Consider the following 113112-nt stretch of genomic DNA (forward strand, 5'->3'; position numbering starts at 1 on the left):
TGCTGCCCGAGTCGCTGGGTGCGCTGGTCGCGGCCCGGCGGGCGACCGCGAGCGGGCACATGCGGCCGAAGGCCGAGGTGGTGGCCGAGCTGGACGCCGCGATCGACCGACTGGCCGCGTGCGGCGAGCACGACCTGGCCAACCGCTACCGGGCGCGTGGTGCGGGGCTGCGTGCGGAGGAGGACGGGCTGGCGGCGGCGACCGTGATAGCCCGCACGTGCCTGGCCGAAGCCGAGGTCGCCGGCACCGCTTACACACGCGTGTTGACCAGGCTGCTGCTGGCGGACCTGCTGGCCGACGCCTCCGACTCGGCGGACGCCGGCTCGGCCGGCGACGACGAGGCCGCCTACGCCGAGGAGCACGGCGCGTTGACCGCCGAGGCGCTGGAGCTGGCCGAGTCGGAGGCCCCGGAGCTGGTGACGCGGGCCCGTTGCGACCGTGCCCAGCACCTCGCGTCGACCGGTCGGCTGGACGAGGCGCACGCCGAGGTGACGGACATCCTGGCAGCCGACCCGTCCACATCCGTCCGTTTCGACGCCCTTCGACTGCTGCTGAAGGTGCAGACCGTCCAGGGTGATGAGGACGCGGTGCGCACGGCGACCGAGTTCGTCACGTCGTTCAGCACGCCACGCGGCCCGTGGACGGCCGAGGCGCACCGGCAGCGGGTGGCGTCGGTGGAACGGCTGGGTCTTGAGGCCGAGCACTTGGTGGAGCTGCGTGAAGCGGTCACCGCCGGCCATGAGGTCGGTGTACCCGATGACGTGGCGAAGGCGTGCTACGCGCTCGCGGGCGGCTACCTGAAGTCGGGCCGTTACGTGGAAGCGGCGGAAGCCCTCGAAGAAGCCGTCCGCGTCATCGAATCCGACGACGTGGACCCGGACGTGGTCGTCCCCGTCCGCTACCGACTGGGCCAGGTCTGCGCCCGCCTCGACGAAACCGAAACCGCCCGCCGCCACCTGGAAGCAGCCCTCGGCCTCGTTCCCGCAGACGAACCGTGGCGGCGAGCCATGGTCCTCGACGTCCTAGCCGGCGTCCTCCGCCGCTTGGACCTGCGGGTAGAGGCAGCCTCCGCCTACCAGGGCGCGGCGGCGGCGTGGCAGTCGGTGTCCGAGTTCGCCGAGGCGGCAGGTTCCCTGGTGGAAGCCGCGGCCGCGCTGCCGAACGAGGAAGCCGCCGAATGCGCCACCACGCTGACCGAGGCAGAAGCGCTGGTGCCGTCAGTCGAAGATCCGGACCACCGCACCCACTTGACCGCGCGGATCGCCGCGATCCGGGCGTTCCTGCACGTTCAGGCGGGCGAATACGCGGCGGCGATCGAGCAGAACGGCATCGCCGAGGAGTTGGCCGCGCAGTTGGAGGACGCCGACTGGCAGACGTTCCTGGTGGCGCGGGGTGCGAGGTTCCTGCTGGATTCGGGTGACCCGGTCAACGCCGAAGCAGAAGCCCGCCGGGCAGGCACCCTGATCAACGACGAAACGCCACCCCAGATCCTCGGCGACATCGCCAACGTCCTGGACGAAGCCCTGAGAGCCCAATCCAAACCCACCACCGGCGACCCCCTACTCCGCGCCCTGGCAACCCGCCTAGAGGACTAGCCGAAGACCCTTTCCGACCCCTCCACCAGCGAAAACACCTCCCCCCACCAACCACCCCAACTGTCAACCACGATCACCACATCGAGCGAACCACCTGCACACCGTGAACCAAAATCCACTTCGCGCGTCGCCTATAACAAGGAAGGAGGCCCGGCACAGGCACGCGAGCAGACAGGAGTCCCGCACCACCAACTAACCCAACACACAAACCCGGCCGACGGAAAAACCACTCAGCCCCGCGCGCTCACGCTTGCGGATTGCGCACTCACGCTCGCGGAACAAACGGGCACAAACGCAGCGCGGCCCCAGCACCCCACAAACGTCGGGTGCCAGAAAGCCAGCCCGGCAGGCACCCCAGACACAGGCACCCCAGACAAAGGGGGAACACAGGGCAGCGGGAAGCCGGGGCAGCGCGAGTCAGACCGGCCAGGGCAGCGCGCGTCAGACCGCAAGAGTCGGACCGCAGGAGTCAGATCCAGCGGAGTCGGACCGGCGGGCTGGTGGAGTCAGACCGGCGGGAAGTTATGGAATTTGTGGCAACGGGAAGTCAGCCCGGCCAGACCTGAGGTCAGGCCCGCTGGGCCCGAGCCGACGCATACAGGCACACCGCAGCGGCAGTCGCCAGATTGAGACTCTCCGCGCCACCGTAGATCGGCACCTTCAGCGAAGCGTCCAGCCCGGCCACCACCTCATCAGGCAGCCCGTGCGCCTCACTGCCGAACACCCACGCCGTCGGCACGGCGAGATCCCCACGCAGGTCAGCGGTGACGAGGTCCTCGGGTGCGTATCCGTCCGCCGCCACCAGCCGTAGCCCCGCCTCCCTGCAGGCGGCGAACGCCTCACCGGCATCGCGCACCCGCGCGATCGGCAGGTGGAACACGCTGCCCGTCGACGCACGCACGCACTTGCCGTTGTGCGGGTCGACCGTGTCGCCCGCGAAGATCACCGCATCGGCCCCGGCGGCGTCCGCGACCCGGGCCACCGTGCCCGCGTTCCCCGGATCCGCCACCCCGTGCAGCACGGCCACCAGCCGCACCCCCGGCGACAGCGCCACCGACACCGGCACGTCCACCAGCGAGCACACCGCGACGACGCCCTGAGGCGTCACGGTCTCCGACAGCGCCGCGGCGGCCTTGTCGGTCACGGCGCTCACCGGCACACCGGCGTCGATCGCCTCGCGCACCAACACCGGGTTCCGGTCGGCGGCAACGGCGGTCACGAAGAGTTCGTGCACCTGGCCGCGTCCGGCGGCGGCCCAGGACAGGGCCTCGCGGACGGCCTGCGCGCCCTCGGCGAGGAAGCGTTCGGCGCGGTCGCGGCCGGGGCGTCTGGTCAGGCGCCTAGCGGCAACGACCCGGGGAGTCCGTTCGGTGAACGGAACTTCCCCGGGTCGTGGTGCGCGGTCGTTCGCGCTCAGGCCTTGTCCTCGGCGGGCGCGTTGACGTCGCCGGGCAGAGCTGCCCTGGCCAGCTCCACCAGCGCGGCGAACGCGTTCGGGTCGCTGACGGCCAGCTCGGCCAGGATCTTGCGGTCGACCTCGATCTCGGCGAGCCGCATGCCCTGGATGAAGCGGTTGTACGTCATGCCGTTGGCGCGGACACCGGCGTTGATGCGCTGGATCCACAGCTTCCGGAAGTCACCCTTGCGGGCGCGGCGGTCCCGGTAGGCGTAGTTGAGCGAGTGGATAACCTGCTCTTTGGCCTTGCGGTACAGCCTCGAACGCTGGCCGCGGTAACCGCTGGCGAGCTCAAGGGTGGTACGGCGCTTCTTCTGGGCGTTCACTGCCCTTTTGACGCGTGCCACGGGTCCATCCTGTCGATCTCGTGGGGCCGGTGGAGGGCCCCGGTGTTCAAGGGGGTGAAGGTCTTAGAGGCCGAGCAGCTTCTTCAGCCGCGGCACGTCGTTCTTCGCGACCTCGGTGGTGCCGGAGAGGCGACGCGTCAGCTTGCTGGACTTCTTCTCCAGCAGGTGGCGCTTGCCGGCCTTCTCGCGGAGCAGCTTGCCGCTGCCGGTGACCTTCACGCGCTTGGAGGTCCCGCTGTGCGTCTTGTTCTTGGGCATTTCCGTCCTCAGTCTCGTGCAGCCACCGGGGGTGGGGGCGGCCATGCTTGCTCCCGGCCCTGGGGCCGGGAGATCACTCTTCGACAGACTCGTCCGTCGCCTCGTCGGCGCTGTCGTTCCTGATCGGACGGGTCTTCGTGGTCTTGTGCGGCGCCAACACCATGATCATGTTGCGGCCGTCCTGCTTCGGGTTCGACTCGACGAAGCCCAGCTCCGCGACGTCCTCGGCGAGCCTCTGCAGCAGTCGGTATCCCAGTTCCGGCCGGGACTGCTCGCGGCCGCGGAACATGATGGTCACCTTGACCTTGTTCCCGTGCGACAGGAAGCGGGCCACGTGGCCCTTCTTCGTCAGGTAGTCGTGCGGGTCGATCTTCGGCCGGAGCTTCTGCTCCTTGATGACCGTCAGCTGCTGGTTGCGGCGCGATTCACGGGCCTTCTGCGCGCTCTCGTACTTGAACTTGCCGTAGTCCATGAGCTTGCAGACCGGCGGCCGAGCCTGTGCGGCGACCTCGACGAGGTCGAGATCCGATTCCTGGGCGAGTCGGAGCGCGTCCTCGATGCGAACGATCCCGACCTGCTCGCCGTTCGGCCCGACCAGACGAACCTCGGGCACGCGGATGCGGTCGTTGATGCGCGGCTCGGTGCTCACCGGAGCACCTCGGTTCGAGGGACTTGTCATTCACGTCCTTTGTGACTCGTTGTGCGCCAAAGACAAGAGGCCCCACACCTGCCCGGTGTGAGGCCCGCTTCCTACCGATCGCACAACGAAGGGCGCAGTCGACCCTTCGATGGACCGGACCCGGCCACCTGCACGAAGCGGCAGACTCGGGTGGGAGCGGGGCTCCACTTGCCGTCCCCACAGGTGCGGGGACTGGTCGCGCGGAGAATAGTAGCAGACGGCCTTGTCAACCCCCGAACCGGCGACCCGACCGGGTTGGTTGCGAGAATGGCTCCCGTGACCGACCTGCCTTCGAACAACGTCCGCGACCTGTCCGATGTTCCCAGCGTCGAGGTGATCAGCAAGGCGGCGATCATGCTGCTCTCCGCCGCCGCCGACCGCCTGGGCCTGGCCGACGAGGACCCGGACCACAGCCCCCGGCGCGACCTGGACGAGGCGCGCAGGCTGATCACCGCGCTGGCCGGTCTGGTGACGGCGTCGGCCGAGTACCTGGGCCCGCACGCCGGTCCGCTGCGCGAGGGTCTCCAGTCCGTGCAGCGCGCGTTCCGCGAGGCGTCGGCATATCCGGACGAGCCGGGCCAGGGTCCGGGCGAGAAGTACACCGGCCCCGTCTACTAACGGTGCGTAGTGAATTCGTAACGCATGCGCCCCATCTTCGGAACGCGCGAGTCGTACGTTCGGGACAACGGGGTTGAGCGTTCGCGGTGCGCGCCTCCCGCCCGGCGGGACAAGGCGAGTGATCCACATCGCTTTTCCGCAGGTCGGACCGGGCACGACCTGCGTGTCGGCGCTCACGTCCTAGGGGTGTGTGAATTAAGGGGTAGGGGTTCGGGGCCTTCTTGGCTATTGTTCGCATCACGTTCGCGCGAACTCCTGTACATCGACCCTGCTCAAGGGGGGAACCCAGACATGGGTAGTTTTCGCGCGCCTTGGAATCGGATAGTCGGCACGGTCGGCACCGCTGTCGTGGCATCGGCGTTGGTAGTCACGCCGGCGCTCGCCGCGGAAGGTGAAATCCGCAACGCGGGCAGACCTAACACCGTGGTGGACAGTTACATCGTGGTGCTGAAGGACGCGGGCCAGACGGACGCGGTCGCCGCGAAGGTGGGGGCCAACGTCAAGCACCGCTACAGCACCGCGCTGAACGGCTTCTCGGCGTCCATGAACGAGCAGGCGGCCAAGAAGTTGGCAGCCGACCCGGCAGTGGAGTTCGTCGCCCAGAACCAGAAGTTCAAGGCGTCGATCGACCAGCCGAACCCGCCGTCGTGGGGCCTCGACCGCCTCAGCCAGCGTGACCTGCCGCTGAACAACCACTTCAGCTACACCACGACGGCCTCGAACGTGCACGCCTACGTCATCGACACGGGCATCCGCACGACGCACACCGACTTCGGTGGCCGGGCGACGTTCGACATCAACACCAGCGGTGACGGCTACAACTACGACTGCGCGGGCCACGGCACGCACGTCGCCGGCACGATCGGCGGCACGGCGCACGGTGTGGCGAAGGGCGTCAAGCTGCACGCCGTGAAGGTCCTCGACTGCGAGGGCTGGGGCTCGACCGAGAGCGTCGTCGCGGGTATCGACTGGGTGACCGCGAACGCGCAGAAGCCGGCTGTGGCGAACATGAGCCTCGGCGGCTGGGCGGACGACGTCCTGGACTCGGCCGTGCGCCGTTCCATCGCGTCGGGCATCACGTACACCTTCGCCTCGGGCAACGAGGAAGACAACGCGTGCTACTACTCCCCCGGCCGCGTGGCCGAGGGCATCACGGTCAACGCGTCCAGCAGCACTGACGGCCGCGCGTGGTTCTCCAACTGGGGCACCTGCACGGACATGTACGCGCCGGGTCTGGACATCAGGTCGACGTGGAACGGCAGTGACTACGAGACCGCGGTGATCAGCGGCACGTCGATGGCGGCGCCGCACGTGGCGGGTGCCGCGGCGCTGTACCTCGCGGGCAAGCCGACCGCGACGCCGGAGCAGGTCCAGGCCGCGTTCAAGGGTGTCGCGACGCCGAACCGGATCTCGGACGCCGGTCCGGGTTCGCCGAACCTGTTGCTGTTCACGGGCAACGCGGTCAACGACACGCTGGCCAAGGGCGAGCGTCTGAACGCCGGTCAGAGCAAGACGTCCAACGACAGCCGCTACAAGCTGATCATGCAGACGGACGGCAACCTGGTGCTGTACGCGGTGGCGTCCGGTCAGCCGCTGTGGCACACGCGTTCCAACGGCTCGGGTGCGACGCACGCGACGCTTCAGACGGACGGCAACTTCGTCGTCTACACGGCCGCGGGTGTGCCGGTGTGGCACAGCCGTTCCGACCGCACGACGGCGGACCGGGTGATGGTCCAGAACGACTCGAACGTGGTCCTCTACGGTCCGCAGGGTCAGTACTTCTGGCACCGTTACCTGGGCTAAGGCTCTAAGCAGGCACAACGCCGGGGTCCCACACGGGGCCCCGGCGTTGTGCTGTCAGGGGTGAACTCCGCTGGGGTGGATTCCGCTGGGGTGAACTCCGCTGGCCTTGAGTTGCCGGTCCGCGAGGGCCTTGACGACCTCGGCGTCCTGCCGGCGCCAGCCCTCCACGGGGTCGCCGGGGAACGCCGCCAGGTCCCGCAGCGACAGGGTGTTGAGCGCGTGCAGCGCGAGCAGGTCGTAGCGGCCTTGATCACGCAGTCGTCGTGCCACGGCGGCCCGCCGGGCGAACCGCAGCCGCAGCGGCAGCCACGTGATCAGCAGGAACGCCAGCGGCAGGGCGATGAACGCGACGGTGAGCCACAGGGCGGTGGTCTCGACGGCGTCGATCTGGGCGCCGCCCGCGTCGGACAGCGTGCCGCCCGCCGACTTGCCGCGGTCGAGCGCGTCGGCCAGCTGGTCGCCGACCAGTGGCACGTCCCGGGCCTTGGCGGCGGCGTCCCCGAACGTCTCGCTCAGGTTCCGCCCGGCGTCGACGAGCCCGTCACCCGGCGCGCGCAACGTGCGGACCGCGTCTCCTACGGCCAGGGCCACTGTCACCCAGAACCACATCCAGGCGACCGCGAGCAGATCGGCCACCACCTGCCGCGCCAACCGGGGCGAACGATCCGCGTACCACTTCATGAGGTGTGGTCTTACCAGTAAGGCGTCACGGGAAACCGACGTGATCGGCATCGCCCAGGTCAGCGGCGGTCGGCGGGTCGGCGCGCACTACTGTTCCGACGTGTGGCGACGACGTTCGGCGAGCTGCTGCGCGCGCACCGGTCGCGGGTCCGGCTGACGCAGGAAGAGCTGGCGGAGGGCTCCGGGGTCAGCGTGCGGGCGATCAGCGACATGGAACGCGGTCGGGCGAAGGGGCCTCAGCGGCGCACGGTGGAGGCGTTGGCCGGTGTGCTGGCGTTGGCCGAGCCGGAGGTCCGGGCGTTGTTGGACGCGGCCAAGGAGGGCCGGGTGCGGCGTGCGCCGTCGGTGACGCCGTCGGTGTTGCCGCCGGATGTCGCGGATCTGACCGGGCGTGAGGCCGAGTTGGCGGTGTTGGCGGCGGTCGCGGAGGAGACGCGGGCGGGCGCCACGTCGCTGGTCGTGGTGCATGGTCCGCCGGGTGCGGGGAAGACGGCGTTGGCGGTGCGGGCGGCGTACCGGTTGGCGTCGCGTTTCCCGGACGGGTGTTTCTTCTTCAACCTGCGTGGCATGGACGTGCGGCCGGTTCACCCTTCCGAGGTGGTGCATCGGATGCTGTTGGCGCTCGGTGTGGCGGAGAAGCACATCCCGGCGGGCGAGGGGGAGCGTTCGGACCTGTACCGGGCGCGGCTGCGGGAGCGGTCGACGTTGTTGGTGCTGGACAACGCGTCCGACGAGGCGCAGGTGCGTCCGTTGTTGGCGACGGGCGGGCGGTCGTTGGTGGTGGTGACGTCGCGGTTGGTGCTCGGTGGGTTGGAGGCGGGCCGGCGGCTGGGGCTGGACGTGCTGGGCGCGGGCGAGTCGTTCGAGCTGCTCGGCGCGATCGCCGGGCGGGCCAGGGTCGGCGCGGAGCCGGTGGCGACGGCGCGGGTGGCGAAGCTGTGCGGGCACCTGCCGCTGGCGTTGCGGATCGCGGGCAACCGGTTGGCGAGCCGTCCCAAGTGGACGATCGGGCACCTGGCCGGTCAGCTGGGGGACGAGCGGCGCAGGCTGTCCGCGTTGACGGCGGGCGATCTCCAGGTGCGGACGGCGTTCGAGATGTCGTACCGGCAGTTGGGCGCGAAGGCGGCGGTGCTGTTCCGGCGGCTGTCGTTGGTGCCGGGCGCGGATTTCGGGCCGGAGTTGGCGGCGGTGCTGGCCGGTGTGGACCGGTTCGCCGCCGAGGACACGTTGGAGGAGCTGGTCGACATGAGCCTGCTGGACACCGCGGAGGTGCCCGGCCGGTACGTGTTCCACGACCTGATCCGGGTGTTCGCGGGTGAACGGCTGGCGGACGAGGAGCCGGCGCCGGTGGTGGGGCGGGCGCGGCGGCGTGCGGTGGACTGGCTGCTCGGGACGGCGGTGGAGGCGGCGGGGTTCTTCGGGCCGGACGCTCAGTCGGAGGCGTTGGGGTCTTCGAGGGCGTTGGGCGCGTTGGGCAGCCAGGAGGAGGCGGACGCCTGGCTGGTGGCCGAGACCGCGAACTGGCTGGGTGCGCTGCGCTGGGCTTGTGCGGACGGTTCGCACGCCGAGGTGTTGGCGCTGGCGACGGCGATGCACTGGTACTCCGACCAGCGTGGGCGTGGTGAGACGTGGGTGGAGGTGTTCACCGCGGGGGTGGCGGCGGCGCGGGTGTTGGGGAGCGTGCGGGACGAGGCCGTGCAGCTGAACTTCCTGACGTGGACGCTGGAGGTGCTGATGGGGCGGCACGCGGAGGCGTTGGCGTTGCACGGCGAGGCGTGGCGTGCGGCGGTGGAGGCGGGGGACGTCCGGGAGCAGGGTTGGGCGCTGCACTACCGGTCGGTGTCGGAGCTGCGGACCGGGCTGTTGGAGGCGGCGCAGGAGAGCGCGCGGCGGGCGCAGGAGCTGTTCCGGGCGGCCGGGTACCCGTTGGGCGAGCGGATCTCGTTGTCCTGCTTGGCGTTGGTGTTGGACCGGTTGGAGCGGCACGAGGACGCGGTGGAGGTGAACCGGGAGCTCTTGGCGGACGTGCGGTCCGGGCGGCTGGAGCTGGCGCCGGTGATGACGGCGGAGATGTCGGCGACGTTGTTGGTGCGCATGGCGGAGAGCCTGTGCCGGTTGGCGCGGTGGCCGGAGGTGTTGGCGGCGGCCGAGGAGGCGCTGGGGCTGGTGCGCACGGCGTTGCCGAGCATGTGTGACGCCCGCTACCTGCGTGGGCTGGCGCTGCACCGGCTCGGTGATCCGGAGGGGGCGCGGGCGGAGCTGGTTTCGGCGGTCGAGTTGGCGGGCGGGCATCGTCACCGCCGCCTGGCGGGTGCGCTCGACGCGTTGGCCGAGGTGCACGACGACCTCGGCGACCCGGTCGCGGCGGGGGTGTGCCGTGACCGGGCCGTGGCCGCGAGGGCGGATCCGTAGACCGCCGCCGTCCGCGCCGGGGCGGCGGGTGGTGTCCGCGCTCAGCCGATCGGGGATGCGTTCCTAGCCATCGCCGGGTCCTTCCATGACGTGCTTCTCCGAGGGGGTTGCGTCCCGAAGTCAAGCCGTCGTGGCCGGCGAAGACCACGCAGAACAACCGGCAGAAGTAAGGGTCAGTCCAGCACCGCGAGCGCGTCGATCTCGACCAGGAGTTTGGCGGGCAGGCCGACGTAGACGGTGGTGCGCGCGGGGAACGGCGTTTCGGTGACGAACTCGTCGTAGACGGCGTTCATCTCGGCGAAGTGCGCGGTATCGGTGAGGTAGACGCGGATCATCACCACGTCGGCGAGGGACGCGCCGCCGGCGTTCAGCACGGCGACCACGTTGCGCAGTGCCTGCCGGGTCTGCTCGGCCACGGTGTCGCCGACGACGGCGCCGGTGGCCGGGTCGAACGCGACCTGGCCCGCCACCTGGAGGATCGGGCCCTTGCGGACGCCCTGGGAGAACGCGGCCACGGGGGTGGGCGCGTCGGCGGTCCTGATCTCGGTCTTCTGCATGTGCTTCCTTCTCTGGTGGGTGGTCAGTCGCGGGGCGACCAGCCGCACTCGACGGACGCCGCCCGCGCGGTCGCGAGCAGGTCGGGCAGGTGGGCGAGCAGGCCCTCGAAGTCGAGCAGCACCTTGGGCACGGACATCGACACGGCCGCCACGACCCCGCCGCGCGCGCCGCGGACGGGGGCCGCGATGCAGTGGATGAAGTCCTCGTGCTCGGCGTTGTCCACCGCGTAGCCGGCGGCGCGGACGCGTTCCAGTTCGGCCAGGTAGGCGTCCGGTGTCGTGATGGTGTTCGCGGTCAGCGGCACGTAGTCGATGGTGTGCGCGACTTCGCGGCGACGCGGTTCGGGCAGGTCCGACAGCAGCACCTTGGCCACGGCGGTGCAGTGCAGCGGGGCGCGTCTGCCGATGCGCGAGTACATCCGCATGGGGTGGGTGCTGTCGTACTTGTCGATGTAGATGACCTCGCCGCCTTCGTAGGACGCGAGGTGGACGGTGTAGCCGGTGCGGGTGTTCAGCTCGCGCAGGGCGTTTTCGGCGCTGCGCCGCACGTCCCGCTCCTCCAGTGCCCGGTTGGCCAGGTCGAACAGCGCGGTGCCGAGCCGGTAGTGGTGCACGCCTTCGCGCTGCACGAACCGGTGCGACTCCAGGGTCCGGAGCAGCCGCATGGCGGTCGACTTGTGCACGTCGATGACGCCCGACAGCTCGTCCAGCGTCTTCGGTCCGGTGGCCAGTTCCCCCACCAGGGTCAGCGCCCGGTCCAGGCTTTGGCTCATCGACGTCTCCTCAGGTGTGCGGCGGCCCACGTGCGGGAGTCGGCGTCCAGCAGTGGCACGGTCACCGCGGGCGGCAGCGGGTCGCCGACATCCTCCCTGGTGAGCAGTGCGGCGGCGGCTTGGAGGTGGCCGGCGCGCAGGCGTCGCGCGGGTGGCTCGCCGGCGAGGTGCGCGGCGAGGTAGCCGGCGGCGAACGCGTCACCGGCGCCGACCGGTTCCACCACGTCTACCCGCAGGCCGGGCTGGAACGTCGTCGCGTCGCCTTCCACCGCGGTCGCGCCGCGCGCGCCCTGCTTGATCACGAGGGTTTCCGGGCCGGGCAGCAGGGCTCGCAGTTCCGCCGGATCGCCTGTGCCCCATACGGTCTGTGCCTCGTCCTCGCCGGCGAGCACGATGTCCGCGGCGTCGGCCAGGTCGCGCAGGACCGACGGGTCGCGGTCGCGCCACAACGCGGGCCGCCAGTTGAGGTCGAACGACACGGGGACGGCGCGCGGTCGGGTCAGGATCGCGCGCATCAGGTCCAGGCAGGTGTCGGACAGGGCCGCCGTGATGCCGCTGACGTGCGTCAACAGGACGTCGTCCGGGTTGAGCCGGTCGATGGTGTCCGGGCCCATGGCGGATGCCGCCGAGCCGCGTCGGTAGTAGCGGACGGGGCTGCCGTCGGCGTTCGCTTCCTTGACGTAGAGGCCGGTCGGCCGGTCCGCGTCGACGCGCACACCGGTGACGTCCACGCCCGCGCCGCCGACCGTGTCGAGGACGGCCCCGCCGAACGCGTCGTCGCCCACGGCGCTCACCCACCGGCTGCGGACACCCAGCCGGGCCAGGTGGATGGCGACGTTGGACTCGGCGCCGCCGATCGCTCGCGTCCACGTCCGCGCGGCGCGCACCGGGCCGGGTTCGGCGGGGACCAGGACCACCATGGTCTCGCCCAGGCACACCACGGCGCCCGGCAGGTCGAACCGCATCCGTCCTCCCTGGGCTCGGGGGTCTCGCTCGATTGACGGGGTGGGCGACCGAATGTTACACACTGGGTGATCACATCGCGCAATAGTCGTTGCGTTACATGCAACGTGAGGGGCGGGAACGTGGACCTGGACGCTGTGGATCTGGACGCTGTGGCCGCCATCCGCGACGAACGGGCCGACTGGCGGTTCAAGGGCCTGCCGGCGGACGTGTTCGGCGCGACGCTCGGCGACGTGGCCGCGCGCCGGCTCGACCTGTTCACCGGTGGTTTCGTCGGGCCGCTGGTCGTGCTGGACGCCGCCGCGCTGGAGCACAACCTCGCCACGATGGCCCGCTGGTGCGCCGACCGCGGTGTGCTGCTGGCCCCGCACGGCAAGACGACCATGGCCCCTCAGCTGTTCGCCCGCCAGTTGGAGCACGGCGCGTGGGGCATCACGGCGGCCAACATCAGCCAGCTCCGGGTGTACCGGGCGTTCGGGGTGCGGCGGGTGGTGCTGGCCAACCAGCTGGTGGACCCGGCCGGACTGCGGTGGCTGGCCGCGGAACTGGCCGCCGACGACACGTTCGAGTTCACCTGTTGGGTTGATTCGGTGGCGGGCGTGGCGCGGATGACGGAGGCGTTGGGTGCGGTCGCGCGTCCGGTCGACGTGCTGGTCGAGCTGGGTGCTGCCGGTGGCCGGACCGGGGCGCGTGATCTTGCCACGGCTCTCGACGTCGGGCGTGCGGCGGTGGCCAGTCCGGCGTTGCGGTTGGCGGGTGTCGGTGGCTACGAGGGCGCGTTGGCGCATGACGCGTCGGTCGCGGCGCAGTCCGTTGTGGACGGTTACCTGACCTCGTTGCGGGAGTTGGCGATCGGGTTGGGTGGCTTGTTCGAGGTGGACGAGCCGATCGTCACGGCCGGTGGCAGCGCTTACTTCGATCAGGTGGCGGCGAGGTTGACCGAGCCGTGGCCGTTCCCGGTGCGGCCGGTGCTGCGCAGCGGCGCGTACATCACCCACGACGACGGGTTCTACCGCGGTATCTCGCCGTTCGGCCGCACACCGGGCGCGGAGCCGTTCCGGCCGGCCTTGCGGGCGTGGGCGCAGGTGACGTCGCGGCCCCAACCGGACCTGGCGTTGCTGACGTTGGGCAAGCGGGACGCGTCGTTCGACGAAGGTCTGCCGGAGCCGCAGGTCGTGCGCGGTCGGGACGGTGTGGAGCGGCCGTTGAAGGCCGAGGTCACGGCGCTCAACGACCAGCACGCGTTCGTGCGGCTGTCCGGTGATGACGTGGAGGTCGGCGACTGGGTCGGTCTCGGTCTGTCGCACCCGTGCACGGTGTTCGACAAGTGGCCGCTGATCCCGGTGGTCGAGGGCACCACCGTGGTCGACTTCGTGCGCACGTACTTCTGAGACACGTCTGGGGGCGGCGGCGTGGACATCGTGTTCAGGGGCGCACGGGTGGTGGACGGCACCGGCGCGCCCGCGTACCTGGCCGACGTGGGTGTGCGCGACGGTCGGATCGGCGCGATCGGCGGTCGGATCGGGGCACGTCGGGTTGTCGACGCGGACGGCCTGGTGCTCGCGCCGGGGTTCATCGACATGCACTCGCACTCCGACCTCCGGGTGCTGGCCGAGCCGGACCACCTGGCCAAGGTGTCCCAGGGTGTGACGACGGAGGTCCTCGGTCAGGACGGGTTGTCGTACGCGCCGGTGGACGACGCGGCGCTGGCCGTGCTGCGCGGGCAGTTGGCCGGGTGGAACGACGACCCGCCGGGGTTCGACTGGGACTGGCGGTCGGTCGGCGAGTACCTGGACCGCCTCGACCAGGGCATCGCCGTCAACGCCGCTTACCTCGTGCCGCAGGGGACGCTGCGGATGCTGTGCGTCGGGTACGACGACCGGCCCGCCACCGACGCCGAACTGGACCGGATGCGGACCGTGCTGGCGCGGTCGTTGCGGGAGGGTGCGGTGGGGATGTCGTCGGGGTTGACCTACACGCCCGGCATGTACGCGGACACGGCCGAGCTGACGGCGTTGTGCCGGGTGGTCGGTGGGCTCGGCGGGTTCTACAGCCCGCACCACCGCAGTTACGGCGTCGGCGCGTTGGAGGCGTACGCGGAGATGGTGGGGGTGTCGCGTGAGTCCGGGTGCCCGTTGCACTTGGCGCACGCGACGATGAACTTCGAGGTCAACCGGGGTCGGGCGGGTGAGCTGCTGGACCTGCTCGACGACGCCTTGGCTGGGGGCGTGGACGTCACGCTGGACACGTACCCGTACCTGGCGGGGGCGACGTACCTGTCCGCGTTGCTGCCGAGCTGGGCCGGTGCGGGTGGGCCGGAGGCGACGTTGGCCCGTCTGTCCGATGTGGACGTGCGCGAGCGGATCCGGGTGGAGATCGAGGAGACCGGGTCGGACGGGTGCCATGGGGTGCCGGTGGACTGGGGGGCGATCGAGGTCAACGGGGTGCGTGCGGCGGAGAACGCGCACCTGGTCGGGCGTTCCGTCGCGGAGTCCGCGCGCCTGGCCGGACGACCGCCCGCCGAGCTGTACTTCGACGTGCTGATCTCCGAGCGGTTGGGGACGTCGTGCCTGATGCACGTGGGGGACGAGGAGAACGTGCGGGCGATCATGCGCCACCCGGCGCACACCGGCGGCAGTGACGGCCTGCTGGTAGGCGCCCGCCCGCATCCGCGCGGGTGGGGCACGTTCCCGCGTTATCTCGGGCGGTACGTGCGGGAGCTGGGGGTGCTCGGGTTGGAGGAATGCGTGGCCCACTTGACCGGGCGTGCCGCTCGGCGTCTGCGCTTGGCCGATCGTGGGCTCGTGCGCGAGGGCTACGCGGCCGATCTGGTGCTGTTCGACCCGGACACGGTGGCGGACCGGGCCACGTTCGACCGGCCCCGACAGGCCGCCGTCGGTATCACGCACGTGCTCGTCAACGGGGTGCCGGTGATCGACGAGGGTCGGCGGACCGACGCCCTCCCCGGCCACTCCCTACGCCACCGCACCTGACCGCCAGCAGCTCCGGCACACACGGCGCGCGCCTGACCACCTGCCGACACCGGCACCGGCACCGGCACCGGCGGCGAGCCGTCCTGAGCGTTGAACTCGGGGGTCCTGAACGTAGGACACGGTTGTTCTGGACGCAGCCACGACTATGTCCGTCACGGCACATCCACGCTCTTCGCCGCGTTGGAGGTCGCCACCGGCAAGCTGACCGAGGTGCTCAAGCCCTGGCATCGCAACAGCGAGTTCCTGGCATTCCTCAAGCAGATCGAGCGCACCGACCCAGACGTCACCGGCGCCGACGGCGAGCAGGTCGAGCCGCACCTGGCGATGGACAACTACGCCGCCCCACACCTACGCGGTCGACCGGCGGATTTATCGACGCCCTCATCGAATTTTTAGTCAATTCTAATCGAATCCACAGGTTCGGGTCGGACCGTCCTGGCACTATTGGCCCCGGGGGCGAGCGCTTGCAGCATTAACAGAGAGCCTTCCGGCCGAGGCCGCCGAACGGTCCGATCGCGAACAAGGAGAAATCCCCCGATGGACACCCTCAAGAAGATGGCGATGCGGACAGGAATCGTCCTCACTGGATTGTGCGGTGTCGTGCTGCTTGGCGGCGGCAAGGTGGCATCAGGAACTCTGCTGATCGCCATGACTTTTATCATGGTTCTACCGGTCAGGCGACACAAGCTTCCCGGCTGGGCTCGCGCCGGATTAATTTGTGCCGTATTCGGTGCTGTGATATGGAATATCTCCACCACTGAACTTCCGGATCCCTCGAATCGCATGGTGATGGCATGTGCTGACGAATCCCTTAATACATATACGCCAACCGGTTTCAAGTTCTTGGACCAGTTGAACCTTATTTTCAGCAGCTTTCTAGCCCAAGCGGCTCCTTCCTAGTGAAGGGTGCGGGGTCGTCGTTCCAGGTGCCGATGCCGATGGCCTGACGTTTCAGGAGGGAGGTGCCTGTGGAGGGCAGGAACCCTGGCGACGCGCTCGGCCGACCCTCCCAGGAGCAGGCCGAGATCGCCTCGCTGCGCCGGCAGCCCGCGAAGGCGGAGCGAAGCTCGCCACGACGGAGATCGCGTAGGAGGTCATCGGAAGAGTGCACGTGCTCATAGAGCAGATCACGGAGACCACGGACGCCGACCTGGCGCGTAAGATAAGCCGCCGTCGCAGGGTCTACGCGATCCTCTCGAATGCAGCCAGTACGTCGGGTCGGAGTCGACCAGGTATCGCGTGCTGGCCGAAAAGGCGCAAGTCTGCCACCCGTCCCGGAAGGTCGAACTACCCGGGACCGGACCCGATCAGGTGCATTCGTGGGACATCACGAAACTGACCGGCCCCCGCGAAGGGCGACTGCGACGACGATGACGTTCAAGACCGTGAGAACATCGCCGACCGGTCTCGGCGTCACTCGGTCGAGGTCCCGCCCCCACATCTCGAACGAAAACCCGTACTCGGAGAAGCTGTTCAAGACGATGAAGTACCTGCCCGTGTTCCCCGACCGGTTCGTCGCCGTCACCCATGCACGCCACCTGCACATCGGGATCGGCAAACATACCCGCCGACGCGCATTACGCCCTCTGCTCCGGGGTCTTCAAGTAGACCACCCTCAGAGGACTTCAAAGACGGACCACTAGAGGTACGACACGCGCGTTCCGAACGCCCACTCGTTTGCGGCAGGAACGGCCGGCCGCCTCAGGAGTTGGAGGCGGCTTGGCTGGCTTGCGGGGCTTCACTGGCTTGCGGGGCAGCGAGGGCTTGGGGATTGGCAGCGGCCTGGAAGCCGGCGAGGTAGGTCCGGAGGCCGCGTTGGCCGCTGCGCATCATCAGCTCGTGGTTGGCCTTCAGGATCGGGCGACTGACCAGGGCCAGTCGACGCACCAGCGGCTTGCACACGACGACCTGCTGGTCGTACACGATGCGCGAGCCGGCGCCGTCAGCGAAGATCCGCCAGCTCACCGTGCCGTCCATGTCGCCGAGCAGGTCGGCGCGCAGCAACCCCGCGTCCGGATCCTTGGCGTTGTGATGCGCCTCGAAGACCAGGTCATACGGCAGCACGGAACGGCACCGCAGCTCGGCCGCGTTCTCGCCGACCTGGCGCGCCTCCCGCACCTCACGCCACCAGTGCGGGTAGCTGCGCAGGTCGGCCAGCACGTCGAAGGTCTGCGCGGGAGTGCTGTCCACCGACCACACACTGCGGAATCGGTACGAGTTCAGGGGCATACCACCATGATCACGCACTACGCCCGCGTCCGCACCCATCCGGACCACCGCGTCCGCACCCATCACCCGTCCGCCGGCGCCGCCCGCCCGGCATCCGTTCACCGGCGTCCGTCCACCGGGACCTTCCGCCGGCATCCGTCCGCCCCGCTGGCATCCGTTCACCGACGTCCGTCCACCGGCATCCGTCCGCCGGCACCCGTCCAGCCGCGTCCGTCCAGCAGCACCCTTCCGGTGGCCAATCTGTCCGGTGGTGCTCTTCCGGCTTCGGCGGCGGGGTTCCGGGGGCGGGCGTCTGAGTGGATGCCTGGGCCGTCGCGCCTCCATAATTCCGGCAACGCAATCCGGTTTACCATTCATCCCCGAAGTGCCGTAACGCCTTTGGGTGATCTTGGCTCAGCCGGACCGCTCAGCCGAACCCTTTGCCTCAGCCGACCGCGGCCTCGGCGGGCAGGACTTCGCGTAGGAACTGGCCGGTGTAGCTGTCTGCGACGTCGGCTACCTGCTCCGGCGTGCCCTCGGCGATCACCATGCCTCCTCCGGACCCACCCTCCGGGCCCATGTCGACCACCCAGTCCGACGTCTTGATCACATCGAGGTTGTGCTCGATCACGACCACCGTGTTGCCCTTGTCCACCAACCCGTTGATCACACCGAGCAGCTTGCGGATGTCCTCGAAGTGCAAACCGGTGGTCGGCTCGTCGAGGATGTACACCGTCTTGCCGGTGGACCGCTTCTGCAACTCCGCCGCCAGCTTCACCCGCTGCGCCTCACCACCGGACAACGTCGGCGCGGGCTGTCCGAGCCGCACATACCCGAGGCCCACGTCGACCAGCGTGCGCAGGTGCCGGTGGATCGAGTTGATCGGCTCGAAGAACCCCGCGGCCTCCTCGATCGGCATGTCGAGGACCTCGGCGATCGTCTTGCCCTTGTAGTGCACTTCCAGCGTCTCGCGGTTGTACCGGGCGCCCTTGCACACCTCGCACGGCACGTACACGTCCGGCAGGAAGTTCATCTCGATCTTGATCGTGCCGTCGCCCGCGCACGCCTCGCAGCGCCCGCCCTTGACGTTGAACGAGAACCGCCCCGGCTGGTAGCCGCGCACCTTCGCCTCGGTGGTCGACGCGAACAGCTTCCGCACGTGGTCGAACACACCCGTGTAGGTGGCCGGGTTGGACCGCGGGGTCCGACCGATCGGCGACTGGTCGACCTGCACCAGCTTGTCGACCTCCTCCAGACCGCGGATCCGGGTGTGGCGGCCGGGCACCTGCCGTGCGCCGTTGAGCTTGTTCGCCAGCACGGTCGCCAGGATGTCGTTGACCAGCGTGGACTTGCCCGAACCGGACACGCCCGTGACCGCCACCAGACAACCCAGCGGGAACGACACGTCGATGCCGCGCAGGTTGTGCTCCCGCGCGCCCACCACGGTCAGCTGCCGCTTCTTGTCGACCTTGCGCCGCACCGCGGGCATCGGGATCGACCGGCGGCCCGACAGGTACGCGCCGGTGATCGACTCCTTGTTCTTCAGCAGCTCCTTGTACGGGCCGCTGTGCACGACCTTGCCGCCGTGCTCGCCCGCGCCCGGACCGATGTCGACCACCCAGTCGGACGTGCGGATGGTGTCCTCGTCGTGCTCGACCACGATCAGCGTGTTGCCCAGGTCGCGCAGCCTGCTCAACGTCTCGATCAGCCGGTGGTTGTCGCGCTGGTGCAGGCCGATCGACGGCTCGTCCAGCACGTACAGCACGCCGACCAGGCCGGAGCCGATCTGCGTCGCCAGCCTGATCCGCTGCGCCTCACCACCCGAAAGAGTGCCGGACGCGCGGTCCAGGGAGAGGTAGTCGAGGCCCACGTCGAGCAGGAAGTGCAGCCGGGCCTGGATCTCCTTGAGCACCGCGCCCGCGATCATCGACTCGCGCTTGCCGAGCTTCAGCCCGTCCAGGAACTCGGAGCACTCCCCCACCGACATGGCGCACACCTCGGCGATGGACTTGTCGCCCTTGCGCCCGTGGTGCAGCGTGACGGCCAGGATCTCCGGCTTGAGGCGGGTGCCCTGGCACGACGGGCACGGCACCTCCCGCATGTAGCCCTCGTACTTCTCCCGCATGTACTCGGACTCGGTCTGCTCCTGCCGCCGCTCCAGGAACGGGATCACGCCCTCGTAGTTGGCGTAGTAGGAGCGCTCACGGCCGTAGCGGTTCTTGTAGCGGACGTTGACCTGCTCGTCGACGCCGTGCAGCACCGCCTTCTGCGCCTTGGTGGGCAGCTGCCGCCACGGCGTGTCCGTCCGGAACCCGATCGCCAGGCCCAGCGACTCCAGCAACCGGGTGAAGTACTCGGCGGTCTGGCCGCTCGCCCAGGGTGCGATGGCGCCGTCGGCCAGGGACAGCTCGTCGTCCGGCACGACCAGCTCCGGGTCGACCTCCTTGCGCACGCCGATGCCGGTGCACACGGGGCAGGCGCCGTAGGGCGAGTTGAACGAGAACGACCGCGGCTCCAGGTCCTCGATCGCCAACGGGTGGGCGTTCGGGCAGGCCAGGTTCTCCGAGAAGCCGCGCACCCGGCCGGGGTCGTTCTCCGGCACGTCCACGAACTCCAGCTCGACCAGGCCGTCCGCCAGGCGCAGCGCCGTCTCCACCGAGTCGGTCAGCCGCTGCTTGGAGCTCGCCTTCACGCTCAACCGGTCGATCACGACCGCGATCTGGTGCTTCTCCTGCTTCTTCAGCTTCGGCACCTCGCCCAGCGCGTACACGACGCCGTCGACCTTGGCGCGCGAGTAGCCCTGGGACTGGAGGGTGGAGAACAGGTCGAGGTACTCGCCCTTGCGGCCCCGGATGACGGGCGCGAGCACCTGGAACTTGGTGCCGGACTCCATCGCCAGCACCTGGTCCACGATCTGCTGCGGCGTCTGCTTGCTGATCGCCTCGCCGCAGGTCGGGCAGTGCGCCTTGCCGGCGCGGGCGTAGAGGAGCCGGAGGTAGTCGTAGACCTCGGTGATGGTGCCCACGGTCGACCGCGGGTTGCGGCTGGTGGACTTCTGGTCGATCGACACGGCGGGCGAGAGGCCCTCGATGAAGTCGACGTCCGGTTTGTCCATCTGACCGAGGAACTGCCGCGCGTACGCCGACAGCGACTCGACGTAGCGGCGCTGGCCTTCGGCGAAGATCGTGTCGAAGGCGAGGCTGGACTTGCCCGAGCCCGAGAGCCCGGTGAACACGATGAGGCTGTCCCTCGGCAGGTCGAGGTCCACCCCTCGCAGGTTGTGCTCGCGCGCCCCGCGAACGACAAGCCGGTCAGCCACAACGGTTCCCTTCGGTATTCGACCTTCCCCCGAACAGATGTTCGAAAAGCGTATCGGACCACTGCTTCGGCCCTGTCGGGGAGGGCGTCAACCATGCTAGGTGCGACCACCGACAAAACCGTTACGGGCACTTCCGGGATCGTGCGCCAACGGCTCTACCGACAGGTAGTCAAGGCCCCTACGCTGGGGCGATAGGCCGTTCGGCCGCATACTCCGGGATGAGGTGCCCATGAGCTTCGCCGATGCCGCCCAGGTCCGATCCGACCGGACGAGCGTACCCGCGCCCCGCGAGCAGTCCGCCGCGGTCCAAGACGCGGTCACCGGACTCGCCGAGGTCGACCGGGCGACGGAGGTGTTGTACGAGGTCGTGGCGGCCCTCGACCTCACCGCGTTGCGCGGTCCGAGCCTGCTGCCGGGGTGGAGCCGCGGGCACGTGGTGACGCATGTCGCACGGAACGCGGACGCCCTGGTGAACCTGCTGACGTGGGCGAAGACCGGCGTCGAGCACTTGATGTACCCGAGCGCGGCGGACCGTGACGCGGACATCACCGAGGGCGCGCGGAGGCTGCCGCAGCTGCTGCGGGCCGATCTGGACGCGGCGTGCCAGCGTTTCGCCACGGCCGCCCGTGAGCTGCCCGCGACGGCGTGGGAGGCGGAGGTCGTGCACCCGAAGGGCGGGGTGTTCCTGGCGCACCGGGTGCCGTGGCTGCGGTTGCGCGAGGTGTGGTTCCACCTGGTCGACCTGGATCGGGGCATCGGGTTCGAGGACCTGCCGGTGGAGCTGCTGGAGGGGTTCGTGGAGGACGCGGTCGGCCAGTACGCGGACCGGCCGGACGTGCCCGGGGCGCGGTTGGAGGTGACGTTCCAGGACGGCCGTCAGCGCAGCTGGGCGCTGACGGCGGCCAGTGAGACGTCGCCGACGGTGAGCGGTGCGGCGGCCGACGTGCTGGCGTGGCTGACCGGTCGCCAGAGCGGGGCACGGCTGAACGGGACGGCGCCGACGCTGCCCAAGTGGCTCTGAGATGAGTGCAGGCGGGCCGTGAGCAGCAGGCCGACCAGGGTGGGGCGGCTCGCGGCTGGTCGGCCCGCGGTGGTGCGGCTGGTGGTGCCGCTCACGGTGTCGCGACTCACGGTGTTCCCGCTCACGGGGCTGCCGCTCGCGGGGTCGCGGCTCGTGTCGGGTCGGCTTGTGGTCAGGGCGCGGTGCGCCGGGCGTTCCACGAATTTCGTCAGCAGCCAGCCGAGCACGACGGCGGTGCCGGTGAAGGCGGCCAGTTCGGTCCACGGGCCGAAGGCTGCGACCTTCGCCATCACGACGTAGCCGATCTCCTGGTGCACCAGGTAGACGCCGTACGAGATGCCGGCGAGCCACTTGATGGGGCGGGCGAGCAGGCGCACGGGGGCGATGTCCCAGTCCCGGCCGCCGGCGGCGGCGCACACGCCGATCAGCAGCACGCCGAGCCCGACGGTCGACTCGAAGTCCGCGCTGTGCACGGTCTGGGCCAGCAGGCACGCGGTGAGCAGGGCGAACAGGTGCCGGTCCCCGAGGCGGCCCTTCGACCACAGCCAGATGCCGACGCCGATGGCGAACAGCTGCCCGCGGTGCACGCCCAGGCCGTCGTAGAGGGTGCGGACCACGCCGTCCTCGACCGTCCAGACGCGGGTGACCAGGGGCAGGGCGACGAGCGTCCAGAGGAGCGCCTTGACCGCCCGGCCGCGGACCCTCGACACCAGCAGCGCGCCCGCGACGAAGCCCGTGACCTGGACCGGGAGGGTCCAGTAGGAGAAGTCGACCAGGCGGACGTCCGGGAACCAGTTCTGGAGCATGAGGGCGTTGAAGAGCAGGTCGCGCGGTTCGAGGTGGCTCCAGCCGGCCGGGGCGAGGTAGCGCAGGACGGCGTACGTGCAGGTGGCGGCCACGACGTAGGCGGGTACCAGGCGGGCCAGGCGGTTGCGCAGGAAGCGGGCCGGTTCGCCCTTGGCGAGTGACGCGCAGGCGAAGAAGGCGGAGATCACGACGAGCGCGCTCGCGCCGAATTCGAGGCTGAAGACGAAGAACGGGCGGCCGAGTTCGGAGTGGACGGACGGGCCGGCGTGGGTGGCGTGCTGGAGGAGGACGCACAGCACGGCGAGGATGCGCAGGACGTCCCAGTTGATCCGGCGTTTGGTAGGCACGAGGTGCGAAAACCCTATTCGGAGGACATCGGTGATGGCGGTGGTGACCGTTTTCAACCCTAGGGGTCGGGTCGTGCGGACCCTGAGGGGTGTCCGGTCGGCTACCGTCGGCCAATGTGGACGTACTAGAGGACTACACGGGGCATGTGACGCCGGGCGGGCCGGCGGCACGGCGCACGCTGGACGCGTTGACCATCACGAAGATCTCCGTCGGGCCGATGGACAACAACGCCTACCTGCTGGTGTGCCGTGCGACGAGCGAGGCGCTGCTCATCGACGCGGCGGCCGATCCGCAACGGCTGTCGGACGTGGTGGGCCACTCGGTGGACCGCCCCCGGGTGAAGACGGTCGTGACCACGCACCAGCACGCGGACCATTGGGGTGCTCTCGGCGCGGTGGCGGGCGCGAACGGGTCGAACACCGTCGCGCATGCCGCGGACGCGGGCGTGCTGCCGATTCCACCGGACGTGCTGGTGGAGCATGGTGACACCGTGCACGTCGGCGAAGTGCCGTTGACGGTGATCCACCTGCGCGGCCACACCCCGGGCTCCATCGCCCTCCTGTACCGCGACCCAAGCGGGCACCCCCACCTCTTCACCGGCGACTCGCTGTTCCCGGGAGGGGTCGGCAAAACGACGTCACCTGAAACCTTCACGTCGTTGATCGACGACGTGTCGTCCCGAGTGTTCGACGTTCTGCCTGATGAGACGTGGGTTTACCCGGGTCACGGCGACGACACCACTCTGGGGCGTGAACGACCTCACCTGGACGAGTGGCGTTCGCGCGGCTGGTGACCTGAAGCACTTCCCGACGGAGCCGCCTGACCCCCAGGCGGCCCGTTTCGCCGCGGGGAAGCTAAGCGCGGAATGCGCCGGAGCGCGGTTCGGCGGACACCTTCCGGGCGAACAACTCCTCAGGCCAGAAGGTGTCCCCCAGCATCAGCTGATCGAAAAGCACGCAGACGGCTCCGGGCGTGTCTTCGGAATCCCAGACGGCCGAAACGCTCCGGCCGCGTTCGTTCCCATGCCGACTCAGCCAGTAGATCCTGTCGCCCGGTCTGAGCTCGAAGGCCGATACGAGCTCCCGGTTCGACGACATGCGAGTGCTCGGCTGTCCGACCCGCGCGCCGAAGCCGTATTCCGCAGCCGGCCGGGGGCATCGCCAGACGATCCGGAACTGCTCGTCGATCGGCAACGCGGGCGATTCCACCCGAACTTCTCTGACCAGGTAGAACGTGACGAGCCGACGCGCCTTGTCCGACATCTCACGCCACGGTTTCGCCAGCGCTTCGGCACATGCCTCGGCATCCGACTTCAACTCCGCGCCGGTGGTAGCGAGGTCGTGGTCGATCTCGATCTCGGTGCGGATTTCCTGGATCGACCGGGTCAACGCGTCGGGGTCGATCCGAAGACGGAGTTCGACCCTTTTGGCCACGTAGTTGTCACGTGCGTCGAGGTTGGTGTGCAGCGGCGGATCGTCGACGGCGGGTTCGCGAGCCCACCGAGCCGCGTCGAAGCAGGCTGCCAGCCACTGCGCCTCGGCCTTGCTCAGTATCGTGTTCGCCACTACGGACATGCCGGGAAGCAGGCCCGGTCGACCGTGGGGGTGGAAATGCTCAGGGCCGATGTGCTCCGGATGCCAGTCGAGGTCGCTGTGCAACAGGGTCGCGAATCCCTCACCCCGGCGCTGCCAGAAGATCATATCCTCGCCGTCCACGTTCACGTGGTGCTGCACGATGTCCGATGGACCGAATTCGACGCCCGCCATTTCGCCCAACTGGGCCTGGATGATCCGGTTGCCCCGATAACGGCTCAGGTAACGCCTGACGTCGGCGACGAAGTCCGCAATGGATTCATCGTCCAACTTCCGGTCCGGGCCGATGGTGATCGTCTTGACCACCTTGCCCTCGCGCCGCGCCGACAGCAGCTGCTTGGTGGCATTGGCCCAGTAGAGACCGTCGGTGTCCGGGTCGTGCACAACGCAGAGCACCGGGATGTTGCCATCGGCCCACGTGCCGCCGTGGTCACCGATCGGCACGGCGTACCCGTCGGCCCTGCGCCATGAACGGCCGCCCTTGACCTGGATCTTGACCAGGTCGCCGGTGACCTGGCCGTCCTCGGTGAACGTGACGTGCTGGTCCTCGCCGAAGTCGTTCTGGCCGTCCACCTCCTGAACTATGTGATCGTGTCGCTCCAGAAGCGTCCGCAGCGCGTTGACCGCCGCACGGCTGGGTCTGCGAGCGTCAGGAACTTTCGGCAACGGAACCTCCGAATCACGGTGCGCGGCGACCGGGAAGAGGTTCCGCGACAAGTCGGGTGCGGTCGGACAATAGTGGCTCATTGCCGTACTTCGATCCGACATGCTCATTCAAGCATGGCTTCACTGCTGCGAGATCATCTCCCCGACGACGGTAACCACGACGGTGACTTCCGGGCTGCTGCCACCGAGTTGGCAGGGCCTGGATCGACACCAGGCGGCTGGTGCGCCGGCAGGCGGGCTGTCCGTCGGGAACGACAGCCCTTCCACCCGCACGACCTGCTTCGCGCTCAGCCCTTCCGCGCCGGTGCTTCGCGCCACCACGCGCTCGCAGTCGCGCACAATCGCACCCACATCCGCTCGTCCACGGTCAGGACCACACGGCCAGGGGCATCGTGGTGATCGAGGAAGAGATTGACCTCCTCCTCCCCCGCTGTGGCGCAACACCGCCCATGGCGCGCCGAATCGCTGCTGGAAGAAGAGGAGATCGCCGAACTCGTTGATGAAGTGGACCACGTAGTCGGTGGACTCGACACTGGCGCCGACGTGATCGACCAAGGCGTGGATGAGATCGGTGCGCGAGTAGAGGTGGAGGCGGAGTTCTTCGACGAAGCCGGGCAACGTGTCGTCGGCCAGCACCAACTCACGGGGTACCTGGAGCGATTTGAGTTCGTCGCCAATTCGACTCGCGTTTCGCAAATGCGCGGTGGCTTTCGCCCAGTGGAGGGTGTCGGCTTCAGGATCGTAGACGACGCGGACCAGATTCGACAGCATTTTTGCGGAGGGCTGGATTCCTCGCGAGTCACAGGGCTCTCGGCGCGAGACGGAAGCCGAAGATCACCCGATCGGCAGGCGGCAGCAGACCGGTCGAACTTCCAGGATCGAAGCTGCCCGGCTTGCAAACACAGGCGCTCTTCGGCAGGGAGTCGCGTGATGACCTTCACCCCACTGGTCGCGTTGAAGAGCAAGAAGGGCGAACTCGACGCGCTCCGCCACCTTCCGGCGATCCCCGCGACGCGACCGGCGATCCTCGTGGAATTGCTGGACTCCGTCGGTGTAGCGGAAGGGGGGCAACTCCTGCCTGGGCTCACCAGAGCCGCGGTGGACGCGGCGGCGCACGACAAACCGCTGTGGATCGACGCGCACCTGCTCAGCGCAACCAGTCCGCTGGCCCGCCAGCCGGGCGGCCCGTTCGAATTCCTCGACAAGCAGATCGGGAACGCGCTGCACGACGAACTCGGGCTCTTGGCGCTCGACGTCACCGCGTTGATCCCCGTCATCGCCGACTCGGCGACGGACGACGAACTCAGGACGATCTCGCTGCTCCGGCAGCACCGGCCGCGGGACGTCGTCGTGCGGGTGCGCGGAGTCGCCACCCCGCCGGCAGAGGTCGTCGACCGGCTCCGGCGCGTCGTCAGCCGGACCGGTGTCGAGGCGGGGCAGCTGCACGCCGTGCTCGACCTCGGCTTCGTCGAGACCGTGCAGCCCACCCAGGTGACACGGGCGGCACGACTGATCGGAACCGTCCTCGACGCCATCGGACCGTCGTCGACGACGCTGCTGGCCGGTTCGATCCCGGCCGGCCGGAACGGCTTCGCCACGACTGCTCGTCACCGCCCCGAAGTTCCTCTGTGGCATGCGGTCACCGAGCAGACGGGCGGGGTGGTGAACTACGGGGACTACGGCGTGGTCCACCCGGTGCCGCCCAAAGGCGGGGCCCCTGGCCCAAGAACTGTCAACCCGTACCTCTACTACACGGCTCCGGGCTCCATGGTGGCGCTGCGCAGACAACTCGCCAGGGAAGACGGCAAACCGGTGCGGGGTGCCGCCGTCGAGGCCTTCACCGCCTTGGCGGAGGAGTTGCTGGCACGGCCGGAGTTCGCCGGTAGGAACTTCTCGTGGGGCGACCACGAGTTGACCCGTTGCGGGCGAGGGGGCGGGAGAACCGCGGGCACCGTGCCCCGCTGGATAGCCATCGCCACGTCCCACCACATCGGGCACGTGACGCGTCGGGCGCCGTCCGACCTCTGAGGCCGAGCCTTCGAGGCCGACAGCCCGTGCTCGACCACCTGTCACATGACGGCGATCCGGGCCGCCTCACCGCAGGGAACCCGTACACGCCCGCTTCCGCCAGCCGCGGCCCGGCCGCGCGGTGCACCGCGCCGTCGACGCCTCCCCCGCCCATCAGCGACTCGTTCGCCGCGGTGACGATGGCGTCCACGTCCTGGCGGGTGATGTCCCCGCGCACTACCTCGATCGTGACCACATCCGAAGCTTGGGGCACGCGGGTCGTGGCCGAACCGGGTTTCGCGTCAGGCGAACCTGCGGCCCGTCAACCCCGCTCGGAGGTTCCCCGGTCCGGTTGGCGGGCGAACAGGTCTTCGGGCAGGAAGCAGCCGTAGTCCTGCAATGGCTGTTCGCCCAACACGACTTCGGACATCCATCCGGCGGATGACAGGCCGTCGGGACGGTCGGGGACGCCCGGCGACCGGCGGGAGGGTGGCTGTGGAGGTGGGCCGGCCGTCAGGTCGCCGTGCTCCAGGAGGGCGTACACGGCGTCGGTGACGTCGGCGATCGCCTCGGCCACCTCGGCGTCGGTCAGCCCGGGGTTCATGTCGTGGTGTGCGGACCGGGCGGCAGCGAGGAAGCGGTCCGGGTCTACCACCACCACGTCCCGGCGGGTGCGGATGCTGATCGACATTCCCGCGACAGGGATCCTCGGCTCGTCCACGTCGGCGATCGTAGCCGGCCGGAATTCGGGCGCGGGATTTCTCGGTGGTGGCCCGCACTGCGGGGATGGATCACGACGGTTTCACCCGGTCGAGTGAGTTGCTGGGGTTTTCCGCCTGACGCGCGGGTGCTGATCGTCAACTGCGATGACCTCGGCATGAACGAGGACATCGACGTCGCGGTGGTCGAGTCGATCGAGGTGGGGATCGCCCGTTCGTGCAGTTTGATGGCGGTGGGTCCGTCGGCTCGGCACGCTGTCGACTTGCTCCGACGGCATCCGGGGATCACGTTCGGCATCCACCTCACGCTGGTCCGCGACTCGGTCGCCGATCAGTGGGGTCCGTTGGCGGAGGGGGTGCCTTCGCTGCTGGACGACACGGGCCGGCTGTTCACGGCCGACGAACGTGCCACGCTGCTCGCCCGCGCCAGGCTGGACGAGGTCGAGGTGGAGTTCCGTGCGCAGATCGACGCCGTGGCCGACGGCGGACGTGACGACATCCTCGAACTCACGGGGACGTTGGCGGCCGGGTACGGGCTCGCCGTGCGGGTCTGGCTGGACGAGGGCCGGCGGCGGATGCGGCGGCGGCGCGGACTGCCGGTGACCGACAACCCGTTCCTGGACAGCTTCTCCGTCGACGTCGACACCAAGCCCGCCCGGTACGCCCGACTGCTGCGCGACCTGCCGCCGGGCCTCAGCGAGTGGGCGGTGCACCCGAGCGTCGCCGATCACCGGTCCGGACACGGCGGCTGGCAGGTTCGCCGGTCCGACTACGAGTTCCTGATCTCCCCGCGGGCACGTGAACTCGTCGACGGGGAACAGATCACCGTCATCGACTACCGGCCTCTTCAGGAGGTCTGGGCGTCCAGCACGTCGAGGTAGCCCTCGCTGACCCGCCACAAGGCGTCCGAGACCGTGGTGAGCTTGCCCGGACTCCACCGCTTCTCCTCGTACGCACGGGTCTGGCGGCGCAGTGCCCGCAGGCTCACCGCCAACTCCTCACCCAGCCGCGCACGCAGTTCGTCATCCACGGCCAGTCCGACATCGGCAAGCCCAGGCTCGCGTTCGCCCAGTGCTCGGCTCCGCGCGGCACGCTCAACCACGGCGCTCGATCGGCTATCCCCCACTACAGTTCAACTTCGGCTGGGCCTCCGTACTGTCAGGCGACGAGGAACTAAGGCAGAGTGTGGTCGTGCTCCAAGATCCGACCAAGTGGCGCAGGCTTGTACGCGAGTACTCCGACCTCCACCAACTGCGCGACAACATGAGCCCTCAGGCACGCGGGCAGCGATTCAACGGCCTGATCGCGGAACTCTTCACCACTTTCGGCATTGTCGCCAAGGCGAACCAGCAGAGTGTCGGTGAGCTGGACGTGACGTTCAGCTACGCAGGACGCCGCTTCATCCTGGAAGCCAAGTGGGAGAAGAAGAGCACGGGGACCGGTCCTATCGCCAAGCTCCAACGTCGCGTCGAGCAGCGCATGGTCGGGGTATCCGGTGTCTTCCTGTCGATGCACGGCTACAGCCCGGACGCCTTAGCGGAGGTGGACAAAGGGCGGCGGCTGGACATGGTCTTGCTCGACGGGAACCACTGGGACGCGATGATCAGCGGTTTCATTCCACCGCCGGAAATGCTCGACCTCATCACTGATGCCGCATCTTTTCACGGCCAGGCGCACGCACCGTTGAAAGACTTGCTCACCCCACGGAGCGCCATCCCGAAGCTAAAAATCGGTACGGCACGCAGGTCGGATACCAAGGTTTTTCGATCAATTGCAGAGCACGTGCGAGCCGACATCGTGGTCGAGGACGTCGAATCTCGCCACCTTGGTATCGCCTCCCAGGGCCAAGGCAAACTGCTCGCCACGACAGACGACGGCGTGTTGTCGATTGACCTCGCCGCACAGAAGGCGTACTGGGCCGTTCCCTTGAGTGGCTGCCACGGCAATCCCTTACCGATGGACAGTTCGATCCTATTACACAGGGCCCACGGGGTCGGACGTTATCAGAACGGTGTATTGAAGCCGATACCATCCGGCGCATCGGCCAGCAGGGACCATCAACTCCTCCTTGGCCCGGACAGTTCTCCGTGGCACCTCGATCCCGGCTTGTCGAAAGACGGAAGAAGGACTCCGGCCACGCTTTCCAGACTGGAGGGCGAAGTCGACGGCTCCGCGAACGCGGATGCAACCTCCAGCCTGCCGGACAGAACTACAGGTGCGGCGTGGTTGAACACCGAGCAAATCGTCGTCACCGGTGCCCGGAATTCGATCATCATGTCCGGTTCGGACATTGCGGAACTGACAGAGGCCGTTCCGAGTTCCCACCCGGCAGCACTGACAGTGTTGAGCGACAGATTGATCATGACGCTCGACCACAGCTCGAAGTTATGGGCCACGGACCTGACGACAGAACGTAGAGCAGTTATCGGAGAAGTAGCCGAAAGCGACACCGCGACGGGATGTCTGACCGTCGACGAGGACGGTTCGGTGTACGCAGGGATCCCCTATCGCAACCGCAACGGACTCGTCCGGTTCGCCATCGTACGCCTCACAACCAGGGAATCGTGGCTTCCTCCTCCGAGGTCAACGCCCGAGATCCCGCCAGTCGGGCCCAGTTCGACCTCCGATGCGGAACGCATTTCGCACACTACGCCGGCAGATACGCCAAGTACTCCAGATTCGCTTGATGAGCAGGGGACGCCTGCACCTGATGCGCCAACGCCGCCGCCACGACCTTCTGGTGACAATGCAGCGGCGGCATCACCCCACGACGCCACACAACAGCGGCGACTCGCCGATCAGCGAGAAGGTAACCGCGACGGCTTTTCCTTGACCATGGACCTTCCGCTGTTCGCAGTCGAGGCGGCGATCTCAGCGAACTTCGACCCTATACGCTGGCTCAAGCCGTGGCGGGAAAGGTGGGGACTGATCGCCACGGGTCGGACATCCCCGGACCCCGCTCTGACGAACTGGCTACCCTTGGTCGCCCGATACTTGGGCACATACGCGGCACCGCCCGAAGCAGTCGAATCTCATTTTACGCCGAGCCACGCCTACGTCGCGGGGTTCGGTCATGGCATTCGTGCCGCGTGGGAGGGCGCCACCCGACGGCGCATTGTGCCGAGCGAAGCGGCGACTCTGCACGACTGGCTGCGAAAGCCAGTCGCGATTCAGCACTCCGACGGTGCACCCGTTCGCGGGTCGATGACCCTGAAAGACCTGCGCACAACTGCGATCAAGGACAAGGGAGTGAGCGCCTGGAAGTGGCTGGGCAGGATCGCACTGTGGTCGACCACCATACTTTTCGGCATTGGAACGCTGGTCGCCATAATTTTGTCCCTGACCGACGGCTGGCCGACCAAAACTGTGGCGAACACTGTTGGCGGCCTTCTGTTCTACAGCGTGCCGTTCGCCATCTTGCTCTGGCTCACCGTGCGGGATTGGAGGCGCCGTCGGAGGAGTAAATCCGCCCGGTCCCGGTCGGACCCTTGATTTGATGACATGAGCAGACCGGGCACGGGAAGCCCTCACATGGTTGAGTCACTCGCCCGCCGGGCGTCCAGCACGTCGAGGTAGCCCTCGCTGACCCGCCACAAGGCGTCCGAGACCGTGGTGAGCTTGCCCGGACTCCACCGCTTCTCCTCGTACGCACGGGTCTGGCGGCGCAGTGCCCGCAGGCTCACCGCCAACTCCTCACCCAGCCGCGCACGCAGCTCGTCCGCTCCGGGCGCTGGCAGCCGGGCCTGCTCACCACGTCCGTCCAGGAGCGCCGCCAGGGTCTCCTCCACGATCCCGTCCACCGAATTCCAGACCAGCGCGGGACGGTGGACGACGTGGTTCCAGACCGGCGCGCGCGCCGAACGCCACAGCGGCCTGATCGGGTTCCTCGACATCCGGCTCGCGTTCGCCCAGTGCTCGGCCCCGTGCGGCTCGCTCAACCACGGCACGTCGTCCACGGGGAGGTCGACCACCACGGCGACGGTCACCTGTTCGAGGTCCCGAGGCTCACCCAGGACGTCCCCGACCGCCCACAGCTCCACCACCCGCAACGGATGGATCGAACTCGGCAGGCTCGCCAACTCACCGCACTTGGCCGCCAACTCCTCGACGTGCCGCACCGCTCGTGACCACTTCACCCGCCCATCTTCACGTATCCCGCCGCCCGGTCAGCACGGTGACGTGGACGTGCTCGGTGAACGGCGCGTGCGGCTCCAGCGCACGGCGGACACGGTCGGCGAAGGCGGGGCGCTCGTCCGGCGGAGGCAGTCGGTCGACGGGCAGGGCCGAGAACACACCGCCCACAATGGACTCCACGTCCAAGGTGCCGGTGTAGTCGACGTGGTGCGCGAAGACCTGGAACCCTGCGGCGGCAAGGCTTTCCCGGTAACGCTCCTGGCTCGCGTCATCGGTGCCGCACGCGGTGCCGGCCCGCGTCCCCAGCCACTGCTCCAGGCACTCGCGCAACGCCCGCGACCAGTCGCCGTCCTGCAACCACAGCGGCGTCCCGTTGGTCAGCACAGCCACGCCGCCACCAAGTCTGACCAGCGGAAACGTCGAGGCGAACAGGTCGTCGTGCCGCATCCAGTGCAGCGCCTGCCCGATGGTGACCGCGCCGACCGACCCGTCGCCGAGCACGGCGCGCAACGCGGGCACGTCCGCGTCCGTCCCGATCACCCAACCCACGTTCGCCGCGCCCTGTTCCGCCGCCGCACGTCGGGCGTGCGCCAGCATGTCGGGCTCCGGATCGACCCCGACCACGGCGCGCACCCGCGCGGCGAGCGGCACGGTCACCTGGCCCGTGCCGCACCCGAGATCGACCGCGATGTCGTCGGACGTCAGCCCGAACGCCGCCACGACCGCGTCGAACACCGCCGGCGGATAACCCCGCCGATACCGGTGGTAGAAGTCCGCCACCTCACCCGCGAATCCCAGTGCCATGCGGACAGCGTGCCGACGGGCGGCGGGCTGCGGAAGGCGATTGCGCTCTCGGCGCAACGCAGAGTGACGTGAGGTCGGCGGCGAGGCGTGCTCAACGCCGTGTCCCGGGTGGCCGGATCGGCTCGGTATGTTTCGCCGCATGGAGCAGGTGGTGGAGATCTACACCGACGGCGCGTGCAGCGGGAATCCCGGGCCGGGCGGTTGGGGCGCGGTGTTGCGGTACGGGACGCACGAGCGGGACCTGTTCGGTGGGGAGTCGGAGGCCACCACCAACAACCGGATGGAGTTGATGGCTCCGATCCGGGCGTTGGAGACGCTGAAGCGGCCGTCGGTGGTGCGGATCTACACCGACAGCACGTACGTGCGGAACGGGGTCATGTCGTGGATGGCCAAGTGGAAGACCAACGGGTGGCTGACGTCCGCCCGGCAGCCGGTCAAGAACGTCGACCTGTGGCAACGCCTCGACGCCGCCGCGACACCGCACCAGGTGGAGTGGCACTGGGTGAAGGGGCACGCGGGGCACCCGGAGAACGAACGCGCGGACCGGCTCGCGGTCCGCGGCGTCCGGGCTGCGGCGGAGTCAGATCTTCGGGCAGACGTCGTACATGACGCGGAAGACCCGGGACCTCTCGGGTGACTGCTGGCCGGGCGGCAGGTCGAAGTACTGCTTCGCCGCCTCCACGCAGGTGGTGAGCAGGTTGTTGTCGGTGGTGAGGGCGGTTTCGCGGGTGCGGTTGGTGCCCAGGGCCCGGTCGAGTTCGTCCTGTCGGCCACGGACGTCGGCGAGGCCCCGCTCCCGGTCGGCGCGGGTGGCGGCGGCGGCGTCCCGGTCGGCTCGTTCGCCCAGGTAGAGGAACGTGAAGACGGCGGTGGCGAGGGCGAACACGGTGGCCATCACGGTCAGCACGACGATCGGCGCCCGGCTTGGGGTGGCGGGCTGGGGCTGCCGGCCAGTGGACTGGAGCGGCGGCTGCAACGCGGGGAACGGGTTCGACGGGGTGGCGGGCTGGGGCTGGGGGCCATCGGGCTGGAGTTGGGGCTCGAATGCCGGCGCCGACTGCGGCAGGGTGGCGATCTGGGGCTGCGGCGGCAACATCGGGAACAGCTCTGGTGGGGCAGCGGGCTGGGGCTGCGCGGCGACAGGCTGGGGCTCGGACGCCGGCATCGGCTGCGGCGGGGTCGGCTGGGCTGTCGGCACGGTGGCGGGGTGGGCCGAGGGCAGTGGCTGTGACGTCGGGAAAGGTTCCGGCGGGGTGGTGGGCTGTCGGTCGGCTTCGGGCGTCGTCATGCGAGTGCTCCCAGCTCAGCAGTTGTCCGTCGCGCGGGTGAAGGCGGGGCGCAGGGCGGCGTCGTCCTCATCCCTGGCCGCGATGATCATGTCCTTGGTCGGCACGGCGCACTTGCGCAGTTCGGCGTTCTGCGTCTCCAGCCGCGAAATCCGGTTCCCCACCTCGTCGTTGGCGGTGTCCGTCGCGGCGAGCCGATCCTCGGCCTCACTGAGCGAAACGCTCGTCCGGTCCAGTTCCTGGACCTCCAGCCCGTGCTCCTCCCGCGCTCCGACGAACAGCACGACCGTCAACACCGACGCGCCCAACAGCACCACGACGAGCACGGCCAGCAGCACCACCGCCGGACGGGCGCCGGTCGGCGGGCGCGGCGACGGGATCGACTGCGTGTGGTCGGTCATGTGGCCCCCTCTTCCCTTGTGATGCTTGGAAAGTAGGGACGCCGGGCACCCTGTGCCAAGGCTCGGGCGGGCGGAAACTTCCGCTACCTGCCGAGGGCCGCGCCGAACCGGTCCCCGGACCGGGCCGGACCGGGGATCAGAGCCAGCCGTTGTCGTGCGCGGTCAGGTAGGCGTCCGAACGGCTCGTCGCGCCCAGCTTCGCCACCGCCGCCGACAGGTGGTTGCGCACCGTCCCCGCGGACAGGTGCGTCCGCCGCGCGATCACCGCCACCGGCGTGTCGTACTCCGCCAGCCGCAGCACCTCCAGCTCACGCGGCGTCAACGGACACGGTGGCGTGGTCAGCGCGTCCGCCGCCAAAGCGGGGTCGACGTACCGGGCGCCACCGTGCACGCGCCGGATCACGTCGGCCAGCGTGCCGCCCGGCGAACCCTTGGGCAGGAACCCCTTCGCCCCGGCCGACAGCGCGCGCTGGAGGTGCGGCGGCTTGCCACGCCCGGTCAGGATCACCACGGCGCACGACGGCAGGGACGACGCCAGCGAAGCGGTCACCTCGAACCCGTCCAGCAACGGCATCTGGAGATCCACCACGGCCACGTCCGGCCGGTGCGCCAACGCCTCGCGCACCGCCTCCCGACCGTCAGCGGCCTGCGCGACGACCTCGAGGTCCGGCTCCAACCCGAGCAGCGCCGCCACCGCGACCCGGATCAGCTCCTCGTCGTCGGCCAACAGCACCCGTATCACGACCGCACGGTCGCCACCAGCGTGAACACCCCGTCCTCCTCCCCCGTGCGCAACGACCCACCGACCTCCGCCAACCGCTCGGCCAGCCCGCCCAACCCCGACCCGTGCCCCCGCGCGCCGGTCGCGCCGTCGTTGGCCACGGTCAGCCGGACGTCGTCACCGTCGACCACGACCTCGATCGTGCACCACCGCGCCCGGCTGTGCCGCAACACGTTCGTCCCCGCCTCCCGCAACGCCCACGACAACTCCCGCGCCGCCGGCGGCAACGACGACGGCACGGACACCGTGCACCGCACCCCCGACGAGGTCAACACCTGCTCGATCGCCGAAGCCTGCTCGTCCAGCTCCACCGCCCGGTACCCGTGCACGGCCTCACGCAGGTCCGCCAACGCCGACGCCGCCAGCTCCCGCACCTCCCCCGCCTCCGCACCGGCCCGCGACGCGTCCACGTCCGCCAGCCGTGCGGCCAACTCCGCCTTCAACGCGATCACCGTCAACCGGTGCCCCAGCAGGTCGTGCACGTCCCGCGCGAACCGCAACCGCTCCTCGATCACCGCCAACCGCGCCCGCGCCTCACGTCCCTGCTGCGCCTGCACGACCAGGTCCCACAGCCACACCGGCAGCACGTGCATCAACGCCAACCCGACGCCCACACCACCGGCGATCACCAACGCCCGCAACGGTTCCGGCGACAGCACCACGGCGACCACGACCACGAACGGCGCCATCACCCACCACCGCCGCACGAGCACCGGAGCCGTCCCGACGAGCGACGCGCCGACCCACGCCCACGTGTCCCACCGCCCGACCGCGACCGGTGCCAGCAGCGGCACCGACAACAACGACGCCACCACGAAAGCCGCGTCCCACGGCGCCCGCGCGACCGGTGTCACCGCCGCGTACAGCACCCCGGCGTGCGCCACGCTGAACAAAACGACGCCCACCAGCCCGAGCACCTGCCAGACCGGCCGAGGTTCGAGCAGCACGCCGATCCCCGGCCCGGTCAGGCTGGTCGACCACGCCACGCCCAACGACACCAGCGTGAGCACCCTCGCGCGCCGCATCATGCGCGGTGCCGCCACATCACCAGGACCATGGCCGGCAGCATCAGCACGTGCCCGGCGGTGAGCAGGGCCGACGCCGACACCCAGCCCGCCCAGAACGGCCCGAGCAGCACCAGGAACGGCACGTACATCGCCGCGCCCATCTCGACCACCTCCCGCCACGGGTGGCGGCGGAACCACATCCACAGCGACATCCCGACCGTCATGTCGGTCGCCATCACCATCGCCGCGACATCGCCCCGCGCGAGCACGTCGGAAGCCACCACCAGCCCCCACACCGGGTCGAGCAGGACCATCCCGACCACCATCGCCACCAGCATCTCCACGAAGTGCCTCACCATGCCAGCGACACCCCCACGAACGTGTCGACCACGATGCAGCCGAGGGACCACCAGGTCGGCACGACGAGCCGGGCGCGGAAGTGCACGAGGTCCCACGCGGCGTGCGCGAGCCACCCGGCGGCCACCACGTAGCGGCCGACGTCGGGGTCCACGAGCAGCGCGACCGTCGCCACCGCACCGAACGCCACCACGCCGCCGAGCTGCACCAACGCCACCCGGGGACGCTTCAGCTCGCCCCGCACCAACCCGATCACCAAGTACGCCAGAGCGCACGCGACCAGGCCCCACGTGCCGAAGCCGGTCCAGTCGTCATCGCCGTCGGCGATGATCGCGATGCCCAACGCGGTCGACACCGCGAGGGAGAGAATCGAAGTCCGTTCCATGGGAACCACGTTGGGGCCGGCGACGCGCAACTCCCACCCTCGCGGTGTCACGACAAACCCGTGCGAAACACACGGGTGGGCCATGAAGCGTCAACGCAGGACGGTGGCCAGCCTGCGCATGCCTTCGGCGATGTCGTCCGGCGTGTTCGTGGTGAACGACAACCGCAGCGTCGACCGGTCCGGCGTCGTCGCGTAGAACGGCGCACCGGGCACGAACGCCACGTCCCGCTCCAACGCCGACATCACCAGCGAACCCGTGTCCACACCACCCCGCCCAATCCCGTCGGGCAGGGTCACCCACACGAACATCCCGCCGTCCGGATCGCTCCACCGCGTCCCGGCGGGCACGGTCGACGGCAGCGCCGCGATCATCGCGTCCCGCCGCTCCCGGTACGCCGCGCACAACCCCCGGATGTGCTCGTCCAGGTCGTTGGCCTTCAGGTACGCCGCCGCCGCGGCCTGGTCGATGGTGGACGTGTGCAGGTCCGCCGCCTGCTTCACGATCACCAGCGTGCGCATGAGCGACTCGGGCGCGCGCAGCCAGCCCAGCCGCATGCCCGGCGCGCCGACCTTGGAGAAGCTGCCCGCGTACAGCACCCGGTCGCTCAACGTGGCCAGCGACGGCACCGGCTCGCCGCGGTAGCGCAGCTCGCTGTACGGGTCGTCCTCGACCACCCACAGGCCGTGCCGGTCGGCGAGCGCCGCGATCTCGACCCGCCGCTCCAGGCTAAGGGTCCGGCCGGTCGGGTTGGCGAACGTCGGCACCAGGTACAGCAGCTCCGGGCGTTCCCGCTCGATCACGTCGGCCAGCGCGGCCGGGTCCATGCCGTGCTCGTCACCGGCGACGGGCACGATCCGCGCGTCGGCGAGCTGGAAGCACTGCAACGCCGCCAGGTACGTCGGCTCCTCGACCGCGACCACCGCGCCCGGCTCCAGCAGGGCGGTCACGACCAGCGTCAACGCCTGCTGCGAGCCGCTGGTGACGAGCAGGTCGTCCACGCCGGTGGCCAGGCCGCGCCCGGTCAGCCGGTCGGCGATCAGGACGCGCAGGTCGACGTCGCCCTCGGTGGGCGCGTACTGGAGGGAACGGCGGGACAACGCCTGGTCGAACGCCGTGCGCAGGCCGTCGACGTCGAACAGCTCGGGCGCGGGCAGGCCGCCGGCGAACGAGATGACCTCGGGGCGGGCGGTGAGGGCGAGCAGGTCGCGGACGGGCGAACCGGTGAACGTGCGCGGCACGAGGGCTCCTCGGATCATTCGAGCGGAAGAGTTCACGCGGTCGTGCCACGCATGATGTGGGTCGCACCGGGGTCGAGGCGCCGGAATTCATCCTAACGTGTGGGGGTGGACCTGGAAGCGCATCGCGTGGAGCTGACCGGCTACTGCTACCGGATGCTGGGCGGGCCGTTCGAGGCCGAGGACGCCGTGCAGGAGACGTTCGTGCGGGCCTGGCGCACGTTCGACCCGGGGCGCGGGTCGCTGCGGAGCTGGCTGTACTCGATCGCCACGAACGTGTGCCTGGACATGCTGCGCAGCGTTCAGCGGCGTGCGATGGCGATGGACCTGACGTCGCCCGCCGCGATCGGCACACCGCTGGGCGTGCCCCTGCCGGACGCGACGTGGGTGCAGCCGATGCCGGACGCGCGGGTGCTGCCCGCCGACGAGGTGGCCGAGGGGCGCGAGTCGGTGCGGCTGGCGTTCGTGGCCGCGTTGCAGCACCTGCCGCCGAGGCAGCGGGCGGTGCTGATCCTGCGGGACGTGCTGTGCTGGCAGGCGTCCGAAGTGGCCGAGTTGCTGTCCACCACGGTCGCTTCGGTGAACAGCGCGCTGCAACGCGCACGGGCGACGCTCGCCGACCGCAAGCCCGAGCCGTTGCAGCCGTTCGACAAGGCGTTGCTGGAGCGGTACACGACGGCGTTCGAGCGGCACGACGTGGAGACGTTGGTGGCGTTGCTGCACGAGGACGCGACGATGACCATGCCGCCGTTCTCGTGGTGGCTGCGCGGGCGGGCCGACATCGCGACCGCGCTGTCCTACGGGGACAGTGGCTGCGAGACCGCCCGCCTGGTCCCGACGTGGGCCAACGGCGTGCCGGCGTTCGGCCAGTACCGGCCGGGCGAGGACGGCGCGTACCGGCCGTTCGCGCTGGTGCTGGTGGAGTTCTCGGGTTCCCTGATGGTCGGTTCCACCACCTATCTGGGTGATCATCTGTTCGGATTCTTCGGTCTGCCGATGATTTTGTCGCACCCCTCCCGTACGAGTAGGTGAGACCCACGGGAGGAACTTGATGTACGAGACGGTGAACAGCGTGCGCACCTGGCACGAGGTGCGTGGCGAGGGCGAGCCGCTGGTGTTGCTGCACGGCGGCTTCAGCGACTCGCGGGACTTCGAACCGAACCTGGCCCGGCTGGCGGACCGCTTCCGGGTGCACCTGGTGGACCGCCGGGGCCACGGGCGGACGCCGGACGTGCCAGGGCCGGTGTCGATGGACATCCTGACGAACGACGTCATCTCGTTCCTGGAGCAGGTCGTCGGAGGCTCCGCGCACCTGGCGGCGTACAGCGCGGGCGGCGTGGTGGCGCTGGGCGTGGCGCAGCGCAGACCGGACCTGGTGCGGCGGCTGGTGGTGCTGAACACGGCCTACGCCAAGGACGGCTGGATGTTCCTGCCGGCGCCGGGCGGCGAGCTGCCGGCCGAGATCGCCGACCGGTACGCCGAGGTGTCCCCGGACGGGCGCGACCACCTGCCGGTCGTCGTGGACAAGTTCGCCCAGGCGGCGCACGACCCGGAGGTGGTCGACCTGGGCGCGATCACCAGCCCCACGCTCGTGCTGGGCAGCGACGACGACATCGTCCACCTGGAACACACGGTCGCGCTGTACCAGGGGATCCCGAACGCGCAGCTGTGCGTCCTGCCGGGCACCTCGCACCTGATGCTGTTCGAGCGGCCGGACCTGTGCACGACCCTGGTGGCCGACTTCCTCACCACCACCCCCAAACCGCTCATGCCGATCCGCCGGGCCGAGGTGGTCGCCTGACGCCCGCCGAGGTCGCCTGACGCCCGCCGAGGTCTCCTGAGGTCTGCCGACCGAGGTTGACACCGCATATGCCGTGCGGGCTATATTGCCGTAATGGCATCTACCTTCGCCGTGCTCGCCGACCCGCAGCGGCGGCGGATCCTGGACGTGCTGCGGGACGGCGAGCGGCCGGTCAACGACCTGGTCGACGGCCTCTCGGTGAGCCAGCCGACGGTGTCCAAGCACCTCAAGGTGCTACGGGAGGCCGGTCTGGTGGAGGTGCGGAGGGACGCGCAGCGACGCCTCTACCGGCTGCGGCCGGGGCCGTTGGCCGAGGTCGACGCGTGGCTCGCGCCGTACCGGCGGATGTGGGAGGAAAGCCTCGACGCCCTGGAACGCCGCCTGGACGCGATCGACCAAGGGGACGACGGGACCGACCACACGGAGGACAGCGACGACAGGAAGGACGGGGACTCATGAGCACCGAGCTGCGGCGGATCGACGGCAAGCCCGTGCTGAGGTTCGAACGGGTGCTCGCGCACCCGCCGGCCAAGGTGTGGCGGGCGGTGACCGAACCGGACGAGTTGGCGCACTGGTTCCCGGCGGCGGTGGCGATCGACGGGCGGCAGATGACGTTCTCGTTCCCCGACCAGGTCGCCACCGGCGAGGTGCTGGAATCCGACCCGCCCAAGGTGTTCGCGTTCCGCTGGAACACCGACGTGCTGCGGTTCGAGCTGGTGCCGCACGAACGCGGCTGCCTGCTGGTGTTCACGCACGTCCTCGGCGACGAGCACGGCGCCGGGCGCAACGCCGCGGGCTGGGACACGTGCCTCGCAGGCCTCGAAGCCCGGCTGGCCGACCGCCCGTTCGAGCCGCCCGCGGACATGCTCGGGCCGATGGAGCGGTACATCCGGGAGTTCGGGCTGGACGAGGGCCGGCTGGACGGCGGCGTGGTGCGGTTCGTCCGCGACCTGGTCTGGCGTCCGCTGGACGAGGTGTGGGCGCTCCTCACCGAGGACGAAGACGGCGTGCCGACCCGCGCCACGAACCCGCACGTGCCGGCCGGCCCGGTCGTCGAGCGCACGCCGCCGCGCGTGCTGGCGTTCGACTCCCCCACCGGACGGGTGCGCTGGGAGTTCCGGCACGACCCGGACCAGGGCACAACAGTCGAACTGACGCACGCGATCAACGACCCGGCGTTCGCGCCGCAAGCGCTTGCGGCCTGGCACGCGCACCTGGAGCTGTTCTTCGCGGCGACGTTCGGCGAGATCCGCTGCCCGTGGCCGGCGGACCGGGTCGCCGAACTGCTCGACCACTACAGCAGCTGAGCGTCCATGCGGGCGAGGTGGTCGCGGCCGTAGGGCCCGTTCTCCAGCCCGTCCACCAGCACGGCGGGCAGGTCGGCGCGGATCTCGGCGGACCGTGACGCGGCGGCGAGGGCGACGGTGGCGACCGTGTCCACGTCCCCGGTGAAGGCGACGCACTCCCGCAGCACGGAGCTCAGCGAGCCGCCGGCGGACAACGCGGTCAACGCCGCCCGCACGCTCATCACGCCCTTCGACCCGACCTTGCCCCGCCAAGGCTGTGCCCACACGTCCGAGCCGAGCCGTTCGGCGATCCACGAGCCGACCGACGCCACCGGCCCCAACCCGTAGTGGCAGTAGTGCACGGCCAGCGCCGCCGCCCGCGCCGCCGCGACACCGTCCGGCGTGTCGTGGGTGACCTTGGCCTGCACGTCGGTGTGGTGCAGCACGTCGGCCACGGTGGGCAGCAGACCGGCCGGCGCGGCCCGCATCGCCGCACCGCTCTTGTCACTGTCCGGACGGATGCGCTCCAGGAACTCCGCGCCGGTGTGGACGGTCTCCAAGAACGCGTGGAAACCACGCGCGTAACCCTCGCGCGGGTCGCGGTGGAACGCGGTCACGAACGCCGACGCCACGTTCTCCGGCGTCCACGGCGCACCGGACACCCGCAGCTCCGCCAAGGCCAACGTCATCTGCGTGTCGTCGGTGTACGCACCGGGCCGGATGCCGAGGTGACGGGGGTGCTGCACGTACCCGGCGAGCGTGTTGTGACCGGCTACCAGGGACCGGTCGGCGTACTCGAAGCCCGCGCCGTACGCGTCCCCGATGGCCAGTTCGACAAGCATGCCGCAAACGTTATAGCCCACCCCAGTCACGCGAGCGGGCCATCAGGTGGCCGTGCGCCAGCGCCACGGACGGGTTCGCCAGCCCACCGACCCTCGTGACCAGGAACAACGTGTTCAACGGCGGCCTGGTGCGCCAACTCGACCGAGCCAGCCGCCAGCGCCGGATCGGCCAGGTAACGCGGCAACGCCGACACACCGACACCCGCGACCACCGCCGCCGGCACCGCCCGCAGGTCCGGCACGACGACCGCGACCGGGTTCGGCGGACGGCGGCCGAACTCGCTGCGCCAGTACCGCCGCACGATCGGCAACTCCTCCGCGTACGCAACCAGCGGCAGGTGCGCCAACGCCCGCACCGGGTCGACCGCCAACAGGGAACGGTCGATCGTGCGCACCAACGTCGGCGCGCCGACCAGCACGAACTCCTCGTCCACGAACGGCGTGGCGACGAGCGCGCGGTCGGTGGGCCGCACCGACGACACCACCAGGTCCAGCCGGGCGTTGGCCAGCGCGGCGAGCAGGTCGTCGGCCAGACCGAGGGTGATCCGCAGCCGCAGCCCCCGCGTGGTCAGCGGCGCCAACGCGGGCAGCACCCGTGCGGCCATCAGTTCCACCGCCCCCGCCAAGTGCACCGTGCCCGCGTACGCCGCACGATCGTCCACTTCGGACAGCGCCGACCGCAGTTCGTCCACGTGCGCGCCGACCCGCCGTGCCAGCTCGTCGGCCCGCGAGGTCGGCGTGACGCCCCGGCTGGAACGCACGAACAGCGGCTCGCCGAGCTCCCGTTCCAGCCGGGCGAGGTGCCCGCTGACCGCCGGCTGGGTCAGGCCGCGACGCTGGGCAAGGTCGTCGGCGCGCTGTGCCACGAACCGGCAGGACTGCTGTCGGCGGTGCGCCAGGACGGCACGTTCGCGTTCGCCGGCTGACCGTGTTCACCGACGAGGAGGAACGCCAGGGCGGCCTGGCCGTGCCGTACCTGGTTGAGTCGCGGCTGCGCGAACTGGGCGCCGTGCCCGAGACCGGGCCGGCGTGGTCGAGCACGGTCGTCGTGGACGGCAACCTGGTCACCGGCCAGAACCCTCAGTCCAGTGTGGACACCGCGCGGCGGGTGCTGGACGCGTTGTCGTAACGGGAGCGCGCGGCTTCGATCACCGAGCCGTGCTCCAGCACCCACTGTCCCAGGGGGACGACGAGGTCCAGCAGGGAGCGGCCCAGCCCGGTCACCGCGTACTCCACGCCGGCGGCCTTGCCGGGCCGCACCTCGCGGCTGACGAGCCCGTCGCGTTCCAGTTGGCGCAGGGTGCGGGTGAGGATGCGGCGGCTCAGCTCGTGCACGGCGCGGTCCAGCTCGTTGAAGCCGTAGGGGCGTTCGGCGAGCAGCGCCAGCACAAGCAGACTCCACTTGTCGCCGACCCTGGCCAACACGTCCCCGACCCCGCAGGCAACACGGTCGGCCGGGGTGACCGGCACGGAGACCAGTGACATGGATGTGCCTTCTTTCGTGTCGTCGCGCCACGATCCAGGCTTCAGGTTATGGCGAACGCGGTGATCACGGGCGGCACGAACGGCATCGGGAAGGCACTGGCGGCACGACTGGCGAGCGAGGGGCACCGAGTGGCGGTCGTGGGCCGATCGCCCACCGCCCCCAAAGGCGTCGAACTGATCCGCGGCGACCTCAGCACAGTAGCGGGCACGACAGCCGTCGCCGACGAGGTGGCAGCAAGATTCGACGTCGTCGACCACCTAGTGCTGGGCGCGGGCCGTTTCAACCCCCGCCGAGTCGTCACCGCCGACGACCTGGAACACACGTTCGCACTGCACGCAGTGAGCCGATTCCTACTGGTAGAACGACTACTACCAGCACTCCCCACCACGGCAGTGGTCGTGAGCGTGTGCGGCGTCGCCGGCCTGCGCGGACCAGGCATCCAATGGAACGACCTGGCACTGACCAGCAAGTACCGCCCGTTCCGGGCAGTCAGCCAAGCGGCCCGCGCCGCCGACCTGCTAGGCGCCGGCTTCGCAGACCGCCACCCGAACAGCGCCATCCGCTACGTGCTGCACAACCCGATGTTCGTGAACAGCGGCCTAGGCACGCAGGTCGGCGGCCTACGCGGCAAGGCACTGGACGCAGTGGCCCGACTATTCGCCCGAAACGTCACCGACGCAGCAGCCCAAGTCCACCAATTCCTGACCAACCCGCCCACCACGCCCCTAACCGCGTCACGAGCAGGCACCCCGATCAACCTAAACAGACCTGAATTCGACCAAACCACCGCCGCCCACCTCTACACCGTCATGGACAGCATCACCGCACGATAAGCACGTCACGCCCCCCTTCACTACCACGTCACGCCCCCTTCTCCACAAGGAAGGGTTTCGTGTCATCCCGCCGACCTGGCAACGCCCAACCGCGCGTGTCAAGGGGGCACCTCCCCGCCCACAGGAACGATGGGCTGGAACGGCCCCCTTGACACGTGTGGTTGCCCTTGTGGAGGTCGGCGGGATGACACGAAACCCGAACCACGCTGGCACGTGAGTAAACGTCCAAACCCGGTCATCCTGCTGATCTGCCCGTCCGGCGAGGACTCTCTTGCTCTTGCTCTACTGCTTTGACGCTTCGCTTTACATCACTTCAACACGCGGAACCGAAGGTGCACCACATCATCCGCCTCAGCCACCGCGATCCGCTCCAACTCGGTCGGCTTCAACCCGTCCAGCAACCGCGCCCCGCCACCAAGGAAGACCGGCACCAACTGAAGCCGGATCTCGTCCACCAGCCCCGCACGCAACACGTGCTGAGCAGACTCCGCCGCCGCCATGACGAGCACGTCCTTGTCCCCCGCCGCCTCACGCGCCTGACCGACAGCACTCTTCGGCCCGTCCGTGACGAACGTGAAGGACGCCGACTTCATCGCCAACGGCGGCCGCCCCTCGTGGGTCAGCACGAAACTCGGCACCGGGAACGGCGTGTCCTGCCAGAACCGCAACCCCAGGTCGAACGTCCTTCGCCCCAGCACGACCGCGCCGACGGTCGCGGCGAACTCGGCGTCACGGTCCGAGCCCTCGGCGAACATCCACTCGTGCAGCCGTTCACCGCCCTCGCCCATCGGGTGGTCGTCACTCGGATTCGGCCCGGCGCTGTACCCGTCCAACGACACAGAACCGTTCAACACCACTTTGCCCACAGTCATCGCCCCCATACAGTCATCGCACCCGCAGTCATTCCCCGCTGAACTCCACACGCACACCCAGCAGACGCACGGCGCGAGTGTCCTCGAAACGCGCCAACGCCGCCACGGCAGCATCCTCGATCACTTCCGTCTCCAGTGTCGCCGCTTCCATCGTCTCCGCGTCCAGCGAGACCCCCCGCGTGTAGGTGAAGAACGGCACGAACCGCACCTTCACCACCACCCGCACCACCGTCCGCCCCTCCTCGCGCACGTCCTCCACCACCCGCCGCGCGATCAGCCGCACCTGCTCGCGGATCTCCTCGGGGTCGGTCAGGTCGTGCTGGAACGTCGTCTCCCGGCTGCGCGACTTCGCCACCCACGGCGTCGCGGTGACGTTCGTGTCGCCCGCGCCCAACGCCAACTGCCGGAAGTGCGGCCCCATCGCCGGCCCGAACCGCGCGGCCAACACGTCGAGATCCGCACGCGCCAACTCCTCGACCGTCCGCACGTCCAGAGAAGCGAGCTTGGCCGCCGTGCGGGCACCGATGCCCCACAACGCGGTCACCGGCCGTCCGGCCATCACCTCGACCCAGTTCTCCCTGGTCAGCCGGTACACGCCGGCGGGCTTGGCGAACCCGGTGGCGAGCTTCGCGCGCAGCTTGTTGTCCCCGACGCCGACCGAGCACTCCAGCCCGGTCTCCGCCTTCACCGCCCGCCGGACGGCGAGGGCCAGCGCCTCCGGGTCGTCCGTGCGGGCGCCCAGGAACGCCTCGTCCCAGCCGATCACCTCGACCACCACGGGCAGCTCGCGCAGCACGTCCATCACGTGCGCGGACACCTCCTCGTAGGCGGGCGCGTCGGACGGCAGGAACACCGCGTCCGGACACTTCTTCTTCGCCAGCCGCAACGGCATCCCGGAGTGGACGCCGAACTCCCTCGCCTCATAGGACGCGGTGGCCACCACGGCGCGTTGCGTCGGGTCGCCGGCTCCTCCGACGACCACGGGCCTGCCTCGCAGCTCAGGCCGGCGCGCGATCTCGACCGCCGCGATGAACTGGTCGAGGTCGACGTGCAGGACCCAGTCCTGTTCGGACACGCCCGCCGGTTCCTGTTCGGACACGTCAGCCAGTATCGCCGTGCCATGCTGTTCGTGTGCGACCGGAAGAATTCGCCCATCTGCGCCGGGCACGCGACCTGATGGACCGCGAGTACGCCCGTCCGCTGGACGTGCCCGCCATGGCCCGCACCGCGCTCATGTCGCCGTCGCACTTCGCCCGGCAGTTCAAGCTGGCCTACGGCGAGACGCCCTACAACTACCTGATGACCAGGCGCATCGAACGCGCGAAGGCCCTGCTGCGACGGGGTGGCCTCACCGTCACCGAGGTGTGCATGGAGGTCGGCTGCACGTCGCTCGGCTCGTTCAGCTCGCGGTTCACCGAGCTCGTCGGCGAGACGCCCAGCGCCTACCGGGCCCGCCGCCACGACGCGGTCGCCATAGTGCCCGCGTGCTGGTCCAAGGCCGTCACCCGACCGAGCAGATTTCGAGAAGCACGCGCCTGACCAGCGGGCATAGGTTCACGGGCATGAGCATCAGGATTTCCCACACGTTCCTCCAGGTTCGCGACCAGCAGGAGGCGCTGGTCTTCTACCGCGACGTGATCGGCCTCGAAGTGCAGATCGACGCCCCGGTCGAGGAGTACCGCTGGCTGGCCATGGGGTCACCGGACCAGCCCGGCGTCCAGCTCGTGCTGGAGCACCCGGAGATGGGCCGGCCGGCGGACGACGCGGTCGCGATGAAGGAGCTGATGGCAAAGGGCTCGCTGGGGTCGGTCATCTTCCAGGTGGACGACTGCGACGCCACATTCGAACGGGTCCGCGCGGCGGGCGGCGAGGTCATGCAGGAGCCGATGGACCAGATGTACGGGGTGCGGGACTGCGCCTTCCGCGACCCGTCGGGCAACCACATCCGCTTCTCCGGTCCGATCAAGGCCTGACCGTTTCCATCAACGGCTGACCGTTCGATCAGGGGCTGGCCGTTCGATCAAGGGCTGGCCGTTTCGCACGGACGTCGTTCGTGACACGATCAAGACGTGTCGACCAGCCCGCGCGACCGCGATGAGCAGGGCCGGGCCCGCAACGCGAGACCGCGTGACGGGCTCGGCCGTCCGCTGCCCTACGGGACCCCGGGCGTCGAGCGGCAGCCCGAGGGTGTGCCGCGCACGCCCGCGGAGGCGTTGGCCGAGGCGCAGCGCCTGCTCGACCTCGGCCGCCCGTTCCACGCGCACGAAGTGCTGGAGGACGCGTGGAAAACGGCGCCCGAGTCCGAACAGGAGCTGTGGCGCGGGTTGGCGCAACTGGCCGTGGGCATGACCCACTCCCTGCGAGGCAACGCGTCCGGCGCTTCGGCACTGCTGGGCCGGGGGGCGCGCAACATCTCGCCGTATCTACAAGACCCGCCGCACGGGGTGGACGTGGCGGGCCTGCTGGCCTGGGCCGCGTCGGGCACCGGCGTGCCGCGGCTGACAGTGGGATAGCACCGTGTTGATCCGGCCTTACCGGGAATCGGACCACGACGCGGTCGGCGAGATCTGCGCGCCGGCGTTCGTGGCGGGCAACGGCGAGCGCACCCCGAGCCGTTGACCTACCTGGTGCTTCAAGTTGGGCCGAATGCCTGCTTGGGGGACGTCGCGGCGGGGTAACTGGTGAGTAACCACCCCCACCTGGAGGCACCAGTGCTAGCCATCATCGCCGCGGTCATCTTCGGCCTCGCCCTCCTGCTCGACCTGGCGAACGCGTCGTTCGGCACCGTGCTCGACGGCGGGACGCTCCTGATGGCCGGACTGCTGTGCGTGGCGCTGCACCTCGCGGGTGTCGGCGCCGGGACGAAGGCGCTCAGCTTCCGCCGCCGCCGCCGCTGACCCTCTCCACCGGCGTTGCCCCGCTCCACCGGGCTCCGCCCGGTTGCCCCGCACCGCCGGGCGCGACCCCGCTCCGCCCGGCTAACCCGCTCCGCCGCCGCCGACCCGCTCCGCCGGGTACGCCCCCGCTCCCGGGTGGACAATCGACCGGTGGACGTGTCCGCGAGTCGAGTGATCCCCCGACCACCGGAGGTCGTGGCGCGGTACGCCATGGACTGGCGCCACGACCACGAGTGGACGCAGGGCATCAAGCGGGCCGAGTTGAGCACGCCCGCGCCCGGCGGCGGGTTCGGTGTCGGCGCGGAGGTGACGCGCACCGCGCACTTCCTCGGCAAGAAGATCGACTACGTGCTGCGGGTCCTGGCGCACGACCCGCCGACGCTGCTGGAGATGAAGTCGGTCGCCGGACCGTTCCCGATGCACGTGACGTACCGGTTCGACCCGGCCCCGGGCGGCGGCACGTCGGCCTCCATCCGCATCCGCGGTGACGCGAGCCGGCACTACCGGCTGGTCGGTCCGCTCATGGCGCGGTTCGTGCGGGCCAACATCCGCAAGGATCTCCGGGACCTGGCCCGCCACCTCAGTTGACGACTCAAGTCCGCGGCGGCTGACGACTCAGGTCCGCGGCGGCTGACAACTCAGGTCCGCCGACTCAAGTCCGCGGCGGCGGCGCGACGAGCAGGCACGCCACGCACGGCATGCCCTCCGGCTCGGGCAACAGCTCCGCCGAACCGACGTCGATCCGTTCACCGCACAACGTCAGCAGCGCCGACTGCGTGCCGTCCGGCAGCGGCACCAGGTGGCAGGACCGCTCCCACTCGCCCTCGAACCCACCCCGCTTGCGCACGAGCAGCACCGGGTCGTGGGAGCGCTGCGAGAAGTTCACGAGGACACCAGTTCGTCGTCGGTCACGACGCACACCACGGCGTCCGAGGTCGCGTAGAAGTCCAGCCAGTACGGCCCGCAGTGCTGCCTGACCTCGATCTGCTGCCTGACCTCGATCTGCCTAACCTCGATCTGCTGCCTGACGTCGGTGTGCCGGTCACCGGCAGCGTCCTGGGACGTCGGCTCCGTGGCTTCCGGTTCGATCACTCTTCCATCGTGCTTCGTGACCGCCGGGTAACCCAGCGTCGACGGCCGATCGGCCGGGCCGTACCCGGAAGTCGCATAGGGATCGGTTCAGCGGATCTCGCGGACCAGCTCGGCGACGTCCGGCGCCCCTTCCCACTTGCCGAGCTTGCCCAGCTCACGCAGCACCAACGAGGACTTGGTGACGCGGGCGTTGTCGAGCGCCTCGTACGCCAGCGACATGGCGTGCTCCTGTTCACCGGCCATGGCGTGCGCGTGGGCGAGCTTGGCGATGTGCACGCCCTGCTCCCACGTGCACAGCTGCCGCCACACGCGGTCCTGGACGTCCCGGTAGACCTCGATCGCACGGGTCGGCTTGCCCAGCTGCAACCAGCTCGCCGCGCGTTCCATGTCGAAGTGCTCGGCGGTGGCGCAGTAGCCGATCCAGTACTCGTCGTCGGTCCGCGGCGACACCCGCTCGAACTCCGTGCGCGCCGCGTCCAGCCGGTCCATGCAGGACGCCTCGTCGCCCGCCACGGACAGGGCGCGCGCCTCCTGCCGGAACGCGAGGGCGCGCACCATCGGGCCCAAGGCCTGCTCGCGGCAGGCCGCGCGAACCAGGCCGACCACGCGGTCGACGTCGCCGTCGGCCTCCGCCAGCTGGGACATCCGCACGTAGGAGTAGGCGACGACGTCCCGGTCGTCGGCGGCCTGGCCCTGTTCCAGCGCGCGGGTCGTCCACTGGATCGCGCCGCGCGGGTCGCCGATCTCGTCGTGCATCCAGCCGAGGAATTCGGCGTAGGTGGCGGCGATCACGAGCAGTTCCCGACGCTGTTCACCGCGCGCCGAGCGCCTCAGCACCTCGATGAAGTCGTACATCCCGCGCGCGATGGGCAGCAGGGCGCGGGAGCTGCGCCAGTTGTGCGCGTCGTTGATGATCCGCCGCAGCGACCGCAACCAACTCAGCGCGTCGTCCGCGATAGCGCCGCCGGACCCGCTGGACCCCCCGTACACGGCCGCGCTGGTGAGCGCCACGAGGGTGTCGACGTCGACACCGACCACGCCGTTCAGCAGGTCGGCGAAGCCGGGCGCGAGGCGCGTGACGTCGGCCGCGTCCATCGGAAGCGTGTTGTCGGACAGGCCGAGCAGGTGCGCCGGGATGCCCAGCAGACGCTGCAACGGCCGCAGCACGCGCAGGTCGTAGGAGATGTTGCTGCCGGACTCCAGCCGCGAGATGGCCGACTGGGAGAACCCGGCGAGCGAGCCCAGTTCGCCTTGGCGCAGCCCGTGCGCCCGCCGTGCCACCGCCACGACCGCGCCCGGCGACTGGTTGCGGACCGCCTCCCGCACTTCGCGGCTCTTCCACAGCGATCGGGGCAACGGCGGCAGCGGCGCCTCCGGGACGACCACCGCGGGCCGGCCCGTCGTCGGGTCGGTGCGATCGAGTGCCATGACCACATCCTTCCGCACAGACCCCGCATCCTGGCACCGCTCCCAGAACCGCGCGACCGCCGTTACGGGGACCACGCGACCGCCGCTCCCAGAACCGCGCGACCGCCGCTCCCAAGACCACGCGACCGCCGTTGACGGGGACCGCTCGACCGCCGCTCCCCGGACCACGCGACCGCCGTCAACGGGGACCGCTCGCCCCCCGCTACCGAGGTCGCGCGACCGTTACGGGTTCATGTGGCCGGCCACGCCGATATGCTCCGCCGGTGATCAGGGTGATGCGGGACTTCTCGACCGGTGTAGGACTGCTCGGACAGGGTTTCGGGCTGGTGTTCCGCTCACCGAAACTGCTGCTGATCGGCGCGATCCCGGCGTTGCTGACGACAGTGCTGCTGATCGGCGGCGCGGTGGCGCTGGCGGCCTACATCGACGACATCGCCGCCTGGGCCACGCCGTTCGCCGACGACTGGAACGAAGGGGTGCGCGCGGCCACCCGGTTCGCCGCCGGGTTCGCCATCATCGGCGCGTTCATCGCGATCGGGCTGCTGCTGTTCACCGCGATCACGCTGATCATCGGCGGCCCGTTCTACGAGCACATCGCCGAGACCGTGGAGGACACCCACCTCGGCGGCGTGCCCGAAGCCGACCAGGCGGGCTGGGCGAAGTCCGCCGCCGTGGGCATCCGGGACGCGGTGATGCTCATCGGCCTGGCGATCCTGTGCGCCATCCCGCTGTTCGCCGCCGGGTTCATCCCGGTCATCGGGCAGACCGTGGTGCCGGTGATCGCGGTGTGCGTCAACGCGACGATCCTCGGCATCGAGCTGACCGGCATCCCGTTCACCCGGCGCGGCCTCAAGCTCGGCGTGCGGCGGCAGGTGCTGCGCAAGCGGCGGGCCGTCACGCTCGGCTTCGCCGTGCCCACCTACCTGCTGTGCCTCATCCCGTTGGCGGCGCTGGTGGTGCTGCCGGCGGCGATGGCAGGCGGCACGGTCCTCGCGCACCGCCTGCTCCACAACCAGATCAGGTGAACGGCACCCACGCCTGAGTGGACAGGCCGTCGATCCGGGTGACCTGGATCCCGGCGGCGGACACCGTCCACAGGTCGTCGCCGATCACCAGCGCCCGGCGGATGCCCGGCTCGTAGCTCGACGCCTCGTGCCGGATCGTGCCCATCGCGGTGAACGCGCCGTCACCGAGCTTGAGCACCAGCAGTCCGCTCGGCATCGGCTCGACCGGCTTCCGCCCGACGGGCATGTTCAGCACCGGCAGCAGGATCAGGTCGCGCGCGGGCCAGTACAGGAAGGCGTGCGGGTCGAACTCGACCTCCGAGTTCGCGCCCGGCAGGTGGTGGCCCGCGACCTTGGTCGGCACGGCCGGGTCCGACACGTCGAACAGCGACACCTGCGTGCCCGTCGTGCGGCCCTGCGCAGTGGCCTCCTGGCCGACGCCGATCAGCTTCCCGTCGCCCGCCGGGTGCAGGTACGCCGAGTAGCCGGTGATCTTCAGCTCGCCGACCTTGCGCGGCTTGGCCGGGTCGGACAGGTCCAGCGTGTAGAGCGGGTCGACCTGCCGGAACGTCACCACGTACCCGACCGGGCCGACGAACCGGACGCTGTAGATGCGCTCGTCCAGGCCGAGGCCGTCGAGCCTGCCGACTTCCTGGAGCTTCCCGCCGTCCGCCTTCAGCACGGTGACCGAACTCTGCGTCGTGGGCCGCTTCTTCGGGATGCCGGGCGCGCCGGGCCCGTCACTGGACGTCGTCGCCACCCGCAGATGGCCCTGGTGCTCGGACAGCGAGTACTGGTTCAGCAGCGTGCCGCCGACCCGGCCGGACGCCACGTGCTTCGGCGGTCCGGGCTGCGAGATGTCGAACTGGTGGATCGCGGTGTCCCGCGAGGAGTTCGGCGCGGTGCGCGTCCTCGGCCGCAGGTGGTGGTCGTCTGCCACGTAGAGCGACGTTCCGGTGCCGTAGACGGTGTCGCCGTCGGCCATGATCGTCACGGCGTCGCCGTTGCCCAGGTCGCCGGGGAAGTCGAACGTCAGCACGGACAGCATGGACGTGCCCGAGTGCTGCTCGGGGTGGCTGATCCGGTCGCACGCCACCAGCGAGCCGTCCGAGCGGGAGCCGTCGGCGGCGGTCAGCTCGTAGCGCGGGAGCCACGCCCCGATCGGCGCGGTGGCGACCAGCGCCCGGTTCTCGATCAGGGATTCCGCCTCGGTGCGGCCGTCCGTCGGGTACACCCACGGCAGTCGCGGTCCGGAGTGGACGACCACGCGCACCACGCCGTCGACCTGGCGGGCGTCCACGTACCGGCCGTCCACGGTGAGCGTGTTCAGGATGCGCGGCTCGGCGGCGAGGTCGACCAACGTCACCGACGCGCCCTCGGAGTACGTCTCGTGCGGGCTGTCGACCGCGATCCGGTGCCCCGTCATGCCGTCCCCGCCGCCGACGACCAGCGCGCGGTCCTCGTGCAGCAGCAGTTGGGAGGCGTGGCCGCCGGGCACGTCGAGGGTGCCGGTGATCCGGCGGGTGGCGACGTCCAGCACGCGCAGCTTGCCGTCGGCGACCGTCACGACCCGCTTGCCGTCGGTCTTCACCAGGTCCGGCTCGTCCACACCGGCCTCGTGCGTGTTCGTCTTGGAGTGCTCGGGCGCCTCGGCCGCGACCTTCGGTGTGCCCGCACTCGACTCCGCGCCTGCCCTCGAATCCTCCACGACCTGACCGTGGGTGCTCATGAAAGGGGAGCCCAGCCCGTGAACGCCCACGTGAGGGCGGATCGCGTCGCGCAGTCCTGTCAGAGCGGTGTCGCAGGTGTCGAACGCGACCAAGTCGACCGGCACCGCTTCGATCGGCGGCACGGTCCGCCAGTCCTCCACCACGGCGGGCACGGCCGACGCCGCGCTCACCCCCACCACCAGTGCGACGCCACCGAACAGCGCCGCCCGCGAACCCCAGGGCCGTCTCGTCATGTCCACAGGACGGGACGAAGTGGCGAAAGGGTTGCGCGCCGAGTCCGACGTGGGGGGTGTAGGCCGATCGGCCTACACGAACAGTGACGTGATTGAGTAGGCCAGGACCTTGCCCAACGCCCCCGTCCGGGGCGGAGCGACACAGGAGAGTCAACATGGCCCCGAGCAAGCCCGTGGTCGAGCCGTACGAGGGCGCCCCGCCCGCCGACCTGGTGATCGAGGACATCACCGTCGGCGAGGGCCCCGAGGCGGCGCCCGGTCAGCTCGTGAACGTGCACTACGTCGGCGTTTCGCACTCGACCGGCGAGCAGTTCGACGCCTCCTGGGACCGCGGCGAGGCGTTCAGCTTCCCGCTGGGCGCCGGGCGTGTCATCGCCGGCTGGGACCGCGGCGTCGCGGGCATGAAGGTCGGCGGCAGGCGCAAGCTCGTCATCCCGGCCCACCTCGGCTACGGCGACCGCGGCGCGGGCGGCGCGATCAAGCCCGGTGAGACGCTGATCTTCGTGGTGGACCTGCTCGGCGTGAAATAGACAGGCGACCAAGGATCGTGGGCGGCCGCCGCCGAGTGGGCGGCGGCCGCCCGGTCCCCCTTGCCGCTCCGGCCGGAGAAATTCGGTGGCCGGGCGGAACCGGGCCGTTCACTATCGCGTCATCATCCTCATAGGACCGGGCAAGCCGGCCTCATAGGACCGGACATACCGGCGTCAACGCCGTCATCGAGGGGAAAGCCGCCGTGCCCGAGGACATCGGTGCGTCCGAGCGGATGCTCGGCCAGTGGCAGCAGAGCATCCAGGAGAAGGCCGAGCGCTACCAGGAGATGGCCACCCGCGTGCAGGGGATGACCATCTCCGAGGCTTCGCGCGACGGCTCGGTGCGGCTCACCATCGGGTCGAACGGCATCCTGACCCACCTGGAGATCGCCGAGTCCGCCAAGGACAAGCGGATGGCCGAGGTGTCGGCCGAGGTGATGCGGACGTTGCAGCGGGCGCAGTCTCGCATCCCGGAACTGCTCCAGCAGGCCATGGCGGAGACCATCGGCACCCAGGACGAGACGGCCAACGTCCTGTTCGACGAGGCCAAGCGCAACTTCCCCGCACCGCCGCACGAGGACGTTCCGCCACCGCCGGCGGTCGGCCGTGAGATCCGGTTCGGCATCGAGGACGACGACACGCCGCCTCCCGCCCCGCGCCCGGCCCCGCCCGCGCAGCCGTACACCCCGCAGCCGTTCAGCCCGCCGCCGCCCGCTCCCCAGCCCCCGCCGCGCCGGCCCACGCGCAGGCCGGACGACGACGACTTCGACGGGCAGTCCTTCCTCTCCTAGGCCTGTCCCGGCCCTTGCCCAGCCCCTTTCCCAGCCAACTTCCTTACCCAGCCAGCCTTTCCAGGGGGATCACATGGCCGGTTTCGAGATCGTCTCGGACACGCTCGCCGCGCACGGCAAGCAGTTGGACGACCTGGGCGCGCGGTTGCAGGGCGCGGTGGACGCGGCGAAGACCGTCAGCATGCCGACCGACGCGTACGGCATCATCTGCCAACCGTTCCGGATGATGCTCGACCCGGTCGAGCAGTGGGGGCTGGACGCGCTCCAGGGCGCCGTGGAGGCCATGGACGCCGCCGGCAAGTCGGTGAAGGACACAGTGGACCAGTACCGCGAGATGGAAGACGCGATCCGGGACAGCTTCAAGGCCGGTGAGTGATGGCGGGCGAGAACCCGCTGGTGGCGGCGCCGCCGGCTGAGCCGGGTGGTTTCGTCAACGCCGGCACCGGTGACAACGGCTGGGCGACGGGATTTTCCATCGCGGAGTCGGCGATGGACACCTACAACGGGATCAAGGACGGGAACTGGGTCGAGGCCGGCCTGGGGATGGTCGGGCTCGCGGCGGACGCGGCGGCGATGGCGATCGACCCGTTCGGGACGTTGTTGTCGTCGGCGGCGTCGTTCCTGATGGAGCACGTGCAGCCGTTGAAGGACATGCTCGACTGGTTGGCGGGCGATCCGCCGGTGATCGAGTCGTACTCGACGACGTGGAGCAACGTGGCCACCGAGTTGGGGAAGGTCGCGGAGGACTACAACAACACCGTGCGGTCGGGCACCGAGGGATGGACGGGTGCGGCGGCGGACTCGTACCGGACCAATTCGGCGATGCACGGGGACGCGTTGGCCGGTGCGGCGTCGGCGGCGGGGACCGTCGGCACGGTCGTGGGTCTGATGGGGATGGTCGTCGGGTTCGTGCGCGAGATGGTCCGTGACCTGATCGCGGACCTGGTGGGCAAGCTCATCGCGTGGGTGCTGGAGGCGGTGTTCACGCTCGGGTTCGGCACGCCGGTGATCGTCGCGCAGGCGGTGACGGCGATCTCGAAGTGGGCCGCGAAGATCGCGAAGATCATCCAGGACCTGCTGAACACGATCAAGAAGGTCTCGCCGATGCTGAAGCGTCTGGTCGAGGTCTTCGAGAAGATCATGAAGGTGGTCGGGAAGCTCGCGGGCAAGGCCACCGGGCTGGACGTGCTGGACCCGAAGAACATCAAGAAGGGCGGGTTCCTCCAGACCGGGAACGTCGACGTCGACACGCCGTCCGGGTCGCCGGGGAGCACCAGTCCTTCCTCTTCTTCGTCCTCTCCGGACTCCCCGCCGTCGACCACACGTCCGGGCGACACCACGTCCACGTCGGGTACGCCCGCGGATTCGTCGACGTCGAGGCCGGGCCGGAGCGATCCGTCCGACGTGCCTCCGCCGACGACCCGCCCCACCCGTGATCCGGGCAGTCCCGACGCTGACACGTCACCGCGCGGCAGCGCACCCGGCCCTCGGACGACCGGGCCTGGTGGCGGTGGTCCCGGGAGCCCGGCCCCTGGTGGGAACGTTCCTCACAGTGCGAGCCCCACCATCGGCGGCCCGGCCCCCGGCGGGCACGTCCCGTCAGGCACCACCGGCCCCGGCGGGAACTCCGGCGGCGGTCCCGGTGGCAGCGGCCCGTACGGCAGCCCCGGCAGTGGCGGCCCCGGCTCGGGTGGCCCCGGCAACGGCGGCCCCGGCTCGGGTGGCCCCGGCAACGGCAGCGGTGCTCCGAGCGGCGGCAGCCCCAGCGGCGGCAGCCCCAATGGTGGCAGCCCAGCCGGTGGCGGTGGCGGTGGCAGCCCCGCCGGTGGAGGCACCCCCGGCAACGGCAGCGGCTCACCGACCGCACCGACCCCGTCAAGGCTGGACCAGACCGCAACCTCGACCGCCGCCACCCCAGAAGCCCCACCGCGCGCGGACCAGCCCAACGCGCCCGCTCCATCCCGCGACCCTGGTTCCGCTCCGCAGACCAACCAGCCCGCAGCGGCTGCCGGCGGCGGCGCACCGGCAGGTGGTGGCGCGCCCGGCGGTGGCGCTCCGGGTGGCGGCGCACCGGGGTCCGGTGCCAGGCCAGGAGCGGGCGGCGGCTGGACCGGCACGCCCGGCACACCTGCAACGCCCAACACACCTTCCGCGCCCAACACACCTTCCGCGCCCAGCACAGCCGGCACGCCCAGCAACCGGGGCGACCTCGGCACGGGCGCACCGAACACCCGTAGCCCGGAAAGCCCCAGGCCGTCCTCATTCGGCCCGTCAAGCACCGGACCCACGGGTCCGTCGCACAGCGGCCCAGGCAACAGCGGCCCCACGCACACAGGTCCCGGCGGCGCTGGCCCTTCGCACAGCGGACCCGGCGGCACTGGTCCGTCACACACCGGACCCGGCAACAGCGGTCCTGCGCACAGCGGACCCGGTGGCACTGGTCCGTCGCACAGCGGGCCGTCGAACGCGGGACCGCCGCACCACCGTGGCGGGCCTCAGGGCGGCCCGTCGCCGAGCACCCACCCGGACAACGCCCGTCCCCGAGGCGGCGACGGACCCGGCGGCCACCCCACCTCCCCCGACCGCCCGAACCCCAACGGCCCCGGCCCGCACAACCAGCCCAGGCCCCACCCCGACGCTCCCCAACCACCACACCGCAGCCCGGACGGCCCACCGCAGCCCCGCCGCGACGCGGACGCCGGCACCCACCGCGCCCCGGACGGCCCACCCGCCCCACGGCGCGACCCCGACACCGGCCCACAACACCGACGAGACCCGGACAGCGCCCCCCACCCGCGCCGCGACCCCGACTCGTGGACACCGCCACGCCGCGACCCGGACGGCATGCCCAGTCCCCGACGCGATCCGGACGGTCCGCCCAGCCCTCGTCGTGATCCCGACGCCGGCCCGCAGCACCGCCGCGACCCCGAATCCCCGCACCGGGACCCCAACCGCAGCCCCAACGACCGCCCGGTCGACCGTCCGAACGACCGCACCGACGGCCGCACCGACACCGATCAGCCGAACACCGACCGTCCCGACGGCACCAACCCCGACGGCACCCACCGGGACCCGGACACCGACACCCCGGACACCGATCGCCCCGACGCAGATCGACCGGACATCGACGACGCGCACGCCCGGCACGGCGAGACGACCCCCGCCGGTATCTCGCACCACCGCGGCGACCCCGCCATGGGCGACCTACCCCACCGCGTCCCGGCCGACCCGCGCTACTTCACCGCCGACGTCCACATCACCCCCGACGGCCGCGCCCGCATCGGCAACAACACCTACACCCCCGAGCAGTACGGCGATCTCCTGCGCCGCAACGGCTGGGACGGCAAAACGCCCATCCGCCTCATCGGCTGCGACGCCGGCACGAACAACTTCGCCAACCGCCTCTCCACCCACACCGGCGCCGACGTCCTCGCGCCCACCAAACCCGCCTGGACCGACAGCAACGGCCGCGTCTACACCAGCGACGCCCACATCGGCCCCGACGGCAACCGCCAACCCAAGATCCCGCCCAACGGCGAGTGGAACACCCACCGCCCCGACGGCAGCAGCGCCAAAGCAAGCGACGACGGGTTCGCCCCCGGCACCAACACCACCGACCAGCACGACCTCGACCCGACCGACGCCAAGGACCGGGCCGCAGACGACACCACGAACGACACCACGGACGACACGGCGAACGAGGGCAGCGACGACAAGTACGCCCGCGACCCGCAGTTCGACCACCACCCGGACCAGCCGCCACCGGACCCGTCGCAGCCCCAACGGCTGGAAACGCTCGACCCGGAACGGTGCACGTTCGACGAGAACGACCTCATCACCCACTACGACGGTCGCCCGATCGACGACTACCAGCGCGAGGTGCTGACCGACCGGGCCAAGCTGATCCAGTCGAAGGTCGAGGACCGGTCGATCATCCCGGAGGAGATCCGGAACGACCCCCGCCGCAACCCGGACAAGTGGCCGACCAAGAACGTCGTCTGCGTGTCCGTGTCGATCGACCACCGCACCGGTCACGTGTACGAGTCGATCAACGGCGCGTCCACGGACGTCATCCCGAACGACAAGCTGCACCCGGTGCTGCACGAACGGCAGGAGGCCATCCGCGGCAACCCGCAGCCGGACGGCTCGACCCCCGGCTACATCCAGCCCGACCGGCGTCCGGGGCTCGAAGGCCAGCCGATGTCGAACAAGCACGGCGAGATCAGGTACGACTACCCGATCAACGACGCGCCGACCCGGCACGCCGAGGTGAAGAACGTCAACCAGATGCTGAACGACCGCGGCGTGCCCGCCGACGTGTCCCCCGAGGAGCTGGACCGCATCCTGTCCGAGATGATGGTGGACAACGCCTTCATCCCGCCGGGCAAGGGGCCGAACGCGACCGGGGACTTCCCCGACATCGCGCCGTGCTGCGCCAACTGCACCAGGATGATCGACGGCGTCCCCAGCGCGACCGAGAAGCTCACCCAGCCGCCGTTCCACCCCGAAATCCAGACGCTCCCACCGAAGGTCACCCACCATGCGAGTTGATGCCGACGACGTCGAGGACGACGGCGGCCTGGTGTTCTACCAGGGCGAGCCGTTCACCGGCGAGGTGGTCGAGCAGGGCCCGGACGGCAGCCTGGCGACCCTGTACACCTACGACACCGGCGCCGAGGACGGCCCGTACCGCGAGTGGTACCCCGACGACCGGCCGTACAAGGAGGGCACTATGCGCATGGGCCTTCCCGTCGGCCTGCACCGCAGGTGGCACCCGAACGGCGTGGTCGCCGAGGAGACCCTGTTCGGCGACCACGCCGACCACCTGGGCCACCGCAAGTGGGACGAGAACGGGAACCTCCTGGTGGACACCATGCCGCCCACGCCGTGACGGCGGGCGCGCACCGGCCGGACACCAAGAAGACGACGGCGAGCCGGTCGAAGTGAGCCGGCATGAGATGTTCCCGGCTTTCTCCGCAGGGCAGTTGGAGAAGCTGAAGCAGCTCGTCGAAGGCGACGTCGCGGCGGTCGCGACCCGCACGCCGGCGCTGAACAGCCTGCTGTCGAACGCCTTGCGCCACCTCGGCCACCAGTGCGCGGTCGACCCCAAGGGCAGCAACGGCGGCACGTGGGACAGCCTGCTGTTCGCCACGCGAGTGGGTTCGGCCATCTTCACGGTGGCCACCGCCGAACCGGGCACGACTGTCGAGCTCGACCTGGGCGACCGGTCGGTCCAGGCCACCGCGACCGGACCGGAGTACTTCGCGTCCGCGACCACCTGGCTCACCGCGACGTGGCTGGCCTACGCGGCCCGTGACGAGGCGACGATCCAGCAGCTGGCGGCGGTCCCGGTGGACGTGCTGCGCGCGGCGGACGACTCGGAGCCCGAGTACGCGTTCGCGATGGTCGACATGCTCGGCCGCTTCGCCCGCCAGGAGCCGGGCGTCGCCGAAGCGCTCAACGCCGCCCTGCGCGCGACCGACCCGGCGGGCCTGCACCCGCTCCGGCGCGACTACGTGCTCAAGATCGTGGTGCCGCTGCTCGACGTCTTCCACCACCTGGGCGACGAATTCAACCGGGCGCTGGCGGAGGCGCTGGAGCTGCACAAGGAGTACTGGACCCGTACCGACGACGACGCCGACTCCCCGTTCGGCTTCATCGCCCTCGGCCCGCTGGCGTTGGCGTCCTTCGCGCACGACACCGGGACTCCGGTCGCGGTGCGGTCCGACTACCTGCCGTCGCGCGTGGTGGACGGCACCCGGGTCCGGGAACGCGGCCTGGCAACGCCGTGACTCGGCCGACCGGACCACGTCGACGTGTTGTGGCCGTTAAGATCAGCGGCACATTGTCGGGGGGAGCCAAAGGGGTGTTCGTCGCATGAGCCAGCCAGCCACACCGCTGAACGAGCAGGAGCAGAACCAGCTCGTCAAGCAGATCGGCCGCGCCATGCTCCCCGCGCTCCCACCGGGCTGGCAGCGGGTCCGCGCCGAGTACCGGGCCGCCGGTCGGCACATCGAGGTGGACCTGGCGTTCGCCGGCCCGGACGGCCAGTGGCGGCCCGTGCGCCCGCCGATGGACATGGTGCAGCTGCTCGGCCAGCTCCGCACCGGCATGTACGAACCGGTCCGCGGCACGTGGCTGAGCGCCGTGTACGAGATCGAGGCGCCCGCGGCGTTCTCGGTCGACTTCAACGCCGAGGACGAGCCGCGCTGGCGCAACGCGCCGCCGCTGATCGGTTTCCAGGACGAGCTGCGCACGTTCCCCCGCCAGGACGAGCGCATCCCGGAGTGGCTGCGCCAACGGCTGGGTCTGCCGCCGCTCCCCACGCCCGTCGAGCCGGAGCCGGAACAGCCCGCCGCACCCGTCCAGCAGGTCCAGCAGGCTCAGGAAGGCGAACTGCGCACCGCGCACGTCTACGACGGCCGGGACGAGGAAGGCCGTCCGGTGGTCAACCGGCAGGCCATCGACCGCCAACTCGGCGACGCCCTGCTCGGCTACCTGGAAGGCGCGCCGGTCGTGCTCGCCGCACGCGACCTGGACGTGGACGAGTTCGTCCCCACCGACCGGGACGTGCCGCTGAACTTCCGCACCGACGGCGCCTGGATCTGGGCCGGCGCCGTGCCGCACTACCTGCGCAAGCACGGCCTCCCGCCGGAGCCGGACCTGGTGGAGCACATCGTGGCCCGCGGTTTCCGGCTCGGCGAGGTGGACGAGGCGACCCGCGAACGCGCGGTCGCGATGATCACCGGCGGGGCCTGACGAGCACCACCAGCACGGCGAGGCCGACCCACACGTAGGCGTTGCCGACGAGGTGCTGCCACCACGTCCACTGCAACTCCAGGTCCTTCTCGTGCGGCAGGTACCACATCGGCGCGACCAGGAACAGCAACGCGAGCAGCCCGGTCCACAGCTTCGACCGGTAGGCCAGGTAGATCAGGCCGGGCGCGATCCACACCCAGTGGTGCGACCACGACACCGGCGACACGAGCAGCCCGCCCACGGCGACCGCGAGCAGTGCCGCCACGTGGTCGTCCTTGGCGCGCGCGACGGCGACCCAGACCAGGACCACCACACCGAGGCTGAGCAGCCCCCACACGACGGTCTCCGCCGTCCCGGTCAGCCCGAGCCGGTGCACCAGGCCGCGGAACGACTGGTTGCCGACGTACGCGAGGCCACCCACCCGGCCGGGGTCGAGCAGCGCCTCGAACCAGTACTGCTTGGTGTCCGTCGGCGCGGCCACGAGACCGGCCAGCCCGAACCCGACGAACGACGCGAACGCCGTCACCACGGGCTTCCACTGGCGGCGGGGCAGGAAGAACAACACGAAGAACGCGGGCGTGAGCTTGATCGCGGCGGCCAGGCCGATCAGCAGACCACGCGGCCACTTCGTCTTCGGCAGCAGGCAGTCGAGCGCGACCAGGCCCATCAGCAGCAGGTTGATCTGGCCGAAGTCGAGCGTCTCCCGCACCGGTTCGAGCACCAGCGACCCGGCGGCCACGCCGAGGCCGACGAGCACGGCGCGTTCACCGAGGCCGTGCACGTGGCGCGCGGTCGCGAGGCAGACGACGGTGAGCAGCACGAGGCCGAGACCGGTCCACACCAGCACCGCCGCCGACCACGGCACGACCGCGAGCAGCGAGAACAGGGCCGCGGCGATCGGCGGGTAGGTGAAGGGCAGCGCGGGCCCGTCCAGCGGCTTCGGGAAGCCATCGGCGTACAGGCGCACGCCTTCCAGCCACGCCTCGCCGCCGACGCGGTACACCCGCAGGTCGATCAGGCCGGTGCCCGACCGGATGAGGACCACGGCGAGCGCGACGGCCATCACCGCCACCCACACGCCGACGACCCGCTTGTCCGTTCGAACCGGCACCGCCACCGAACACCCCCGATATGTCTTCCGGCGGCATCGTAGCCGGCGGCCGGGACGACCTGCCGATGCCCCGAGTGAGGTCGACATCACCATGCCCCACCTCGCTCGTTTACGTAGGGTGGCGAAGTGTGCGCACACAGTCGAGCACTTCGGACGATCGGGTTACCTGGGCGCACAAAAGCGCACGCACGGGATACCCTGTGCGCATGAGTCCCGCGCTGGAGTCGGTGTTGGCCAAGGCAGGCCTCCAGGTCACCCCGGACGAGTTCCTGTCGCTGGTGGCCGATGCGGCGAAGAAGCTGGCGCCGCCGCACCCCGATCCGGCGAGCTACTTCCCACCGGACCAACGCGACGCGCTGGTCGAGGTGGGCCTGGACCTGAGCCCGCACCGCGTCAGCGACGACCAGGGGCGCGCGCGGACCGTGGTGGCGCACGCCGTGCTGCGGGACTCGGCGCTGACCGTGGCCGAGGCCGCCCGCCAGCTGGGCGTGGACACCAGCCGCATCCGGCACCGGCTGGGCGTCGGCCGCCTGGTCGGCTGGAAGGACCGGGGCAGCTGGCGGCTGCCCGCCTGGCAGTTCGCCGGCGGTGGCGTGCTGCCGGGGCTGGAGGCCGTGCTGGCCGCCGTGCCCGCGGACCAGCCCGCGCTGGTGGTGGCCGGGTTCATGACGACCGAGCAGGAGGACCTGTTGGTGGACGGCAAGCCGACGACGCCGCGCGAGTGGCTGCTGGCGGGTGGCGAGCCGCGCCGGGTGACGGCGCCGGCCGCGCAGCTCGGCACGCCTGCCTGACCCGACCGCGACAACCGACGACCGCCACAACTCCATCCAACGGCCAACACCTCCGACCGCCGGCAACACCAACGGCCGGCGACACCGACCGCGAGACACCGGCTGCCGAAAACCCCCCGCGACAACCCTGCCGACGACGACGCCGTCGGCCACGAGACCTGCCGTCGATGACCTTGCCGTCGATGATCCTGTCGCCGAGAACCTTGGACGCGAATGTCACGGCTTCCCTTGCCGCCCGCTCCCGCTGTGCTCCAGGCGAACCTGCGCCGCACCGAGGACGTCGTGGCGGTCCACCGGGCCACCCGCTTGGTGCGCATCTTCGCCGCGAAGGGCCTGCACCCGCAGCGGTGGAACAGCTTCCGGTACACCGGGCCCCTGCCGCACGCGCGGTTCGACACCCAGCCACCCGGCCCCGACGGGTCGCCCACGCACGCCCACGACCAGGGGGTGCTGTACTTCGGGCTGTCCGTGCGGACGTCGGTGGCGGAGGTGTACCAGGCGACGTCCGTGGTGGACCGGCGGACGCGCAGCCCGTTCCTGGTGGTGCTGCGCCCCCGGCGGACCCTGCGGCTGCTCGACCTGGCCGGGCTGTGGCCGACCAGAGTGGGCGCCTCGCAGGAGATCAGCTCCGGGCCGAAGGCCGTGACGCAGCAGTGGGCGCGGGCCATCCGGGCGGCCTACCCCGAGTTGGACGGGCTCTGGTACCGGTCGTCGATGGACTCCGGCGATCCCGCCGTGTGCCTGTGGGACCCGCCGGGCGGCTCCGGGCTGCCCGTCTCACCGGACGTGCTGCTGCCGTTGGAGCACCCGGGCCTGGACCTGCCGCTGGCGCGGGTGTGCGAGGAGCTGAACTACACGCTGCTCGGGTGACGCGCGGGCCGCTCAGACCTTCGTCGCCTGCCTGCCGCGTTTGCGTGGCGCGGGCAGGAACCGGCCGTACCTGACCTCGGGCAGGTGCTGGTCGCCCAGTTCGTAGCGGTGCACCAGCCCGTCGTGCCGCCAGCCGTGCGACTCGTAGAACGCCCGGCTCTTGGTGTTGTCCTGGAACACCCACAGGACCGCGTACCGGAAACCCTGCTCCATCAGGTGGCGCACCGCGGCCTCGTGCACCTCGTGGCCCGCGCCCCGACCGTGGTAGCGGGGGTCGGCGTAGATCGCCACCAGCTCACCCGTGTGCAGGTCGGGGTGGGCGTCCTTGGACTCGCGGACCGCGTCGACCGCGCAGTACGCCCCGATCTTGCCGGTGCCGTGCTCGACCGCGACGAACACCCGGCTGGGGTCCGGCAGCCGCAGCACCCGCGCCCACGCCGGGAGCCTGCTCTCGGGCAGCATCCGGTCCAGCACCGGGTCGTCCACTATCCCCCGGTACGAGTGCTGCCAGGCGTCGACGTTGATCCTGGCGATCTCGGGCGCGTCGTCGGGCTGTCCGGCCCGCACGGTCCACTGCATCGGGAGAGCGTGCCGCACGCACGGCACCGTCCGCTAGCCCCGCCGCGCCGGGCCGGGGCAGAGGTAACCCGCATAGGAGATGCCCTTCACCCGGAAGCGGGTCGCCCGGAACCTGTTCGGGTCGAGGTCGTGGAAGCGGGTGCGGACCACGTCGTCGAACAGCCGCTCCGAGATGATCAGCACCAGGTCGCCGTCGGCCAACGCGAGTTCGCGGCGGACCACCTTGGCGTCCAGGAGCCGGCTCGTCACGATCGGCGCGTCGCCGACCAGCCCGAACCGGCCCGCGGTGAGCGTGCCGCAGTGCATCGCCACCCTCATCCGCAACGGGGTGCCGGCGCGGCGCAGTTCGGCGAGCGCGGCGGCCAGCGCGTCGGTGAAGTGGGCGATCACCCACGCGGTGTCGGCGTCGGCCGGCAGCACCGCCAGCTCGCCGTCGCCGCGGAGCTGTCGGTACCAGTGGGATCGGTCCAGTCCGGCGTGGTGGGCGGCGAGGTCCATGACCTCGCCCAGCCTCGACTGCACCAGGGACTGGTCCAGCGCGTCGAGCTTGCTGTACCCCTCGACGTCCACGGCCACCACGAGGCGGTAGACCAGTCCGTCGAGCGGTGTCATGGTGTCTGTTGTCACCACCACAGCATCCGGCCGTCCGGTCGCCGGAAGTAGGGCGAACGCCGGGTTTCCCGTTTCCGGCCGGTTTCCGGTTCCCGGCGGCTTTCGAAACCGCTCAGGCGCAGGCGACCTCGGCCAGCACGTCCAGGTCCACGATCGTGATCGCCCGGTACCCCATGCTGATGACGCCGCGGTCCCGCAGCACGCGCAGTTCGCGCCGCGCGGTGTCCTCCTCCACGCCGACCAGCGACCCGAGCTCGCCCTGCGTGAGGCCCAGCTTCAGCGTGACGCCGTACGGTCCGGGTCTGCCGTAGGCGTCGGCCAGGTGGTTGAGCACGCGGGCCAGCCGCACCACCGCCGAGTAGCCGTTGACGTCGACCCGGCGCTGCTGGTTCCAGCGCAGCGTCTTCATGATCATCCGGGTGAGGGCGAGGTTCGCCTCGGGGTGCTCGCCGAGGAACCGCTGGAACTGCGCCGACGCCACCACCCGCGCTCTGGTGTCCACGCACGCGGTCACGGTCGCCGAGCGCGGTTCGCCGCTCAGGAACGCCATCTCGCCGACGACGTCGCCGCCGACCTTGATGTTGAGCAGCGCGACCCGCCCGTTGCCGAGCGTCTCGGTCACCTTGACCAGCGCCTGCACCAGCACCACGACGTAGTCGGACCGCTCGGACTCTCGCATGATCACGTCACCGCGCCGGAACAGCTTCGGCACTCCGAGGCCGAGCAGTGCGGTCTGCGCGACAGGACCGAGCGTGTCCAGATAGGTTCCGACGGGCCAGTTCGACGGGATCGCCATCGTGCCTCCCTCCGCGAGCAACCAGTCTGCCGCCCGCGGAGGTCGCCGATCCCGGCTTTTGCCGTATTTCAGACCAAATGGCGGCCCCACCACTTCAACACCGCGTCGAACCGCTGCTTGCGGTGGCGCGGCTTGCCCGAGCGGGTGAGTTCGTGGCCTTCACCGGGGAACACCAGCATCTCCGCCTCGACGCCGTTGCGGCGCAGGGCGACGAACATCCGCTGTGCCTGTTCGAGCGGGCAGCGCCAGTCGTGCTCGGAGTGCACCACCATGAACGGCATGGTGATCTTCTCGGCGTAGGTGAGCGGGCTCATCGCGCGCTGCGCCTCCGGGCTGGGCCCGCAGTAGGCGTCTGCGAAGAACCAGCCGATGTCCGACGACCCGCCGAACGAGTCCCACGCGTTGACGGCGCGCTCACTCCACGCGGCGCGGAACCGCTCGCCGTGGTGCGCGGCCAGCCATGAGGTCATGAACCCGCCGTACGAACCGCCCATCACGCCCACGCGGTCGGCGTCGAGGGCCGGGTCCTCCAGCGCGATGTCCAGCACGGCGAGGACGTCGTCCACGTCGACCGTGCCGAACGCGCCGATCACCGACTGGCCGTGGGCCTGGCCGTACCCGGCAGAGCCGCGCGGGTTGGGCAGCACGACCGCGTACCCGGCCGCGGCGTACACCTGGGCCTCGTCGAAGAAGCCCCAGCCGTGGTACATGAACGGGCCGCCGTGCACGGCCAGCACCACCGGGTGCGGCCCTTCGCCCTCGGGCAGCACGACCCAGCCGTGCACCGGGTAGCCGTCGGGCGCGGCGCCGGTCAGCTCCTTGGCCGGTCGCAGCGGCGCCTTCGAGCCGAAGTCGGTCAGCGTGCCGCCGCCCACGAGCACGACCTCGCCGGTGTTGTCCGAAGTGGACACCACGGCCACGATCCGGTCGCCGTCCGCGGCGAACGACTTCACCTCGGCCCGTTCACCGGCCAGCACTTCCAGGTCGGCCAGCACGGCGTCGTCGGCGTCCAGCGGCACCCGGCGCAGCTCGATCGCGCCCCGGTTCCGCACCGCCACGAGCACGCCCGCGTCGGTCACCACCGGCGGACCGGCGGCCTTCTCGCAGTCCACCGTCTCCATGTCGGTGAGCCGGGTGACCCGCTCACCGTCGAACCGCCACAGGCTCATGTTGCGCGCGATGGCGGCCTGGCCAGGCGCCTGCTCGGGCGAGTAGAACAGCACGCCGCCGTCGGGCAGCGCGACCGGGTACGCGGCCCCGCCCCGGGTGCGCACGACCAGTTCGGGCGTGCCACCGGACGCCGGTGCGGAGTACACGTCGTTGTTGAACGTCTCGGTCGCGCCGAGGTCTCGTTCGGCCACGAACAGCACCCGCTCGCCGTCCGCCGTCCAGGCCGGATCGACCGCGGAGAACGTGCCGTCGGTCAGCTCCACCGGCTCGGCGTCCGGGTCCAGCGCGTCCACGGTGAACACCCGCGAGTGCCGGTCGGCGGTGAAGCCGATGTCGTCCAGCCGGTAGTCGAGCCGGGTGATGTGGCGCGGCGCCTCGGCGTCCGGCGTCGGGGCTTCCTCGCCCTCGGCGACCGGCACGCCGTGACGGCCGGGCTCGGGCACCCGCGAGGTGAACGCGATCCGCCGCGAGTCCGGCGCCCACACCGGCACGCCCGCGCCCAGCGCCAAGTCGGTGACCCGACGCGCCTCGCCGCCGTCGGCCGGCATCACGTGCAGCTGCGGCGGCTTGCCACGGGCGGTGACGCGCAGGAACGCGACCCAGCGCCCGTCCGGTGAGATCCGGGGGGCCAGGTCGCGTTCCGCCCACGTCCAACGACGCGTCCCGCCGCCGTCCGGGGCGACGCGGTGCAGGCCGCCCCGGTAGGCGTTCGCGCTGACGTCCGGGCAGGTCACGTCCACCAGGACGAGGTCACCGCGCACCGACACGGAGCCGGGCAGGGTCAGCGATCGCAAGTCATCGGGGCGCACGCCTCAGGACGCTACCGCACCGATTCTTAGCAAGACTCACGAGAATTTGACGCTCACAGATGGTCACTCCCGGACGCCTGCTCAACCGCCTCGGCCGCGTCCCGCTTCACCTTCACGAGGCTCGCGATGGTGGTGATGGCCAGCACACCGATGATCACCGAAAGCGACAGCTCGATGCCGATGGTCGGCACGTGCAGCGGCTCGCCGCCGTTGATGAAGCCCAGCGAGTTGGTGTGCAGCGCCTCCAGGATCAGCTTCACGCCGATGAAGCCCAGGATCACCGACAGCCCGATCGACAGGTACACCAGCTTGCTCAGCAGGCCGCCGAGCAGGAAGTACAGCTGGCGCAGACCCATCAACGCGAACGCGTTCGCGGTGAAGACCAGGAACGGCTCCTTGGTCAGGCCGAAGATCGCCGGGATGGAGTCGAGCGCGAACAGCAGGTCCGTGGTGCCGATGGCCACGATGACGATGAACATCGGCGTGACGAACCGCTTGCCGTCGATCCTCACGAACGACTTGGCGCCCTCGTAGCCGGCGGTCACCGGGTACACCTTGCGGACGAGCCGCAGCGCGATGTTCTCCTTGTACTCCTCTTCCTCTTCGTTGTGGTCCGTCCGCGCCAGCTTGTAGCCGGTGTAGATGAGGAACAGGCCGAAGAGGTAGAAGACCCAGCTGAACTCCGCGATGACCGCCGCGCCCACCGCGATGAAGATGCCGCGCATGACCAGCGCCATCAGGATGCCGATCAGCAGCACCTTGTGCTGGTGGATCGCGGGCACCTTGAAGGTGGTCATGATGATCAGGAAGATGAATAGGTTGTCGACGCTCAGGGAGTACTCGGTGATGTACCCGGCGAAGAACTCGCCCGCGTAGACACCACCGGACCAGAACCAGATCCCGATGCCGAACAGGACCGCGACACCGACGTAGAAGGTGACCCACCGGGCAGCTTCACCGATGGTGACTTCGTGCGGTTTGCGGTCGACGATGAAGAGGTCGATGGCCAGCAGGACCACCAGGCCGGCGATCGTGGCAAACCACAGCCACACGGGTACAGACATCAGACAGTTACCTCCGGTGCATCGCGCGCACGCCAATGACCGGAGGTCTCCTCCGCCGGTTCCGTAGAACCGACCGGCGGCACCGGGAACCTCACGCCAGGCTCCGTGCTGACGACACCGCCGCGAGGGAGTACTCCCCTCCACGCTGGACACAGTCTCACGCATGAATGCGGTTTCGCGCCAGCGGAGGTGATCAGACGCACCCGTCCGGGGCCTTCCGAACGACCGTGACGCGCCTGAGGGGCGACCCGCTCGACTGACAGCCCGTTCTCAGGCAATCGCGCATATGGTCAACGCCGTGGCCTCCCTAAACCGCCTCCGCGGTAGGTGGTCGCTCCCCGCGCTCGTCGTGTTGGTCGCCCTTGTGGGCGCCTTCGTCGTATGGACGCGCCAGGGAGACGACCCCGCCCCGGTGAGCACCCGCGAAGCGGTGATCGACGTGCCGGAAAGTCCGGACAGCGACCGCACCGTGCAGATCGACACAACCCTTTACCTGCCCGAACGCACACCCGCGCCCGCCGTGCTGCTGCCGCACGGCTTCGGCGGCAGCAAGGCGAGCGTCGCGGCCCAGGCGAACGAGCTCGCGCAGCGCGGGTTCGTGGTGCTGGCCTACTCGGCGCGCGGCTTCGGCCGCAGCAGCGGGCAGATCGCGCTGAACTCGCTGGACCACGAGGTCCGCGACGCGCGGAAGCTGCTCGACTGGCTGGCCACCCGGGAGGAGGTGGTGACCGACGGTGGCGGTGACCCCAAGGTCGGTGTGACCGGCGGCTCGTACGGCGGCGCGCTCGCGCTGTCGCTGGCCGGCGTCGACCAGCGGGTGGACACCATCGCGCCCGTCATCACCTGGAACGACCTCGGCCAGGCGCTGCTGCCGAACTCGGCGAGCGCCGACGGCGTGGCCGGCGAGACCCCGTCACCCGGCGCGTTCGCCGACGACGGCGTGTTCAAGCGGTCGTGGGCGGGCATCTTCTTCTCCGCCGGCCTGTCCGGCGCGGACACCGCGAACCCGGGCCAGGAGGCCTCCGAGCCCGGTCAGGACGACGACGACGCGGCCCCTGCGGCCACTGCGGCCACCACGCCGCCCCAGCAACAGGGCGACCCCCGACCGGCAGGTCCGGTCAACGGCGCCTGCGGCCGTTTCCAGGCCGACGTCTGCGCCGCGTACACCGAGGTCGCCACCACCGGCAAAGCAGGACCGCAGACCCTCGAAATCCTCCGCCGAGCCTCCCCCTCAGCGGTCACGAACAAGATCACCCAGCCGACGCTGCTGGTCCAGGGCGAGCAGGACACCCTGTTCGGCTTGGACCAGGCCGACGCCAACGCCCGCGAGATCGCCGCGAACGGCGCGAAGGTCAAGGTCGTCTGGTACTCCGGCGGCCACGACGGCGGTTCGCCCGGCCCTGAGCTGCGCGGCCAGATCGCCGACTGGATGGCGTTCCACCTGGAAGGCAAGGGCACCGATCCCGGCACGGCGTTCGAGTACACGGTCGTCGGAGCGTTCCGCAGCAGCGGGGCGCCGTCCCTGCGCAACGTCGTCGCACCGAGCTACCCCGGCCTCAACGGCGCAGCCCGCACCGAGCGCAAGGACATCGAACTCTCCGGCCGCGAGCAGATCGTGGTCAACCCGGCCGGCGGCAACCCGGCGGCGGTGTCCAGCCTGCCCGGTCTCGGATCGGCATTGGCCGGGTCGAGCTCCTTGTCGTCCAGGCTCTCCCTCGACCTGCCAGGTCAGGCGGCGGTGTTCCAGAGCGAGCCGCAGACCGCGCAGACCCTCCTGACCGGCGCGTCCACCGTGAAACTGCGGGTCGCCGCCGTGCCCGGCCAGCCCGTGCCCCCGGAAGGCGCGGTCCTGTTCGTGAAGCTGTACGACGCGGACGGCAGCGGCGTGCGGACGCTGCCAGGCTCCGCCGTAGCCCCGGTACGCGTGGCCGTGCCCGCCGACGGCACCCCGGTGGACGTCACCGTGACCCTGCCCGGCGCGGTGCGCCCGGTCGAAGCGGACCACCGCCTGCAACTCGTCGTGTCGACCACCGACATGGCGTACGCGAACGCGGAGGAGCCCGCCGCCTACCGCATCTCCCTGGCCGCACCGACCCTGTCGGTCCCGGTGGTCGCAGGCGTGAACGCGACCAGCGACGTGCCCACCGCGGCCCTCTGGGGCATCGCGATCGTCCTGGCCATCGTCGTCATCACCGGCGTGGTGGCCTGGTTCCGCCGCAGGCTGACCGCCGACGTCGACCCGGACCTCGAATCCGTGCCACTGGTGATCGAGAACCTGACCAAGTCCTACCCCGGTGGTCTGACCGCCGTGAAGGACCTGTCGTTCCGGGTGGAGCACGGCCAGGTACTAGGTCTGCTCGGCCCGAACGGCGCGGGCAAGACCACCACGCTGCGCATGTTGATGGGCCTGATCCGGCCGACCGAGGGCGGAATCCGCGTGTTCGGCCACCGGGTGAGCCCAGGCGCACCCGTGCTGTCCCGGATCGGTTCGTTCGTCGAGGGCTCCGGCTTCCTCCCGCACCTCTCCGGCGCCGAGAACCTGAAGCTCTACTGGGCGGCGACCGGCCGTCCGCTGGAGCAGGCGCACATCGAAGAGGCCCTGGAGATCGCGGGCCTCGGCAACGCCGTGAACCGCCGGGTGCGCACCTACAGCCAGGGCATGAGGCAGCGGCTGGCGATCGCCCAAGCGATGCTCGGCCTGCCTGACCTGCTCGTGCTGGACGAGCCGACCAACGGCCTCGACCCGCCCCAGATCCACCAGATGCGCGAGGTCCTGCGCCGTTACGCGGCGGCGGGCCGAACGGTCCTGGTGTCGTCGCACTTGTTGGCAGAGGTCGAGCAGACGTGTTCGCACGTCGTCGTCATGCACAAGGGCAAGCTCGTGGCGGCCGGTCTGGTCGACGAGATCGCGACGGGCAGCGGCGAGGCGAGCTTCCGAGTCGACCAACCGGACGAAGCGGCCACCGTCCTACGCAGCCTGTCCGGCGTGCACGACGTGCACGTGGACGGCGAACAGGTCCACGCCAGCCTCAACGGCATGCCACGCGCGACCGCGTTGCAGGCCCTCGTGGCAGCAGGCGTCGCCGTGGACCAGGCCGGCCCCCGTCGGCGGTTGGAAGACGCGTTCCTCGAGTTGGTGGGCGAATGAGCGAGAACGGTGTACACACTGATCCGGCCGCGATCTCCGATCTCACGGACGCGGCGGAGGCCGAGCACTCCTCGGTAGCGCCGGACGGCTCGAAGGTCGGCTACCGAGCAGGCCGAACCCTGCCCGTCCGGGTCGAGCTGATCCGACAACTACGCCGCAGGCGGACGCAGTTGGTGCTGGGTTTCCTGGTGCTGCTGCCGTTCATCCTGGTGGTGGCGTTCGAGCTGGGGCAGGCGTCGCCGAACCGCCGTGCGGGCGGTTTCGTGGACCTGGCCACGGCCAGCGGCGTCAACTTCGTGATCCTGACGCTGTTCGTCAGCGGTGGCTTCCTGCTGCCGATGATCGTGGCGTTGTTCTTCGGCGACACGATCGCGTCCGAGGCGTCGTGGTCGTCGTTGAAGTACTTGCTGGCCGCACCGATCCCCCGCCACCGCCTGCTCCGGCGCAAGGCCCTGGCCTCCGGCTTGATGTCGGTCTTCGCACTGGCACTCCTGCCCGCGATCGCGCTCGGCGTCGGCGTCATCTGGTACGGCGCGGGAGAAGCAGTCTCACCAACCGGTGAGGCCGCGTCCTTCGGCGCCGGTGTCTACGGCATTGCGCTGGCCGTCGTCTACATCTCGATCCACCTGTTCTGGGTGGCAGGCCTGGCGCTGTACCTCTCGGTGTCGACGGACGCGCCCCTCGGCGCGGTCGGCGGCGCGGTGGTGGCGTCGATCGTGTCGCAGATCCTCGACCAGATCACGGCGCTGGAGGGCCTGCGGGACTACCTGCCCACGCACTACGCGTTGGCGTGGGTGGACCTGCTGTCGTCCGACGTCGACTGGTCGCAGATGGCGAAGGGCACCTTCTCCGCCCTCGCCTTCGGCTCGTTCTTCACCCTGCTGGCAGCCCGCAAGTTCGCCCGCAAGGACATCACCAGCTGACCAGGGGAAACGGCGCACCGGGACATCCCCGGTGCGCCGTTTCTCTAAGCTGATCAGGTGACTGTCTACACGGACGAGGAAAGCCGGACCCTGCGCACGGCGGTCTTCGGCGCGATGGTGCTGGTGTCCACCGCGGAGCCGGGTGCCCTGGACGAGGAAAGCCACGCGGGAATCCGTGCCATGGCAACGTTCTCACCACACCTACGCCACCTCCTGGGCGCCGCCCGCCCCGAACTACCCGCCGGCACCACCACCGACGTGGAAAACGGCGTACTGGAAGCACTGCAGAACTCGATGGCAATCCTGGCCACCAAAGCCCCCCAGGAAGCCACCACATTCCCCACCGCCGTACTGGCAATCTGCAACGAAGTCGCCGCAGCCGACGGCCAAGTAGGCCAAGCCGAACACGAAGCAGTAACCAAGATCCGCGCAGCACTAACCCGATAAACCCCGCCACCCGCACCAAACCGACAGTGGCCGCAGAGGCTCGATTTGACATGGGTTCGGGTGTCGTAGGCTGGTCGAAGCCGGGCAGGCTTGGCGGACGCTCTTCCCGCCACGCCTGCCCGGCTTTGGCCTGCCTGTGGCGCCTGTAAGGGCCCCATGTCAAATCGAGCCGGCCGCACCGACCGGGGGATACCCCTACTTAACCCCAGCCGCGTCCATCCCCCGCAACTCCTTCTTCAAATCCTGAATCTCATCCCGCAACCGACCCGCCAGCTCGAACTGCAACTCCCGAGCCGCGTTCATCATCTGATCAGTCAACTGCTGCACCAGATCCGCCAACTCGGAACGAGCCATCGTGCCCGTTCCCCGATCCACCAACACCCCGGAACTCGCACGCCCACTGGCACCAGGATCACCAGTCGGCTTCTTCCCACGCGACGTGTTACGACCCGACCCCCCGGGCGCGATGGCGTCCTCGGCCTCCGCGTACACCTGCTCCAGAATGTCCGTGATCTTCTTGCGCAACGGCTGCGGGTCAAGCCCGCGCTCCTCGTTGTAAGCGACCTGCTTGGCCCGCCGACGATTGGTCTCGTCAATCGCGTGCCGCATCGAGTCCGTGATCCGGTCCGCGTACATGTGGACCTCGCCGGACACGTTACGAGCCGCACGGCCGATCGTCTGGATCAGGCTGGTCCCCGAACGCAGGAAACCTTCCTTGTCCGCGTCGAGGATCGCCACCAGCGACACCTCCGGCAGGTCCAACCCCTCCCGCAGCAGGTTGATGCCGATCAACACGTCGTAATCACCCAGCCGCAACTGGCGCAGCAGCTCCACCCGGCGCAGCGTGTCGACCTCGGAGTGCAGGTACCGGACCCGGATCCCCAACTCCAGCAGGTAGTCGGTCAGGTCCTCGGCCATCTTCTTGGTCAGCGTGGTGACCAGGACCCGCTCGTCCTTCTCCGCCCGCACCCGGATCTCGTGGACCAGGTCGTCGATCTGACCCTCGGTCGGCTTGACCACGACCCCCGGGTCGACCAGGCCGGTAGGCCGGATGACCTGCTCCACGAACTCGCCACCCGCCTGCCCCATCTCGTACGGGCCGGGGGTGGCCGACAGGTAGACCGTCTGCCCGATCCGGTCGGCGAACTCCTCCCACGTCAACGGGCGGTTGTCCATGGCGCTCGGCAGCCGGAAGCCGTGCTCCACCAGGTTCCGCTTGCGCGACGCGTCGCCCTCGTACATGCCGCCGATCTGCGGCACCGTCACGTGCGACTCGTCGATGACCATCAGGAAGTCGTCCGGGAAGTAGTCGATCAGGGTCGCCGGGGCGGTGCCCGCACCGCGGTCGTCGATGTGCCTGGAGTAGTTCTCGATGCCGTTGCAGAAGCCGACCTGGCGCATCATCTCGACGTCGTACGCGGTGCGCATGCGCAGGCGCTGGGCCTCCAGCAGCTTGCCCTGCCGCTCCAGCGTCGCCAGCCGGTCGGCCAGCTCCGCCTCGATGTTGCCGATCGCCTTCTCCATCCGCTCCGGACCCGCGACGTAGTGGGTGGCCGGGAAGATGCGCAGCTCGTCCACCTCCTTGACCACGTCACCGGTCAAGGGGTGGAGGTAGTAGAGCTTGTCGATCTCGTCGCCGAAGAACTCGACCCGCAGCGCCAGCTCCTCGTACGCCGGGATGATCTCGACCGTGTCACCCCTCACCCGGAACGTGCCGCGGTTGAACGCGATGTCGTTGCGGGTGTACTGGATGTCGACCAGGGCGCGCAGCAGCAGGTCGCGCTCGACCTCGCCGCCCACCTCCAGATTGATCGACCGGTCGAGGTACGACTGCGGCGTGCCGAGGCCGTAGATGCACGACACGGACGCGACCACGATCACGTCACGCCTGGTCAGCAGGCTCATGGTAGCCGAGTGGCGCAGCCGTTCGACGTCTTCGTTGACCGAGGAGTCCTTCTCGATGTACGTGTCCGTCTGCGGGATGTACGCCTCGGGCTGGTAGTAGTCGTAGTAGCTGACGAAGTACTCCACCGCGTTGTCCGGGAAGTACCCCTTCAGCTCGTTCGCCAGCTGCGCGGCCAGGGTCTTGTTCGGCGCCATCACCAGCGTCGGCCGCTGCACCTTCTCCACCAGCCAGGCCGTCGTCGCCGACTTGCCGGTGCCGGTGGCGCCGAGGAGCACCACGTCCTTCTCCCCGGCACGGATGCGCCGTTCGAGCTCCGCGATCGCCGCGGGCTGGTCGCCCGCCGGCTGGTAGTCGCTGACCACGCGGAACTTCCCGTCGGTACGGGGGATGTCACCGACGGGACGATGCGACGAGTGCGCCTTGACCGGGATCTCGGTAGGGAAAGCCACGAACACGACGGTACGCCGGGGGTACGACAATCTCCCATCGCCCCAGGTCAGCAGTTGCAGTCGCACCCCGAGCAGCCCGAACAGCCCGAGCAGTCCGGGCACGAGCAGTCCCCGCACGAGTCGTTCGGCTTGCCGCTGAACGGCCCGGGGAAGGGGTCGCGACAGCACTGCTGGCAGGTGCCGCACTGGTAGAGCACCGCCAGACAGCCCAGGAGGATGCCGCGGCTCACCGGCGGCTCCTTCAGCTTGGGCCAGCACCACAGCCCGCTACCGGGCTTCATCGGCCCACCGCCGCGCTTCTTCTTGCCACCGCTCGGCGGCTCAGGCGGCCCCCCGCCACCCGGCGCGCCCGGCGGCGGCACATGACCAGGCGGCGGCACGCTCCCGGGATGAACGGGCTGCCCATACTGCCCGGGCGGCGGGTACGGACCCGGTTGCCCATAAGGCCCAGGCGGCGGGTACATCCCCGGCCCAGGCTGCCACCCAGGCGGCGGAGGCGGGTTGTGCACGTGCGGCCCACCCGCACCCCCATGCCCATGCCCATGCGACTCACCAAAAGCCCGCCGAATCGACTCCTGCACCTCATGCACCAACAGCACGTGCACCAGCCGGTCGTCCGCGAACTCCACTTCCTTCAAAGCGAGCTTGATCCCCAACGCCGCGTCATCGCACAACCGCCGCGCCTCGTCCACCGTCGTCCCAGTAGCCGACAACGGGTTCCAAGCCCCAGAAGCCCGATCAGCCTCCAGGTCCTCCACCGCGTCCAGCAGGTGCGCCGTCCGCCCGAACAGCCGCCCCACCTCGCGCAACGGCTCCGCGTTCCCCGGCCGCCCGGCCAACACGGCGGTCTGCGCCACAGCCTCCCCCGCTGCCGTCTCCGTCGGCTCGGTCACCACGACCACCGACGACCCCACCCCAGCCGACGCCTCGACAGACGACTGCCGCCGCACCGCGTCCACCAGCACAGCCGTGTCAAACCCCAGGTCCAACCCGGTGGCCGAGGCCTGCGCGGCCCACCGCCGCGCCACCTGCCTCCCGACCCCACGCATCGGCGCACGCGCGAACACGCCATCACCATCGGACACGTGGTCGCCGACCTTCGCCGACGCCAGCACCAGCGACACCGTCGCGGCCAACCGCGCACCAGCCCCCACGGCCACGTCCGCCGACTGCATCCCACGCAGCGCGCACGGCCCCGCGGCACGCCTCGACCGTCCCACCTGCGCCTCGACCAGCGCGGAGATGACCAGACCGTCGTAATTGGTGACCACCCGCGCCATGTGGCCGTGGTCGTCGCGCAACGCCAGGCACAACCCGCACAGGTGGGCCAGCCAGGACTCTCGCAGCTCAGGGCCCAGGCGGTTGCGACAAGGGCGGATGATGCCGAACATGGCAGGAAGACTAAGCGATCATCATCCTTTTGGGTGACAGGAAGGGGCATCCCAGGAGGGTCGTTGCCTAAAGTCGCTCTTGTGACGTCGAGTGCCGCCGGGACCCGCATGCACATCCACCCGCCGAAGATCGAGTACTTCGACCTCGACGCGAAGAGCAACACCGATCCCAAGGGCTACCTGCGCGGGGTCGAGGAGTACCGGCTGACGCAGGACGGCCTGTACATGTTCCGCCCGGTGCCCGGCCACCCGCACCTCACCCACTTCGAGTCCTGGCTGCTGCCCGCGCACGGCCTGCGGCTGACCCGGCAGTCCTGGCACCCCGGCCACGAGCGCGACTACGACCTGTACGTGGACGTGGTCGAGATCAGCTCCAGCGGTTCGGTGTGGAAGACCGTCGACCTGTACCTGGACCTGGTCGTGCGCACCGGCCGGAGCGTGACCGTGCTGGACACCGACGAGCTGCTGACCGCCCTCGACCAGGGCCTCGTCCAGGCTGACCGGGCGCAGTGGGCGCTGGAGACGACGTACCGCGCGGTGGCCGGGATCGCGGCGCACGGGCACGACGCGGTGCGCTGGCTCGCGTCCCAGGGCACGGTCACGACATGGCGTCCCCGGTAATACAGACGGTCACACTTGCTGGTCAACCGCCATCGGTGTCCCGTCACCTGATAGAGACCGCGTACCACACAGACCGTGATGTAACGAATCAACCCGCATAGTTACGCGGAGCACATCTCCGGCTACCCTCGGGTCGCGTGGGAGCGGTCATCACACCTCAGCTGGTCGACGTTGTCGACACCGTCAGCGCAGTTCGCAGCTACTCCAGTGGGATGTCGCGGTACCTGTCTACCTGTCGGGTGGAGCCCTGGGGTCTGCGGCTCGAATGCCCCACCCCGGACGATCCGTTCTCCGATTCCGAGGTCACCTGGTTGATGCCCGAGCTCGGGCTCCGGCTGACCCACCACCGGCCCCGTTCACGGCACGCGCGCAGCGGTCCGAGCGTGCTCAGCGCGGTCCGCGTCCAGCGTGACGGTCGCTCGTGGCGCACGACGGACCTGCTGCTGGGCCTGGCCGTGCCGGGTGGCACGACCGCGCGGATCGTGCGCTGCGAGGAGTTCGCCGCCGCCGTCGCCGGACGCGTCCTCGGCCCCGCCGACGCCGACCAGGCGCTGCGCACCGTGCACCGCACCCTGGAGGAGGTCAGCCTGCACCGGCACGACCTCCGCTCGTGGCTGACCCACCGGGGCATCTACGACATGTGGCCGTCGCTCTAGCAACGTCGCTCTGGTAGTAACCGCCTACAACCTGAACGCCTACGAACGCTGAACGCCTACGGCCGCGCGCCCCCGTAGAACGCATCCACCCTCGCCGTAGCCGCCGCCATCCAAGAATCCTTGGACTCGCCGTACGCGAACCCGTCCACGTCACCCTTGTGCTGCTCGGCCAGCTCCAGCTTCAGCGCCGCGTACTCCTCCCGCGCCCGCTCGTCGGCCCGCAGCCAGTCGCGGAACCGGATCGCCCAGTTCCACGCCGGCCCGCCCTCCACCCGGACGTGCAGGTTGACCCGCCGACCCGGGTCCGCACCCGCGTGCAGCCGCTTGTGCCAGTCCTCCGGCGCGTCACCCTCGTACCGCACGGTGTCCTCGCCGATCCCCAGGCTCGGGAACCCGGCCGGCGCGAGCGACTCCTCCAACCCGGCGGCCTCTTCCAGCGACGTCACGCCGAGCTGGAAGTCCAGCACGTCCTTGGCCGCGAGCCCCGGCACAGCCGTGGAGCCGATGTGCTCGACCCGCCGCCCGCCCGCCGCCAGCCGGATGCGTGCCGCGACCCGTTCCGCCTGCACCGGCCACGTCTCGTCGTACGGCACCACGATCGGCGGACCGGCCGCGTACCGGCGCAGCCTGATGTTCGACTCGTACCGCACCAGCCGATCCGCCCACAACGCGTCGACCTGCGCCTGCACCACGTCCCTCGGCCCGGAGTTGTCCAGCCACACGTCCGCCACCGCCCGGCGGCGCTCGTCGTCGGCCTGCGCGGCGATGCGGCGGCGTGCGTCCTCCTCCGCCATACCCCGGTCACGCAGCCGGGCGAGGCGCTGGTCGAGGTCCGCGTGCACGATCAGCACCAGGTGGTAGAGCGGCGCCATGCCGTTCTCGACCAGCAGCGGCACGTCGTGCACCACGATCGCGTCCTCGGGCGCGGCGGCGAGCAACTGTGCCGTGCGGGCCGCGATCTTGGGGTGCGTGATGCCGTTCAGCGTGGCCAGGGACTTCTCGTCGCCGAACACCTTGGCCGCGAGGGCCGGCCGGTTCAGCGCGCCGTCGGCGTCCAGGACGTCCGGGCCGAACGCCTCGACGATCTCGCGGAGGCCGTCGGTGCCGGGTTCGACCACCTCCCGGGCCAGCCGGTCGGAGTCGATGACCACCGCTCCGTGCTCGGCGAGCCTGCCCGCCACCGTCGACTTGCCCGACCCGATTCCCCCGGAGAGCCCCACGCGCAACATGGCGACCAGCCTGCCATGCCCTGCCCAACCCCCAGCACCCAAACCCAGCGCCCAACCCCCAGCGCCGAACCCTCAGGCGTCCTCGATAGGCGTCATCGACTGCTGGGCCAAAGCCGCGAGGAAGATCCCGACCTGGTCGTCCGGCAACACGCCGACCTTCGCGCGGCTCACGAACGTGGTCTTGCCCAGCGACCCGATGAGCAGCCGCTCGTCCTTCGTGCTGACCAGCGACGCCTTCACCTTGCCCACGTCCATCTGCGTGACCGAAGCGCCGTCCTCGCGTTCGGCGGCCACGCTCTCCTCGACCCGGGTGCCGGCAGCCGCGGGATCCGCGTAGGTGGCCAGGCCGACGACGACGGGCGCGGCGCCGAGGGGCTGGCGTTCACCGAGGCCGTAGTAGCAGTCGACCTTCCCGGTCCGGGCGAGCGAAGGCTCCGGGATGCCGATGATCGTTCTCAACTCGCCGGGCAGCTCACGGCCGAGGAACTTGTGCACGCTCGCCACGGGCACGATCAGCTCGCAGTCGTCCGGCAAGGGTCTGTCGGTCATCTGCGGCGCTCTGGTGAACGTCGTCGGCGGCAGGATCGTCGGGATCTGCGGAGCGGCCGGGGGCGGCCGCATCTCGGTGGCGCACGCCGTACACACGAGCACCACCACAGCCGCCAACACCGTCGTCCGCACGCTCATAGGACTCTTAACTTAACGCACCACAACGACTTCGCACCGCTTAGAAGCCGAAACGACGATCGCCCCCCACCCGCGAGGGGTAGGGGGCGATCGGGTCGATCAATCAGCCGACGAGGTGCCGTCGGCCGGTGCTGCTCAGACGCCGCCCGACAGCTTCTCGCGCAGCGCGGCCAGCTGCTCGTCGCTCGCCAGGGTGCCGCCGGCCTGAGCCGGAGCGCCCGTGCTGGACGAGGTCGCGGCGGCCGGAGCCTCGCCACCGGAGGAGTAGTTCGTCTCCCCGGCAGCTTCTTCCTCGGCCACGGCGGCCTTGGCCACCTGCTTCATGTGGGCCTCGTAGCGCGTGTGGGCCTCGGCGTACTGACGCTCCCACTCCTCGCGCTGCTTGTCGAAGCCGTCCTGCCACTCCTGGGTCTCCGGGTCGAAGCCCTCGGGGTAGATGTAGTTCCCCTGGTCGTCGTACTCGGCGGCCATGCCGTACTGGGTCGGGTCGAACTCGGAGTCGACCGTGAAGCCCTCGTTGGCCTGCTTGAGCGACAGCGAGATCCGGCGACGGTCGAGGTCGATGTCGATGACCTTGACCATGACGTCGTCGCCGACCTGCACGACCTGCTCCGGGATCTCGACGTGGCGCTCGGCCAGCTCGGAGATGTGGACCAGGCCCTCGATGCCCTCGTCCACCCGGACGAACGCGCCGAACGGGACGAGCTTGGTGACCTTGCCCGGCACGATCTGGCCGATCGCGTGGGTGCGGGCGAACTGGCGCCACGGGTCTTCCTGCGTCGCCTTGAGCGACAGCGACACGCGCTCGCGCTCCATGTCGACGTCCAGGACCTCGACCGTGACCTCCTGGCCGACCTCGACGACCTCGGACGGGTGGTCGATGTGCTTCCAGGACAGCTCCGAGACGTGCACCAGGCCGTCCACGCCACCCAGGTCCACGAAGGCACCGAAGTTGACGATGGAGGACACGACGCCCTTGCGGACCTGGCCCTTCTGCAGCTGGTTGAGGAACTCGCTGCGGACCTCGGACTGGGTCTGCTCGAGCCACGCACGGCGGGACAGGACCACGTTGTTGCGGTTCTTGTCCAGCTCGATGATCTTGGCTTCGAGCTCCCGGCCGACGTACGGCTGGAGGTCGCGCACGCGGCGCATCTCGACCAGGGAGGCGGGGAGGAAGCCCCTCAGGCCGATGTCCAGGATCAGGCCGCCCTTGACGACCTCGATGACCGTGCCCTTGACGGGCTCGTCCTTCTCCTTGAGCGCCTCGATGGTGCCCCAGGCGCGCTCGTACTGCGCGCGCTTCTTGGAGAGGATCAGCCGACCTTCCTTGTCCTCCTTCTGGAGAACAAGAGCCTCGACCTCGTCACCAACCTTGACGACCTCGTTGGGGTCGACGTCGTGCTTGATCGACAACTCACGCGAGGGGATGACGCCCTCGGTCTTGTAGCCGATGTCGAGCAGGACTTCGTCCCGGTCGACCTTGACGATCGTGCCTTCGACGATATCGCCGTCGTTGAAGTACTTGATCGTCTTGTCGATAGCGGCGAGGAAGTCCTCCTCCGTCCCGATATCGTTGATGGCGACCTGCTTCGGCGCAGCGGCAACCGGGACAGTGGTGGTGTCGGTGGACATTAGGTAGGTGGCTCCGGTACGGATTGGGGTTGGGCCTGCGGGTTCAACGCTACGCGGAGGGCGCGCCCCACCGCGAAGACCGACTCACCAGGTGATCACCGATCAAGGACAGCGCGAACCCACTACGCGGGCGATATCGTACGCGGCCGGCCGTCCACCCGGCAAACGCACCCCCTTGAATGGAGCAGTGTGTCCGACCAGCACGCGAGCGCGGAACAGGCGCTCGGCACGACCGGCATCGCCAAGCGGGGCGTCGACGCGGCCGAGTCGCGGACGGCCAACCGGATCTGGTGGGACGCCGACGCGGACGACTACCACGCCGAGCACGGCGACTTCCTGGGCTCGGCGGACTTCGTCTGGTGCCCGGAGGGTGTCCGCGAGGAGGACGCCGGATACCTCGGTGACCTGCGCGGACGTCGGATCTTGGAGGTCGGCTGCGGCTCCGCGCCGTGCGCCCGGTGGCTGACGGCGCGTGGTGCGCACGCGGTGGCGTTCGACATCTCTGAGGGGATGCTGCGGCACGCCGTGGCGGCGAACGAGGCGACCGGCGTGGCCGTGCCGCTGGTGCAGGCGAGCGCGGACCAGCTGCCGTTCGCGTCCGGGAGCTTCGACGCGGCCTGCTCGGCGTTCGGCGCGGTGCCGTTCGTGGCGGACGTGGGCGAGGTGTTCGGCGAGGTCGCGCGGGTGCTGCGGCCGGGCGCGCCGTGGGTTTTCTCGGTGACTCACCCGATCAGGTGGATTTTCCCGGACGACCCGGGGCCGGGCGGCCTGACCGTCACCCAGTCGTACTTCGACCGCACCCCGTACGTGGAGGTCGACGACAGCGGCCGGGCGACGTACGTGGAGCACCACCGGACCACCGGGGACTACGTGCGGGCGCTCGTCGGCGCGGGCCTGGAGCTGGTGGACGTGGTCGAGCCGGAGTGGCCGGCGGGGCACACCCGCACGTGGGGCCAGTGGAGCCCGCTGCGCGGCCGGCTGTTCCCGGGCACCGCGATCTTCCGCACCCGCAAGCCGTAATCTGCCTGGTATGACCGTCGGTCAAGGGCTGATGGACGCGCAGAGCGCGCGCTTCGCGAGCGTCGACCCGCTGTTGCCGTCGGTGATCGCACCGCCGGAGGGCGACGTCATCACCGCCGCGCTGCCGGACGGCACCAGGGTCGCGGGCGTGCTGCACCGGCAGGTGCACGAGCGGCGGTCGGCCGCCCGGCTCTGGTCGGCCACCGAGGTGTGGGAGCTGACGCCGCTGCTTGGCGCGACGGGCGCGGCGGGCATGGACGCGTTGCTGCGGGCGTGGCGCAAGCGGCTGGACCTGCTCTCGCCGGCCGAACGCGACTCGGCGTGCGTGCTGATCTGGCCGAGCCGGGACGCGGAGGCGACCAGGGCGCTGCTGGACCACGGCCTGGTGCCGCTGACCGTGATCGCCGTGCGGCAGGGCCCTCCCCCGCCGGTGACGGGCACCGCGACGATCCGCCGGGCCACGCCGGCCGACCTGGAGACGGTGCTGACGCTGGCGCTGGCCGAGCTGCGCTACTCGTCGATGGTGGGTTCGACGGTGCACCGGCCGGACGCGGTGGAGCTGAAGCGGCGGACGTTGGCCGAGCGGCTGGCCGCGGGCGGTCCGGCGTGGCTGGCCGAGCGGGACGGCATCGCGGTGGCGCTGGCCGAGTGCGCGGTGGTGACGTCGGAGCCGGGCAACTGGACGGCGACCAGGCTGCCGCACGGGCGGTGGGGTTACGTGAACTGCGTGTCCGTGCTGCCGGGCGCGCGGGGCACCGGGCTGGGCCGCCAGATCATGGCGCACGCGCACCGCGAGCTGCACCGACTGGGCACGGTCGGCACCTACCTGTACTACAACCCGCCGAACCCGCTGTCCTCGGTGTTCTGGCCGCGCCAGGGTTACCGTCCACTGTGGACGATGTGGGAGGTCCGCCCGGCGGGGGCGTTGCGCTAGGTCGCACCCGCTCGAAGTCACGCCCGCTTGAAGTCACACCTGCTTGAAGTCACACACGCTTGCGACTCGGCACGTGCCGGACGACTATTTGAACTGACCGGTCAGTTCGAATAGGAGGTCCGCAGTGCAGATCCACGCTCGGCACGTCGGCGTCACCGGGCCGCACGGCCCGTTGCTCGAGCCGACGTCCGTGCTGGTCAGGCCGGGTGAGCTGGTGCTGGTGGCGGGCGATCCGGGCGCCGGGCACACCGCGCTCGGGCTGGTGCTGGCCGGGCGGATGCGCCCGACGACCGGCGAGGTCTCCCCTTCTCCGGCCGAGCTGCGCAAGCGCGTGGTGCTGGTGGACTCCCCCGACGTCACCGAACCCGAGGGATCGCTGACGCTGGCCGGCGTGGTCGGCGAGGAACTGGCCATGAACGGCGCCCGCAGCGGGCGCAAGGCGGTGGCGGACTGGCTGGTCGAGCGGGGCGCCGACGAGTACCTGGACCACCGGTTCGAGCAGGTCCCGGCCGCCACCCGGTGCGCGCTGACGTTGGAGCTGGCCGCGGGCCGTCCCGGCGCCGACACGCTCGTGCTGGACAGCCCCGACCGCTACCACGGCGACCCGAAGGGCTGGTGGGAGCTGGCGCGCGGGCACGTGACGCCCGACCGGTCGGTGGTCGCCCTCTGCACCACCACTTCTGCCGGCGTCCTCGGCGTGCCCGTCGCGCGGATCGGCGCCGACAACGTTCCCGACAACGTTCCCGAGGAGTCCGAGTGACCGCCGTCCGGATGGCGTTCAACGAGCTGCGCCGGGTCACCTCCGGCCGGCTGCCCAAGCTCGCCGTGGTGGCGTTGACGCTGGTGCCGCTGCTCTACGCGGCGCTGTACCTGTACGCGAACAAGGACCCGTACGCGCACCTCGACCAGGTGCCGGCCGCGCTGGTCGTGGAGGACAAGGGCGCGACCGCGAGCGACGGCACCCACGTGGACGCCGGGCACGACGTGGCCGAGGAGCTGGTGCGCGGCGGCCGGTTCGACTGGCAGCGGGTGGACGCGGCGGAGGCCGAAGAGGGTGTGCGCAACGGGACCTACACGTTCGGGTTGACCTTGCCCGAGGACTTCTCGCAGGCCCTGCTGTCGTCCGGCGACTTCACGCCCCGGCAAGGCGTCATCGTGCTGACCACCAACGACGCGAACAACTACCTGGGGTCCACGATCGCCAACCAGGTGGTCGCCGAGGTGCGCCGGTCGGTGTCGGTGGAGGTCGGCGCGGAGGCCGCGGACCGGCTGCTGCTGGGCTTCTCCACGATCCGGCAGAAGACGGCCGAGGCCGCGGACGGCGCGACGAAGCTCGCCGGCGGTCAGCAGGACGCGTACGCCGGTGCTCAGCAGCTCGCGGACGGCACGGCGCCGTTGGCCGACGGTGCGGCGCAGGTGTCGTCCGGGTTGACGCGGTTGCGCGACTCGACGGCGGACCTGCCGGTGAAGGCCGAGCGGTTGGCGTCGGGGGCACGGCAGGTCGCCGACGGGAACGAGAAGGTCGCGGTGACGGCCGAGGAATACGCGGTCAAGGCGCAGGGTCTGGTCGACCGGCTCGGCGCGGTGGACGGGGACGTGGCGGCGCGGCTGCGTGCGCTCGGGTTCTCGGAGGAGGAAGTGCACCGCGTAGTCGGGGCGTTGGGCGAGGTCCGCAAGCCGGTGGACGACGCGAACGCCCAGGTCCAGGGTGCGGCCGGGCAGCTGCGGACGTTGGCGGACGGCGCTCGTCAGGTGTCCGACGGTGCGGCGCAACTGGCCGCGAGCACGCCCGCGTTGACCGACGCCGTGGTCAGGCTGAACGACGGGGCGGCCCAGGTGGCGTCGGGGGCGGCGCGGGTGCGTGACGGCGCGGGGCAGCTGCGGGACGGTTCCGGACAGCTGGTGGAGGGGGCGAACCGGCTGCGGGACGGCTTGGTGGCGGGGGTCGAGGAGATCCCGAATCCCGATGACCCCACCCGTGAGTCGACCGCGCGGACGATCGGCGACCCGGTTTCGGTGCGCGGGGTGAGCCAGACGTCGGCGGGCAGCTACGGCGCCGGGCTGGCGCCGTTCTTCCTGGGGCTGGCGACGTGGATCGGGGCGTTCGTGTTGTTCCTGCTGCTCAGGCCGTTGTCACGGAGGGGGTTGGCGGGTGGGCAGTCGCCGCTGCGGGTGGCTTTGGGCGGTTGGCTGCCGGGTGTGCTGCTGGGTGCGGCGCAGGTCGTGGTGATGTTCGCCGTGGTGACAGTGGTGGTGGACATCCGGCCGGCGCACCCGGTGGGCGTGTTGGCGTTCCTGTTGCTGGTGTCGGCGACGTTCGTGGCGGTGCTGCACGCGTTGAACGCCATGTTCGGCGCGGTCGGGAAGTTCATCGGCCTGGTGCTGCTGATCTTGCAGCTGGTGAGCGCCGGCGGCACGTTCCCGTGGCAGACCATCCCCGTGGCGTTGTACCCGCTGCATTACGGGCTGCCGATGGGGTACGCGGTGGACGGGCTTCGGCACCTCATGTACGGCGGGCCGTTGGGCGGCGTGGGGCGGGACGCGGTGATCCTGGTCGGGTACCTGGTGGCGGGCCTAGCCTTGGCGACGCTCGCCGCGTACCGGCAGCGGGTGTGGACGCCGGCTCGGCTCAGGCCCGAGCTGGCGCTGTGAGCTAGGGGGTGCGCCTGTGACCGGCACGCGACCGGGCCGTACCGCCGTGACCAAGCAGAAGCTGTTCGACGCCGCGTTGCGGCTGGTCGGCGAGCGGGGCGCGGCGGGCGTGACGGTGGACGAGATCGCCGCCGAGGCGGGGGTGGCGAAGGGGACCGTCTACTACAACTTCGCCAGCAAGGACGCGCTGGTGGACGCGTTGCTGCGGCACGGCGTGGACCTGTTGGCGGCTCGGCTCCGGGTGGCCGAGGAGGAGTCGGAGACGTCGTCGGCGATGGCGTCGCTGGTGGACGGGATGCTCGGGTTCTTCGCCGAGTACCCGGCGTTCGGGCAGTTGCTGGTGTCCGAGCTGTGGCGGACGCCCGGTCAGTGGCACGACACGTTGAGCCTGCTGCGGGACGACATCGTGTCGATCGTGCGTGGCCAGATGCAGCGGCTGGCAGACACCGGCCGGCTGCCGGAGGGTGTGCAGGTGGGGACGGCGTCGGCGGCGTTGTTCGGCACGCTGCTGGTGATCGCGTTGGACTGGCAGGTGTTCCAGCCGGAGCGCAGCCTCGCGGACGTGCGGGAGTCGGTGTTGTCGCTGGTTCGGGGTTTGCGGCCGAGCTGAGCCCGTCGGTGGTGCTTCTCGCTGGACGTTACTGTCGGACCGCTGTCAGTGCCGCATGACCCAGGTGTCGACCTCGCCGACCTGGTGCACCGACGGCGGTCTGCCGGCCAAGGCCCGGTGCACGGCTTCGAGGACGCCCACCGACGTCTCCTCGTGGCTGAGCCAGCGGGTGCTGCCGCCGTGGCGGATGAAGCCCAGCACCACCTGCTGGGTCGGGTGGCCGTCCAGGGCCGGGTCGGGCACGCCGCGGACCGGGTTGATCGCGCCGCTGTCGTGGACCTCCACCACGGGGGCGTGCGGGGCGAGGAGGGGTGCGACGGCCTTGAGCACGTCGTCGCGGTAGCTCGCGTGCACCCATGCCACCAGCAGGTCCGCCGGTCGGTCCATCACCTCGCGGACCCGGTCCACCAGCTCCTGCGGTCGGGACCAGTCCGCCGTCACCGTGATCTGCTCCGCTTCGCCGACTTCCCGGACCTCGCTCACGTGCGGCAAATGGCTGCGCCCGCGCAACGCCGCTTTGGCCGCGCGGCCCAACGTCCCCTCCGGGCGGCGGCTGGGGAGCACCACTTGCCACCCCTGCGCGAGCAACTCGTCCGCGCACCCCTTCAGCATCCCCGTGCCGCCCAACACCAACGCCGTCCGCTCGTTCATCGCACCGACTCCTCGCCCCGTTCGGCGGCCCGGCGCAGAGGGCCTGACCGCCATTGGTCGACCTCACGCTGCCCACGCAGACGCACCACCGTGACCCGTTCGGCGTGCTCTCCTTCGAGCACGGCGCGGACTCGTTCGCCGGTGCGGCTGTGCGATTTCCACGCCCAGCGCAGCAGGTGTTCCCGATCGGTGAACACCGTATGCAGGGGCGGTTCGACGTTGCCGTTCCACAGTTCCTGGCGGCGGACGCGGCGGACCGCGGTGCGCACCGCCACCCGGCGCATCACGACGTGCCGGGGGTGGTCCAACCAGACCAACGTGTCCGCGTGCTCCAGCAGCACCGGCCGGGCCGGGCTGTACTGCCACTCCGTCGCCCAGGCGCCGAGTTTGACGAATCGACGCACGTCGGACTCGAACTCCGGCCGTTTTGTCCACTGTGGACCGTGGAACAACGAGTCCATTTCCACATAGGGCAAGCCAAGAGTGCGGGCGACGAGGTTCGCCAGGGTAGATTTCCCCGAGCCGGACGTGCCGGCCACGAGCACCCGGCGTGGCGGGTGCGGCAACTCGTCGGTGGGTCCCAAGAGCGGCACCGAGCCAGGCTACCGCCGCACCGCAAGCCCTGGTGAAGACCGGGGAACACCGACTGAAGATCACCCTTCCGAGCTAACCGGCGATGAATGGGCAACTTTTGGCGGAGGAGCTGCGTTGCCGGGAAAGAAGGAGGCGGCGGCGCGGCGGGGACAGGTGGGTGAGGCGTCGGGCAGGCGAGGTGGACAGACTGGTCAGGCAGGTGGCTGGTCATGCAGGTGGCTGGTCATGCAGGCTGGTCGGACAGGCCCTGGTCGGACGCGGAACACGCACACGGGCCATGGTCGGGCACGGGCACGGGCACGGGTGCGGGTAACGGGTACGCGTCTGCCAACCTGGTGAGCGTCTGCCAACCTGGTCGGGTCGGACAGCGGATCGGATCGGGCCAGATTGGCAGCCGCCCACCACGGGTCGGGTCGCGCAGGCACGGCGGTCAGTCAGACACGCGCGGGTCGATCGGACACGCACGGCGGCCGGTCGCGCACGCGCACGAGCCGGTCGGGCGCGCGGGTCGGTCGGGTCGATCGGGCACGCGCGCGGGTCGGTGGGGTCGATCGGCACGCGCGGGTCGGTCGGGTCGATCGGGCACGCGCGCGGGTCGGTCGGGTGTGTGGGTCGGCCGGTGCGCGAGCGGGCCGATCGCCGGGCAAGGCGTATAGGGGCTCGGGGCGCAGTTGGGCAGCGCCTGACGGCAGTTGGGCAGCGCCTGACGTGAGATGGCCGGCCCACAACCCGGCCGGGCAGGCAGCCGGCAGCGCGGGCTGGGCGCGGGCTGGGCGAGCGGTTGCGTTCGTGCACAGGTCGGCGCGAGCGGGGCACGTCGGTGGTGGTGGGCGTGGGCGGGGCTAGTGGAGGTTGAGTAGGTCGGTTACGTGGACTGGGTGGCCGGTTTCGAAGCTTTGGTTGGCGGCGAAACCCGTCAGCAGTGAGAGTGCCCCGTCACGGTGGGTGGCTTGCCGGGCCAGCGGGTCCGGTTGGCCGGGTGGGCCGTACAGGACCTTGGTCATCCGCGCGTCCGCACCGCCGTGCCCGACGCTGCCGAACTCCAGGGGAACCTCCCGTGCCCGTTCGAACAGTGGCTGGACCGTCAGCCGAGCACTGCCCTCCTCGGGATTCGCCTCCTTGCCGTGCACCGCGGGCTGCTGGCCGCTCACCCAACTGTTCTCCACGACCTCCAGTTCCAGCCGCCCCCTACTGCCGTTGACCATCAGCCGATAGCCCTCCCACGGCGAGTACGCGGTCAGGTGGTACGTCAGGTTCGCACCGCTCGCATACCTGACCAGCACAGACATGTCGTCCTCAATGGACACACCGGGCGCGAAGGGGTTCTGGTCCCGCTGGTAACCGTCCTCGTGCTCCGCATCCAAGTACAACCGGCGCAGCCACGGGTCGCGGTCGATGTGCAGGGCGAACGGGTCGTCCACGGCCTCCGGTGAACCGTGCACCCGACCGTAGGGCCGACCGTTGCCGTGACGTTCGCCGTTCTCCTCCCCGTAGAAGAACAGCCGCCCGTGCGCGTACACGACCTCCGGCACTGAATCGACCCACCAGTTCAGCAGGTCGAAGTGATGCGTGGCCTTGTGCACCATCAGGCCACCGGAGTTCGCCTTGTCCCGGTGCCAGCGCCGGAAGTAGTCGGCGCCGTGGCGCACGTCCAGCAGCCACTCGAAGTGCACTGAACCGATCTCGCCCACCGCTCCACCGGTCAGCAGCTCTCGCACCTTCTCGTGCACCGGGTTGTACCGGTAGTTGAACGTGACGGTGACCTGACCGTCGTTCCGCTCCACCGCGTCGAACACCTTGCCCACGCCGGCCGCGTCGACCGTCATCGGCTTCTCGGTCACGACATCACAACCCGCGTCCAACGCCTCCACGATGTAGGTGTCGTGGTGCCGATCAACGGTGCAGACGACCACCACGTCGACCCGCTCCACCTCGATCATCCGGAGGAAGTCCTCGGCGGCGTACGTCGGCACGGGCCGGGCCAGGCGTTCGTTGTGCACCGCCATGCGAGTGGGGTTGACGTCGCAGAACGCCACCAACTCCCCCCGCTCCGCGTGCGCGACGATCGCGTCGATGTGCAGCTCCGCCCGCGCACCGGTGCCCACGACCGCGTAACGCTTGTGTGCCATGCCAAGCCTCCAGGTAAGCGCTTTCCACCACCCTAGCCCGCCCGCGCGACACACCGTCAAGCGCGGTTCTCACCGGCTGGGCAGCGACTCCAGGTGCCGACGCAGCACCGCGCGCATGACATCCGGCGTGGTCAGGGAAGGCTGGAGCACCCCGTTCACGGCGAGGCCGTCGAGGAGCGAGGCCAGCCGTTCGGTCTCCAGCGCCAGGTCCGCCACCCCGCCCTCGGTCAGGATCTTGCCGATCAGCGTCCGCATCCCCGCGTGCAACCGCCGTGCTTCCGGCTTCAGCGTCGGCCAGGTGCGCGCGGCGGTGACGAAGGCCAGATCTCCGACTCGTCCCTCCGGTCCGGGTCGAGGGGCAGCAGTTCGCCGAGCAGGTTCGCGACCGCCTGCCGCCGGACCTCGGGCGTCGTCGCGGAACGAGCCTGCCCGGCACGGCCAGCACACGGCGCTCCAACCTGTCGGTGAGTTCCGTGAGCGCGAACCGGAGCAGGAAGTCGTGGTCGGCGAAGTAGTGCCGGACCGACCCCACGGCGAGGCCGGCCTCGTCGGCGACGTTGCGCAGCGACGCCTGCTCCAGGCCGTGCCGCCGGACTTCGCGGAACACGGCTTCGGCTACCTCGCGGCGGCGGACATCGGGATCTACGACCTTGGGCACGGCCCCTTAGCACAGTCACGTCAAAAACGCGTTGACGCTGTCGATCGGGATCGGCCTGCTCGGCGAGGCGATCCCGATCGGCGTGCGTCTGCTGAAATCCGCCCAGAACGCCTAGCAGGCCGGGAAGAGGCGGCGGGTGGTGTTCGGCGCGGTGTAGGCGGCGGGGTCGCTGAAGCGGCAGCCGTAGTCGGGGGCGGCGACGACGGCCGGGTCGTCCACGACGTCACCGGCGGGCCGGCGGCCGGTGTCGGCCCACGTCACCAGGTCGTCCCACGCCGTGCCCACCTCGGTCGGGCTGAACTCGCAGTGGTTGATCGTGCGGATCGCCCGCTGCGCGAGCAGGTGGCCGCGGTCGTTGCGGTCGACGTCCCGCGAGTAGATCTGCTCCATCGAGAACGGCACGAACATGTCGCCCAGCCCGTGCAGCGACAGCACCGGCGCGGTCGGACGGCCGGCGATGCGGGGCACTTCGGTCAGCTTCGGCGTCAGACGGGCCTTGAGGTTCTGCGGCAGGACGCGCTCGACCGACCGGTTCACGTCGACCGGCGCGTTGGGCTCGTACCGGGTCGTCGCGTTGGTCGCGATCTGACCGGGACTTTGGGCCAGCCCTTCCCCCGACGCCGTGACCGCGAGACCGAACAGGAAGTCCTTCCAGAACGCGAACGCTTGCGCCGAACCCGGACGCGGCCCGCCGCTGCGGTTGGTGACGATGGAGACGAACTGCGCGCCGCGTTCGTTCGGGGTGCCGGTCAGGCCGAGTTCGGCCTGGATGCGCGGGACGACGGCACTCAGGTAGTCCTGCGGCGCGGGCCACGCGCGGATGCCGCTGATGGCTTGGGCCACCACGTTGTAGTCGAGGATGAAGTCGAACAGCTCGTGGTCGCCGAGCACACCGCACAGGGGCAGGGCGCCTTTGTAGAAGCCGGGGAACTGCTCCAGCGACCGGCCGATGACGTGGCCGCCCATGGAGGCGCCCACGATGAACGTGTCCGTCGGTTTGCCGACCAGCTTGTGGAAGTGCTTGGCCAGGTCGTGCGTGCCGAGGACGCCGGCTTTCACGTCGTAGGTGTTGGCGTAGTAGCTGGACGCGGCCCAGGCGAAGCCCTGGTCGAGGAGCTTCTGGCGCAGTCCGAAGCCGGGCGGGTCGACAGTGAGGACGGTGCTCGCGCCGCGGTAGCCGTGGGCCCACATGGCGAGGCGGCCGTTCCATCGCGGCGGGACCTCGATGATGTACGCGGCGTGCTCGTGCACGCCTTGCAGCACCCGTGACGGTTCGCCGCCGACCTGTGCGGGCGGCAGGGGCGGGTTGTTGATCGTGTAGCCGGGGAGTGGCTGGTCGCCGGGCGGCGATGACGCCATCGCCGGTGGTGCCAGCAGGACCAGGATGAGCGCCAACCCGAAGACCCGTCGCATGCGGGTCATTGTGCTCACCACCGGAGGTCTGCCACCAGGTCTTCGTGGGTCAACTGGTAGTTCAACGGATAGGTGACCCGGATGACGTCGTCCTCCTCGCGGACCAGCCGCGCTCCGGGGAACACGCGGGCGACGAGGCGCAGCATCGGTTCGTTGTGGCCGAGGACGTCGCCGTGCAGCTCGGTGTAGCGGAGGTCGGTGGCGAGCCGGCCGAGGGCGGTGATGAGCCGGGTGCCGACGCCTTTGCGCTGCCACGGGTCGACGACGGCGAGGGCGATCTCGGCGGTGTCGTCGCCGGTCGCGGCCAGGCGGGCGATGCCGATGGGCGTGCGGTGGCACTCGGCGACGACGGCGGCCTTGCGGTAGCCGTCGAGGTCGGTGAGCTGGCGGCGCATGGTGGCGGTGAGGCGCGGCATCGGAGCGTGGAACCGCAGGTAGCGGCTCTGCGGGGACAGGCCGTGGAAGACGGTGTCGACCGCCGCACCGGCTTCGGCGGCGTTCAGTTCGCGGACTTTCATGGCGCACGCCCCTTGAGTTCGGATTCCGAACCCTAGCTGGATCCGTTTTCCGAACGCAAGGGGTATTGTCGACTGACATGGCCCCCGTGAAGGTTGCCGACGAGCTGTGCACGGTGTCGCTGCCCGCTGCCCTGCTGGGCGAGCGGTGGACGTTGCTGCTGCTGCGGCAGGCGTTCCTGGGCACGCGGCGGTTCGAGGACTTCCAGGCGGCGATGGACATTTCGCGCAGCGTGCTGACCGAACGGCTGGGCACGCTGGTCGAGGAGGGCATCCTGCGCCGGGAGGCGTACAAGGACGTGCGGACGCGCTACGAGTACCGGCTCACGGAGAAGGGTCTCGACCTGTACCCGGTGCTGATGGCGCTGCGGAAGTGGGGCGACAAGTGGATGTCGCCGGACGAGGGCCCATCGTTCGACCTGCACCACCGCTCGTGCGGGGGTGGCGTCGGGGTGCACGTGGCGTGCGACGAGTGCGGCGCCGACCTGACCGCGCGCGACGTCCGGGTGACGCCGCTGCGCGACCCGAGCTGAGCCGGCTGGCGACCCTGGGTAAACCCACCCGGCGGACCGACCGGCGGACCCGCGCAGAACCGGCTGCTCTCGGCGGCGACCCGCTCGGCGCGCGTCGGCGCCCGTCAGTGCGGCTCAGTGCGCGGCGGCGTGTCGGCGCGCGCCAGCGCCCGTCAGCAGCGCCCGTCAGCAGCGCCCGTCAGCAGCGCCCGTCAGCAGCGCCCGTCAGCAGCGCCCGTCAGCAGCGCCCGTCAGCAGCGCGCGGCGTCAGTGCGCGGCGTCAGCGCGCGGCGTCAGCGCGCGGCGTCAGTGCGCGGCGGCGTCCCAGGAACGGCCCACGCCGACCGAGACCTCCATCGTCACCGACAGCTCGTACGCCCGGCCCATCTGGTCGCGGACGAGGGCCTCTACCTGCTCGCGCTCGCCCTCGGCGATCTCCAGCACCAGTTCGTCGTGCACCTGGAGCAGCATCCGCGACCTCAGACCGGACTCCTCCAGCGCACGGAACACGCCCAGCATCGCCACCTTGATGATGTCCGCCGCGCTCCCCTGGATCGGCGCGTTCAACGCCATCCGCTCGGCCATCTCCCGGCGCTGCCGGTTGTCGCTGGTCAGGTCCGGCAGGTAGCGGCGCCGGCCGAGGATCGTCTCGGTGTAGCCCTTCTTCCGCGCGTCCTCCACCACCGCGTGCAGGTAGTCGCGCACGCCGCCGAACCGGGCGAAGTACGCCTCCTTCTGCTCCCGCGCCTCCGCCGCCGAGATCCGCAGCTGCTGCGCCAGCCCGTACTCCGAAAGCCCGTACGCCAACCCGTACGACATCGCCTTCACCCGCCGGCGCTGCTCGCCCGACACCTCCGACGTGGGCACCGAGAACGCCCGCGACGCGACGAACGTGTGCAGGTCCTCCCCGCTGCGGAACGCCTCGATCAGGCCCGCGTCCTCGGACAGGTGCGCCATGATCCGCATCTCGATCTGGCTGTAGTCGGCCGTCATCAGCTCGCTGTAGCCCGGCCCGACCACGAACGCCTCGCGGATGCGCCGCCCCTCGTCCGTCCGGATCGGGATGTTCTGGAGGTTCGGGTCCGTGGACGACAGCCGCCCGGTCGCCGCGATCGTCTGGTGGAACGTGGTGTGGATGCGGCCGTCGTCGGCCACCGACTTGAGCAGCCCGTCGACCGTCGACTTCAGCCTGGTCGTGTCCCGGTGCGCGAGCAGGTGCTGGAGGAACGGGTGCTGCGTGGCCTCGAACAGGTTCTGCAACGCGTCCGCGTCCGTCGTGTACCCGGTCTTGGTCTTCTTCGTCTTCGGCATCTGGAGCTCGTCGAACAGCACCGTCTGGAGCTGCTTGGGCGAGCCGAGGTTGATCTCCTTGCCGATCACCGAGTACGCGTCCTGCGCGGCCTGCTTCACGCCCGCCGAGAAGTGCGCCTCCAACGCCGCCAGGTGCTCGGAGTCGATCGCGATGCCGACCGCTTCGACCTCGTCGAGCACCATCATCAGCGGCAGCTCCAACGACGACAGCAGCGACGCCTGGCCGGTGGCCACCAGCTCGCGGTCCAGCGCGTCGGCCAGCTCGCCCACCGCGAACGCCCGCACGATGGTCGACGTCGCGACCTTCTCGCGCTCCTCGTCCTCGTCCGCCAGCAGCGACAGCTGGCCGTCGTCCGGCTCCTCCGCGCGCAGCTCGCGCTTGAGGTAGCGCAGCGCCAGGTCGTCCAGCGCGAACGACCGCTGGCCGGGCCGCACGAGGTACGCCGCCAGCGCCGTGTCGCTGGTGATCCCGCGCAGCTTCCAGCCACGTGCCCTGAGCTGGCGCAGCGGCAGCTTCAGGTCGTGCGCCGCCTTCGGCACCGACTCGTCGGCCAGCCACGCGGCCAGCGCATTCTCGTCTTCCTCGGTCAGCGACGCGACGTCGACGTACCCGCCCTCGCCGCCGACCGCCGCGAGCGCCAGCCCTTCGATCTCGCCGGCGGACGAGCGGAACGCGACGGAGACCCGGCCGGACCGGGCGTGCGCGTCGAGCCACGACGCCAGCGTGCCGACCGGCACCGCGCCGCCGCTGACCGTGAAGCCCTCGTCGGCCTCCGGCTCGGCGGTGGACAGGGTGGAGAACAGCCGGTCACGCAGGACCCGGAACTCCAGCTCGTCGAACAGCCGGTGCACCGCGTCCCGGTCCCACGGCCTGGCTTCGAGGTCGGCCGGGCCGAGGGGCAGCTCGACGTCCTTGACCAGCTCGGTGAGCTGCCGGTTCAGCATGATGTTGGACAGGTTCGCGCGCAGCGCGTCGCCCACCTTGCCGGCCACCTCGTCGACGTGGTCGATGAGGCCGTCGAGCGAGCCGAACTGGGTGAGCAGCTTCACGATCGTCTTCGGGCCGACGCCGGGCGTGTTCGGCAGGTTGTCCGACGAGTCGCCGCGCACCGCCGCGTAGTCGGCGTACAGCTCGGGCGGCACGCCCTGCTTCTCCAGCACCAGGTCGGGGGTGTACCGGGCCATCTCGGACACGCCCTTGACCGGGTACAGCACCGTCACCTTGTCCGTGACCAGCTGCAACGCGTCCCGGTCGCCGGTACAGATCAGCACCTCGAAGCCCGCCGCCGTCGCCTGGGTGGTGAGCGTGGCGATCAGGTCGTCGGCCTCGTAGTTGTCCTTCGAGAGCGCCGGGATGGAAAGCGTGCCGAGCACGTCCTCGATGAGGCTGACCTGGCCGCGGAACTCCTGCGGTGTCTCGCTGCGGCCGGCCTTGTACTCCGCGTAGGCCTCGCTGCGGAACGTCTTGCGCGAGACGTCGAACGCCACCGCGATGTGGGTGGGCTTCTCGTCGCGCAGCAGGTTGATCAACATCGAGGTGAAGCCGTAGACCGCGTTGGTGGTCTGGCCCGTGCCGGTCTGGAAGTTCTCCTTGGGCAGCGCGAAGAACGCCCGGTAGGCCATCGAGTGGCCGTCGACCAGCAGCAGACGGGAGGCTTCTGAAGTGCTCACGCCGGCGAGTCTAGGGTGAGGGTCCGACACTTCTGCACCGAGTGGAGCAACCGAGTGGAGCGCACGTGACGTCAGCACCCGAGGACATGCCCGGCGCCGACCACGACGCCGACCACGAGCAGCTGACCTCGAAACTCGGCATCGAGATCACCCATTGGGATGCCGATCGGCTGGTCGGGACGATGCCCGTGAAGGGCAACCGGCAGCCGTACGGGCTGCTGCACGGCGGCGCGAACGCGGTGCTGGCGGAGACCCTGGGCTCGGTCGCGGCGGCCATGCACGCGGCGCCGGAACGGCTGGCGGTGGGGCTGGAGCTGTCCTGCACGCACCACCGGGGCGTCACGGAGGGTGTCGTCACGGGTGTGTGCACGCCGATCCACCGCGGTCGCAGCACCGCCACCTACGAGATCGCGATCACCGACGAGCAGGGGCGGCGCGCGTGCACGGCCCGGCTCACGTGCTTCCTCAAGGATGCCCCTAAAGCGTGAATGTGCGGTCCGGCTCCCCGCCGGCGTGGAACACCCGGAGTGGGGAACCCGTGGAGTGGAGGTGGGCGTGCGGCGGCTGGTGGCGGTGATGTCCGTGGTCCTGGCGGCCGGGTCGGCGACGGCGTGCGGCGGTATCCCGGTCGAGGCGGGCCCGCAGTCGGCGACGTCCCCCGCCCCGACGTACCCGGTGCCGGCGCAGGCGGTGCGGCCGGACGAGAAGGTGCTGAAGATCCCGACCACGTCGGACGGCGACACGGCGTTCACGCTGGTCGGGCTGACCACGGAGATGCCGACGCTGATCGGCAGCCACGCCGAGTACCACGCCAAGGGCCAGTTCGTCCGTATCCGGCTGACGGTGATCAACAACGGTCGCAGCAGCGTGTCGTTCGACGCGCGCCGGCACGTGATGATCGACGACCTCGAGGCCGAGCACGCGGTGGACACGCAGGCGATGAACGTGAAGCGGCAGCCGGAGACGATCGACCTCGGCGCGAACGTGCGCCTGGAGTACGACGTCTACTACGACCTGCCGAAGGACGCGAAACCGCTGGCCCTGCGGGTGTACGGCGGTCCGACGCTGACCGACCTGAAGGACCAGTCGAGCACCGAGATCCCGCTGGCCCAGCCTTGACCAAGGCTGGGCCGGCGGGTTTCGGACTCAGTTCCCGGACTCAGTGCCCGGACTCAGTGCCCGCCGAGGTACGCCGCGCGCACCTGCGGGTCGTCCAGGAGCTCCAGGCCGGGGGCGCTCTTGACGACCCGGCCGGTCTCCAGCACGTACGCGCGGTGGGAGAGCTTCAGCGCCTGCTGCGCGTTCTGCTCCACCAGCAGCACGGTCGTGCCACGCTTGTTGATCTCCTTGATGATCTCGAAGATCTGCGCGATGAGCATGGGCGCGAGGCCCATCGACGGCTCGTCTAGCAGGAGCACCTTCGGCTTGGTCATCAGCGCCCGGCCGATGGCGATCATCTGCTGCTCGCCGCCGGACATGGTGCCGCCGAACTGGTTCTTCCGCTCGGCGAGCCGCGGGAACAGCTCGTAGACCTCGGCCAGGTCGGCGTCCAGCGCCTCCTTGCGGGTGTAGGCACCCATCAGGAGGTTCTCCTGCACCGTCATGCCGGGGAACACGCCGCGGCCTTCCGGTGACTGGCCGATCCCCGCGACGACCCGCTTGTGGCCGGGCATCTTGGAGATGTCCGCGCCGTTGAACAGGATCTGGCCGCTGGTCAGCGGGCGCAGGCCGGAGATCGTCTTGAGGGTCGTCGTCTTGCCCGCGCCGTTGGCGCCGATCAGCGAGACGATCTCGCCTTCGTCCACTTCGAGGCTGATGCCCTTGATCGCGGCGATCTTCCCGTAGTGGACGTGGATGTCCTTGATCTCAAGAAGCATCGTCGGACACCCCCAGGTAGGCCTCGATGACCTTCGGGTTGTTCTGCACCTCTTGCGGGAGCCCTTCTGCGATCAGCTGGCCGAAGTCCAGCACCGCCACGCGGTCGCTGACGCCCATGACCAGGCTCATGTCGTGCTCGATCAGCAGCACGGTCCGGCCGCTGTCGCGGATCTTGCGGATCAGCGCCTGGAGCGATTCCTTCTCGGCCGGGTTCATCCCCGCCGCGGGCTCGTCCAGCAGGAGCAGCTTCGGGTCCGTGGCCAGGGCGCGGGCGATCTCGAGCCGCCGCTGGTCGCCGTAGGGCAGGTTCTTCGCGGTCTCGCTCATCCGGCCGGGGATGCCGACGAAGTCCAGCAGCTCCCGGGCCAGCTCACGGCCGCGCTTCTCCTCCTTGCGGTGCCAGGGCAGGTTCAGCGTGGCGCCGATCGCACCGGTCTTGTGGTGCGCGTCCGCGCCCACCATCACGTTCTCCAGCGCCGACATGTTGTGGAACAGCCGGATGTTCTGGAACGTGCGGGCGATGCCCTGCTTGGTGATCTTGAACCGCTTGCCGCCGTCGATCCGCGTGCCGTTGAACAGCACCTGGCCCTCGGTCGGCTGGTAGACGCCGGTGACCACGTTGAACACGGTGGTCTTGCCCGCGCCGTTCGGGCCGATCAGGGCGAAGATCTCGCCCTGGTTGACGCTGATCTTCGCTTCGCGGAGGGCGACCACGCCGCCGAAGCGCATGGTCACGTTGTCCAGCTGAAGGACGGGAGTGCTCACTTGGCCGCCTCCGTCGTGGTCACATCGGTGTCCGGACCCGCGACCTCGGCACCCATCGTGCCCATGCCGCCGGTGCCCTCGTGCAGTTCGGCCTTGCGCCTTCGGGAGGGCAGCAGGCCTTCCGGCTTCAAGCCCATCATCAGCACCAGCACGCCACCGAACAGCAGGATGCGGAACTCCGCCGGGTCCTTGCCGCCGAGCGCGTCCTTCAGCCACTCGACCTCGCGGAACCGCTCCGGCAGCCAGGCGATGACGAACGCGCCGAGCATGACGCCGGGCAGGTTGCCGGAGCCGCCGAGCACAACCGCGGCGAGGATCGTCGCGGACAGGATGAACGGGAACGTGTTCGGCTCGATGAACACGGCCTTGCCCGCGTAGATGCCACCCGCCAGGCCGCCGATCATGGCTCCGATGGCGAACGCGAGGAGCTTGAACTTGAACGTCGGCACGCCCATCAGCTCGGCCGCGTCCTCGTCCTCCCGGATCGCGGCCCACGCGCGGCCGACCCGGCTCTTCTGCAACCGCACCGAGAAGATGATCACCACGATGATGGCGGCCACCATCAGGTAGTAGTACGGCGCGGGCAGGAGCGCGAACTCGACCACACCCGGGATGTCCGTCGGGTGCGGGATGTTGGTGATGCCGCGCGCGCCGCCGATCTCGTCGGTGTTGTTCGCCGTGATGCGGACGATCTCACCGAAGCCGAGCGTCACGATCGCCAGGTAGTCGCCGCGCAGGCGCAGCGTCGGCGCGCCGAGGATGACGCCGGACACCGCGGTGATCAGGATGCCGAACGCGACCGTCGCCCAGTAGTTCCAGCCGTACTGGGTGCCGAAGTAGGCCACCGAGTAGCCGCCGATGGCGAAGAACGCGACGAAACCGAGGTCGAGCAGGCCCGCTTGGCCGACCACGATGTTCAGGCCGATCGCGAGCAGGATGTAGGTGCCGATCGGGTAGATCAGCACCGTCGTCCAGTCCGAGCCGGGCGACATGAAGCTGCCGATCCACGGCGCGGGCAGCACCAGTGCGAACACGATCGCGCCCAGGTACACGAGGTACCGCTGCCACACCTTGGCGTGTTCCCACCAGTCGCGGGCGCCGTCGAACAAGGCGCCCACACGCCTCAACGGATTCGCGTTGCCAGTCACTCCGTTGCCTTTCATGCGCGGGCCTTCTGTAGGGATTCACCCAGGATGCCGGTCGGGCGGAACATCAGCACGATCACCAGCACGGTGAACGCGATCACGTCCTTCCACTCCGAACCCAGGAAGATCGCGCCCCAGTTCTCGATGAGGCCGAGCACGACACCGCCGAGCAGTGCGCCGCGCAGGTTGCCAATACCGCCGAGCACGGCCGCCGTGAACGCTTTGATGCCGAGCACGAAACCGACGTTGAAGACGGTGTTCTCGAACTCCATCAGGTAAAGCGCGCCGGCGACACCGGCCATCGCGCCGCCGAGGAGGAACGTGACCCGGACGATGTTGTCGATGCTGACGCCCATGAGCACGGCGGCTTCGGGGTCCTGCGCGGTGGCGCGGATGCCGCGGCCGATCTTGGTGCGGTTCACCACGCGGTCCAGCGCGATCATCATGATGACGGCGGCCACGATCACGATGATGTGGTCGGTGCGGATCGCCGCGTTGCCGATGGAGAACACGGTGTCGCGGTCGACCAGGCGTGGCGACGACTGCTGGTTGCGGCCGGGCTTGCCGGTCAGCCACGGGATGATGACCAGCGCGAACAGCTCTTGCAGGAACAGCGACGCGCCGATCGCGGAGATCAGCGCGGTGAGCCGGGTGGCCCCCTTCTTGCGCAGCGGCCGGTAGGCCACCACCTCAAGCAGCATCGCGGCTCCGCCGGAGATCAGGGCGGACAACGCGATGATCAACAGCATCACGCCGAACAGCGCGAACCCGGTCAGTGGCGACGCGGGCGCGACCGCGGTGATCACCACGAGCGACGTGAAGGTGCCGATCATGAAGATCTCGGAGTGCGCGAAGTTGATCAAACGCAGCACGCCGTAGACCATCGTGTAGCCGAGGGCGATCAGCGCGTAGATGGAGCCGAACACCAGTCCGCCCACCGTGCTGGGTAGGAACTGGTTGAGGAAATCATCAAGCATGACAGGTTGCCTCACGAGACGGGCGGGGAGAGAACATAGCCATAGTGGTGGGGAGCGGGCGCCGTCGTTCCCACGACGCGCGCCCGCTCCCCAGCTCGCTAGCTTGCTTGCCTAATCCGTCCCGGATCAGCCTTCGAGCTTCGCTTCCTCCGCCGGCCCGAGCAGCTTGAGGACGCCGCCCTTGACCTGGTAGACGAAGATCGCGTTGTTCTCCGGCTCGCCGTTCGCCTTGAACTTGATCGGCTTGGAGATGCCGTCGAAGCTGATCGTCTTCAGGTACTCGTTGATCTTCTCACCGGTGGTGTTGCCCGCCTGGACGGCCTTGATGAAGGCAGTCGCGGCGTCGTAGCCCTCGGTCGCGTAGATCGCCGGGTCGGCGTTGGCGCTCTTCTTGTACTTGTCGAAGAACTCCTTCAACGGGCCGGTCACGTCCGCCGACGGGATGTTGCACGGGCAGGCGAGGACAGCGCCCTCGGCCGCCGCGGCACCCGCGCCGGTCACCAGCTGCTGGTCGAGCGAGCCGTCGCCGGAAGCGAACATGGCCGTGACGCCGCCGTCGCGCAGCTGCTTGAGCAGCCGGCCGGCCTGCGCGTAGTAACCGCCGAAGACGATCACGTCGGGCTTCGACGCGGCGACCTTAGTGACGGTGGACGAGTAGTCGGACGCGTCCTTCGCGAACTTGTCCCGCTCGACCGTGACACTGGCGCTCTCGAACGACTTGGCGACGGCGTCGGCCAGGCCGACGCTGTACTCCTGGTCGTCGGACAGGACGAACGCCTTCTTCGGGGCCTTGGCCTTCACCAGGAACTCGGCGATGCCGGGGCCCTGGTCGTCGTCGTTGGCGACGACGCGGTGCCAGTACGTCCAGCCGTTCTGCGCCAGGCCGGGGTTCGTGGCGGACGGCGAGACGCTGGGGAGCTTGCTCTCCTCCAGCTGGCCGCCGATGGCCTTCGACTCACCGGAGAAGGCCGGGCCGATCAGGCCGACGATCTTGTCCTGGGTGACTGCCTTCGTGATCAGCGAGGTCGCCTGGTCGGGCTTGCCCTGGCTGTCGTACGGCACCAGCTCGATCTTGACCTTGGGGTTCGTGGCGTTGTACTCGTCGATCGCCATCTTCGCGCCGTTCCGGGGCGGAATCACGATCGCCGAGTTCTCACCGGTGAGGTCACCCATGAACCCGATCTTGACCGAGGTGACTTCGCCACCCGCGTCGCCACCGCCGCCGCCTCCAGCGCAAGCCGCGAGCACCAGCGACGAAGCCGCCGCCAGCGCCAGAACTCGGCCGAGTCGTGCTCCTGACACCGGAATACCTCCCATGACACCAACCATCCCGCCGGTAGGCGGATGCCCTCACACGAGGGCTGGGTTAGGGCAGGAACGTAGCTTCAAGTGAGTTCGATGAACAGGTGGTCTTACTGCTCTGTGTCCACATCGTGACGGTAGTCACCGGAAAATGCCCTGACGTTAACAACCCTAAATCCAGCTCAAATCGCCGCAGGTCACGTGGTCAATGCGGGCTGTGACCAACAATGGCCGAGGCACTGTCCGATACTCGAACGTGTATCACTCGCGGGGGTTAGTCACCCGAAGTTTTCGATGACGGCTTCGGCCACGGCCTTCATCGTCGTGCGGCGATCCATAGCCGTCCGCTGCACCCAACGGAATGCCTCGGGCTCCGACAGACCCTGCTTGGTCATCAGCAATCCCTTGGCGCGCTCGACCACCTTGCGCGTCTCCAGGCGGTCGGTGAGCCCGGCGACCTCGTTCTCCAGGGCCTGCAACTCGGCGAACCGGCTCATCGCCAGTTCGATCGCGGGCACCAGGTCGCGCTTGGCGAACGGCTTGACCAGGTAGGCCATCGCGCCGGCGTCACGCGCGCGCTCCACGAGGTCGCGCTGGCTGAACGCGGTGAGGATGACGACCGGGGCGATGCGCTTGCCCGCGATCACCGAAGCGGCCTCGATGCCGTCGACCTTCGGCATCTTGACATCCATGATGACCAGGTCCGGTCGCAGCTCGGTGGCCAGCGTGACCGCCTCGTCGCCGTCGGCGGCCTGACCGGCCACCTCGTACCCCTCTTCGCGCAGCATCTCGACCAGGTCGAGTCGGATGAGGGCTTCGTCCTCGGCCACGAGCACACGCCGTGGCGCGGCCTCGGGCTGGGCCTCGGCAGCCGGTTGGGTCACCGGGGTCCTCCTGACATTGACGTTCTGACGGCGGCTCGACGCGGTCGCGTCGGACGAAACCGCAGTCTACCGGCGGGTCGGGCCGCACCGGGGCGACCTGGCCGTGATCGCGGCCACCGCCGCCGGCTTGGTCGGTTCGGGCCTGGCCGATCGGCCGAACGCGCCGGGTGGACGCCATCGTGCGGTGGGAGGCCGATCGGGGCGGCGGCACACGGTCCGCGACAGGGTGTCGACCAGGCAGGTGGACACCCTGTCGCGGCGAGGAGCCAATCAGGGCAAGCGGACACCAGCCTGCGCCAGGTTGTCGATCGGGCGGCTGGACACCAGTCGGCGGCAGGTGTGACCCGATCGGGTCTGCTTATCGCAGGCAACTGCGGGCCCAGGGCGTGCCGGGCGCCCGTGTGGACGCCCGGCACTGCGGGTCAGCGCACCGCCTGCGGCGGCTCCCACCAGCCCGTCACGCCCCGCGGCCACTCGACCGCGGCCAGCGCGGGCTCGTGCTCCGGGTTCGGACCGTCCACCTCGCGCAGGAATAGGTCGTACCAGCCTGTCGAGATGCCGAGACCGCCCCCGACACTGGGAACTTCCACACACCCCGGCAGCCCGAACACCGGGTGCAACAGCTGATCAACCATCTTCGGCACGCTGAGGCTCGTGGGCCACTCGACCCACCACTGGTCGCCCTGGGCCAGCGCACGCACCCACGGCGCGGCGGCGAACAGGTGGTACCGGCGCAGCACGGCACTGCCCACACCCGTCGGGCGCGGCGCCTCGGCCAGGCGGTCGCGCTCGACCTGGGTGAGCGGCCCGTCGATGAACGTCGCGCTCATGTCACGGCCCGCCAGCAGGTTCCGCACGTACTTCATCCCGTCGGCCCACGCCCGTTCGTCCACGCCCGCGAAGTGCACGGACGCGTCGAGGCCCAGCAGCCGCAGTTCCACCGAACGGGGGTGGTGGGTGACCCGCAGACCGGCCGCCCCCGCCGCCCACTCGCCGTCATACCTGGGCAGCAACTCGTAGAGCAGCGGGCCCAGGGCGTGTTCGGTGAGGTGCAGGCGGAGTTGCCTGCCCGGCTCGACGGCGCTGAACGCGTGCGCCGGCCGCAACATGCTCGCGGGCGGACGGAGTTGCAGGTGGGCGCCCGCGTCCAGACCGGCTTGCAGCACCACGGATTCGAGCGCGCGCTGGTCGTCGCCCTCCGCGTCGGGCAGGAACAGGCCGCGCACGTCAGCCTTGCCGCCGCGCAAGGCGTCGACCACGCGTTCACGGCGGTCATCGGGCAGGTCGTGCAGCACCGCTTTCACCGCGGGCACGGCCTGGGACAGGTTCTCGCCGGTGTAGGTCCGGCGGAGGTCGACCAGCTGTTCGGTCAACGACGATCGCGCCATGGCAGTCCTCGCTCCCGCCGCCCGGCTCGGCGCAACAAGGACGCGTTACGCGTCGTTCAACGGTGTCAGGTGGGTCTTCCATGAGCAGGGGTGCCCTCACCCCGCGGCGGATCACGCCACCCGCTTGCCGGGGAGTGGCTCCAGCCTCACGTCTGCTCACACACGCCGTTTCCGACGATAGCAAGCTCCGGCTCCGTGCCGCGACGCCCACACGATCAACCGGTGACGACCGGCACGAATCGGCGCTCGGCGGCATGATGACACGTTGGCGTTAACCGCTCTCGGTAAGGTGTCGAACATGAGTTCGAACAAACGCACGTGGCCCAGCCCCGACGCCCAGGACGAGCTGCGGTTGATGACCGAGTTCCTCACCTTCCTGCGGCTCACCGCCGTGTCGAAGGTGGAGGGGCTGAGCTGGGCGGACGCCACGGCCGCGCCCATCCCGACGTCGCCGGTGGTGAGCGCGCTCGGTGCGCTGCGGCACCTGACGGCGGTGGAACGGTGGTGGCTGTCCATCGAGGTGGGCGGCGTGGAGCTGCCGTCGCTGTGGGGTGAGGACGCGGACGCGTCGTGGCGCATGCACGAGGGCGACACGGTCGAGTCGGTGATCGACGAGTACCGGGCCGAGTGGGCACGGTCGGAGCGCGCGCTCGACGGATTGGGCGCGGACGACCGGACACGCGGCGACCACGACGGCAAGGGCCGCACGGTGCGCTGGGTCCTCGCGCACGTCGTGCAGGAAACCGCACGGCACGTCGGCCATCTGGACTTCCTGCGTGAACTCGCGGACGGTGAAAAGGGCGAATGACGCGCGGGCATAACGCTTGCGGGTGAACGGCCCTGCGGTGTTCGGCGGCGGCTGATTGGATCACCGCCCATGCGCCACCTGGTTGCCTTTCTCGCCGCCGTACTCGTGTTGTCCCTGTTCACCGCGCCGGCGTCGGCAGTGCAGACGCCGGCCGCACCAGAGACACCCACAGCGCCGGCCGTCGAAATCGACTTCACCGGGATCGTGTCGTTGCGGGGCTGTTCGGGATCGGTGGTCCGGCCGCCGGAGCACGATCCGTCCGACCCGGCGATGGTGCTGACCAACGGGCACTGCGTGCGGCTCCTGGGCGTCGACGAGGTCGTCGTGGAGGAGCCTGCGGACCGGGTGTTCACCTTGCTGGACAAGGACGGCGACGGCACGCTCGGCACGTTGCGGTCGTCCGGTCTCGCCTACGCGACGATGTCCGGGACCGACGTCGCGCTGTACCGGCTGACCTCCACCTACGCCGAGGTCGAGGCGATGGGCACGCGGGCGCTGGAGCTGTCGCCGACGCACCCGGAGATCGGCATCGGCATCCGGCTGGTGTCGGGCTACTGGCGTCAGATCTACGCGTGCCACGCGGACGGTTACGTGCACGAACTGCGCGAGGACCGGTGGACCTGGCGCGGTTCGATGCGCTACACCGCGCAGTGCGACAGCAAGGGCGGCACGTCGGGTTCCCCGGTGCTGGACGCGGCCACCGGCAAGGTCGTGGCGGTGAACAACACCGGCAACGAGAACGGCGAGCGGTGCACGCTCGACAACCCGTGCGAGGTGGACGAGTCCGGCGAGGTGACGGTGCGCCAGGGCATCCGGTACGGGCAGGTGACCCACCAGCTGGCGCCCTGCCTGACCGGGGACGGCCGGGTCGACCTGACCGCCCCCGGTTGCGGACTGCCGCGACCCGCGGCTTAGGACCGGCTCAGAACCGTTCGCCGGACAGGGCCTGGACCGCCGCCATCGGGTTGCCGAGGTGGTAGTGGTCCACGGCCAGGTACGTCGGCGTCTTGCGCGCGGCGGGCTCGCAGAACCGGCGGGCGCGGTCGGCGAGCTTGCCGTTGTCGGTGGTCGCCGTGCCGGTGATCGGCACGTCCCGGAAGTGGTTCATCACGAACAGCGGCCGGAAACCGGGTTCGGTGCGGTTCAGCGGCGTGGCCCAGCGGCTGTGGCAGGACCAGTCCGACGCGCCCAGGCCGGAGCCCATCGACCAGTAGTTCTCGACCGTCCACTCCGACTGGTACATCACGCCGAACGTGTCGCGCTGCGGCGAGTCGCCCGAACGCCCGTGGTCGGTGAAGATCATCAGCCGCTTGTTGTTGGCGCGCACCGTGTTCAGGGTCGGCCAGCCGTTCGTCCGGACGCCCGCCTGGTCGGGGCGGAACAGCACGTTCGCCAGGCCGTTGACGCGGGCGAGCTCGGAGCGCAGCACCGCGGCGGAGACGTAGTCCTCCAGGAACACCGTGACGAACTCGTTCGGGTTGCGGTTGAGGAAGTCCACGATCCGCTGCACGTCCACCCACAGCGCCACCGGGCGGCTGACCCACGTGCAGCTGTTGTGGCACAGGATCGCGCCGTCCGGGGTCTGGTGGATGTCCAGTTGGAACCCGCGCACGCCGTCGCGGAGCTGCTGCTCGATCCCGCGGGCCTGGTTGGGCGCGAGATTCACGAACGGCGGGGCGAAGCCGCCGTCCACGCCGTTGGCGTAGGCGTTGTGCGTGGTGAGGAAGGTGACCTGGTCCAGCCGCCGCTCCCCCTCCACCGGCACCGGCACACGTTGGGGTGACACGGGAGTGAGGTACCAGCGGTCAGCGCCGGTGCCGATCCGCACCTGGTCCGTGCCGGACGCGATCAGGTGGCGGTCGACGCCGGGGACCTTGAGCCGGTGCCGGTCGCCGTCGAGCAGCACGTCCCACTGCGCGTCGGGGCTGGTGCACGCCATGACCACGGCCTGGTCGGCTTGGCGGCCCAGGCACTGGGTGCCTTCGCGCAGCGTGCGGCCGGTGAGGGTCCACTGCTGGCGGTCCTCGTCGCCTTTGGGTCGTCGTTGGAGGACGGACGTGCCGGAGACGCCGGCGTTCAGGCCGGTGGTGACGCTTTGGAGGTAGTAGACGCCGTCGGCGGCTTGTGCCTGTGTCTGTGCCTGCGCGGGTGCGGTTCCGGTTGCAGGTGCGGTTGCGGTCAGGGAGGCGGCGAGCGTGACGATCAGGGCTGATCGGGTGGCGCGCATCAAGAAGTCCTCTCGAAGGCTCCGCGGCGGCGGACTTCGCCAGACTAAACGCGAAAGAGGTTCATGTCAGCCCGTTCTAGGCTGGTGCCATGACCGAACCCTGGGGTGACCCCGAGAAGATCCGCCGGATCCTGGCGGACGGCGAGACCTGGGCCGTGGTCGGGCTGTCCGACCACCCGCAGCGCGCCGCTCACGGCGTGGCGAGGTTCCTCAAGCAGCACGGCAAGCGGATCGTGCCCGTGCACCCCGACGCGCCGACCGTGCACGGCGAGCAGGGCTACGCGTCGCTGGCCGACATCCCGTTCCCGGTGGACGTGGTGGACGTGTTCCGGCGGTCGGAGGCGGCGGGCGAGTTCGCCGACGCGGCGGTGGAGATCGGCGCGAAGGCGGTGTGGTTCCAGCTCGACGTGATCGACGAGGCGGCGTACGAGCGGGCCACCGCGGCCGGGCTGGACGTGGTCATGGACCGCTGCCCGGCCATCGAGTGGCCGGCGCACGGGCCGCGCTGATCACGTCCCGCTGATCAGGCGCGGCGGCGGGCGGTGACCTCGATCTCGATCCGCATCCGGGGGTCGGCCAGGCCGCACTCCAGCATCGTCGCGGCCGGCCGCACCTCGCCGAACACCGCGCGCAACGCGGGCCAGCACGGCTCGAAGTCCTTGGCGTCGGGCAGGTAGTACGTGACGCGGACGACATCGGCGAAGGCGCACTCCGCCTCGGTCAGCGCGGCGCCGATGTTGACCAGGCACTGCTCGGCCTGCGCGACCACGTCGTCGGAGATGGTCATGGTGGCGTAGTCGAAGCCGGTGGTGCCGGAGACGTGCACCCAGTCGCCGTCGACCACGGCCCGCGCGTAGCCGATCTGTTCTTCGAACGTGGAGCCTGAAAGGATCACTCGCCTCATGGCGTTCACCCTAATTGAGTAACCTGCGGGCCATGCCGATCGTCGCGCTCAACGGGATCAACCTCAGCTACCAGGTCGACGGCGAGGGTGACCTCGTCGTCATGCTGATGGGCACCGGCAGCCCCGGCCGGGTGTGGCGCGCGCACCAGGTGCCCGCGCTGAAGGCCGCCGGGTTCCGGGTGGCCACGGTCGACAACCGGGGCATCCCGCCGACGGACGAGTGCGCGTCCGGGATCGCGATCGAGGACATGATCGGCGACACCGTCGCGTTGATCGAGTCGCTCGGCGGACGGGCGCACCTGGTCGGCACGTCGATGGGCGCGCGGGTGACGCAGGAAGTGGCCCTGGCCCGTCCGGACCTGGTCTCGAAGGCCGTGATGCTGGCGACGGCGGGCCGCAACGACCACCTGCAGAGCGCCCTGTCACGGGGTGAGCGGGCGCTGCACGACCAGGGGATCAAGCTGCCGGGAGAGTATTTCGCGGCGGTGACGGCGGTGCTTAACCTGTCCCCCGCGACGCTGCGTGACCCCAGTGCGGCGCGGGACTGGCTGGACCTCCTGGAGCTGAACGGTTCCACCGTCGGCAAGGGCGTGCGGGCGCAGATGGGGATGAACGAGACCGAGAGCCGGCTCGACGCGTACCGCGGGATCAAGGTGCCTTGCCTGGTGGTGGGCTTCGCGGACGACCGCGTGCTGCCCACGTACCTGGCGCGCGAGGTGGCCGACGCGATCCCGGGCGCGCGGTACGCGGAGGTCGCCGACGCGGGCCACTTCGGTTACCTGGAACAGCCGAAGGCCGTGAACCGGCTGCTCGTGGACTTCCTGAAGGCCCCGGTTCGACACGGATCGTGACCGGTCGACCACGGGAACCCTTCTACCACCTCGCTCCGAACGCCGTTACCGTCGAGCGCGACTTGGCGGAAGGGGCACATGGACGCGCGACGGCTCGGCCGGACCTCCCGCCTGATCGCGCTGATCGGGCTGGGTGCGGTGACGTGCCTCGTGCTCGTCCCCGTCGCGGTCAACATGGCCACGGGTGGGTCGGCGCTGGACGTGCTCGGCCCGTACGCGGCGTGGTTGTGGCCGGCGCTGGCGGTGCTGTGCGCGCTCACAGTGTGCCTCGCGGCGTGGGAACCGCTTCGCTCGCTCGTGCTGCAACGGCGTCCCTCGCACTCGGCTAATCGGCGTGCGGCGCTGGACTTGGTGGAACGGTTCGTGCGGGCGCGGGTGGACGGGTCGTTGGCCGAGCAGGTGCGGCTGAAGCTCGGTGTCGTGCCCCGGGTGGGGCCGCGGCTGCCTACGCGCATCCGTCACCCGTTGATCGTGGTGGGGTCGCCGGGGGCGGGGAAGACGACGTTGCTGCTGTCGCTCGCGGAGACGTTGGCGGCTCGGGCGCGGCAGGACCTGAGCCTGCCGGTGCCGGCAGTGGTGGACCTGGGCGGGTGGCGGCGGGACGACGACTTCGGCGAGTGGCTGCTGCGGGCGTTGTCGTCGCGGTACCGGATCGGGGCGCGGCTGGGGCGGGTGTGGCTGCGGCAGGGCAACCTGGTGCTGTTGTTCGACGGGCTGGACGAGTTGTCCCCGGCGGACCGGGTGGAGTGCCTGGCCTGGATCACCGCGTTGAAGCTGCGGGAGGTCGTGCTGTGCAGCGCGGGTGACGAGTACCAGCACTTGCCTCGTTGTGACGTGGTGCGGGTGGATCCGTTGGGGCGTAACGAGGTCCTGGATCTGATCGCGGCTTGTGGTCCGCGGTTGGATGGGCTGCGTGAGGCTCTGGAGAAGGATCCGGAGCTGTGGGACGAGGTGCGCACGCCGCTCGCGTTCGGGCTGCTGGCTTTGGCGTATCGGGCGGGGCGTGCGGAGTACCGGGGAGTGCTGGAGACGTACCTGGTGGAGTCGGTGGCGCGTGATCCTTCCGGCTCTTCGGGTTCTATTGGTTCCTCGGGCTCTTCGGAGCGTTCGGTGCGGGCTTTGCGGTTCCTGGCCCGGATCGCCAGGCGTCAGGGTGATCTCCAGGCGCGGTCCCGGTTGCCGTCGCGGGAGGTGTGGCTGGACTTCGTCGGCACGGACGTGGTGTGGCGGCTGTTCCGCCGGGCCGCGCCGGGTGCGTTGGCGGGTGCGGCGACCGCGTTGTGCTTCGTGGTCGGGGTGCGCCTGGGTCTGGTGGCGGGCGTCGTCACCGCTGTCGCCACGCTCGGTGTGCCGCGCAGTGCGTTCATCGCGGTCCGTGGTGATGTGCGGCGGGGAAGGCGTTGGGCGGTAACGGGTTTCGTGGTTGGGGCGTTCGTCACCGGTGGTGTGGCGGTGCTGGGCGGGATGCTCGGTGGGCTGGTTTCGGGGTGGCCTCCGGCGGTCGGGTACGGGGTGGTCGTCGTGGTCGCGCTGCTTGTCGCGTACGGCAACACGCGTGACCGGTACTGGGCGTTGGCGTGTGCGTTGGTGCCGGTCGGGGTGACTGTGGTGACGGGGCCTGGCGCCGAGCTGCCGGTCGGTCTCGGTATCGGGCTGGCGTCGGGGGCGGTGGTGGGTGCGTTCGTCGGTGGTCTGCGTGGGGTGTGGGCGGGTCTGCACGCGCGGGGCGCCATCGGGCTGCGGTGGTTGCCGGTGGCGGGCTTGGTCGGGGTGGGGCTGGCGGCGCTCGCGGGTGCCGCGGTTCGTCCTTCGGCGTTGGGTGCGGTGACCGGTGTGCTGCTGGGGCTGGCGGTGACGCCTGTCGTGAACCGGCCGTTCGACGTGGTGGCCGGGCTGCTCGCGCGGCCGTTGGCGCTGGACGAGTTCCCGTTGGGGCGCAAGGCGATCCTCCAGTCCGCGCGGGACCGGGTGCTGTTGGTGGACGAGCACCGGTTCCCGCACGACCTGGTCCGCGACCACCTGGCGTCGTGCGATCCGGTGGAGGTGGCGGCGGGTGTCGAGCGGCGGCGTGCCGAGCTGGGGCGTGCCGAGTTGGGACGTGCCGAATTGGGGCGTGCCGGGCTCAGCCCCACCGCGTCCGACCCCACGGCTTGAACACCGACAGCACGGTGTTGAAGGTGTAGAGGGTCAGGGACACGCAGCAGGCGACCAGGACGTCGCTGCCGGCCGCGACCACTCCGCCTGCGGCCTCGTGCAGGCCGGAACGCAGGGAGAACGTCGTGGCGATCACGGCGATGACGGTCAGCACGAACTTCACCAGCACCCAGCGGTGCTTCACCAGGCCCCACTTCGTGCCCAGGGACAGGACGACGCCGGTGACCAGCGCGGTGAGTGCGAGCGGTAACACGACGAGGTCGCCGAGCAGTGACATGGCTTGGTAGAGCTGGGGCGCGTCGAACGCCGCCAGTGCGAGCACGAGCATCCCGATCGTGACGCCGAGCCAGCCGACGGACGAGATGACGTGCAGCAGCAGCCACGACTTCCGCAGTTTCGGTTTCATGCCGCACAGCGTGTCCCGCCTCACCCCCTCACCGCGTCCGCCCGACAGCGGCACCCCCACCTACG

General features: G+C 70.0%; 113 protein-coding genes and 3 pseudogenes (1 of these 116 running past the window's edge). 54 read left to right on the forward strand and 62 right to left on the reverse strand.

The features are described 5' to 3' along the window. Positions 1 to 1595 carry the 3' portion of a hypothetical protein gene (locus F4560_RS22615; RefSeq protein ID WP_184922949.1) on the forward strand. 1243 nt of this gene lie to the left of the window's left edge, so the window shows 1595 of its 2838 coding nt (coding positions 1244–2838); its start codon lies off the left edge, out of view; it ends in the stop codon at positions 1593 to 1595. A gap of 568 nt (positions 1596 to 2163) precedes the next feature. Here F4560_RS22615 and F4560_RS22620 read toward each other — a convergent pair. The 4 genes from F4560_RS22620 to infC all read right to left on the reverse strand — a co-directional run bounded on the left by F4560_RS22620 (position 2164) and on the right by infC (position 4335). Beyond that, positions 2164 to 3012, reverse strand: a complete 849-nt coding sequence (locus F4560_RS22620) for a TrmH family RNA methyltransferase (protein WP_184929319.1) — start codon at positions 3010 to 3012, stop codon at positions 2164 to 2166. Further along, a complete protein-coding gene (gene rplT / locus F4560_RS22625; protein WP_184922951.1) occupies positions 3009 to 3398 on the reverse strand; it encodes a 50S ribosomal protein L20 in 390 nt (129 codons plus the stop codon). The genes F4560_RS22620 and rplT overlap by 4 nt, the downstream gene beginning before the upstream one ends. A gap of 63 nt (positions 3399 to 3461) precedes the next feature. Then, positions 3462 to 3656, reverse strand: coding sequence for a 50S ribosomal protein L35 (gene rpmI / locus F4560_RS22630; RefSeq protein WP_184922953.1), 195 nt, complete (start codon positions 3654 to 3656; stop codon positions 3462 to 3464). 73 nt (positions 3657 to 3729) lie between these two features. After that, positions 3730 to 4335 carry a translation initiation factor IF-3 gene (infC, locus tag F4560_RS22635; RefSeq protein ID WP_033442868.1) on the reverse strand — a complete coding sequence of 202 codons (606 nt, stop codon included), beginning with the start codon at positions 4333 to 4335 and terminating at the stop codon, positions 3730 to 3732. A gap of 267 nt (positions 4336 to 4602) precedes the next feature. Here infC and F4560_RS22640 point away from each other — a divergent pair, with 267 nt between their 5' ends. Together F4560_RS22640 and F4560_RS22645 are read left to right on the forward strand one after the other, a co-directional pair. Beyond that, positions 4603 to 4953 carry a DUF1844 domain-containing protein gene (locus F4560_RS22640; protein WP_184922955.1) on the forward strand — a complete coding sequence of 117 codons (351 nt, stop codon included), beginning with the start codon at positions 4603 to 4605 and terminating at the stop codon, positions 4951 to 4953. A gap of 423 nt (positions 4954 to 5376) precedes the next feature. Next, positions 5377 to 6756, forward strand: coding sequence for a S8 family serine peptidase (locus tag F4560_RS22645; RefSeq protein WP_312869422.1), 1380 nt, complete (start codon positions 5377 to 5379; stop codon positions 6754 to 6756). Positions 6757 to 6810: 54 nt separating this feature from the next. On the opposite strand, the gene F4560_RS22650 is transcribed toward F4560_RS22645, so the two are convergent. Beyond that, positions 6811 to 7437: a hypothetical protein gene (locus F4560_RS22650; RefSeq protein ID WP_184922958.1), complete on the reverse strand. Its 627-nt coding sequence runs from the start codon at positions 7435 to 7437 to the stop codon at positions 6811 to 6813. Positions 7438 to 7539: 102 nt separating this feature from the next. Here F4560_RS22650 and F4560_RS22655 point away from each other — a divergent pair, with 102 nt between their 5' ends. Further along, positions 7540 to 9849, forward strand: coding sequence for an ATP-binding protein (locus F4560_RS22655; RefSeq protein WP_184922960.1), 2310 nt, complete (start codon positions 7540 to 7542; stop codon positions 9847 to 9849). Between the two features lie 173 nt (positions 9850 to 10022). On the opposite strand, the gene F4560_RS22660 is transcribed toward F4560_RS22655, so the two are convergent. From F4560_RS22660 to F4560_RS22670, 3 genes are read right to left on the reverse strand one after another with little or no spacing between them, the layout of a single operon-like run. Further along, positions 10023 to 10406 (reverse strand): RidA family protein, encoded by a 384-nt coding sequence (locus F4560_RS22660; RefSeq protein WP_184922962.1) that lies wholly within the window; start codon positions 10404 to 10406, stop codon positions 10023 to 10025. A 23-nt stretch (positions 10407 to 10429) separates the two neighbouring features. After that, positions 10430 to 11179 (reverse strand): IclR family transcriptional regulator, encoded by a 750-nt coding sequence (locus F4560_RS22665; protein ID WP_184922964.1) that lies wholly within the window; start codon positions 11177 to 11179, stop codon positions 10430 to 10432. Beyond that, complete coding sequence (locus F4560_RS22670; protein ID WP_184922966.1) at positions 11176 to 12144, reverse strand: sugar kinase; 969 nt, start codon at positions 12142 to 12144, stop codon at positions 11176 to 11178. Before F4560_RS22670 ends, F4560_RS22665 begins: the two co-directional genes overlap by 4 nt. Before the next feature lie 120 nt (positions 12145 to 12264). Between F4560_RS22670 and F4560_RS22675 the strand changes: the two genes are divergently transcribed. The 5 genes and pseudogenes from F4560_RS22675 to F4560_RS46685 all read left to right on the forward strand — a co-directional run. After that, positions 12265 to 13533: an amino acid deaminase gene (locus F4560_RS22675; RefSeq protein WP_376775332.1), complete on the forward strand. Its 1269-nt coding sequence runs from the start codon at positions 12265 to 12267 to the stop codon at positions 13531 to 13533. Positions 13534 to 13554: 21 nt separating this feature from the next. Beyond that, complete coding sequence (locus F4560_RS22680) at positions 13555 to 15135, forward strand: N-acyl-D-amino-acid deacylase family protein (RefSeq protein WP_184922968.1); 1581 nt, start codon at positions 13555 to 13557, stop codon at positions 15133 to 15135. A 180-nt stretch (positions 15136 to 15315) separates the two neighbouring features. Continuing rightward, positions 15316 to 15531 carry a hypothetical protein gene (locus F4560_RS22685; protein WP_184929751.1) on the forward strand — a complete coding sequence of 72 codons (216 nt, stop codon included), beginning with the start codon at positions 15316 to 15318 and terminating at the stop codon, positions 15529 to 15531. Positions 15532 to 15672: 141 nt separating this feature from the next. Further along, positions 15673 to 16035, forward strand: a complete 363-nt coding sequence (locus tag F4560_RS22690; protein ID WP_184922970.1) for a hypothetical protein — start codon at positions 15673 to 15675, stop codon at positions 16033 to 16035. Between the two features lie 506 nt (positions 16036 to 16541). Continuing rightward, a pseudogene (locus F4560_RS46685) lies at positions 16542 to 16650 on the forward strand (IS3-like element IS1141 family transposase); the annotation flags it as partial. A 186-nt stretch (positions 16651 to 16836) separates the two neighbouring features. On the opposite strand, the gene F4560_RS22700 reads toward F4560_RS46685, so the two are convergent. After that, positions 16837 to 17325 (reverse strand): SRPBCC family protein, encoded by a 489-nt coding sequence (locus F4560_RS22700; RefSeq protein WP_184922974.1) that lies wholly within the window; start codon positions 17323 to 17325, stop codon positions 16837 to 16839. A gap of 463 nt (positions 17326 to 17788) precedes the next feature. Then, positions 17789 to 20662 (reverse strand): excinuclease ABC subunit UvrA, encoded by a 2874-nt coding sequence (gene uvrA, locus F4560_RS22705; protein WP_184922976.1) that lies wholly within the window; start codon positions 20660 to 20662, stop codon positions 17789 to 17791. A 229-nt stretch (positions 20663 to 20891) separates the two neighbouring features. On the opposite strand from uvrA, the pseudogene F4560_RS22710 reads away from it, so the two are divergent. Then, positions 20892 to 21587: pseudogene (locus tag F4560_RS22710) on the forward strand (maleylpyruvate isomerase N-terminal domain-containing protein); the annotation flags it as partial. Here F4560_RS22710 and F4560_RS22715 read toward each other — a convergent pair. Further along, complete coding sequence (locus tag F4560_RS22715; RefSeq protein WP_312869423.1) at positions 21539 to 22837, reverse strand: acyltransferase family protein; 1299 nt, start codon at positions 22835 to 22837, stop codon at positions 21539 to 21541. The pseudogene F4560_RS22710 and the gene F4560_RS22715 sit on opposite strands and share 49 nt — an antisense overlap. Before the next feature lie 116 nt (positions 22838 to 22953). On the opposite strand from F4560_RS22715, the gene F4560_RS22720 reads away from it, so the two are divergent. Further along, positions 22954 to 23631 carry an MBL fold metallo-hydrolase gene (locus F4560_RS22720; protein WP_184922980.1) on the forward strand — a complete coding sequence of 226 codons (678 nt, stop codon included), beginning with the start codon at positions 22954 to 22956 and terminating at the stop codon, positions 23629 to 23631. 61 nt (positions 23632 to 23692) lie between these two features. Here the strand turns inward: F4560_RS22720 and F4560_RS22725 are convergent, their stop codons facing one another. Beyond that, a complete protein-coding gene (locus F4560_RS22725) occupies positions 23693 to 25204 on the reverse strand; it encodes a DUF4365 domain-containing protein (RefSeq protein WP_312869424.1) in 1512 nt (503 codons plus the stop codon). A gap of 12 nt (positions 25205 to 25216) precedes the next feature. Further along, complete coding sequence (locus tag F4560_RS22730; protein ID WP_184922982.1) at positions 25217 to 25867, reverse strand: hypothetical protein; 651 nt, start codon at positions 25865 to 25867, stop codon at positions 25217 to 25219. A 159-nt stretch (positions 25868 to 26026) separates the two neighbouring features. Between F4560_RS22730 and F4560_RS22735 the strand changes: the two genes are divergently transcribed. Further along, positions 26027 to 27124 carry a beta family protein gene (locus F4560_RS22735; protein WP_184922984.1) on the forward strand — a complete coding sequence of 366 codons (1098 nt, stop codon included), beginning with the start codon at positions 26027 to 26029 and terminating at the stop codon, positions 27122 to 27124. A 79-nt stretch (positions 27125 to 27203) separates the two neighbouring features. Here F4560_RS22735 and F4560_RS22740 read toward each other — a convergent pair. Together F4560_RS22740 and F4560_RS22745 are read right to left on the reverse strand one after the other, a co-directional pair. Continuing rightward, positions 27204 to 27359 (reverse strand): annotated as a pseudogene (locus tag F4560_RS22740) (macro domain-containing protein); the annotation flags it as partial. A 66-nt stretch (positions 27360 to 27425) separates the two neighbouring features. Then, on the reverse strand, positions 27426 to 27824 hold the full coding sequence (locus F4560_RS22745) for a hypothetical protein (protein ID WP_184922986.1): 399 nt from the start codon (positions 27822 to 27824) through the stop codon (positions 27426 to 27428). Between the two features lie 126 nt (positions 27825 to 27950). Between F4560_RS22745 and F4560_RS22750 the strand changes: the two genes are divergently transcribed. After that, positions 27951 to 28703 carry a ChbG/HpnK family deacetylase gene (locus F4560_RS22750; protein ID WP_312869425.1) on the forward strand — a complete coding sequence of 251 codons (753 nt, stop codon included), beginning with the start codon at positions 27951 to 27953 and terminating at the stop codon, positions 28701 to 28703. Here F4560_RS22750 and F4560_RS22755 read toward each other — a convergent pair. Beyond that, the gene (locus F4560_RS22755; protein ID WP_184922990.1) at positions 28670 to 28924 is read right to left on the reverse strand and encodes a DUF7711 family protein; all 255 of its coding nucleotides are present in this window, start codon (positions 28922 to 28924) and stop codon (positions 28670 to 28672) included. The genes F4560_RS22750 and F4560_RS22755 overlap by 34 nt on opposite strands. Before the next feature lie 89 nt (positions 28925 to 29013). On the opposite strand from F4560_RS22755, the gene F4560_RS22760 reads away from it, so the two are divergent. After that, positions 29014 to 31314 (forward strand): restriction endonuclease, encoded by a 2301-nt coding sequence (locus F4560_RS22760; RefSeq protein ID WP_184922992.1) that lies wholly within the window; start codon positions 29014 to 29016, stop codon positions 31312 to 31314. A 35-nt stretch (positions 31315 to 31349) separates the two neighbouring features. On the opposite strand, the gene F4560_RS22765 is transcribed toward F4560_RS22760, so the two are convergent. Both F4560_RS22765 and F4560_RS22770 read right to left on the reverse strand, forming a co-directional pair. Continuing rightward, positions 31350 to 31958 (reverse strand): DUF7711 family protein, encoded by a 609-nt coding sequence (locus F4560_RS22765; protein WP_184922994.1) that lies wholly within the window; start codon positions 31956 to 31958, stop codon positions 31350 to 31352. Positions 31959 to 31968: 10 nt separating this feature from the next. Then, a complete protein-coding gene (locus F4560_RS22770) occupies positions 31969 to 32760 on the reverse strand; it encodes a class I SAM-dependent methyltransferase (protein WP_184922996.1) in 792 nt (263 codons plus the stop codon). 139 nt (positions 32761 to 32899) lie between these two features. Here F4560_RS22770 and rnhA point away from each other — a divergent pair, with 139 nt between their 5' ends. Next, a complete protein-coding gene (gene rnhA, locus F4560_RS22775) occupies positions 32900 to 33397 on the forward strand; it encodes a ribonuclease HI (RefSeq protein ID WP_246477872.1) in 498 nt (165 codons plus the stop codon). Here the strand turns inward: rnhA and F4560_RS22780 are convergent. The 7 genes from F4560_RS22780 to F4560_RS22810 all read right to left on the reverse strand — a co-directional run bounded on the left by F4560_RS22780 (position 33341) and on the right by F4560_RS22810 (position 38216). After that, positions 33341 to 34048, reverse strand: coding sequence for a hypothetical protein (locus F4560_RS22780; RefSeq protein ID WP_184923000.1), 708 nt, complete (start codon positions 34046 to 34048; stop codon positions 33341 to 33343). The genes rnhA and F4560_RS22780 overlap by 57 nt on opposite strands. 15 nt (positions 34049 to 34063) lie before the next feature. Beyond that, positions 34064 to 34447, reverse strand: coding sequence for a hypothetical protein (locus F4560_RS22785; RefSeq protein WP_184923002.1), 384 nt, complete (start codon positions 34445 to 34447; stop codon positions 34064 to 34066). A 136-nt stretch (positions 34448 to 34583) separates the two neighbouring features. After that, positions 34584 to 35189: a response regulator transcription factor gene (locus tag F4560_RS22790; protein ID WP_184923004.1), complete on the reverse strand. Its 606-nt coding sequence runs from the start codon at positions 35187 to 35189 to the stop codon at positions 34584 to 34586. Further along, positions 35186 to 36271, reverse strand: a complete 1086-nt coding sequence (locus tag F4560_RS46250) for a sensor histidine kinase (protein WP_221483615.1) — start codon at positions 36269 to 36271, stop codon at positions 35186 to 35188. The genes F4560_RS22790 and F4560_RS46250 overlap by 4 nt, the downstream gene beginning before the upstream one ends. Further along, positions 36253 to 36594 (reverse strand): hypothetical protein, encoded by a 342-nt coding sequence (locus tag F4560_RS22800; RefSeq protein ID WP_184923006.1) that lies wholly within the window; start codon positions 36592 to 36594, stop codon positions 36253 to 36255. The genes F4560_RS46250 and F4560_RS22800 overlap by 19 nt, the downstream gene beginning before the upstream one ends. Next, positions 36588 to 36977: a hypothetical protein gene (locus F4560_RS22805; protein WP_184923008.1), complete on the reverse strand. Its 390-nt coding sequence runs from the start codon at positions 36975 to 36977 to the stop codon at positions 36588 to 36590. Before F4560_RS22805 ends, F4560_RS22800 begins: the two co-directional genes overlap by 7 nt. Positions 36978 to 37067: 90 nt before the next feature. Continuing rightward, positions 37068 to 38216 (reverse strand): aminotransferase-like domain-containing protein, encoded by a 1149-nt coding sequence (locus F4560_RS22810; RefSeq protein ID WP_312869426.1) that lies wholly within the window; start codon positions 38214 to 38216, stop codon positions 37068 to 37070. A 105-nt stretch (positions 38217 to 38321) separates the two neighbouring features. Here F4560_RS22810 and F4560_RS22815 point away from each other — a divergent pair, with 105 nt between their 5' ends. The 4 genes from F4560_RS22815 to F4560_RS22830 all read left to right on the forward strand — a co-directional run bounded on the left by F4560_RS22815 (position 38322) and on the right by F4560_RS22830 (position 41321). Beyond that, positions 38322 to 39245, forward strand: a complete 924-nt coding sequence (locus tag F4560_RS22815) for a sigma-70 family RNA polymerase sigma factor (RefSeq protein ID WP_312869427.1) — start codon at positions 38322 to 38324, stop codon at positions 39243 to 39245. Between the two features lie 19 nt (positions 39246 to 39264). Further along, the gene (locus tag F4560_RS22820) at positions 39265 to 40014 is read left to right on the forward strand and encodes an alpha/beta fold hydrolase (RefSeq protein ID WP_184923014.1); all 750 of its coding nucleotides are present in this window, start codon (positions 39265 to 39267) and stop codon (positions 40012 to 40014) included. A 93-nt stretch (positions 40015 to 40107) separates the two neighbouring features. Next, positions 40108 to 40473, forward strand: coding sequence for an ArsR/SmtB family transcription factor (locus F4560_RS22825; RefSeq protein ID WP_184923015.1), 366 nt, complete (start codon positions 40108 to 40110; stop codon positions 40471 to 40473). Further along, the gene (locus F4560_RS22830) at positions 40470 to 41321 is read left to right on the forward strand and encodes an SRPBCC family protein (RefSeq protein WP_184923017.1); all 852 of its coding nucleotides are present in this window, start codon (positions 40470 to 40472) and stop codon (positions 41319 to 41321) included. Before F4560_RS22825 ends, F4560_RS22830 begins: the two co-directional genes overlap by 4 nt. Here the strand turns inward: F4560_RS22830 and F4560_RS22835 are convergent. Beyond that, entirely contained in the window at positions 41309 to 42142 is an 834-nt protein-coding gene (locus tag F4560_RS22835; protein WP_184923019.1) for an ADP-ribosylglycohydrolase family protein, read from the reverse strand. The genes F4560_RS22830 and F4560_RS22835 overlap by 13 nt on opposite strands. Positions 42143 to 42168: 26 nt before the next feature. Beyond that, entirely contained in the window at positions 42169 to 43008 is an 840-nt protein-coding gene (locus tag F4560_RS22840) for a LysR substrate-binding domain-containing protein (protein ID WP_312869428.1), read from the reverse strand. 62 nt (positions 43009 to 43070) lie between these two features. Between F4560_RS22840 and F4560_RS22845 the strand changes: the two genes are divergently transcribed. After that, a complete protein-coding gene (locus F4560_RS22845; RefSeq protein WP_221483616.1) occupies positions 43071 to 43271 on the forward strand; it encodes a type 1 glutamine amidotransferase family protein in 201 nt (66 codons plus the stop codon). Here the strand turns inward: F4560_RS22845 and F4560_RS22850 are convergent. After that, complete coding sequence (locus F4560_RS22850; RefSeq protein WP_184923021.1) at positions 43223 to 43627, reverse strand: winged helix-turn-helix transcriptional regulator; 405 nt, start codon at positions 43625 to 43627, stop codon at positions 43223 to 43225. The two genes, F4560_RS22845 and F4560_RS22850, sit on opposite strands and share 49 nt — an antisense overlap. 48 nt (positions 43628 to 43675) lie before the next feature. On the opposite strand from F4560_RS22850, the gene F4560_RS22855 reads away from it, so the two are divergent. Then, positions 43676 to 44461, forward strand: coding sequence for an SDR family NAD(P)-dependent oxidoreductase (locus F4560_RS22855; RefSeq protein ID WP_221483617.1), 786 nt, complete (start codon positions 43676 to 43678; stop codon positions 44459 to 44461). Between the two features lie 308 nt (positions 44462 to 44769). Here F4560_RS22855 and F4560_RS22860 read toward each other — a convergent pair whose 3' ends face one another. Both F4560_RS22860 and F4560_RS22865 read right to left on the reverse strand, forming a co-directional pair. Beyond that, on the reverse strand, positions 44770 to 45333 hold the full coding sequence (locus tag F4560_RS22860) for a dihydrofolate reductase family protein (RefSeq protein WP_221483618.1): 564 nt from the start codon (positions 45331 to 45333) through the stop codon (positions 44770 to 44772). A gap of 28 nt (positions 45334 to 45361) precedes the next feature. Further along, entirely contained in the window at positions 45362 to 46408 is a 1047-nt protein-coding gene (locus tag F4560_RS22865; protein WP_184929324.1) for a DNA polymerase IV, read from the reverse strand. A 56-nt stretch (positions 46409 to 46464) separates the two neighbouring features. On the opposite strand from F4560_RS22865, the gene F4560_RS22870 reads away from it, so the two are divergent. The 5 genes from F4560_RS22870 (at position 46465) to F4560_RS22890 (ending at position 48818) form a co-directional block, all read left to right on the forward strand. Continuing rightward, complete coding sequence (locus tag F4560_RS22870; RefSeq protein WP_312869429.1) at positions 46465 to 46872, forward strand: helix-turn-helix transcriptional regulator; 408 nt, start codon at positions 46465 to 46467, stop codon at positions 46870 to 46872. Positions 46873 to 46895: 23 nt separating this feature from the next. Beyond that, positions 46896 to 47306, forward strand: a complete 411-nt coding sequence (locus tag F4560_RS22875) for a VOC family protein (RefSeq protein ID WP_184923025.1) — start codon at positions 46896 to 46898, stop codon at positions 47304 to 47306. Between the two features lie 96 nt (positions 47307 to 47402). Continuing rightward, positions 47403 to 47846 carry a DUF309 domain-containing protein gene (locus tag F4560_RS22880; protein WP_184923027.1) on the forward strand — a complete coding sequence of 148 codons (444 nt, stop codon included), beginning with the start codon at positions 47403 to 47405 and terminating at the stop codon, positions 47844 to 47846. A gap of 198 nt (positions 47847 to 48044) precedes the next feature. Continuing rightward, a complete protein-coding gene (locus F4560_RS22885) occupies positions 48045 to 48230 on the forward strand; it encodes a hypothetical protein (protein ID WP_184923029.1) in 186 nt (61 codons plus the stop codon). 150 nt (positions 48231 to 48380) lie between these two features. Next, on the forward strand, positions 48381 to 48818 hold the full coding sequence (locus F4560_RS22890; protein WP_184923031.1) for an SRPBCC family protein: 438 nt from the start codon (positions 48381 to 48383) through the stop codon (positions 48816 to 48818). Between the two features lie 64 nt (positions 48819 to 48882). On the opposite strand, the gene F4560_RS22895 is transcribed toward F4560_RS22890, so the two are convergent. From F4560_RS22895 to F4560_RS22905, 3 genes are all read right to left on the reverse strand, one after another. After that, the gene (locus tag F4560_RS22895; RefSeq protein ID WP_312869430.1) at positions 48883 to 49116 is read right to left on the reverse strand and encodes a hypothetical protein; all 234 of its coding nucleotides are present in this window, start codon (positions 49114 to 49116) and stop codon (positions 48883 to 48885) included. Next, positions 49113 to 49322, reverse strand: coding sequence for a hypothetical protein (locus F4560_RS22900; RefSeq protein ID WP_184923033.1), 210 nt, complete (start codon positions 49320 to 49322; stop codon positions 49113 to 49115). Before F4560_RS22900 ends, F4560_RS22895 begins: the two co-directional genes overlap by 4 nt. 87 nt (positions 49323 to 49409) lie before the next feature. Beyond that, on the reverse strand, positions 49410 to 50750 hold the full coding sequence (locus F4560_RS22905) for a helix-turn-helix domain-containing protein (RefSeq protein WP_184923035.1): 1341 nt from the start codon (positions 50748 to 50750) through the stop codon (positions 49410 to 49412). Positions 50751 to 51013: 263 nt separating this feature from the next. Here F4560_RS22905 and F4560_RS22910 point away from each other — a divergent pair, with 263 nt between their 5' ends. Beyond that, positions 51014 to 51775 (forward strand): EI24 domain-containing protein, encoded by a 762-nt coding sequence (locus tag F4560_RS22910; protein WP_312869431.1) that lies wholly within the window; start codon positions 51014 to 51016, stop codon positions 51773 to 51775. On the opposite strand, the gene F4560_RS22915 is transcribed toward F4560_RS22910, so the two are convergent. Next, complete coding sequence (locus F4560_RS22915; RefSeq protein WP_184923037.1) at positions 51768 to 53717, reverse strand: beta-propeller domain-containing protein; 1950 nt, start codon at positions 53715 to 53717, stop codon at positions 51768 to 51770. The genes F4560_RS22910 and F4560_RS22915 overlap by 8 nt on opposite strands. Before the next feature lie 155 nt (positions 53718 to 53872). Here F4560_RS22915 and F4560_RS22920 point away from each other — a divergent pair, with 155 nt between their 5' ends. The 7 genes from F4560_RS22920 (at position 53873) to F4560_RS22950 (ending at position 61797) form a co-directional block, all read left to right on the forward strand. Then, positions 53873 to 54247 carry an FKBP-type peptidyl-prolyl cis-trans isomerase gene (locus F4560_RS22920; RefSeq protein ID WP_184923039.1) on the forward strand — a complete coding sequence of 125 codons (375 nt, stop codon included), beginning with the start codon at positions 53873 to 53875 and terminating at the stop codon, positions 54245 to 54247. Positions 54248 to 54450: 203 nt separating this feature from the next. Beyond that, complete coding sequence (locus F4560_RS22925; protein ID WP_184923041.1) at positions 54451 to 55038, forward strand: YbaB/EbfC family nucleoid-associated protein; 588 nt, start codon at positions 54451 to 54453, stop codon at positions 55036 to 55038. A 73-nt stretch (positions 55039 to 55111) separates the two neighbouring features. After that, positions 55112 to 55414, forward strand: a complete 303-nt coding sequence (locus tag F4560_RS22930; protein ID WP_184923043.1) for a type VII secretion target — start codon at positions 55112 to 55114, stop codon at positions 55412 to 55414. Continuing rightward, positions 55414 to 59589, forward strand: coding sequence for a DUF8616 domain-containing protein (locus F4560_RS45720; RefSeq protein WP_184923045.1), 4176 nt, complete (start codon positions 55414 to 55416; stop codon positions 59587 to 59589). Before F4560_RS22930 ends, F4560_RS45720 begins: the two co-directional genes overlap by 1 nt. Then, the gene (locus F4560_RS22940) at positions 59579 to 59929 is read left to right on the forward strand and encodes a toxin-antitoxin system YwqK family antitoxin (protein ID WP_184923047.1); all 351 of its coding nucleotides are present in this window, start codon (positions 59579 to 59581) and stop codon (positions 59927 to 59929) included. The genes F4560_RS45720 and F4560_RS22940 overlap by 11 nt, the downstream gene beginning before the upstream one ends. A 52-nt stretch (positions 59930 to 59981) precedes the next feature. Beyond that, entirely contained in the window at positions 59982 to 60830 is an 849-nt protein-coding gene (locus F4560_RS22945) for an immunity 49 family protein (protein ID WP_184923049.1), read from the forward strand. An 85-nt stretch (positions 60831 to 60915) separates the two neighbouring features. Beyond that, entirely contained in the window at positions 60916 to 61797 is an 882-nt protein-coding gene (locus F4560_RS22950) for a hypothetical protein (RefSeq protein ID WP_184923051.1), read from the forward strand. On the opposite strand, the gene F4560_RS22955 is transcribed toward F4560_RS22950, so the two are convergent. Beyond that, positions 61781 to 62908 (reverse strand): glycosyltransferase 87 family protein, encoded by a 1128-nt coding sequence (locus F4560_RS22955; protein WP_184923053.1) that lies wholly within the window; start codon positions 62906 to 62908, stop codon positions 61781 to 61783. The genes F4560_RS22950 and F4560_RS22955 overlap by 17 nt on opposite strands. 206 nt (positions 62909 to 63114) lie before the next feature. On the opposite strand from F4560_RS22955, the gene F4560_RS22960 reads away from it, so the two are divergent. Together F4560_RS22960 and F4560_RS22965 are read left to right on the forward strand one after the other, a co-directional pair. Then, positions 63115 to 63699 (forward strand): DNA-binding protein, encoded by a 585-nt coding sequence (locus F4560_RS22960; RefSeq protein ID WP_184923055.1) that lies wholly within the window; start codon positions 63115 to 63117, stop codon positions 63697 to 63699. 213 nt (positions 63700 to 63912) lie between these two features. Next, positions 63913 to 64569, forward strand: a complete 657-nt coding sequence (locus F4560_RS22965; protein ID WP_184923057.1) for an RES family NAD+ phosphorylase — start codon at positions 63913 to 63915, stop codon at positions 64567 to 64569. Positions 64570 to 64581: 12 nt separating this feature from the next. Here F4560_RS22965 and F4560_RS22970 read toward each other — a convergent pair whose 3' ends face one another. From F4560_RS22970 to F4560_RS22990, 5 genes are all read right to left on the reverse strand, one after another. Then, positions 64582 to 65166, reverse strand: a complete 585-nt coding sequence (locus tag F4560_RS22970; protein WP_312869432.1) for a GNAT family N-acetyltransferase — start codon at positions 65164 to 65166, stop codon at positions 64582 to 64584. A 15-nt stretch (positions 65167 to 65181) separates the two neighbouring features. Further along, positions 65182 to 65775: a nucleotidyl cyclase domain-containing protein gene (locus F4560_RS22975; protein WP_312869433.1), complete on the reverse strand. Its 594-nt coding sequence runs from the start codon at positions 65773 to 65775 to the stop codon at positions 65182 to 65184. Positions 65776 to 65872: 97 nt separating this feature from the next. Continuing rightward, on the reverse strand, positions 65873 to 66556 hold the full coding sequence (locus tag F4560_RS22980) for a Crp/Fnr family transcriptional regulator (protein ID WP_184923061.1): 684 nt from the start codon (positions 66554 to 66556) through the stop codon (positions 65873 to 65875). 68 nt (positions 66557 to 66624) lie between these two features. Continuing rightward, a complete protein-coding gene (locus tag F4560_RS22985) occupies positions 66625 to 68535 on the reverse strand; it encodes a S9 family peptidase (protein ID WP_184923063.1) in 1911 nt (636 codons plus the stop codon). Between the two features lie 53 nt (positions 68536 to 68588). Continuing rightward, entirely contained in the window at positions 68589 to 69599 is a 1011-nt protein-coding gene (locus F4560_RS22990; RefSeq protein ID WP_184923064.1) for a TerC family protein, read from the reverse strand. 286 nt (positions 69600 to 69885) lie between these two features. Here F4560_RS22990 and F4560_RS22995 point away from each other — a divergent pair, with 286 nt between their 5' ends. Genes F4560_RS22995 through F4560_RS23005 form a run of 3 tightly spaced genes read left to right on the forward strand, consistent with a single transcriptional unit; the run spans position 69886 to position 74117 of the window. Then, positions 69886 to 72747 carry an alpha/beta fold hydrolase gene (locus tag F4560_RS22995; protein ID WP_184923066.1) on the forward strand — a complete coding sequence of 954 codons (2862 nt, stop codon included), beginning with the start codon at positions 69886 to 69888 and terminating at the stop codon, positions 72745 to 72747. Beyond that, positions 72744 to 73670 (forward strand): ABC transporter permease, encoded by a 927-nt coding sequence (locus F4560_RS23000; protein WP_184923068.1) that lies wholly within the window; start codon positions 72744 to 72746, stop codon positions 73668 to 73670. The genes F4560_RS22995 and F4560_RS23000 overlap by 4 nt, the downstream gene beginning before the upstream one ends. Positions 73671 to 73727: 57 nt before the next feature. After that, positions 73728 to 74117 carry a tellurite resistance TerB family protein gene (locus tag F4560_RS23005; RefSeq protein ID WP_184923070.1) on the forward strand — a complete coding sequence of 130 codons (390 nt, stop codon included), beginning with the start codon at positions 73728 to 73730 and terminating at the stop codon, positions 74115 to 74117. Between the two features lie 195 nt (positions 74118 to 74312). On the opposite strand, the gene uvrB is transcribed toward F4560_RS23005, so the two are convergent. Further along, positions 74313 to 76472: an excinuclease ABC subunit UvrB gene (gene uvrB, locus F4560_RS23010; protein WP_184923072.1), complete on the reverse strand. Its 2160-nt coding sequence runs from the start codon at positions 76470 to 76472 to the stop codon at positions 74313 to 74315. Positions 76473 to 76519: 47 nt separating this feature from the next. Next, positions 76520 to 77863, reverse strand: a complete 1344-nt coding sequence (locus tag F4560_RS23015) for a DUF5685 family protein (protein ID WP_184923074.1) — start codon at positions 77861 to 77863, stop codon at positions 76520 to 76522. A 108-nt stretch (positions 77864 to 77971) separates the two neighbouring features. Here F4560_RS23015 and F4560_RS23020 point away from each other — a divergent pair, with 108 nt between their 5' ends. Next, entirely contained in the window at positions 77972 to 78484 is a 513-nt protein-coding gene (locus tag F4560_RS23020) for a ribonuclease FAU-1 family protein (RefSeq protein ID WP_184929329.1), read from the forward strand. Between the two features lie 137 nt (positions 78485 to 78621). Next, on the forward strand, positions 78622 to 79140 hold the full coding sequence (locus F4560_RS23025; RefSeq protein WP_184923076.1) for a ribonuclease FAU-1 family protein: 519 nt from the start codon (positions 78622 to 78624) through the stop codon (positions 79138 to 79140). Between the two features lie 56 nt (positions 79141 to 79196). On the opposite strand, the gene coaE is transcribed toward F4560_RS23025, so the two are convergent. From coaE to rpsA, 3 genes are all read right to left on the reverse strand, one after another. Continuing rightward, positions 79197 to 80369, reverse strand: a complete 1173-nt coding sequence (coaE, locus tag F4560_RS23030) for a dephospho-CoA kinase (protein ID WP_184923078.1) — start codon at positions 80367 to 80369, stop codon at positions 79197 to 79199. 72 nt (positions 80370 to 80441) lie between these two features. Then, on the reverse strand, positions 80442 to 81056 hold the full coding sequence (locus tag F4560_RS23035; protein ID WP_184923080.1) for a hypothetical protein: 615 nt from the start codon (positions 81054 to 81056) through the stop codon (positions 80442 to 80444). A 135-nt stretch (positions 81057 to 81191) separates the two neighbouring features. Then, a complete protein-coding gene (rpsA, locus tag F4560_RS23040; protein ID WP_184923082.1) occupies positions 81192 to 82688 on the reverse strand; it encodes a 30S ribosomal protein S1 in 1497 nt (498 codons plus the stop codon). Between the two features lie 189 nt (positions 82689 to 82877). Here rpsA and F4560_RS23045 point away from each other — a divergent pair, with 189 nt between their 5' ends. From F4560_RS23045 to F4560_RS23065, 5 genes are all read left to right on the forward strand, one after another. Beyond that, positions 82878 to 83708, forward strand: coding sequence for a class I SAM-dependent methyltransferase (locus F4560_RS23045; protein ID WP_184923083.1), 831 nt, complete (start codon positions 82878 to 82880; stop codon positions 83706 to 83708). A 10-nt stretch (positions 83709 to 83718) separates the two neighbouring features. Continuing rightward, positions 83719 to 84642 (forward strand): GNAT family N-acetyltransferase, encoded by a 924-nt coding sequence (locus tag F4560_RS23050; RefSeq protein WP_184923085.1) that lies wholly within the window; start codon positions 83719 to 83721, stop codon positions 84640 to 84642. A gap of 124 nt (positions 84643 to 84766) precedes the next feature. Continuing rightward, positions 84767 to 85402: an ATP-binding cassette domain-containing protein gene (locus F4560_RS23055; protein WP_184923087.1), complete on the forward strand. Its 636-nt coding sequence runs from the start codon at positions 84767 to 84769 to the stop codon at positions 85400 to 85402. Continuing rightward, complete coding sequence (locus F4560_RS23060) at positions 85399 to 87294, forward strand: YhgE/Pip domain-containing protein (protein ID WP_184923089.1); 1896 nt, start codon at positions 85399 to 85401, stop codon at positions 87292 to 87294. Before F4560_RS23055 ends, F4560_RS23060 begins: the two co-directional genes overlap by 4 nt. Positions 87295 to 87310: 16 nt before the next feature. Continuing rightward, entirely contained in the window at positions 87311 to 87904 is a 594-nt protein-coding gene (locus F4560_RS23065; protein ID WP_184923091.1) for a TetR/AcrR family transcriptional regulator, read from the forward strand. Positions 87905 to 87949: 45 nt separating this feature from the next. Here the strand turns inward: F4560_RS23065 and F4560_RS23070 are convergent, their stop codons facing one another. From F4560_RS23070 to F4560_RS23095, 6 genes are all read right to left on the reverse strand, one after another. Beyond that, positions 87950 to 88555, reverse strand: a complete 606-nt coding sequence (locus F4560_RS23070; protein WP_184923093.1) for a Rossmann-fold NAD(P)-binding domain-containing protein — start codon at positions 88553 to 88555, stop codon at positions 87950 to 87952. Beyond that, positions 88552 to 89148 carry a P-loop NTPase family protein gene (locus tag F4560_RS23075; protein ID WP_312869434.1) on the reverse strand — a complete coding sequence of 199 codons (597 nt, stop codon included), beginning with the start codon at positions 89146 to 89148 and terminating at the stop codon, positions 88552 to 88554. The genes F4560_RS23070 and F4560_RS23075 overlap by 4 nt, the downstream gene beginning before the upstream one ends. Positions 89149 to 89991: 843 nt before the next feature. Then, the gene (locus F4560_RS23080; protein ID WP_184923095.1) at positions 89992 to 91278 is read right to left on the reverse strand and encodes a Gfo/Idh/MocA family protein; all 1287 of its coding nucleotides are present in this window, start codon (positions 91276 to 91278) and stop codon (positions 89992 to 89994) included. Between the two features lie 69 nt (positions 91279 to 91347). Next, complete coding sequence (locus F4560_RS46255; protein ID WP_312869435.1) at positions 91348 to 91725, reverse strand: TetR family transcriptional regulator C-terminal domain-containing protein; 378 nt, start codon at positions 91723 to 91725, stop codon at positions 91348 to 91350. Between the two features lie 322 nt (positions 91726 to 92047). Beyond that, positions 92048 to 93349, reverse strand: coding sequence for an alpha/beta hydrolase (locus F4560_RS23090; RefSeq protein WP_246477874.1), 1302 nt, complete (start codon positions 93347 to 93349; stop codon positions 92048 to 92050). A gap of 14 nt (positions 93350 to 93363) precedes the next feature. Further along, positions 93364 to 93867 carry a GNAT family N-acetyltransferase gene (locus tag F4560_RS23095; RefSeq protein WP_184923099.1) on the reverse strand — a complete coding sequence of 168 codons (504 nt, stop codon included), beginning with the start codon at positions 93865 to 93867 and terminating at the stop codon, positions 93364 to 93366. Positions 93868 to 93944: 77 nt separating this feature from the next. Here F4560_RS23095 and F4560_RS23100 point away from each other — a divergent pair, with 77 nt between their 5' ends. Beyond that, positions 93945 to 94397: a winged helix-turn-helix transcriptional regulator gene (locus F4560_RS23100; protein WP_184923101.1), complete on the forward strand. Its 453-nt coding sequence runs from the start codon at positions 93945 to 93947 to the stop codon at positions 94395 to 94397. Between the two features lie 285 nt (positions 94398 to 94682). Here the strand turns inward: F4560_RS23100 and polA are convergent, their stop codons facing one another. After that, positions 94683 to 97358 carry a DNA polymerase I gene (gene polA, locus F4560_RS23105; protein ID WP_184923103.1) on the reverse strand — a complete coding sequence of 892 codons (2676 nt, stop codon included), beginning with the start codon at positions 97356 to 97358 and terminating at the stop codon, positions 94683 to 94685. A gap of 86 nt (positions 97359 to 97444) precedes the next feature. On the opposite strand from polA, the gene F4560_RS23110 reads away from it, so the two are divergent. Both F4560_RS23110 and F4560_RS23115 read left to right on the forward strand, forming a co-directional pair. Continuing rightward, a complete protein-coding gene (locus tag F4560_RS23110; RefSeq protein WP_184929331.1) occupies positions 97445 to 97846 on the forward strand; it encodes a hotdog fold thioesterase in 402 nt (133 codons plus the stop codon). 67 nt (positions 97847 to 97913) lie between these two features. Next, positions 97914 to 98477 carry a DUF4352 domain-containing protein gene (locus F4560_RS23115; RefSeq protein ID WP_312869436.1) on the forward strand — a complete coding sequence of 188 codons (564 nt, stop codon included), beginning with the start codon at positions 97914 to 97916 and terminating at the stop codon, positions 98475 to 98477. Positions 98478 to 98530: 53 nt separating this feature from the next. On the opposite strand, the gene F4560_RS23120 is transcribed toward F4560_RS23115, so the two are convergent. The 7 genes from F4560_RS23120 to F4560_RS23150 all read right to left on the reverse strand — a co-directional run bounded on the left by F4560_RS23120 (position 98531) and on the right by F4560_RS23150 (position 105697). Further along, a complete protein-coding gene (locus tag F4560_RS23120) occupies positions 98531 to 99235 on the reverse strand; it encodes an ABC transporter ATP-binding protein (protein WP_184923105.1) in 705 nt (234 codons plus the stop codon). After that, positions 99225 to 99965 carry an ABC transporter ATP-binding protein gene (locus F4560_RS23125; protein WP_184929333.1) on the reverse strand — a complete coding sequence of 247 codons (741 nt, stop codon included), beginning with the start codon at positions 99963 to 99965 and terminating at the stop codon, positions 99225 to 99227. Before F4560_RS23125 ends, F4560_RS23120 begins: the two co-directional genes overlap by 11 nt. A gap of 32 nt (positions 99966 to 99997) precedes the next feature. Continuing rightward, positions 99998 to 101164 carry a branched-chain amino acid ABC transporter permease gene (locus F4560_RS23130; RefSeq protein WP_184923107.1) on the reverse strand — a complete coding sequence of 389 codons (1167 nt, stop codon included), beginning with the start codon at positions 101162 to 101164 and terminating at the stop codon, positions 99998 to 100000. After that, on the reverse strand, positions 101161 to 102123 hold the full coding sequence (locus F4560_RS23135; protein WP_184923109.1) for a branched-chain amino acid ABC transporter permease: 963 nt from the start codon (positions 102121 to 102123) through the stop codon (positions 101161 to 101163). Before F4560_RS23135 ends, F4560_RS23130 begins: the two co-directional genes overlap by 4 nt. 126 nt (positions 102124 to 102249) lie before the next feature. Continuing rightward, positions 102250 to 103425 (reverse strand): branched-chain amino acid ABC transporter substrate-binding protein, encoded by a 1176-nt coding sequence (locus F4560_RS23140; protein WP_312869437.1) that lies wholly within the window; start codon positions 103423 to 103425, stop codon positions 102250 to 102252. Positions 103426 to 103703: 278 nt separating this feature from the next. After that, positions 103704 to 104309, reverse strand: a complete 606-nt coding sequence (locus tag F4560_RS23145; protein ID WP_033437907.1) for an ANTAR domain-containing response regulator — start codon at positions 104307 to 104309, stop codon at positions 103704 to 103706. Positions 104310 to 104731: 422 nt separating this feature from the next. Continuing rightward, positions 104732 to 105697 carry a hypothetical protein gene (locus tag F4560_RS23150; RefSeq protein ID WP_184923113.1) on the reverse strand — a complete coding sequence of 322 codons (966 nt, stop codon included), beginning with the start codon at positions 105695 to 105697 and terminating at the stop codon, positions 104732 to 104734. 298 nt (positions 105698 to 105995) lie between these two features. On the opposite strand from F4560_RS23150, the gene F4560_RS23155 reads away from it, so the two are divergent. Further along, the gene (locus tag F4560_RS23155; protein WP_184923115.1) at positions 105996 to 106505 is read left to right on the forward strand and encodes a DinB family protein; all 510 of its coding nucleotides are present in this window, start codon (positions 105996 to 105998) and stop codon (positions 106503 to 106505) included. Between the two features lie 69 nt (positions 106506 to 106574). Next, positions 106575 to 107420 carry a S1 family peptidase gene (locus F4560_RS23160; RefSeq protein ID WP_184923117.1) on the forward strand — a complete coding sequence of 282 codons (846 nt, stop codon included), beginning with the start codon at positions 106575 to 106577 and terminating at the stop codon, positions 107418 to 107420. 7 nt (positions 107421 to 107427) lie between these two features. Here F4560_RS23160 and F4560_RS23165 read toward each other — a convergent pair whose 3' ends face one another. Next, positions 107428 to 108732 carry a PI-PLC domain-containing protein gene (locus F4560_RS23165; RefSeq protein WP_184923119.1) on the reverse strand — a complete coding sequence of 435 codons (1305 nt, stop codon included), beginning with the start codon at positions 108730 to 108732 and terminating at the stop codon, positions 107428 to 107430. An 89-nt stretch (positions 108733 to 108821) separates the two neighbouring features. On the opposite strand from F4560_RS23165, the gene F4560_RS23170 reads away from it, so the two are divergent. After that, positions 108822 to 109241 carry a CoA-binding protein gene (locus tag F4560_RS23170; RefSeq protein WP_184923121.1) on the forward strand — a complete coding sequence of 140 codons (420 nt, stop codon included), beginning with the start codon at positions 108822 to 108824 and terminating at the stop codon, positions 109239 to 109241. A gap of 14 nt (positions 109242 to 109255) precedes the next feature. Here F4560_RS23170 and F4560_RS23175 read toward each other — a convergent pair whose 3' ends face one another. After that, positions 109256 to 109636: a RidA family protein gene (locus F4560_RS23175; RefSeq protein ID WP_184923123.1), complete on the reverse strand. Its 381-nt coding sequence runs from the start codon at positions 109634 to 109636 to the stop codon at positions 109256 to 109258. A gap of 32 nt (positions 109637 to 109668) precedes the next feature. On the opposite strand from F4560_RS23175, the gene F4560_RS23180 reads away from it, so the two are divergent. Together F4560_RS23180 and F4560_RS23185 are read left to right on the forward strand one after the other, a co-directional pair. Continuing rightward, positions 109669 to 110487, forward strand: a complete 819-nt coding sequence (locus F4560_RS23180) for an alpha/beta fold hydrolase (RefSeq protein WP_184923126.1) — start codon at positions 109669 to 109671, stop codon at positions 110485 to 110487. A 78-nt stretch (positions 110488 to 110565) separates the two neighbouring features. Beyond that, a complete protein-coding gene (locus tag F4560_RS23185) occupies positions 110566 to 112641 on the forward strand; it encodes an NACHT domain-containing protein (protein ID WP_184923128.1) in 2076 nt (691 codons plus the stop codon). Here the strand turns inward: F4560_RS23185 and F4560_RS23190 are convergent. Beyond that, positions 112610 to 113047 carry a DUF2269 domain-containing protein gene (locus F4560_RS23190; RefSeq protein WP_184923130.1) on the reverse strand — a complete coding sequence of 146 codons (438 nt, stop codon included), beginning with the start codon at positions 113045 to 113047 and terminating at the stop codon, positions 112610 to 112612. The genes F4560_RS23185 and F4560_RS23190 overlap by 32 nt on opposite strands. Between the last annotated feature and the right edge of the window lie 65 nt (positions 113048 to 113112).

Origin of the sequence: Saccharothrix ecbatanensis (genome assembly GCF_014205015.1) — a bacterium.
Classification (GTDB): Bacteria; Actinomycetota; Actinomycetes; order Mycobacteriales; family Pseudonocardiaceae; genus Actinosynnema; species Actinosynnema ecbatanense.

Excerpts from the sequence above, each read along its gene's own strand:
- F4560_RS23130 (WP_184923107.1), bottom strand. The coding sequence starts at position 101,164 with ATGAAAGGCAACGGAGTGACTGGCAACGCGAATCCGTTGAGGCGTGTG.
- F4560_RS22950 (WP_184923051.1), top strand. The coding sequence starts at position 60,916 with ATGAGCCAGCCAGCCACACCGCTGAACGAGCAGGAGCAGAACCAGCTC.
- F4560_RS22875 (WP_184923025.1), top strand. The coding sequence starts at position 46,896 with ATGAGCATCAGGATTTCCCACACGTTCCTCCAGGTTCGCGACCAGCAG.
- F4560_RS23000 (WP_184923068.1), top strand. The coding sequence starts at position 72,744 with ATGAGCGAGAACGGTGTACACACTGATCCGGCCGCGATCTCCGATCTC.
- F4560_RS23135 (WP_184923109.1), bottom strand. The coding sequence starts at position 102,123 with ATGCTTGATGATTTCCTCAACCAGTTCCTACCCAGCACGGTGGGCGGA.
- F4560_RS22980 (WP_184923061.1), bottom strand. The coding sequence starts at position 66,556 with ATGGCGATCCCGTCGAACTGGCCCGTCGGAACCTATCTGGACACGCTC.
- F4560_RS45720 (WP_184923045.1), top strand. The coding sequence starts at position 55,414 with ATGGCGGGCGAGAACCCGCTGGTGGCGGCGCCGCCGGCTGAGCCGGGT.
- F4560_RS23180 (WP_184923126.1), top strand. The coding sequence starts at position 109,669 with ATGCCGATCGTCGCGCTCAACGGGATCAACCTCAGCTACCAGGTCGAC.
- F4560_RS23110 (WP_184929331.1), top strand. The coding sequence starts at position 97,445 with ATGCCCGGCGCCGACCACGACGCCGACCACGAGCAGCTGACCTCGAAA.
- infC (WP_033442868.1), bottom strand. The coding sequence starts at position 4,335 with ATGACAAGTCCCTCGAACCGAGGTGCTCCGGTGAGCACCGAGCCGCGC.
- F4560_RS22825 (WP_184923015.1), top strand. The coding sequence starts at position 40,108 with ATGGCATCTACCTTCGCCGTGCTCGCCGACCCGCAGCGGCGGCGGATC.
- F4560_RS23080 (WP_184923095.1), bottom strand. The coding sequence starts at position 91,278 with ATGGCACACAAGCGTTACGCGGTCGTGGGCACCGGTGCGCGGGCGGAG.
- F4560_RS22850 (WP_184923021.1), bottom strand. The coding sequence starts at position 43,627 with ATGTCACTGGTCTCCGTGCCGGTCACCCCGGCCGACCGTGTTGCCTGC.
- F4560_RS23170 (WP_184923121.1), top strand. The coding sequence starts at position 108,822 with ATGACCGAACCCTGGGGTGACCCCGAGAAGATCCGCCGGATCCTGGCG.
- F4560_RS23095 (WP_184923099.1), bottom strand. The coding sequence starts at position 93,867 with ATGAAAGTCCGCGAACTGAACGCCGCCGAAGCCGGTGCGGCGGTCGAC.
- F4560_RS22920 (WP_184923039.1), top strand. The coding sequence starts at position 53,873 with ATGGCCCCGAGCAAGCCCGTGGTCGAGCCGTACGAGGGCGCCCCGCCC.
- F4560_RS22995 (WP_184923066.1), top strand. The coding sequence starts at position 69,886 with ATGGTCAACGCCGTGGCCTCCCTAAACCGCCTCCGCGGTAGGTGGTCG.
- coaE (WP_184923078.1), bottom strand. The coding sequence starts at position 80,369 with ATGTTGCGCGTGGGGCTCTCCGGGGGAATCGGGTCGGGCAAGTCGACG.
- F4560_RS22640 (WP_184922955.1), top strand. The coding sequence starts at position 4,603 with ATGGCTCCCGTGACCGACCTGCCTTCGAACAACGTCCGCGACCTGTCC.
- F4560_RS22730 (WP_184922982.1), bottom strand. The coding sequence starts at position 25,867 with ATGCTGTCGAATCTGGTCCGCGTCGTCTACGATCCTGAAGCCGACACC.
- F4560_RS22780 (WP_184923000.1), bottom strand. The coding sequence starts at position 34,048 with ATGACGACGCCCGAAGCCGACCGACAGCCCACCACCCCGCCGGAACCT.
- F4560_RS22915 (WP_184923037.1), bottom strand. The coding sequence starts at position 53,717 with ATGACGAGACGGCCCTGGGGTTCGCGGGCGGCGCTGTTCGGTGGCGTC.
- F4560_RS22805 (WP_184923008.1), bottom strand. The coding sequence starts at position 36,977 with ATGGAACGGACTTCGATTCTCTCCCTCGCGGTGTCGACCGCGTTGGGC.
- F4560_RS23035 (WP_184923080.1), bottom strand. The coding sequence starts at position 81,056 with ATGAGCGTGCGGACGACGGTGTTGGCGGCTGTGGTGGTGCTCGTGTGT.
- F4560_RS23050 (WP_184923085.1), top strand. The coding sequence starts at position 83,719 with ATGACCGTCGGTCAAGGGCTGATGGACGCGCAGAGCGCGCGCTTCGCG.
- F4560_RS23070 (WP_184923093.1), bottom strand. The coding sequence starts at position 88,555 with ATGAACGAGCGGACGGCGTTGGTGTTGGGCGGCACGGGGATGCTGAAG.
- F4560_RS22835 (WP_184923019.1), bottom strand. The coding sequence starts at position 42,142 with ATGCTTGTCGAACTGGCCATCGGGGACGCGTACGGCGCGGGCTTCGAG.
- F4560_RS22785 (WP_184923002.1), bottom strand. The coding sequence starts at position 34,447 with ATGACCGACCACACGCAGTCGATCCCGTCGCCGCGCCCGCCGACCGGC.
- F4560_RS23160 (WP_184923117.1), top strand. The coding sequence starts at position 106,575 with ATGCGCCACCTGGTTGCCTTTCTCGCCGCCGTACTCGTGTTGTCCCTG.
- F4560_RS23175 (WP_184923123.1), bottom strand. The coding sequence starts at position 109,636 with ATGAGGCGAGTGATCCTTTCAGGCTCCACGTTCGAAGAACAGATCGGC.
- F4560_RS22665 (WP_184922964.1), bottom strand. The coding sequence starts at position 11,179 with ATGAGCCAAAGCCTGGACCGGGCGCTGACCCTGGTGGGGGAACTGGCC.
- rpmI (WP_184922953.1), bottom strand. The coding sequence starts at position 3,656 with ATGCCCAAGAACAAGACGCACAGCGGGACCTCCAAGCGCGTGAAGGTC.
- F4560_RS22770 (WP_184922996.1), bottom strand. The coding sequence starts at position 32,760 with ATGGCACTGGGATTCGCGGGTGAGGTGGCGGACTTCTACCACCGGTAT.
- F4560_RS23100 (WP_184923101.1), top strand. The coding sequence starts at position 93,945 with ATGGCCCCCGTGAAGGTTGCCGACGAGCTGTGCACGGTGTCGCTGCCC.
- F4560_RS23150 (WP_184923113.1), bottom strand. The coding sequence starts at position 105,697 with ATGGCGCGATCGTCGTTGACCGAACAGCTGGTCGACCTCCGCCGGACC.
- rpsA (WP_184923082.1), bottom strand. The coding sequence starts at position 82,688 with ATGTCCACCGACACCACCACTGTCCCGGTTGCCGCTGCGCCGAAGCAG.
- F4560_RS22990 (WP_184923064.1), bottom strand. The coding sequence starts at position 69,599 with ATGTCTGTACCCGTGTGGCTGTGGTTTGCCACGATCGCCGGCCTGGTG.
- F4560_RS23185 (WP_184923128.1), top strand. The coding sequence starts at position 110,566 with ATGGACGCGCGACGGCTCGGCCGGACCTCCCGCCTGATCGCGCTGATC.
- F4560_RS22735 (WP_184922984.1), top strand. The coding sequence starts at position 26,027 with ATGACCTTCACCCCACTGGTCGCGTTGAAGAGCAAGAAGGGCGAACTC.
- F4560_RS23190 (WP_184923130.1), bottom strand. The coding sequence starts at position 113,047 with ATGAAACCGAAACTGCGGAAGTCGTGGCTGCTGCTGCACGTCATCTCG.
- F4560_RS22960 (WP_184923055.1), top strand. The coding sequence starts at position 63,115 with ATGAGTCCCGCGCTGGAGTCGGTGTTGGCCAAGGCAGGCCTCCAGGTC.
- F4560_RS22930 (WP_184923043.1), top strand. The coding sequence starts at position 55,112 with ATGGCCGGTTTCGAGATCGTCTCGGACACGCTCGCCGCGCACGGCAAG.
- F4560_RS23090 (WP_246477874.1), bottom strand. The coding sequence starts at position 93,349 with ATGCGACGGGTCTTCGGGTTGGCGCTCATCCTGGTCCTGCTGGCACCA.
- F4560_RS23165 (WP_184923119.1), bottom strand. The coding sequence starts at position 108,732 with ATGCGCGCCACCCGATCAGCCCTGATCGTCACGCTCGCCGCCTCCCTG.
- F4560_RS23020 (WP_184929329.1), top strand. The coding sequence starts at position 77,972 with ATGCACATCCACCCGCCGAAGATCGAGTACTTCGACCTCGACGCGAAG.
- F4560_RS22860 (WP_221483618.1), bottom strand. The coding sequence starts at position 45,333 with ATGACTGTGGGCAAAGTGGTGTTGAACGGTTCTGTGTCGTTGGACGGG.
- F4560_RS22725 (WP_312869424.1), bottom strand. The coding sequence starts at position 25,204 with ATGAGCATGTCGGATCGAAGTACGGCAATGAGCCACTATTGTCCGACC.
- F4560_RS23155 (WP_184923115.1), top strand. The coding sequence starts at position 105,996 with ATGAGTTCGAACAAACGCACGTGGCCCAGCCCCGACGCCCAGGACGAG.
- F4560_RS22905 (WP_184923035.1), bottom strand. The coding sequence starts at position 50,750 with ATGGCACTCGATCGCACCGACCCGACGACGGGCCGGCCCGCGGTGGTC.
- F4560_RS23015 (WP_184923074.1), bottom strand. The coding sequence starts at position 77,863 with ATGTTCGGCATCATCCGCCCTTGTCGCAACCGCCTGGGCCCTGAGCTG.
- F4560_RS22670 (WP_184922966.1), bottom strand. The coding sequence starts at position 12,144 with ATGCGGTTCGACCTGCCGGGCGCCGTGGTGTGCCTGGGCGAGACCATG.
- F4560_RS23120 (WP_184923105.1), bottom strand. The coding sequence starts at position 99,235 with ATGCTTCTTGAGATCAAGGACATCCACGTCCACTACGGGAAGATCGCC.
- F4560_RS22800 (WP_184923006.1), bottom strand. The coding sequence starts at position 36,594 with ATGGTGAGGCACTTCGTGGAGATGCTGGTGGCGATGGTGGTCGGGATG.
- F4560_RS22650 (WP_184922958.1), bottom strand. The coding sequence starts at position 7,437 with ATGAAGTGGTACGCGGATCGTTCGCCCCGGTTGGCGCGGCAGGTGGTG.
- F4560_RS22855 (WP_221483617.1), top strand. The coding sequence starts at position 43,676 with ATGGCGAACGCGGTGATCACGGGCGGCACGAACGGCATCGGGAAGGCA.
- F4560_RS22690 (WP_184922970.1), top strand. The coding sequence starts at position 15,673 with ATGGACACCCTCAAGAAGATGGCGATGCGGACAGGAATCGTCCTCACT.
- rnhA (WP_246477872.1), top strand. The coding sequence starts at position 32,900 with ATGGAGCAGGTGGTGGAGATCTACACCGACGGCGCGTGCAGCGGGAAT.
- F4560_RS22940 (WP_184923047.1), top strand. The coding sequence starts at position 59,579 with ATGCGAGTTGATGCCGACGACGTCGAGGACGACGGCGGCCTGGTGTTC.
- F4560_RS22965 (WP_184923057.1), top strand. The coding sequence starts at position 63,913 with ATGTCACGGCTTCCCTTGCCGCCCGCTCCCGCTGTGCTCCAGGCGAAC.
- F4560_RS23125 (WP_184929333.1), bottom strand. The coding sequence starts at position 99,965 with ATGCGCTTCGGCGGCGTGGTCGCCCTCCGCGAAGCGAAGATCAGCGTC.
- F4560_RS22660 (WP_184922962.1), bottom strand. The coding sequence starts at position 10,406 with ATGCAGAAGACCGAGATCAGGACCGCCGACGCGCCCACCCCCGTGGCC.
- F4560_RS22830 (WP_184923017.1), top strand. The coding sequence starts at position 40,470 with ATGAGCACCGAGCTGCGGCGGATCGACGGCAAGCCCGTGCTGAGGTTC.
- F4560_RS22820 (WP_184923014.1), top strand. The coding sequence starts at position 39,265 with ATGTACGAGACGGTGAACAGCGTGCGCACCTGGCACGAGGTGCGTGGC.